At 71.8% G+C, this 112078-nt stretch carries 101 protein-coding genes and 1 pseudogene (2 of these 102 only partly in view); 53 read left to right on the top strand and 49 right to left on the bottom strand.

Going from position 1 to position 112078, the window contains the following annotated elements:
- Positions 1–2 carry a 2-nt sliver of a DUF3297 family protein gene (locus tag QM782_RS07570; protein WP_415202302.1) on the top strand. Its footprint begins 256 nt before the window's first position, so only 2 of the gene's 258 nt are visible here; its start codon lies off the left edge, out of view; the stop codon is cut by the window's left edge — 2 of its three bases fall inside, at positions 1–2.
- Between the two features lie 176 nt (positions 3–178).
- The gene (locus tag QM782_RS07565) at positions 179–517 is read left to right on the top strand and encodes a DUF4148 domain-containing protein (RefSeq protein WP_415202301.1); all 339 of its coding nucleotides are present in this window, start codon (positions 179–181) and stop codon (positions 515–517) included.
- Between the two features lie 73 nt (positions 518–590).
- On the opposite strand, the gene QM782_RS07560 is transcribed toward QM782_RS07565, so the two are convergent.
- From QM782_RS07560 to QM782_RS07515, 10 genes are all read right to left on the bottom strand, one after another.
- Positions 591–2459 (bottom strand): potassium transporter Kup, encoded by a 1869-nt coding sequence (locus tag QM782_RS07560; RefSeq protein WP_415202300.1) that lies wholly within the window; start codon positions 2457–2459, stop codon positions 591–593.
- 92 nt (positions 2460–2551) lie between these two features.
- Positions 2552–3844, bottom strand: a complete 1293-nt coding sequence (gene gshA / locus QM782_RS07555; RefSeq protein WP_415202299.1) for a glutamate--cysteine ligase — start codon at positions 3842–3844, stop codon at positions 2552–2554.
- Between the two features lie 81 nt (positions 3845–3925).
- Positions 3926–4315, bottom strand: coding sequence for an MAPEG family protein (locus QM782_RS07550; protein WP_415202298.1), 390 nt, complete (start codon positions 4313–4315; stop codon positions 3926–3928).
- A gap of 18 nt (positions 4316–4333) precedes the next feature.
- Entirely contained in the window at positions 4334–5323 is a 990-nt protein-coding gene (locus tag QM782_RS07545) for a response regulator (protein WP_415202297.1), read from the bottom strand.
- On the bottom strand, positions 5320–6468 hold the full coding sequence (locus QM782_RS07540; protein ID WP_415202296.1) for an ATP-binding protein: 1149 nt from the start codon (positions 6466–6468) through the stop codon (positions 5320–5322). The genes QM782_RS07545 and QM782_RS07540 overlap by 4 nt, the downstream gene beginning before the upstream one ends.
- A 21-nt stretch (positions 6469–6489) precedes the next feature.
- Positions 6490–7890, bottom strand: coding sequence for a sensor histidine kinase (locus QM782_RS07535; protein ID WP_415202295.1), 1401 nt, complete (start codon positions 7888–7890; stop codon positions 6490–6492).
- Between the two features lie 8 nt (positions 7891–7898).
- A complete protein-coding gene (locus QM782_RS07530) occupies positions 7899–9296 on the bottom strand; it encodes a class I SAM-dependent methyltransferase (protein WP_415202294.1) in 1398 nt (465 codons plus the stop codon).
- Positions 9297–9364: 68 nt separating this feature from the next.
- Positions 9365–10213 carry a UPF0149 family protein gene (locus tag QM782_RS07525; protein ID WP_415202293.1) on the bottom strand — a complete coding sequence of 283 codons (849 nt, stop codon included), beginning with the start codon at positions 10211–10213 and terminating at the stop codon, positions 9365–9367.
- 130 nt (positions 10214–10343) lie between these two features.
- Positions 10344–10805 carry a putative toxin-antitoxin system toxin component, PIN family gene (locus tag QM782_RS07520; RefSeq protein ID WP_415202292.1) on the bottom strand — a complete coding sequence of 154 codons (462 nt, stop codon included), beginning with the start codon at positions 10803–10805 and terminating at the stop codon, positions 10344–10346.
- 5 nt (positions 10806–10810) lie between these two features.
- Positions 10811–11509: a GntR family transcriptional regulator gene (locus QM782_RS07515; protein ID WP_415202291.1), complete on the bottom strand. Its 699-nt coding sequence runs from the start codon at positions 11507–11509 to the stop codon at positions 10811–10813.
- Positions 11510–11732: 223 nt separating this feature from the next.
- Here QM782_RS07515 and QM782_RS07510 point away from each other — a divergent pair, with 223 nt between their 5' ends.
- From QM782_RS07510 to QM782_RS07490, 5 genes are all read left to right on the top strand, one after another.
- Positions 11733–12773 (top strand): ABC transporter substrate-binding protein, encoded by a 1041-nt coding sequence (locus QM782_RS07510; RefSeq protein WP_415202290.1) that lies wholly within the window; start codon positions 11733–11735, stop codon positions 12771–12773.
- Positions 12770–14215: a dihydropyrimidinase gene (hydA, locus tag QM782_RS07505; RefSeq protein WP_415202289.1), complete on the top strand. Its 1446-nt coding sequence runs from the start codon at positions 12770–12772 to the stop codon at positions 14213–14215. Before QM782_RS07510 ends, hydA begins: the two co-directional genes overlap by 4 nt.
- Positions 14212–15024: a D-glutamate cyclase family protein gene (locus QM782_RS07500; protein ID WP_415202288.1), complete on the top strand. Its 813-nt coding sequence runs from the start codon at positions 14212–14214 to the stop codon at positions 15022–15024. Before hydA ends, QM782_RS07500 begins: the two co-directional genes overlap by 4 nt.
- A gap of 55 nt (positions 15025–15079) precedes the next feature.
- Positions 15080–15886, top strand: coding sequence for an SDR family oxidoreductase (locus tag QM782_RS07495; protein ID WP_415202287.1), 807 nt, complete (start codon positions 15080–15082; stop codon positions 15884–15886).
- A 111-nt stretch (positions 15887–15997) separates the two neighbouring features.
- A complete protein-coding gene (locus QM782_RS07490) occupies positions 15998–16417 on the top strand; it encodes a GlcG/HbpS family heme-binding protein (RefSeq protein WP_415202286.1) in 420 nt (139 codons plus the stop codon).
- Between the two features lie 19 nt (positions 16418–16436).
- Here the strand turns inward: QM782_RS07490 and QM782_RS07485 are convergent, their stop codons facing one another.
- From QM782_RS07485 to argS, 7 genes are all read right to left on the bottom strand, one after another.
- The gene (locus tag QM782_RS07485) at positions 16437–17648 is read right to left on the bottom strand and encodes a THUMP domain-containing class I SAM-dependent RNA methyltransferase (RefSeq protein WP_415202285.1); all 1212 of its coding nucleotides are present in this window, start codon (positions 17646–17648) and stop codon (positions 16437–16439) included.
- A gap of 2 nt (positions 17649–17650) precedes the next feature.
- The gene (locus tag QM782_RS07480) at positions 17651–19231 is read right to left on the bottom strand and encodes an RNA polymerase factor sigma-54 (protein WP_415202284.1); all 1581 of its coding nucleotides are present in this window, start codon (positions 19229–19231) and stop codon (positions 17651–17653) included.
- 13 nt (positions 19232–19244) lie between these two features.
- On the bottom strand, positions 19245–20024 hold the full coding sequence (gene lptB, locus QM782_RS07475; RefSeq protein WP_415202283.1) for an LPS export ABC transporter ATP-binding protein: 780 nt from the start codon (positions 20022–20024) through the stop codon (positions 19245–19247).
- Position 20025: 1 nt separating this feature from the next.
- Positions 20026–20637, bottom strand: a complete 612-nt coding sequence (lptA, locus tag QM782_RS07470) for a lipopolysaccharide transport periplasmic protein LptA (protein ID WP_415202282.1) — start codon at positions 20635–20637, stop codon at positions 20026–20028.
- Between the two features lie 111 nt (positions 20638–20748).
- Positions 20749–21405, bottom strand: coding sequence for a thiol:disulfide interchange protein DsbA/DsbL (locus QM782_RS07465; protein ID WP_415202281.1), 657 nt, complete (start codon positions 21403–21405; stop codon positions 20749–20751).
- Positions 21406–21454: 49 nt separating this feature from the next.
- Complete coding sequence (locus QM782_RS07460; RefSeq protein WP_415202280.1) at positions 21455–22183, bottom strand: SPOR domain-containing protein; 729 nt, start codon at positions 22181–22183, stop codon at positions 21455–21457.
- Between the two features lie 10 nt (positions 22184–22193).
- Positions 22194–23867, bottom strand: a complete 1674-nt coding sequence (gene argS / locus QM782_RS07455) for an arginine--tRNA ligase (RefSeq protein ID WP_415202279.1) — start codon at positions 23865–23867, stop codon at positions 22194–22196.
- Positions 23868–23999: 132 nt separating this feature from the next.
- Between argS and QM782_RS07450 the strand changes: the two genes are divergently transcribed.
- The gene (locus QM782_RS07450; RefSeq protein WP_415202278.1) at positions 24000–24431 is read left to right on the top strand and encodes a PsiF family protein; all 432 of its coding nucleotides are present in this window, start codon (positions 24000–24002) and stop codon (positions 24429–24431) included.
- A gap of 57 nt (positions 24432–24488) precedes the next feature.
- On the opposite strand, the gene QM782_RS07445 is transcribed toward QM782_RS07450, so the two are convergent.
- Together QM782_RS07445 and QM782_RS07440 are read right to left on the bottom strand one after the other, a co-directional pair.
- Complete coding sequence (locus QM782_RS07445) at positions 24489–24941, bottom strand: DUF2214 family protein (protein ID WP_415202277.1); 453 nt, start codon at positions 24939–24941, stop codon at positions 24489–24491.
- 15 nt (positions 24942–24956) lie between these two features.
- The gene (locus tag QM782_RS07440; protein ID WP_415202276.1) at positions 24957–25898 is read right to left on the bottom strand and encodes a LysR family transcriptional regulator; all 942 of its coding nucleotides are present in this window, start codon (positions 25896–25898) and stop codon (positions 24957–24959) included.
- A 167-nt stretch (positions 25899–26065) separates the two neighbouring features.
- Here QM782_RS07440 and QM782_RS07435 point away from each other — a divergent pair, with 167 nt between their 5' ends.
- The 3 genes from QM782_RS07435 to QM782_RS07425 are packed head-to-tail and all read left to right on the top strand — an operon-like array spanning position 26066 to position 27161.
- Entirely contained in the window at positions 26066–26380 is a 315-nt protein-coding gene (locus QM782_RS07435; protein WP_415202275.1) for a DUF883 family protein, read from the top strand.
- Between the two features lie 33 nt (positions 26381–26413).
- Positions 26414–26833, top strand: a complete 420-nt coding sequence (locus tag QM782_RS07430; protein WP_415202274.1) for a phage holin family protein — start codon at positions 26414–26416, stop codon at positions 26831–26833.
- A complete protein-coding gene (locus tag QM782_RS07425) occupies positions 26808–27161 on the top strand; it encodes a YqjK family protein (protein ID WP_415202273.1) in 354 nt (117 codons plus the stop codon). Before QM782_RS07430 ends, QM782_RS07425 begins: the two co-directional genes overlap by 26 nt.
- Here the strand turns inward: QM782_RS07425 and uvrA are convergent.
- Positions 27146–30085: an excinuclease ABC subunit UvrA gene (gene uvrA / locus QM782_RS07420; protein WP_415205610.1), complete on the bottom strand. Its 2940-nt coding sequence runs from the start codon at positions 30083–30085 to the stop codon at positions 27146–27148. The genes QM782_RS07425 and uvrA overlap by 16 nt on opposite strands.
- Before the next feature lie 146 nt (positions 30086–30231).
- Between uvrA and ssb the strand changes: the two genes are divergently transcribed.
- Positions 30232–30738: a single-stranded DNA-binding protein gene (gene ssb, locus QM782_RS07415; protein WP_415202272.1), complete on the top strand. Its 507-nt coding sequence runs from the start codon at positions 30232–30234 to the stop codon at positions 30736–30738.
- 22 nt (positions 30739–30760) lie between these two features.
- Here ssb and mnmA read toward each other — a convergent pair whose 3' ends face one another.
- Genes mnmA through QM782_RS07400 form a run of 3 tightly spaced genes read right to left on the bottom strand, consistent with a single transcriptional unit; the run spans position 30761 to position 33865 of the window.
- Entirely contained in the window at positions 30761–31867 is a 1107-nt protein-coding gene (gene mnmA / locus QM782_RS07410) for a tRNA 2-thiouridine(34) synthase MnmA (RefSeq protein WP_415202271.1), read from the bottom strand.
- Positions 31868–31904: 37 nt separating this feature from the next.
- Positions 31905–32384, bottom strand: coding sequence for an NUDIX hydrolase (locus QM782_RS07405; RefSeq protein WP_415205609.1), 480 nt, complete (start codon positions 32382–32384; stop codon positions 31905–31907).
- A 14-nt stretch (positions 32385–32398) separates the two neighbouring features.
- Entirely contained in the window at positions 32399–33865 is a 1467-nt protein-coding gene (locus QM782_RS07400; RefSeq protein WP_415202270.1) for a diguanylate cyclase, read from the bottom strand.
- A gap of 203 nt (positions 33866–34068) precedes the next feature.
- Between QM782_RS07400 and QM782_RS07395 the strand changes: the two genes are divergently transcribed.
- From QM782_RS07395 to QM782_RS07295, 21 genes are all read left to right on the top strand, one after another.
- A complete protein-coding gene (locus tag QM782_RS07395) occupies positions 34069–35202 on the top strand; it encodes a Re/Si-specific NAD(P)(+) transhydrogenase subunit alpha (RefSeq protein ID WP_415202269.1) in 1134 nt (377 codons plus the stop codon).
- Between the two features lie 2 nt (positions 35203–35204).
- On the top strand, positions 35205–35513 hold the full coding sequence (locus tag QM782_RS07390) for an NAD(P) transhydrogenase subunit alpha (RefSeq protein ID WP_415202268.1): 309 nt from the start codon (positions 35205–35207) through the stop codon (positions 35511–35513).
- Positions 35510–36928, top strand: a complete 1419-nt coding sequence (locus QM782_RS07385; RefSeq protein ID WP_415202267.1) for an NAD(P)(+) transhydrogenase (Re/Si-specific) subunit beta — start codon at positions 35510–35512, stop codon at positions 36926–36928. Before QM782_RS07390 ends, QM782_RS07385 begins: the two co-directional genes overlap by 4 nt.
- Positions 36929–37033: 105 nt before the next feature.
- Positions 37034–38716: a long-chain-fatty-acid--CoA ligase gene (locus QM782_RS07380; RefSeq protein ID WP_415202266.1), complete on the top strand. Its 1683-nt coding sequence runs from the start codon at positions 37034–37036 to the stop codon at positions 38714–38716.
- 52 nt (positions 38717–38768) lie between these two features.
- Positions 38769–39464, top strand: coding sequence for a 5'-methylthioadenosine/adenosylhomocysteine nucleosidase (locus QM782_RS07375; protein WP_415202265.1), 696 nt, complete (start codon positions 38769–38771; stop codon positions 39462–39464).
- Between the two features lie 182 nt (positions 39465–39646).
- Positions 39647–40435, top strand: coding sequence for an SDR family oxidoreductase (locus tag QM782_RS07370; protein WP_415202264.1), 789 nt, complete (start codon positions 39647–39649; stop codon positions 40433–40435).
- Positions 40436–40476: 41 nt separating this feature from the next.
- Positions 40477–41016 (top strand): cupin domain-containing protein, encoded by a 540-nt coding sequence (locus QM782_RS07365; RefSeq protein WP_415202263.1) that lies wholly within the window; start codon positions 40477–40479, stop codon positions 41014–41016.
- A 43-nt stretch (positions 41017–41059) separates the two neighbouring features.
- Complete coding sequence (locus QM782_RS07360) at positions 41060–41947, top strand: alpha/beta fold hydrolase (protein WP_415202262.1); 888 nt, start codon at positions 41060–41062, stop codon at positions 41945–41947.
- Positions 41940–42770, top strand: coding sequence for an IclR family transcriptional regulator (locus QM782_RS07355; RefSeq protein WP_415202261.1), 831 nt, complete (start codon positions 41940–41942; stop codon positions 42768–42770). The genes QM782_RS07360 and QM782_RS07355 overlap by 8 nt, the downstream gene beginning before the upstream one ends.
- Before the next feature lie 8 nt (positions 42771–42778).
- Positions 42779–43576, top strand: a complete 798-nt coding sequence (locus tag QM782_RS07350) for an SDR family oxidoreductase (protein WP_415202260.1) — start codon at positions 42779–42781, stop codon at positions 43574–43576.
- Positions 43569–45281, top strand: coding sequence for a thiamine pyrophosphate-binding protein (locus tag QM782_RS07345; protein WP_415202259.1), 1713 nt, complete (start codon positions 43569–43571; stop codon positions 45279–45281). Before QM782_RS07350 ends, QM782_RS07345 begins: the two co-directional genes overlap by 8 nt.
- A gap of 7 nt (positions 45282–45288) precedes the next feature.
- The gene (locus QM782_RS07340; RefSeq protein ID WP_415202258.1) at positions 45289–46086 is read left to right on the top strand and encodes an aspartate dehydrogenase; all 798 of its coding nucleotides are present in this window, start codon (positions 45289–45291) and stop codon (positions 46084–46086) included.
- 22 nt (positions 46087–46108) lie between these two features.
- A complete protein-coding gene (locus QM782_RS07335) occupies positions 46109–47584 on the top strand; it encodes an aldehyde dehydrogenase (RefSeq protein WP_415202257.1) in 1476 nt (491 codons plus the stop codon).
- 13 nt (positions 47585–47597) lie between these two features.
- Positions 47598–48566 (top strand): VOC family protein, encoded by a 969-nt coding sequence (locus QM782_RS07330; protein WP_415202256.1) that lies wholly within the window; start codon positions 47598–47600, stop codon positions 48564–48566.
- A gap of 53 nt (positions 48567–48619) precedes the next feature.
- Positions 48620–48901: a recombinase-like helix-turn-helix domain-containing protein gene (locus QM782_RS07325; protein WP_415202255.1), complete on the top strand. Its 282-nt coding sequence runs from the start codon at positions 48620–48622 to the stop codon at positions 48899–48901.
- Between the two features lie 45 nt (positions 48902–48946).
- Positions 48947–49987 carry a Rieske 2Fe-2S domain-containing protein gene (locus tag QM782_RS07320; protein WP_415202254.1) on the top strand — a complete coding sequence of 347 codons (1041 nt, stop codon included), beginning with the start codon at positions 48947–48949 and terminating at the stop codon, positions 49985–49987.
- Positions 49988–50054: 67 nt separating this feature from the next.
- The gene (locus QM782_RS07315; RefSeq protein WP_415202253.1) at positions 50055–51023 is read left to right on the top strand and encodes a PDR/VanB family oxidoreductase; all 969 of its coding nucleotides are present in this window, start codon (positions 50055–50057) and stop codon (positions 51021–51023) included.
- Positions 51024–51177: 154 nt separating this feature from the next.
- The gene (locus QM782_RS07310; RefSeq protein WP_415205608.1) at positions 51178–52422 is read left to right on the top strand and encodes an MFS transporter; all 1245 of its coding nucleotides are present in this window, start codon (positions 51178–51180) and stop codon (positions 52420–52422) included.
- Positions 52423–52513: 91 nt separating this feature from the next.
- Positions 52514–53494, top strand: coding sequence for a Bug family tripartite tricarboxylate transporter substrate binding protein (locus QM782_RS07305; protein WP_415202252.1), 981 nt, complete (start codon positions 52514–52516; stop codon positions 53492–53494).
- Between the two features lie 47 nt (positions 53495–53541).
- Positions 53542–54522: a Bug family tripartite tricarboxylate transporter substrate binding protein gene (locus QM782_RS07300; RefSeq protein WP_415202251.1), complete on the top strand. Its 981-nt coding sequence runs from the start codon at positions 53542–53544 to the stop codon at positions 54520–54522.
- A gap of 95 nt (positions 54523–54617) precedes the next feature.
- Positions 54618–55643 (top strand): porin, encoded by a 1026-nt coding sequence (locus QM782_RS07295; protein WP_415202250.1) that lies wholly within the window; start codon positions 54618–54620, stop codon positions 55641–55643.
- 12 nt (positions 55644–55655) lie between these two features.
- Here QM782_RS07295 and QM782_RS07290 read toward each other — a convergent pair whose 3' ends face one another.
- Both QM782_RS07290 and corA read right to left on the bottom strand, forming a co-directional pair.
- Positions 55656–56396 carry a sulfite exporter TauE/SafE family protein gene (locus QM782_RS07290; protein WP_415202249.1) on the bottom strand — a complete coding sequence of 247 codons (741 nt, stop codon included), beginning with the start codon at positions 56394–56396 and terminating at the stop codon, positions 55656–55658.
- A 9-nt stretch (positions 56397–56405) separates the two neighbouring features.
- Complete coding sequence (gene corA, locus QM782_RS07285; RefSeq protein ID WP_415202248.1) at positions 56406–57392, bottom strand: magnesium/cobalt transporter CorA; 987 nt, start codon at positions 57390–57392, stop codon at positions 56406–56408.
- Positions 57393–57648: 256 nt separating this feature from the next.
- On the opposite strand from corA, the gene hpf reads away from it, so the two are divergent.
- The 3 genes from hpf (at position 57649) to hprK (ending at position 59534) form a co-directional block, all read left to right on the top strand.
- Positions 57649–57978, top strand: a complete 330-nt coding sequence (gene hpf, locus QM782_RS07280) for a ribosome hibernation-promoting factor, HPF/YfiA family (protein WP_415202247.1) — start codon at positions 57649–57651, stop codon at positions 57976–57978.
- Between the two features lie 121 nt (positions 57979–58099).
- Positions 58100–58567, top strand: a complete 468-nt coding sequence (locus tag QM782_RS07275) for a PTS sugar transporter subunit IIA (protein ID WP_415202246.1) — start codon at positions 58100–58102, stop codon at positions 58565–58567.
- A 16-nt stretch (positions 58568–58583) separates the two neighbouring features.
- Positions 58584–59534, top strand: coding sequence for an HPr(Ser) kinase/phosphatase (gene hprK / locus QM782_RS07270; protein ID WP_415202245.1), 951 nt, complete (start codon positions 58584–58586; stop codon positions 59532–59534).
- Positions 59535–59555: 21 nt separating this feature from the next.
- Here the strand turns inward: hprK and fur are convergent, their stop codons facing one another.
- The gene (fur, locus tag QM782_RS07265; protein ID WP_415202244.1) at positions 59556–59984 is read right to left on the bottom strand and encodes a ferric iron uptake transcriptional regulator; all 429 of its coding nucleotides are present in this window, start codon (positions 59982–59984) and stop codon (positions 59556–59558) included.
- A 93-nt stretch (positions 59985–60077) separates the two neighbouring features.
- On the opposite strand from fur, the gene QM782_RS07260 reads away from it, so the two are divergent.
- The 12 genes from QM782_RS07260 to QM782_RS07205 all read left to right on the top strand — a co-directional run bounded on the left by QM782_RS07260 (position 60078) and on the right by QM782_RS07205 (position 74442).
- Positions 60078–60629 (top strand): outer membrane protein assembly factor BamE, encoded by a 552-nt coding sequence (locus tag QM782_RS07260; RefSeq protein ID WP_415202243.1) that lies wholly within the window; start codon positions 60078–60080, stop codon positions 60627–60629.
- Positions 60630–60680: 51 nt separating this feature from the next.
- Positions 60681–61511, top strand: a complete 831-nt coding sequence (dapB, locus tag QM782_RS07255) for a 4-hydroxy-tetrahydrodipicolinate reductase (RefSeq protein ID WP_415202242.1) — start codon at positions 60681–60683, stop codon at positions 61509–61511.
- A 13-nt stretch (positions 61512–61524) separates the two neighbouring features.
- Entirely contained in the window at positions 61525–62172 is a 648-nt protein-coding gene (locus tag QM782_RS07250; RefSeq protein WP_415202241.1) for a MotA/TolQ/ExbB proton channel family protein, read from the top strand.
- A complete protein-coding gene (locus QM782_RS07245) occupies positions 62169–62603 on the top strand; it encodes an ExbD/TolR family protein (RefSeq protein ID WP_415202240.1) in 435 nt (144 codons plus the stop codon). The genes QM782_RS07250 and QM782_RS07245 overlap by 4 nt, the downstream gene beginning before the upstream one ends.
- A 67-nt stretch (positions 62604–62670) precedes the next feature.
- Positions 62671–65325 carry a leucine--tRNA ligase gene (gene leuS, locus QM782_RS07240; RefSeq protein WP_415202239.1) on the top strand — a complete coding sequence of 885 codons (2655 nt, stop codon included), beginning with the start codon at positions 62671–62673 and terminating at the stop codon, positions 65323–65325.
- Position 65326: 1 nt separating this feature from the next.
- The gene (gene lptE, locus QM782_RS07235; protein ID WP_415202238.1) at positions 65327–65827 is read left to right on the top strand and encodes an LPS assembly lipoprotein LptE; all 501 of its coding nucleotides are present in this window, start codon (positions 65327–65329) and stop codon (positions 65825–65827) included.
- Between the two features lie 51 nt (positions 65828–65878).
- Positions 65879–66352: an Lrp/AsnC family transcriptional regulator gene (locus QM782_RS07230; protein WP_415202237.1), complete on the top strand. Its 474-nt coding sequence runs from the start codon at positions 65879–65881 to the stop codon at positions 66350–66352.
- Between the two features lie 504 nt (positions 66353–66856).
- Positions 66857–68977 carry an ornithine--oxo-acid transaminase gene (gene rocD / locus QM782_RS07225; protein ID WP_415202236.1) on the top strand — a complete coding sequence of 707 codons (2121 nt, stop codon included), beginning with the start codon at positions 66857–66859 and terminating at the stop codon, positions 68975–68977.
- A gap of 10 nt (positions 68978–68987) precedes the next feature.
- The gene (gene holA, locus QM782_RS07220; RefSeq protein ID WP_415202235.1) at positions 68988–70049 is read left to right on the top strand and encodes a DNA polymerase III subunit delta; all 1062 of its coding nucleotides are present in this window, start codon (positions 68988–68990) and stop codon (positions 70047–70049) included.
- Positions 70050–70169: 120 nt separating this feature from the next.
- Positions 70170–71450, top strand: coding sequence for a glutamate-5-semialdehyde dehydrogenase (locus QM782_RS07215; RefSeq protein WP_415202234.1), 1281 nt, complete (start codon positions 70170–70172; stop codon positions 71448–71450).
- Positions 71451–71469: 19 nt separating this feature from the next.
- Positions 71470–72963, top strand: a complete 1494-nt coding sequence (gene trkA, locus QM782_RS07210) for a Trk system potassium transporter TrkA (RefSeq protein WP_415202233.1) — start codon at positions 71470–71472, stop codon at positions 72961–72963.
- A gap of 12 nt (positions 72964–72975) precedes the next feature.
- Complete coding sequence (locus tag QM782_RS07205) at positions 72976–74442, top strand: TrkH family potassium uptake protein (protein WP_415202232.1); 1467 nt, start codon at positions 72976–72978, stop codon at positions 74440–74442.
- Between the two features lie 90 nt (positions 74443–74532).
- Here the strand turns inward: QM782_RS07205 and QM782_RS07200 are convergent, their stop codons facing one another.
- The 10 genes from QM782_RS07200 to QM782_RS07155 form a co-directional block, all read right to left on the bottom strand.
- Complete coding sequence (locus QM782_RS07200; RefSeq protein WP_415202231.1) at positions 74533–75159, bottom strand: PEP-CTERM sorting domain-containing protein; 627 nt, start codon at positions 75157–75159, stop codon at positions 74533–74535.
- Between the two features lie 282 nt (positions 75160–75441).
- On the bottom strand, positions 75442–76227 hold the full coding sequence (locus QM782_RS07195) for a transporter substrate-binding domain-containing protein (RefSeq protein ID WP_415202230.1): 786 nt from the start codon (positions 76225–76227) through the stop codon (positions 75442–75444).
- A 71-nt stretch (positions 76228–76298) separates the two neighbouring features.
- Positions 76299–77147, bottom strand: coding sequence for a 3-hydroxybutyryl-CoA dehydrogenase (locus QM782_RS07190; protein WP_415205607.1), 849 nt, complete (start codon positions 77145–77147; stop codon positions 76299–76301).
- A 101-nt stretch (positions 77148–77248) separates the two neighbouring features.
- On the bottom strand, positions 77249–77659 hold the full coding sequence (locus tag QM782_RS07185) for a copper-binding protein (protein ID WP_415202229.1): 411 nt from the start codon (positions 77657–77659) through the stop codon (positions 77249–77251).
- Between the two features lie 17 nt (positions 77660–77676).
- Positions 77677–78129 carry a DUF411 domain-containing protein gene (locus QM782_RS07180; RefSeq protein WP_415202228.1) on the bottom strand — a complete coding sequence of 151 codons (453 nt, stop codon included), beginning with the start codon at positions 78127–78129 and terminating at the stop codon, positions 77677–77679.
- 17 nt (positions 78130–78146) lie between these two features.
- Positions 78147–79547 (bottom strand): multicopper oxidase family protein, encoded by a 1401-nt coding sequence (locus QM782_RS07175; RefSeq protein WP_415202227.1) that lies wholly within the window; start codon positions 79545–79547, stop codon positions 78147–78149.
- Between the two features lie 13 nt (positions 79548–79560).
- Positions 79561–80889, bottom strand: coding sequence for a TolC family protein (locus QM782_RS07170; protein WP_415202226.1), 1329 nt, complete (start codon positions 80887–80889; stop codon positions 79561–79563).
- Between the two features lie 107 nt (positions 80890–80996).
- On the bottom strand, positions 80997–81404 hold the full coding sequence (locus QM782_RS07165; RefSeq protein WP_415202225.1) for a hypothetical protein: 408 nt from the start codon (positions 81402–81404) through the stop codon (positions 80997–80999).
- Positions 81401–81802 carry a Cu(I)-responsive transcriptional regulator gene (gene cueR, locus QM782_RS07160; RefSeq protein WP_415205606.1) on the bottom strand — a complete coding sequence of 134 codons (402 nt, stop codon included), beginning with the start codon at positions 81800–81802 and terminating at the stop codon, positions 81401–81403. The genes QM782_RS07165 and cueR overlap by 4 nt, the downstream gene beginning before the upstream one ends.
- Positions 81802–84198 carry a heavy metal translocating P-type ATPase gene (locus tag QM782_RS07155; protein ID WP_415202224.1) on the bottom strand — a complete coding sequence of 799 codons (2397 nt, stop codon included), beginning with the start codon at positions 84196–84198 and terminating at the stop codon, positions 81802–81804. The genes cueR and QM782_RS07155 overlap by 1 nt, the downstream gene beginning before the upstream one ends.
- Before the next feature lie 170 nt (positions 84199–84368).
- Here QM782_RS07155 and QM782_RS07150 point away from each other — a divergent pair, with 170 nt between their 5' ends.
- Positions 84369–84575 (top strand): heavy-metal-associated domain-containing protein, encoded by a 207-nt coding sequence (locus QM782_RS07150; protein ID WP_415202223.1) that lies wholly within the window; start codon positions 84369–84371, stop codon positions 84573–84575.
- Positions 84576–84603: 28 nt separating this feature from the next.
- On the opposite strand, the pseudogene QM782_RS07145 reads toward QM782_RS07150, so the two are convergent.
- The 3 genes and pseudogenes from QM782_RS07145 to QM782_RS07135 form a co-directional block, all read right to left on the bottom strand.
- Positions 84604–85616 (bottom strand): annotated as a pseudogene (locus tag QM782_RS07145) (cytochrome-c peroxidase).
- A 237-nt stretch (positions 85617–85853) separates the two neighbouring features.
- The gene (locus QM782_RS07140; RefSeq protein ID WP_415202222.1) at positions 85854–86654 is read right to left on the bottom strand and encodes an ABC transporter permease; all 801 of its coding nucleotides are present in this window, start codon (positions 86652–86654) and stop codon (positions 85854–85856) included.
- Positions 86651–87601, bottom strand: coding sequence for an ATP-binding cassette domain-containing protein (locus tag QM782_RS07135; protein ID WP_415202221.1), 951 nt, complete (start codon positions 87599–87601; stop codon positions 86651–86653). Before QM782_RS07135 ends, QM782_RS07140 begins: the two co-directional genes overlap by 4 nt.
- 317 nt (positions 87602–87918) lie before the next feature.
- On the opposite strand from QM782_RS07135, the gene QM782_RS07130 reads away from it, so the two are divergent.
- Positions 87919–90585, top strand: coding sequence for an EAL domain-containing protein (locus QM782_RS07130; RefSeq protein ID WP_415202220.1), 2667 nt, complete (start codon positions 87919–87921; stop codon positions 90583–90585).
- Positions 90586–90812: 227 nt separating this feature from the next.
- On the opposite strand, the gene QM782_RS07125 is transcribed toward QM782_RS07130, so the two are convergent.
- The 4 genes from QM782_RS07125 to QM782_RS07110 all read right to left on the bottom strand — a co-directional run bounded on the left by QM782_RS07125 (position 90813) and on the right by QM782_RS07110 (position 95375).
- The gene (locus QM782_RS07125) at positions 90813–91541 is read right to left on the bottom strand and encodes a PEP-CTERM sorting domain-containing protein (RefSeq protein ID WP_415202219.1); all 729 of its coding nucleotides are present in this window, start codon (positions 91539–91541) and stop codon (positions 90813–90815) included.
- 271 nt (positions 91542–91812) lie between these two features.
- Entirely contained in the window at positions 91813–93693 is a 1881-nt protein-coding gene (locus tag QM782_RS07120) for a phosphoenolpyruvate carboxykinase (GTP) (RefSeq protein WP_415202218.1), read from the bottom strand.
- 279 nt (positions 93694–93972) lie between these two features.
- Complete coding sequence (locus QM782_RS07115) at positions 93973–94134, bottom strand: hypothetical protein (RefSeq protein ID WP_415202217.1); 162 nt, start codon at positions 94132–94134, stop codon at positions 93973–93975.
- Positions 94135–94169: 35 nt separating this feature from the next.
- Positions 94170–95375, bottom strand: coding sequence for a threonine ammonia-lyase (locus tag QM782_RS07110; protein ID WP_415202216.1), 1206 nt, complete (start codon positions 95373–95375; stop codon positions 94170–94172).
- A gap of 118 nt (positions 95376–95493) precedes the next feature.
- Here QM782_RS07110 and QM782_RS07105 point away from each other — a divergent pair, with 118 nt between their 5' ends.
- Positions 95494–97812 carry an ATP-binding protein gene (locus tag QM782_RS07105; protein ID WP_415202215.1) on the top strand — a complete coding sequence of 773 codons (2319 nt, stop codon included), beginning with the start codon at positions 95494–95496 and terminating at the stop codon, positions 97810–97812.
- A gap of 129 nt (positions 97813–97941) precedes the next feature.
- On the opposite strand, the gene QM782_RS07100 is transcribed toward QM782_RS07105, so the two are convergent.
- Together QM782_RS07100 and recQ are read right to left on the bottom strand one after the other, a co-directional pair.
- Positions 97942–98394, bottom strand: a complete 453-nt coding sequence (locus QM782_RS07100; protein WP_415202214.1) for a DUF1810 domain-containing protein — start codon at positions 98392–98394, stop codon at positions 97942–97944.
- Positions 98395–98657: 263 nt separating this feature from the next.
- Positions 98658–100541 (bottom strand): DNA helicase RecQ, encoded by a 1884-nt coding sequence (gene recQ, locus QM782_RS07095; protein ID WP_415202213.1) that lies wholly within the window; start codon positions 100539–100541, stop codon positions 98658–98660.
- Positions 100542–100624: 83 nt separating this feature from the next.
- Here recQ and QM782_RS07090 point away from each other — a divergent pair, with 83 nt between their 5' ends.
- Complete coding sequence (locus QM782_RS07090; RefSeq protein ID WP_415202212.1) at positions 100625–101173, top strand: HdeD family acid-resistance protein; 549 nt, start codon at positions 100625–100627, stop codon at positions 101171–101173.
- An 11-nt stretch (positions 101174–101184) separates the two neighbouring features.
- On the opposite strand, the gene recD is transcribed toward QM782_RS07090, so the two are convergent.
- The 4 genes from recD to QM782_RS07070 all read right to left on the bottom strand — a co-directional run bounded on the left by recD (position 101185) and on the right by QM782_RS07070 (position 111890).
- Entirely contained in the window at positions 101185–103287 is a 2103-nt protein-coding gene (gene recD / locus QM782_RS07085) for an exodeoxyribonuclease V subunit alpha (protein WP_415202211.1), read from the bottom strand.
- Complete coding sequence (gene recB / locus QM782_RS07080; RefSeq protein WP_415202210.1) at positions 103284–107012, bottom strand: exodeoxyribonuclease V subunit beta; 3729 nt, start codon at positions 107010–107012, stop codon at positions 103284–103286. The genes recD and recB overlap by 4 nt, the downstream gene beginning before the upstream one ends.
- A complete protein-coding gene (gene recC, locus QM782_RS07075) occupies positions 107009–110662 on the bottom strand; it encodes an exodeoxyribonuclease V subunit gamma (RefSeq protein WP_415202209.1) in 3654 nt (1217 codons plus the stop codon). The genes recB and recC overlap by 4 nt, the downstream gene beginning before the upstream one ends.
- Positions 110663–110834: 172 nt before the next feature.
- Positions 110835–111890, bottom strand: coding sequence for an ATP-binding protein (locus tag QM782_RS07070; protein ID WP_415202208.1), 1056 nt, complete (start codon positions 111888–111890; stop codon positions 110835–110837).
- A 143-nt stretch (positions 111891–112033) separates the two neighbouring features.
- On the opposite strand from QM782_RS07070, the gene QM782_RS07065 reads away from it, so the two are divergent.
- Positions 112034–112078, top strand: the 5' end (the start) of a protein-coding gene (locus tag QM782_RS07065) for a homocysteine S-methyltransferase family protein (RefSeq protein ID WP_415202207.1). 1002 nt of this gene lie beyond the right edge of the window; only the first 45 of its 1047 coding nucleotides appear in the window; it begins with the start codon at positions 112034–112036; the stop codon falls past the right edge of the window.

Below are 112078 nucleotides of genomic sequence, written 5' to 3'. Positions count from 1 at the left end.
GAGCCGCGACTGTTGCTGTCGCAGCAACAATGCGTTGCTGTACCAGGGGTTGGTCTACGGGTTTTCCCTGATTACAGTTCATCCCATCGATGAGCCGCACGCAACGAGGTTCATCGAAGCGGTCCTCCGGGATGTCCCGGCCGACCGGATCGATCTACCGATTGCAAGGATGAACACCATGAACACCAAGTTTTTTGCCTCCGCCCTGATCGCCGCCGCTGGTTTCGCCGCCGCTCCCAGCTTCGCGGCCGACAACATTGCCGCCTTCGGTGGCGAGGTCGGCGTCCCGGTGGAAGTTTCCCCCAGCGTCAGCGGCCTGAGCCGCGAGGCCGTGCGTAACGAATACCTGCAGGCCCGCCGCGACGGCACGCTGCAGCAGATCGCCGAAGGCGGCGACAGCAACAGCAACAGCAACAGCGCCGTGGCCACCGCCAAGAGCACGCTGACCCGCGAGGCCGTGCGCGCCGAAGCCGTCTACGCCGTGCACCACGGCGGGCTGACCGTCGGCGAAGTCTGATCCGTCGAAGCCTGAGCCAGGCAAGGGCCCGCGTCGCAGGACGCGGGCCTTTTTTCGTGCAGGCGGCGCCTGCTCAGATCTCCACCTTCGACCCCAGCTCCACGACCGCGTTGCTCGGCAGCTTCAGGAAGTCCGCCGCAGCGCTGGCGTTCAGGTGCATCTGCGCGAACAGCTTCTCGCGCCACGGCGCCATGCCGCTGCCGATCGTGGGCGCCACCACGTCGCGCGAGAGGAAGTAGCTGGTCGTCATGCTCTCCATCTCGCAGCCGCGCCCGCGCATCTGCTGCAGCGCGCGCGGCAGGTCGGGGTCGTTCTTGAAGCCGTAGTGCAGCACCACCTGCCAGCAGTCGTGGCCCAGCGCGTCGATCTGCAGGCGCTTGTCCATGCCGATCCAGGGTACCTCGTGGCTGCGCACGGTCACGAAGACGTTGCGCTCGTGCAGCACCTTGTTGTGCTTGAGGTTGTGCAGCAGCGCGTTCGGCACGCTGCCGGGCTCGGCCGTCAGGAACACGGCCGTGCCGTCCACCCGCGCCGGCGGGCTCACGAACACGGCGGCCAGGAAGCTCTTCAGGTCGATCGCGTCGGCGCGCAGCGCCTGGTTCAGGAGCCGCCGGCCCTCGTGCCAGGTGGTCATCAGCATGAACACCAGGCTGCCGATCAGCAGCGGGAACCAGCCGCCGTCGAACAGCTTCATGAGGTTGGAGGCCCAGAACGCGAAATCGACCAGGAAGAAGAAGCCCGTGGCTAGCACGCACAGCCACAGCGGGTACTTCCAGCCGTAGCGGATCACGAAGAAGGTCAGCACGGTCGTGATCAGCATGTCGGTGCACACCGCGATGCCGTAGGCCGCCGCCAGGTTGCTGGACGACTTGAACATGCCCACGGCCAGCGCGATGGCCAGGAACAGGCCCCAGTTCACGAACGGGATGTAGATCTGCCCGGCGGCCTTGGCGCTGGTGTGCTGCACCTGCAGCCGCGGCAGGTAGCCGAGCTGGATCACCTGCTTGGTGACCGAGAACGCGCCGGTGATCAGTGCCTGCGAGGCGATCACGGTCGCCGCGGTGGCCATGCCGACCAGCGGCAGCAGCACCCAGTCCGGCGCCATCATGAAGAACGGGTTCTTCACGGCTTCGGGGTCCTTCAGCAGCAGCGCGCCCTGGCCGAAGTAGTTCAGCGTCAGCGCCGGCATCACCACCGCGAACCAGGCCAGCCGGATCGGCCGCTTGCCGAAGTGGCCGAGGTCGGCGTACAGCGCCTCGGCGCCGGTCACGGCCAGCACCACGGCGCCCAGGATGACGAAGCTGGTGCCGGGGTTGCGCCACATGAACGACAGCGCATGGTGCGGGCTCAGCGCGTGGAGGATCACCGGGTGGTGCCAGATGTGCGAGACACCCAGCAGCGCGATCGCCACGAACCACAGCAGCGTGACCGGGCCGAAGAAGCGGCCGATGCCGGCCGTGCCGCGCTTTTGCACCGCGAACAGCACGAACAGGATCACCAGCGTCAGCGGCATCACGGCCTTGCGGAAGGCCGGCGACACGACCTCCAGGCCTTCCACCGCCGACAGCACCGAGATCGCCGGCGTGATCACGCCGTCGCCGTAGAACAGGCAGGTGCCGAAGATGCCGACCAGCAGCAGCCATTGGCGTAGCCGCGGCCGGTCCTTCACCGACTGCGAGGCCAGCGCCAGCATGGCCACCAGGCCGCCCTCGCCGGCGTTGTCGGCGCGCAGCACCAGCACCACGTACTTCAGCGAGACGATGACGGTCAGCGTCCAGAACAGGATGGACAGCACGCCGTAGACGTTGGCCACCGTGAACGGCACGTGTCCGGCGCCGAAGATTTCCTTGACCGCGTACAGCACGCTGGTGCCGATGTCGCCGTAGACGACGCCGATGGCCCCCAGCGTGAGCGTGGCGAGCGGGGTGTTGGATTTCTGCAAGGACAGGCGGCCCGGCGCAGGCGCCGGCGCTGGAATCGCGGGAAGGCTATTGTGCGCCCGGGGCCGTGGCCGGTACCGGCCGGGGCGGGCGGCTAGTAGACCTCGGCCTCGGGGTCGGTCGCCTCCAGCTCGTAGCTGGCCGCCACCAGCGCCAGCCGGGCGATCACGCCGTACATGTAGAAGCGGTTGGGCGCGCTGGCGCCGGGCTTCATGCCGTGCTGCGGCAGGTGCGTGCTCTCGGCGAAGGCCAGCGGCACGAAGCGCGAGCCGGGCGCGTTCAGGTTCTCGTCCACGCCGCGGTCGGCATGGATGCGGTAGAAGCCGCCGACCACGTAGCGGTCCATCATGTAGACCACCGGCTCGGCCACCGCGTCGTGCATGCGCTCGGCCGTCAGCACGCCTTCCTGGATGATCACGTCGTGCACCGGCCGGCCGTCCTTGACCACGGCCATCTTGTTGCGCGAGCGCCGGTTCAGCCCCTGCAGCTCGGCCGCGTCGCGCACGGTCATGATGCCCATGCCGTAGGTGCCGTTGTCGGCCTTGACGACGACGAAGGGCTTCTCGCGGATGCCGTATTCCTTGTACTTGCGGCGGATCTTGGCCAGCAGCGCGTCCACGCCGGTCTGCAGGCAGTCCAGGCCCTGGCCTTCGGCGAAGTCGACCTCGCCGCACTTGGCGAACATCGGGTTGATCAGCCAGGGGTCGATGCCCAGCAGCTTGCCGAAGCGCTTGGAGACTTCCTCGTAGCTCTGGAAGTGCCGGCTCTTGCGCCGCACCGACCAGCCGGCGTGCAGCGGCGGCAGCAGGTACTGCTCGTGCAGGTCCTCCAGGATGCCCGGCGCGCCGGCCGACAGGTCGTTGTTCAGCAGGATGGTGCAGGGGTCGAAGTTCTTCAGCCCCAGGCGGCGCTTGCCGCGCACCACGGGTTCGAGCGTGATCTCCTCGCCGCCGGGCAGCGTGATGGTCTTGGGCGCCTTGATCTCCGGGTCCACCGAGCCGATGCGCACGTTCAGCCCGGCCATGTGGAAGATGCGCTGCAGCTGCGCCACGTTGGCCAGGTAGAAGGTGTTGCGGCTGTGGTTCTCCGGGATCAGCAGCAGGTTCTTGGCTTCCGGGCAGATCTTCTCGACCGCGGCCATGGCCGACTGCACGGCCAGCGGCAGCATGGCCGGGGTCAGGTTGTTCCAGCCGCCGGGGAACAGGTTGGTGTCCACTGGCGCCAGCTTGAAGCCGGCGTTGCGGAGGTCCACGGAACAGTAGAACGGCGGCGTGTGCTCCATCCACTCCAGCCGGAACCAGCGCTCGATGGCCGGCGTGGAATCGAGGATGCGCTGCTCCAGTTCGTTGATCGGCCCGGTCAGCGCGGTGATGAGGTGGGGAACCATGGACAGGTCGAGGGCAGGGTGGGATCGCGGGGATTCTAGGGAGATGGGGTGAAGCCGCCGCGATGCAAGCGCCGACGGCGCTCAGCGCACGAAGAACAGCGCCAGGCTGGTCGCCAGGCCGGCCATCCACACCAGGCTGCGCAGCGTGCTGCGGTCGCGGATGTACAGCGAGACGTAGACCACGCGCAGCAGCACGTAGGCCAGCGCCAGCGCGTCGATGCGCGCCTGCGCGGCGCCGAACTGGTGGGCCGCGAGCACGCCGGCGACGAACAGCGGCAGGCCCTCGTAGCCGTTGGCCTGCGCGGCCAGCGCGCGGGCGCGCCAGCCGCCCTGGCGCGTCGCCCATTCGCGCGGCGTCCGGTTGTCGGCGGGGCGGAACGCGCCGACCTTGGCGACGACGGCGGTCAGCCAGGGCAGCAGCGCGGCGGCGATCAGGCACCAGTAGGCCAGGGTCATGTGCTGGGTGGTCATGTCGGTCTCCGAGGGGGGTCAGCCGCGCGGGGCGGCGTCCTGACCGAGGCGCTCGATCGCGGCGGCCATCCAGTCCGTGCGCAGGCTGCCCGGCCCCGGCAGCGGCGCGGGCACGACCAGCCAGCGCCCGTCGCCGTGCGGCTGCAGCGCGGCGCTGCCGTCGGTCCAGAGCAGCCAGGCCAGCCAGGCCGTGGCGGCCGGCGTGACCGGCTCGGCCGTGGGCGCCTCCAGCGGCCAGACCAGCGGCGTGCGCTCGCGCACGATCAGCCGGCCCTCGTGGATCTCGGCGGCGCCGGCCAGGGCTTCGTCCAGCACCGCCAGCGGCGGGCGCGCCGTGCCCTGCTCGGCGAACCAGCGGCCCCAGGCCTGGAGCTCGGTGCCGATGGCGATGCTGCGGGCGGTCTCGGCCTGCATCAGGTCGGCATGGTCGGTGGTGCGCCAGTCGATGCGCGGGGGCCGGCAGCCGGCCTGCGCGGCCGCGCGCAGGAAGCCGTCCAGCCGCCCGGCGTGGTCGGGCCGCACGAAGCCGGCGCAGGCCACCACCATCTGCGTCACGCGCGCGGCCAGCAGCTGCTCCTGCTGCACCATCAGCTTCTCGCGCAGCAGCGCGTCGCGCTCGCGCCGCAGCGCGGCCAGCTCCAGCGCGTTCTTCAGGTCGGCGCGCAGGCTCTCCAGGTCCCAGGGCTTGGTGATGTAGCGGTAGATGTGGCCGCTGTTGATGGCTTCGATCGCCTCGCCCAGCTCGGAGTAGGCCGTGGTCAGCATGCGCACGATGTGCGGATAGTGGTCGTGCGCGTGGCGCAGCAGCTCGTTGCCGTAGGCGCCGGGCATGCGCTGGTCGGAGACCAGCACCGCGATCTCGTCGGCGTGCTGCGCCAGCACGGCCTTGCCGGCCTCCACGGAGGAAGCCGTCAGCACCGGCGCCAGCGGCGACACGAGCCGCTCGAAGTACTTCAGCGACATGGCCTCGTCGTCCACGTACAGGATCTTCGCGGTGTGGTGGTTCATGTGTCCTCGATGTTGGGGAAGGCCAGGGTCACGGTGCAGCCCTGGCCCGGTTCGGATTGGATGTCGATGTCGCCGCCCAAGGCCTGCATGACGCGCCGGCAGAACACCAGCCCCATGCCGTGGCCGCCATGGCCGGCGCGGGTGGTCACAGGTTCGTGCGTCAGGCGCGGCAGGATCTCCGGCGCGACGCCGGGGCCGTTGTCGGCGAAGCGGATCCAGGGCCGCCCGGGCTGCCCCGGCAGGCCGCGGCCGTAGGCGATGGCCAGGCGCGGCGCGGGCCGGCCGCGCAGCGCCAGCAGCGCGTTCTTGGTCAGCGTGCACAGCACGAGGTACAGCAGGTCGCGCCGGCCCGGCAGCGCGAAGTCCTGCTGCGGCTGCAGCGCCAGCCACTGCAGCTCGTCGCCGTCGAACGGGTACTCGGCCTGCAGCGCGCGCAGCAGCGCGCTGGCGTGCAGCGGCCTGTCCGGCGTGCCGGGATGGGCGTCGCGCGCGGACTGCACGAAGCTGGCGACCAGCGACTGGCAGTACAGCGCGCGCCGCTCGGCCGAATCGATGGCGGCGATGATCTCGCCGCTGCGGTGCTCGGTGAACACGGCCCGGCCGTCGTCCGCGGCCAGCGGCTGGTAGCGGTCGCGCAGCGCGCTCATGTAGCCGCGCACCGTGCCCAGCGGGGTGTTCAGCTCGTGCGCCAGGAAGCCCAGCGTCTCGCGCACGGCCATCACGCGGCCTTCGTTCAGCGCGCGCTCGCGGGCGCGCAGGCGGTGCCAGTCCAGCGCGTCGCGCAGCGTCTGCCGCGTGGCCTCCTCCTCCAGCGGCTTTTCCAGGATGCGGAACACGCGGCCCTCGTTGACGGCTGCGATCGCCATTTCCTTGTCGGCGTAGGCGGTGGACAGCACCGGCACCAGGTGGCGGTACTGGCGCTGCAGCTCGCGCAGCAGGTCCAGGCCGCTGCGGTGCGGCATGCGGTAGTCGGTGACGACCACGGCGATGTGCCCGGCGCGGCGGTGCAGCACCGCCAGGGCCTCGTCGACGCTGGCCACGGCCTCGATCTGGAACTCGTTCCCGTAGGTTCGGCAGAACCATTTGCGCGCCAGCGTCTCGTCGTCGACCAGCAGCACCGTGTTGGCGTCCAGCGGCATCCTCATGGGCGGCGCTCCTCGTTCGGGTCAGGCGTGGGCCACGCTCGGGGGCGCGGGCGCCGCGGCGCCCGTGCGCGCCGCCTCGGGGTTGTTGTCGGCCAGCGCCAGGTCGAAGCTGAACTGTGTCCAGGCGCCCTCTTCGCTCTCCACGGTCAGCAGCCCGCCGTGGCGCTGCACGATGGCATAGCAGACCGACAGGCCCAGGCCCAGGCCCTGGCCGACCTCGCGCGTGGTGAAGAACGGTTCGAACACGCGGGTCAGGTGCTCGGGCGCGATGCCGGTGCCGTTGTCGCGCACGTGCACGGCCAGCCGCCCGGCCTGGTGCTCGGCGCGCACCGTGATCCGCGGCTCCAGCGCCGGCCGGGCCTGCCGGGCCTTGCGCAGCGCCAGCGCGGCGTTGCCGAGCAGGTTGACCAGCACGCCGATCATGGCCGGCTCGTCGCCGACCACGTGCGTGTCCAGCGGCAGGTCGGTGTCCACCGCGACGCCTTTGAGCTCGAAGCCGGTCAGCCGCAGCGCGGACTGCAGTGCCTTCTCGAACAGGAACACGCGCGCCGGCGAGGCGCCGGGCTTCTGGTAGGCGAAGGTCTTCAGGTCGGTCACGATGCGCTGCACGCGCAGCATGCCGTCCTTGGCGTCGGTCAGGCTCTCCTTGAGGTCGGCGCTGGTGGCCACGGCCGGGTCCGCCAGCGCCATGTTCAGCGCCATCATGCTGTAGTTGACCGGGTTGTTGACCTCGTGCAGCAGCCCCGCCGACAGCGTGCCCAGCGCCGCCATCTTTTCCTGCTGCACCATGTGCCCCTTGATCTGGGCCAGCTTCTGGTTGGTCTGCTGCAGCGAGGCGTTCTTCTCCGACACTTCGTGCTGCAGCGCGAACAGCCGCAGGCGCCCGCGCTCGTTGTAGAAGGTGCAGCCGGCCGAGATCGTCACCGAGAACAGCAGGAACACGGTGTTGCCCAGCAGCTCCGGCGCGATGGCCCAGCCGCGCGCGTGGGCCATGCAGGCCGCGAAGTAGATGGCGCAGGTGAACACGCCCAGCCCCACGCTCTGCAGGAAGCTCATCGGCATCAGGATGCCGGCCGCGTACAGCGCCAGGCTCAGGCCGAACACGTAGGGGGAGGCGGCCCCCTGGGTGTCGTAGATCATCCAGCCGATCATCAGCTGCGGCAGCACCAGCCACAGCAGCGTGAGCTCGCGCGCCCAGCGCCGGGCCGGGGCGGTGTACAGCAGCGCCAGCAGGCCCATCAGCGCCAGCGTGGTGAGGCCGCGCACCAGGCCCAGCTCGCCGGCCTGGGCGGGATAGAAGGCCCGGTCCAGCGCCACGCCGCCGGCCACCAGCACGCAGGCCACGGCGCAGCCGGTGCGGCTGTAGGCCAGGCGGAACTCCGCCAGCTCGGCCTGGTAGTCGCGGTGCAGGGCGGCGTCCATGGCGGGGTTCAGCCAGCGGTGGCCAGCTGCATGAACACGTTGACGCCGGTGGCGTCGGTCCAGATGCGCTGGACCTGCGTGTCCTCGGGGGCGAGCGTCTGCATGCCGGCCTCGTCGCGGTAGATCAGGTGCCATTCCAGCAGGTGTTCCATGATGCCTTTCTCCGGGTTGCTGCCGTGCACGTTGGTCACCAGCATGCCGCCGCCGGGCCGCGTGCGGCCGGCGAAGTACTGCAGCAGCCGGTGGCAGACCTTGTCCGACAGGTAGTCGAACAATCCTGCGCAGTACACGAAATCGAAGGCGTCGTCCAGCGCCGGGCGGTCGCCCGAGGCGCGCTTGAGCAGGTTGTGCACGGACTCGTGGACCAGCGTGATCGGCACGTCCACGCCGCGCCGGCGGCAGGCCTCCTCGATCTTGCCGCGCGTGTAGGCCAGCGTCTCCTCGCTGAAGTCCATCAGCGTGAAGGCCAGCCGGCCCGGCGTCGGATGGTCGGCGATCAGGCGCTGGATCTCGATGGCCGGGCCGCAGCCCACGTTCAGCACGCGCACCGGCCCGTCGTGCCCGGGCTGCACCTGCGGCAGCGGCGCCAGCGTGTCCACCAGGATGTCGATGCGGTTGCGGTGCGCGCGTGCCACCGCGGCGTTCAGGAACAGCGCGTTGATGATCTGGAAGTAGGTGCTGGCGCCGTCGCGCGGGTCCGACAGCATCTGGTTGACCATCTGGTAGTCGCCCGCGTAGCCCAGCGGCTTGGCGAAGGTGCGGTAGACGAAGGGCGCGCGCAGGATCAGCGGGTGGATCGCGGTCTGCGCGAAGGTGCGGTGCACGGCCTGCAGCGGCTCGGGCACCTCGCGCGCGACCTCCTCCAGCCGGTCGAAGTAGCCGCGCGCGCGCAGCATCAGCGGCTCGGCGATCTCGAAGAACACATCCTTGCGCAGCCGGCCCTCGTCGTCCTTGGGCAGCGTGGCGGCCATGTCGGCCTGGTCGACCCAGCGCGACACGTCGGACAGGTAGGCCCGCAGCTCGCTGACCGCGACCTGGTAGCGCTCGCCGATCCGGAAGCGCTGGTTCCATTCCTCCACGAAGGCGCTGGCCTGCTGCGCGAACGAGGCCGGATCGTGCCCCATCACGGCCAGCTCGTCCCATTCGTCGATCAGCGTGACCGAGACCACGGCCATCAGCCCGGTGTTCAGCAGGCTCACGACCACGGCCTTGCCGCGGTAGACCGGCCGCTCGCCGGCGCGCACGGTCAGCTCGCTCAGGACCTCGCTGACCTGCACGATGGAATAGGGGTTGTAGATCTCCATCACCAGCGAACGGCGCTGGTGGTTGGTCAGCACGCCGCGGACGATCTCGCCCTGGCTGTTGCGGAAGGTGACGACGGCATCGATGGCGCGGGGGGACAACACGGCACGGACCTCGTGGAAGGCGGGCATCAGGGGCCTCGCGTGCTCGCGAGGGCTTCGTTCACTGCTTCTCAGGCGGTGCCGCCATGGCACTTCTTGAACTTCCTGCCGCTGCCGCAGGGGCAGGGATCGTTGCGGCCGGGCTGCCCGGCGCGGCGCACCGGCTCGACGCGCGGGCCCAGCGCGCGGCCGATGGCATGCAGGTCGTAGACGGCCCAGATGGCCTCGCCGAAGCCTTCCAGCCGGGCGACCGACATGCTGGGCGGGCCGTCCTGGCCGTCCGCGGTCTCGTAGGCCGCCACTTCGGGCGGGCCGGCGTCGTCCTCGGCCAGCGTGGCCAGCGTGGCCAGCGCCTCGTCGAGCGCGCGGGCGGCCGGCTTGTCGCGGCTCGGCGCCTGCCATTCCCAGGGCCAGCTCTGCACCACCTGCAGGAAGCCGAGGGCCCAGACCTGGCCGAACCAGGGCAGCTCCGCCAGCGCGGCGTCGATGTCGGCGTCCGGCGCCAGGTCCAGCGCCTCGGCGCGCTCGGCCGGGGGCAGCGCGGCCAGCGCGCTGCGCACATCGGTCACCTGCGGGCAGTAGGCGCGCTCGTCCTGCAGGTCTTCCACGTCGGCCTGCAGGCTGGCGGCGACCTCCTGCCAGCGGCGCGCCCACAGCTGCTCGAAGGCGGCGCGGCGCTCCGGCGTGCCGAACAACTCGTCCGGCGAGGCGTCGGTGTCGAACAGTTCGGGCCAGTAGTCGGCCGGCGCGATCGCGCTGCGGCAGCACACCAGCGCCGCCAGGAAGCCCTCGCAGAACTCCCACTGGGGCGTGTGCGGATGACGTTCCCGCGCCTCGTCGAGCCAGGCGTCGAGCTGCTCGTAGTCCTCGGGGCCCAGGGGGGAGGCTGCCACGGCGGCGGCCACAGGTGATGGAGACATTCGGAAACCGATTGCAAGACTGCCAACGACGCCCGTCCGGGAGGGCGCGGAAAGAGGAGTGCGGACCGCTCGGGTACGCACACAGGCATACGGCGGCGACAGCCTTCAAGGGCGCCAGCGCGGCACCGCGTCAACCGCGCGCCGACTGTCCGCCTGCAGGACCATCCGTATTTAATTGTTTCACAACTTCAACCGAAAAGAAAGCAAGACTCGCGCGCATGATGAGCACATGGCGGTCCTTGCTGAGCAGCAGCGCGCGGTGGGCGATGGCCAGGTCGATGAACACCTGGTCGTCGGGGTCGGCGCACCGCGGCGCGGCCGGCGGCGCCGCGTCCACCCGGCGGGCGCGCGCGTCGAAGCCCGCCAGCACCGCCTCCGCCACCCGGCCGTGGCGCGCGGCCCAGGCGGCGATGCGGGGATAGGCCAGCACGCGCGCCAGCTCCTCGCGCATCGCCGCGGTGGCGATCCACTGCAGCCGGCCGGCGTCGAGCGCGGTCCGCAGCGCGTCGGTGGAGGCGTCGCCGAACAGCAGCAGGTCCAGCACGACCTGGGTGTCCAGCACCACCGGTGCCGGGGTCGTGGGCGGTGGCATTTCGGTCATGCCGGTGGCGGCAGCGGCCGCTTCAGCGCGCGCTCCAATTCGTGGTGGCGCGAGGCGGGCGGGCGCACGCGCAGCGCCTCCTCCAGTTCCAGCAGGTGTGCGCGCATCAGCGCCGCGGCCCGGTCGGCCTGCCGCTGGGCGATGGCCTCCACCAGCCCGTGGTGCTGGCTGTGCCAGCAGCCCAGGCCGTCGGGGTTGGCGTGGAGCTGGGTGACCAGGCTGGTGCGGGCGACGAGCTGCTCGACCACGCGCGCCAGCTCGGTGTTGCCGGCCACGCGGGCCAGCAGCACGTGGAATTCGCCGCTCAGGCGCACCGCCTCGCGCAGGTCGCCGCGGCGCTGCGCCGCCTCCTCGGCGGCCAGGTTGGCCTTGAGCGTGCGCAGGCCCTCGGGGCGCCAGGCGGTGCAGGCCTGGCGCGCGGCGGCCTCCTCGACCACCAGCCGCAGGCCGTAGATCTCGCGCGCCTCCTGCAGGCTGGGCGCCGCCACCCAGGCGCCGGCGTTGCGGCGCATGCGCACCAGCTTTTCCTGCACCAGGCGCCACAGCGCCTTGTCCACGTGGCGGCGCGAGGCCGACAGCAGCTCGGCCAGCGCCGTTTCGGTCAGGCGGCTGCCGGCGGGCAGCCGCTGGTCGACGATGGCCGCGTGGAGCTGGCGGTACACGGCGTCGTCGTCGGGGGTGGGTCCACGCATCATGGGGCGGGGGCGGGCAGGGGCCAGGCTGGGGCGTTCGGTGGAGCCGGCATGGTGCACGCAGCGCGCCATCCGCGCAATTGAGCGCATCGATTGCGCGCAATGCGGCCCCAAGCGGTTGATTTCCCGGAGTATCGCCGCAGGCACGGCCCGCGCATTGCGTGGTGCAGGCCAGGTGTGCGCCGGTGCGGCGCGCGCCGGCCCCTCCACCCACCACGGAACCACCATGCGCCTTGCTTCCCTGCCCCGCTGGGGCCACCGTCTCGGTCTCGCGGCCGCCATGGCCCTGGCGCTGCTGGGCGGCGCGGCGGCCTCGGCCCAGACCGCCGTCAAGTTCTCGCTCAACTACAAGCCCGACGGCTCGAACGCCCCCTGGTTCCTGGCGCAGCAGCGCGGCTACTTCAAGGCCGCCGGGCTGGACGTGACGCTGGACGCCTCCAACGGCACCGGCGACGTGCTGAGCCGGCTGGGCAACAACTCCTACGACTTCGGCTTCGCCGACAGCAGTTCGCTGATCGAGTTCGCGGCGCGCAACCCGCAGCAGGCGCCGGTCGCCGTGCTGATGGTCTACGCCAACAGCCCGCTGTCGGTGGTGGCGCTGAAGAAGAGCGGCATCGCCCAACCCGCCGACCTGGCCGGCCGCAAGGTCGCCGGCCCGGTGAGCGACGGCGCCTACCGCATGTTCCCCGCCTTCGCCAAACGCACCGGGCTGGACGCATCCAGGGTCACGGTCGAGAACGTCGACATCCGCGTGCGGGAGACCGTGCTCGCGCGCGGCGACGTGGACGCGGTCATGGGCTTCGACTCCAGCGTCTGGTTCAACCTCAAGACCATGGGCCTGAAGCAGGAGGACGTGGTCTTCCTGCGCTATGCCGACTTCGGGCTGGACCTGTACGGCAACGCGCTGATGGTCTCGCGCAGGCTGCTGGAGACCCGGCCCGAGGTGGTGCGGGCCTTCGTCCAGGCTACCGCCCAAGGCTGGCGCGACGCGCTGGCCGACCCGGCCGCCGCCATCGACGCCCTGGCCAAGCGCGACCCGCTGGTCAACAAGGCCATCGAGGCCGAGAAGCTCCAGTGGCTGCTGCGCAACCAGATCGACAGCCCCGCCACGCGCGCCGGCGGCCTGGGCGCGGTGGACGCGGCGCGCCTGGCCGGCCAGATCGACACCGTGGCGGACGCCTTCGGGCTGCCCGCCAAGCCCACGCCGGCCAGCATCTACGACGGCCGCTTCGTGCCGGCCGCGGCCGACCGCCGGCTGCCGCGATGAGATCGCCCGAATCCATGGACGCGGACTTCGACACGGTGCTGCATGGCGGCGAGGTTTTCGTCGGCCAGGGCCTGGCGCGCTGCGACATCGGCATCCGCGCCGGCCGCATCGCCGCGCTGGCCGAGCGCATCGCGGGCGGGCGCACGCGCTTCGACGCGGCGGGGCGCTGGGTGCTGCCCGGCGGGGTGGACGCGCACTGCCACATCGACCAGCCGCCCAATCCCGGCAGCGCCGCGCGCGGCGCGCAGATGGCCGACGACTTCGCCAGCGGCAGCCGCTCGGCCGCCTTCGGCGGCACGACGACCATCCTCCCCTTCGCGCCGCAGTTCAAGGGCCAGTCGCTGCGCGCGGCGGTGGCGGCCTACCATGCGCGCGCCGAAGGCCGCTCGCACGTGGACTACGGCTTTCACCTCATCGTGTCCGACCCGACGCAGGAGGTGCTGGCGCAGGAGCTGCCCGCGCTGGCCGCCGAAGGCTACACCTCGGTCAAGATCTACCTGACCTACGAGGCGCTGCGGCTGTCGGACCTGCAGGTGCTGGAGGTGCTGGACGCCGCGCGCCAGTGCGGCACGCTGACCATGGTGCACGCCGAGAACCTGGACTGCATCCTGTGGCTCACCGAGCGCCTGGAGCGGCAGGGCCGGACGGCGCCGCGCTACCACGCAGATTCGCGGCCCATGCTGGTCGAGCGCGAAGCCACCTTCCGCGCGGTGGCGCTGGCGGAGCTGGCCGAGGCGCCGCTGCTGATCGTGCACGTCTCGGGGCGCGAGGCCATCGAGGTGATCGCCGGCGCGCGCGCCCGCGGGCTGCCCATCGTCGCCGAGACCTGCCCGCAGTACCTGTTCCTCGGCAGCGAGGACCTGCACGCCGAGGACGGCGCCAAGTGCATGTGCAGCCCGCCGCCGCGCGCGCGCGAGAACGCGCCCTTCGTCTGGCGCGGCCTGCAGAGCGGGGCGCTGTCGCTGGTCTCCTCCGACCACGCGCCCTACCGCTTCGACGAGAGCGGCAAGCTCAAGTACGGCCCCAAGGCCTCGTTCCGCTTCATCGCCAACGGCATCCCGGGGCTGGAGACGCGCCTGCCGCTGCTGTTCTCCGAAGGCGTCATGGCCGGCCGGCTCACGCTGGCGGAGTTCGTCGAGCTGTGCTGCACCGCGCCGGCGCGCCTGTACGGGCTGCTGCCGCGCAAGGGCCAGATCGCCGTCGGCGCCGACGCCGACCTGGCGCTGTGGGACCCGCAGCGCCGCACCGTGATCGACAACGCCCTGCTGCACCACAACGTGGACTACACGCCCTACGCCGGCATGGCCGTGACCGGCTGGCCCACGCACGTGTGGCTGCGCGGCGAGCTGGTCTGCGCCGACGGAGAGCTGCGCGGCCGCCCCGGCCAGGGCCGCTTCCTGCGGCGCGGGCGGCACGGCATTCCGCTGAGGGCTGCGCCATGACGCGCGCCGCCGATGCGCCGGCGGGCGCGGCGGCGCGGCCGGGGCCCGGCGCCTCGCCCAGGGCCGTGCGCCTGGCCGCGCGCGCGGGCCATGCGGGCACCACCTCGGGGCTGGCGCCGGGCTTCCTGCAGGGCAACCTGGTGGTGCTGCCGGCCGAGGCGGCGGCGGAGTTCGCCGAGTTCTGCCGCCGCAATCCCGGGCCGCTGCCGCTGCTGGCCGTGGGCCGGCCCGGCGACCCGGCCCTGCCCGCGCTGGGGGAGGACATCGACGTGCGGCGCGACCTCGGCGGCTACCAGCTCTGGGCCGGCGGCCAACCCGCCGGCGCGCCCGCGGACCTGCTCGCCCACTGGCGGCCCGACGACGTCGCGGTGGTGGTGGGCTGCTGGTTCTCGCAGGAGGCGGCGCTGGCGGCCGCCGGCGTGCGCATGCGGCACCTGGAGCAGGGCATCCAGGGCGGCCTGTTCCGCACCCGGCTCGCCGCCACGCCCGCCGGGCGCTTCCACGGGCCCATCGTGGTGTCCGCGCGGCCTTTCGCCGATGCGGACGTCCCCGCCGTGCGGCGCCTGGGCGCCCGCCTGCCCCAGGCCCACGGCGCGCCGCTGCACCAGGGCGACCCGGCGGCGCTGGGCATCCGCGACCTGCGCCGGCCCGACTTCGGCGAACCCCTGCCGCCGCTGCCCGGCGAGACCATGCTGTACTGGGGCTGCGGCCTGACGGCGCACGAGGCCCTGTGCCGCGCCGGCGTGCCGCGCTACGCCACCCACCGGCCCGGCTGCATGCTGGTGACCGACCTGCCCGCGCCGGTGTAGCGGCCTACGCTTTCCTTCCTTACTTTCCCACGCAGCCCATACGCAAGGAGTTCCCATGGACCTCGGACTGGCAGGCAAACGCGCCCTGGTGCTGGGCGGCAACCGCGGCATCGGCGAAGGCATCGCCCGCGCGCTGGTGCGCGAAGGCGCGCACGTGGCCATCACCGGCCGCGAGGCGGCCCGGCTGGCCGCGGCGGCCGAGGCGCTGCGCAACGAGGGCCGGGCCGCGGGCCACGCCGCGGCGCAGGTCGAGGCCTTCGGCCTCGCACTCGGGGACACCGAGGGCCTGGCCGCCTTCGCCGCGCAGCTGGCGCAGCGCTTCGGCCCGATCGACATCCTCGTCAACAACACCGGCGGGCCGGACTACGGCGGCGCCAGCGGCCACGGCCCGCAGGCCTGGCGCACGGCCTTCGAGGAGATGGTGCTGCCGGTCATCGTGCTCACCGACCTGCTGCTGCCCGGCATGCGCGCGCGGGGCTGGGGGCGCATCCTGACGGTGGTGTCCTCGGGCGTGCTGCAGCCGCTGCCGGTGCTGGGCATCTCCAACAGCCTGCGCGCCGCGCTGGTGCCCTGGTCCAAGACGCTGTCGGCCGAGGTCGCCCGCGACGGCATCACGGCCAACATCCTGGTGCCGGGCCGCATCGACACCGAGCGCGTGCAGCGCACCGACGAGGCCATCGCGGCGCGCGAGGCGCTTACGCCCGCGCAGGTGCGCCAGCGCTCCACCGCCGGCATCCCCCTGGGCCGCTACGGCGACCCGGCCGAATTCGGCGCGCTGGCCGCCTTCGTCGCCAGCGTGCCGGCGGCCTACATCACCGGCAGCATGCTGCGCTGCGACGGCGGCAACATCCGCGCCGTTTGAACGCGCCCAGCCCGCCCCCCGCGGGGGGCGAGAAAACTCGGGCCGCGCCGGCGTTTTCCTGAGAGTCTGGGCCGCCCCTTTCTTGAACTACCACTGCGAGGAATTCCCGCCATGCCCCTGACCGCTTCCCGGATCCGCCTGACCGACGAAGGCGCCACGCTGCTGGTCGAGGCCGCCGCGGCCAAGGCGCGCGCCATGGGCCAGCCGCAGTGCATCGCCGTCGTGGACGAGGGCTGCAACCTGCTGGCCTACCTGCGCATGGATGGCGCCAAGCTGCTCTCGCGCGAGTCGGCCATCCGCAAGGCCATGACCGCCGCCTCCGGCCGCGTGCCGACGGGGCAGCTCGCCGAGGGCCTGGACGCCCGGCTGGCGCTGGCCACGGACGGCCGCGTCACCAACCTGCAGGGCGGGCTGCCGATCGTGCTGCACGGCCAGGTGGTCGGCGGCATCGGCATCGGCTCGGGCACCGGCGCGCAGGACGCCGAGGTGGCCGAAGCGGCGCTGGCCGCGCTGGTGCGCGCCGCGGGATAGCAGCCGGGAGCGAAGGGGCTCAGGCCGCGGGCGCCGCCGGCCTGCGCGCCGAGCCCTGCACCATGTCGAAGCGGAACAGCCGGCACTCGATCGGGCCGTTCCACATCGGGATGCGGCGCGATTCCTTCAGCCGCATGCGGCTGGCCAGCTTGGTGTCCGGCGTCAGCACCCAGGCGGTCCAGCCGGCGTAGTGGTGCTTCCAGTGCGCCGCCAGCCGCGCGAAGAAGTCGCCACCGCCCTCGGCCAGCGCGGCCTCGCGGCCCGGGCGGGCGCGCTCGCCGGCGACGCCGGCGACGCCGATGCGCTCGCCGTAGGGCGGGTTCAGCAGCAGCACGCCGGGCTCCTCGCACGGCGGCAGGCGTTGCAGCGCGTCGCCGCCGCGCAGTTGCACGGCCTCGGCCACGCCGGCGCGCTCGGCGTTGCGCTGCGCGAAATCGACCATGCGGTGCGCCACGTCGCTGCCGAACACCGGCGCCGTGGGGGCGTGGCGCGCGGCCTCGGCCTCCTCGCGCAGTGCCTGCCACACGTGCGGCTGGAACGGCGCCAGTCGCTCGAAGCCGAAGCGCCGCCGCAGCCCGGGCGCCACGCCGCAGGCGATCTGCGCGGCCTCGATGGCGATCGTGCCGCTGCCGCAGCAGGGGTCGTACAGCGGGGTGCGGGCATCCCAGCCGCTGGCCGCCAGCATGGCGGCGGCCAGCGTCTCCTTCAGCGGCGCGTCGCCGGTGTCCGCGCGCCAGCCGCGCTTGAACAGCGGCTCGCCGGAGCTGTCGATGTACAGCGTCAGCCGGTCGGTCGTCAGGTGGGCGTGGATGCGCACCTGCGGGGCGCGCGTGTCCACGTCGGGCCGGCTGCCGGCGCGGTCGCGGAAGCGGTCGGCGATCGCGTCCTTGATGCGCAGCGCGGCGAAGTTCAGGCTTTTCAGGGGGCTGCGCTGCGCGGTCAGCTCGATCCTGAAGCTCTGGCGCGGGGTGAACCAGGCTTCCCAGGCGACGCCGGCGGCGACCTCGTACAGGTCCTGCTCGTGGCGGTAGCCGCCGTGCGCCAGCTCGATCAGCACGCGCTGGGCCAGCCGGCTGTACAGGTTCAGCCGCATGGCGTCGCGCCACGGCGCCGACAGCCGCACGCCGGCGCGGCGCGCCTGCACCGGGCAGCCGGCGATGCGTGCGGCCTCGTCGGCCAGCAGGGCCTCGACGCCGGCGGCGCAGGGCAGGAACAGGCGCAGGTGCTGCACGGCTAGAGCGCCTTGCGCAGGTTGGTCGGCGCGATGCGCAGCGCCTCGCGGTACTTGGCCACGGTGCGGCGCGCGCACTCGATGCCCTGTTCCTTCAGCATCTCCGAGAGCTGGCTGTCCGACAGCGGCTTCTTCGGGTCCTCGGCCGAGACGAACTGCTTGATCAGCGCCCGCACCGCCGTGCTGGAGGCATTGCCGCCGGTCTCGGTGCCCAGCGAGGAGCCGAAGAAGTACTTCAGCTCGAAGGTGCCGAACGGCGTGGCCATGTACTTGGCCGTGGTCACGCGGCTGATGGTGGACTCGTGCAGGCCCAGCTCGTCGGCGATCTCGCGCAGCACCAGCGGGCGCATGGCCAGCGCGCCGTGCGTGAAGAAGTTCTTCTGGCGCTCGACGATGGCGTTGGACACGCGCAGGATGGTGTCGAAGCGCTGCTGGATGTTCTTGATGAACCAGCGCGCCTCCTGCAGCCGCTGCTGCAGCGCGGCGGTGTCGGAGGCGTCCCGGCCGCCGCCGCGGTGCTGCTTGAGCGCGTTGGCGTAGATGTCGTGCACGCGCAGGCGCGGCATCACGTCGGGGTTGAGTTGGACCTTGAAGCGCGCCTGGGCGCCGCGCCCGACCTTGGTGACGATCACGTCCGGCACGATGACGTTGCGCTCGACGTCGACGAACTTGCGGCCCGGCTTGGGCTCCAGCCGCGTGATCAGCGCCAGCGCGGCCTTGACGCCGGCCTCGCTGTCGTCGCACAGGTGGGCCAGGCGCTTGAGGTCGCGCCGTGCCAGCAGCTCCATGCTCTGGCGGCACACGCGCAGCGCGGTGCCGCGCAGCGCGGGGTCGACCTCGTCCTCCGGCAGCACCCGGATCTGCAGCGCCAGGCATTCGCCCAGGTCGCGCGCGCCGACGCCGGCCGGCTCCAGGTTCTGCAGCAGGCGCAGCGCGACGGTGAAGCGGTGCAGCAGCTCCTCGCGCGCCTCCGGGTCCTCGGGGGCGAAGCCGGCGGCCAGCTCCTCCAGGCTGTCTTCGAGGTAGCCGTCCTCGTTCAGCGACTCGATCAGGAAGCGCAGCGCCGCCGTGTCCTCCGCGGACAGCCGCAGCGCCAGCGCCTGGCGGTGCAGGAAGTCCTGCAGCGACTCCTGGCTGCGCGCCAGCTCGGTGGCGTCGGCCTCGCCCTCCTCGCCCTGGCCGTTGCCGCGGGCCGGCGCGTCGCCGCCCCATTCGCTGTCGTCCGGCGCCAGGTCGTGCGTGCCGTCGCCGTCCCAATCGTGCTCGTCGGCCTGGCCGGTCAGCGGCGATTCGGCCTCGCCACGGGTGTCGGCCAGGCCCTCGCTGGCGTAATCCAGCCCGCTCTGGGCCGCCACCTCGGCCTCGCGGTCGTCGTCGCGCACCGGTGCGTCGGACTGCGCCAGGCCGAAATCCTCGCCCGCATGGTCGTCCATGGCCTGTTCGAGGAACGGGTTCTCGTCGAGCATCTGCTCGACCTCCTGGGACAGCTCCAGCGTGGACAGCTGCAGCAGCCGGATGGATTGCTGCAGCTGCGGCGTGAGCGCCAGGTGCTGCGAGACGCGCAGGGACAGGCTTTGCTTCATGGCGCGGCCCCGGCTACATCCTGAAGTGCTCGCCGAGGTAGACCCGGCGCACTTCCGCGTTGTCGACGATCTCGGCCGGCGTGCCCTTGGCCAGCACCCGGCCCTCGCTGATGATGTAGGCGTGGTCGCAGATGCCCAGCGTCTCGCGCACGTTGTGGTCGGTGATCAGCACGCCGATGCCGCGGCCCTTCAGGAAGCTGACGATGCGCTGGATCTCGATCACGGCGATCGGGTCGATGCCGGCGAAGGGCTCGTCCAGCAGGATGAAGCGCGGCTGCGTGGCCAGCGCGCGGGCGATCTCCACGCGCCGCCGCTCGCCGCCGGACAGCGCCAGCGCCGAGGCCTCGCGCAGGTGGTCCACCCGCAGGTCCTGCAGCAGCGCGGTCAGGCGCTGCTCGATCTCGGCGCGGCCGAACGGCTTGCCGGCCGCGTCGCGCTGCAGCTCCAGCACGGCGCGCACGTTGTCCTCGACCGACAGCTTGCGGAAGATCGAGGCCTCCTGCGGCAGGTAGGACAGGCCAAGCTGCGAGCGCCGGTGGATCGGCATCTGCTCGACCGACCGGCCGTCGATGCTGATCTGCCCGCCGTCGGCCCGTACCAGGCCCACGATCATGTAGAACGAGGTGGTCTTGCCGGCGCCGTTGGGGCCGAGCAGGCCGACGACCTCGCCCTCGTGCACGGTCAGCGACACGTCCTGCACCACCTTGCGGCTGCCGTAGGACTTCTGCAGCCGGCGGGCCTCCAGCCGGCTGCGGCCGGGGATGGCGATCGTGCTGTCCTGCGCCGGCGCCACGCTACTGCTTCTCCGTGCCCAGCCGGGTGCTGGGCCTGAGCGTGGCGGGCGGCTGGGCCGGCGGCTGCGGGCTGCTGGCCGAGGGCTGCGGCGACAGCATGGCGCGCACGCGGCCGGAGGGGTCCTTGGCACCGGGCCGGGCGGCATCGACCGTGAACACCTCGGTCACGTTGTTGTAGACGATCACGTCGCCGGTCACCTCGTCCTGCAGCTTGTCCTTGGCCAGCCGGCGCATGATGGCGCGGCGCGTGAAGGTGACCTTGTCGGCCCGGCCGTCGTAGTGGATGACCTCGCCCTCGCCTTCGATGAACTCGTCCAGCCCTTCGCGCTTTTGCCGGTAGAACGCGCGCTGGCCGGGCGCGGCCGTAATCGTGCCGAACTGGTAGCCTTGCGCGTCCTTCCAGACTTCCACGCGCTCGCCGCGCGCCAGGATCGTGCCCTTGGTCACGACCACGCGGCCGGTGAACACGTTGACCTGCTTCAGGTCGTCGTAGCGCATGGCGTCGGCCTCGACGTTCATGGGCTTGTCGCGGTCGGCCCGTTCGGCCTGGGCCAGGCCGGCGGCCAGCGCGAGGACGGCGGCGGCGATGAGGGGGCGGTGGAGGATGGTCATCAAAGGCACGATTCTTGCTCAGCCATTGTAGCGGTCACGCATGGTGGCAGAAACGACAGGGCCCGCGTCAGCGGGCCCATTGTGCAGTGCAATAAGTCGCAGGTCCACGCCTTATGTTCGCGGTTTGCCGCGCAGGTCGGCCAGCAGCACGTCGGTGATCTGCAGCGCGCGGTCCATGGACTTGGCCGTCTCGCCGTCGATGTAGTAGCGCCCCTGGACGCCCAGGGCCGGCACGCCGGCGAGCTTGTAGGCGTCCTGCAGCTGGGTCGCCTTGCGCACCTTGGTGCTCACGTTGAACGAGTTGTAGGTCTCCACGAACTTGGCCTGGTCCAGGCCCTGCTTGACGGCCCAGGCGATCACCGCGTCGTCCGTGTTCAGGCGCTGCCGCTCGACGTGGATCGCGTGGAAGGCCTTGGCGTGCAGGGTGTCGAGCTGGCCCAGCGCCTCCAGCGCGTAATAAAGCTTCTGCAGCGGCACGAAATCGCTGCGGAAGGCCACCGGCGCACGGCGGAAGGCCACGTCGGGCGGCAGCCGCTTGACCCAGGCCTCCAGCTGCGGCTCGAACAGGTTGCAGTGCGGGCAGGCATACCAGAAGAACTCGACCACCTCGATCTTGCCCGCGGGCGCTTCGGTGGGCGCGGGCTTTTCGAGCACCAGGTAGTCGGTGCCGGCCTTGGGCCGGCCCTGCGCCAGCACGGCCGGGGCCTGCACCAGGCCGAGGGCGGCGGACGCGGCCAAGCCGGCTTTCGAGAACTCACGACGTTTCATTGGTTTCACTCCTTGGGGCGGTTCTGAGCGGCGACGGATGCAAAAAGTTTCAGCGCTGCACGCGCACCAGCGCGGCTTCGGAGCCCGCGCCTTCCAGCCGGGACTTGGTGCGCTCGGCCTCGTCGCGCGAGCGGTACGGACCCATGCGCACGCGGTAGACGGTGCGGCCGGCCTGTTCGCGCTCGGTCACGCGGGCTTCCAGGCCCTGCATGGCGAGGCGGGCGCGCTGCGCCTCGGCGTCGTCCGGGCTGCGGAAGGCGCCGGCCTGCACGAAATAGTCGAACGGATCGGGCGCGGCCGTGGCCGGCGCCACGGTGGGCGTGGGGCCGGCGGCGCGGGAGCGGGCGCGCGCCAGGTCGCCGAGCGGATCGGCCGATGGCGCCGGCGCCGGGCGTGCGGCCGGGGCGGGCGCCGGGCTCGGCAGCGCGACGGCCGGCGGCGCGACGGGGGCCACGGGGGCGGCAGGTGCGACGGGCGCCGTGGGCGCTGCGGGTGCCGGCCGCGCGGAACCGCGGCTTTGCAGCGGGGCGTTCGGATCCCAGTTCTGGTTGCGCCGGCTCTCGGCATCGTCGTCGGCCGTGCGGGACGACGGCGCCTTGCCGGTCATGAACGGCACCGGCACCTTGGTCACGTAGATGGCCAGCGCCAGCGCCGCCACCAGGCCCACGACCACGCCGCCGATGAAGCCGATCACGGTGCCGCCCCAGGCGGTGCCGCGCGGACTGCCCGCGCCGGACCGGGCGGCCGGCGCCCGCTTGCGTTGTTGCGCTTGTGTCATGGCTTCGGCTTCACATCTTCTCGGGCGCGCTGACGCCCAGCAGGGCCAGGCCGTTGCGCAGCACCTGGGCCGTGGCGGCCACCAGCGCCACGCGCGCGGTGCGCACGGCCGGATCGTCGACCAGGATGCGCTCGGCATCGTAGTAGCTGTGGTAGCTGGCGGCCAGCTCGCGCAGGTAGAACGTCACGTCGTGCGGCGCGAACTCGGCCGCTGCGCCGGCCAGCACGTCCGGGTAGCGCGCCAGCAGCAGCATCAGCGCCTCGGCCTGCGGGCCCTGCAGCGCCGCCAGGTCGGCCTCGGCCAGCGTGGCCGCGTCGCCACCCCAGGCCGCCAGCACCGAGCAGATGCGCGCATGCGCGTACTGCACGTAGTACACCGGGTTGTCGTTGCTGCGGGCGATCGCCAGGTCCACGTCGAACACGTACTCGGTGTCGGGCTTGCGCGAGAGCAGGAAGAAGCGCACCGCGTCCTTGCTGGTCCATTCGATCAGGTCGCGCAGCGTCACGTAGCTGCCGGCGCGCTTGGAGATCTTGACCTCCTGGCCGCCGCGCATCACCCGCACCATGGTGTGCAGCACGTAGTCGGGGTAGCCCGGCGGGATGCCGACGTCCGCCGCCTGCAGCCCGGCGCGCACGCGCGCGATGGTGCCGTGGTGGTCCGTGCCCTGGATGTTGACGACTTTGCCGAAGCCGCGTTCCCACTTGGTGATGTGGTAGGCCACGTCGGGCACGAAATAGGTGTACGTGCCGTCGGACTTGCGCATCACGCGGTCCTTGTCGTCGCCGTAGTCGGTGGACCGCAGCCACAGCGCGCCATCCTGCTCGTAGGTCTTGCCCGAGGCGCGCATGCGTTCGACGGCGGCTTCCACGCGGCCGGAGGTGTACAGGCTCGATTCCAGGTAGAACTCGTCGAAGCGCACCGCGAAGGCCTGGAGGTCCAGGTCCTGCTCGCGGCGCAGGTAGGCCACGGCGAAGCGGCGGATCGAGTCCAGGTCCTCCACGTCGCCGCTGGCCGTCACCTCGCGGTCGTCGGCCGTGACGGTCTTCTTCGCCAGGAAGTCGGCGGCGATGTCGGCGATGTACTCGCCGTTGTAGGCGGCCTCGGGCCAGCCGGCGTCGCCGGGCTTCAGGCCCTTGGCACGCAGCTGCGTGGACTGCGCCAGCGTGGCGATCTGCACGCCCGCGTCGTTGTAGTAGAACTCGCGCCAGACGTTCCAGCCCTGCGACTGGTACAGGTTGCAGATCGCATCGCCCAGCGCGGCCTGGCGGCCGTGGCCCACGTGCAGCGGGCCGGTGGGGTTGGCCGAGACGAACTCGACCAGCACGCGGCGCCCGTTGTCCGGCAGCGTGCCGAAGGCCGCGCCGCGCTGCAGCACCTCCCGTATCGCCTGCTGCTTGGCGGCCGGCTGCAGCTTGAGGTTCAGGAAACCCGGGCCGGCGATGTCGATGGAAGCGACCCACCGCGCCACCGCCGGCTGGGCCAGCAGCGCCGTGCGCAGCTGCTCGCCGACCTGGCGCGGGTTGAGCTTCAGCGGCTTGGCCAGCTGCATCGCGGCCGTGCAGGCCAGGTCGCCGTGGGCGGCGACCTTGGGCGTCTCGAAGGCGGCGCGCACGTTGGTGCCGGCGGCGACCTGCTCCAGCGCAGTGCCCAGTGCCACCAGCAATTCTTGTTTGACGGAAAACATCCGCGGATTTTAGGTGGCGGCTCCGTGTGCTTTGCCACGCCGCATCGTCGGCTCGGGACGGGCGGGCGGCGTTAGAGTCCGTGGGCCTGCACCGGGCAGTCCCATTCCTTTTCCAACTCGCGGGAACCTACCATGCTGAAATCCACCACCCTGATCCTGTCCGCCGCGCTGGCCCTGTGTCTGGGCAGCGCCCATGCCGCCGAGGACGCCAAGCCCGGCTCCCGGCTCGGCGCCTGCAGCAAGGAGGCCGCGTCCAAGGGCCTGAAGGGCGACGAGCGCAGGCAGTACCTGTCGGACTGCAACAAGGGCCTGACCGCGCCGGCTGCCAAGGCCGACGACGGCCAGAAGAGCGGCTCCCGCCTGGGTGCCTGCAGCAAGGAAGCCGCCGCCAAGGGCCTGAAGGGCGACGAGCGCCGGCAGTACCTGTCCGACTGCAACAAGGGCCAGACCGCTGCCGCCGCCAAGCCCGCCAGCAAGCTCGGCGCCTGCAGCAAGGAGGCGGCGGCCAAGGGCCTGAAGGGCGAGGAGCGCAACAAGTACCTGTCGGAGTGCAACAAGGCCTGATGGCCGTATTTCCCACCTCCGGCACGGCGGCCCGTACGGGCCGTTTCCTTTTGTCGGCTACCCGCCGAAGCCGCGCGCCAGGAACACCGCCGCCAGCGCCACCAGCGGGATCAGGTGGGCCTGGACCATGACGGTCCGGCGCGTGCGACGCACTTCACCGTCGGCCGGCAGCGCGCCGCTGGCGCGCAGGGCCCTGCGCCAGCGCAGGTAGGTCAGCGTGGGCCGGATGGACATCAGGCCGATCACCACGAACAGCGTGACCTTGGCATGCAGCAGCGGATGGCTCCAGTACCAGCCCGCGCCCTTCATGCCCCAGGCGGTGCGCGCCAGCCCGCTCAGCAGCACGGCTACGGAGGCGATGCCGTACAGCATGTCCACCCGCACCAGCCGCTCGACCACGCGTGCGTTCATCCATTCGACACGGCACAGCGCGGCCTCGCTGGCGAGGAAGGTCACCATCGTGAAGATGGCGACCCAGTGCAGGTAGGCGAGGACCGTTTCGAGCAGCATGGGGCGATTGTGCGTTCAGGCGGCGGCCAGCCGCCGCTGTCCCCAGAATTCCGGCCGCGCGTACTGCGCCTTCAGGAAGTCCAGCCACAGCCGCACCCGCAGCGGCAGGTGCTTGCGTTGCGGAAACACGGCGTAGATGCCGTTGGGCGGCGCGGCGAAGGCCTCCAGTACCGGCACCAGCAGCCCGGCCGCGATCTCGGCCTCCACCTCCCAGGCGCTGCGCCAGGCGATGCCGTGGCCGGCCAGGCACCAGTCGTGCAGCACCTGGCCGTCCGAGCAGTCCAGCGGGCCGCCGGGCTTCAGATGGATCACCTCGGGCGCCGCCCCGCCCTCGCCCGGCATCGCGAACGCCCAGCCGCGCGTCTGCGAGGCGTCGGAGGACAGCACCAGGCAGTCGAAGCGCGCCAGGTCGGCCGGGCGCTGCGGCGTGCCGTGGCGCTTGAGGAACGCCGGCGTGGCCACGCACATGCGGCGGTTGTCGGCCAGCCGCACGCTGACCAGCGAGGAATCCGGCAGGTCGCCCACGCGCACCGCGCAGTCGAAGCCTTCGGCTGCCAGGTCCACCACCCGGTCGGACAGGTTCAGCGACACGGTGAGCCCGCTGTGCAGCGCCTGGAAGCGGGGCACCAGCGGCGCCACGTGGCGCCGGCCGAAGCCTGCCGGCGCCGTCACGCGCAGTCGGCCGCTGGCCTTCACGCCGCCGGCGCTGACGCTGGCTTCGGCGTTGGCCAGTTCCACCAGCAGGCGCTGGCAGTCCTCCAGGAAGGCGCTGCCCTCGTGCGTCAGCGTGATGCGGCGCGTGGTGCGCACCAGCAGGCGCACGCCCAGCCGCTCCTCCAGCGCGTCCAGCCGCCGCCCCATCACGGCCGGCGCCACGCCCTCGGCGCGTGCCGCCGCCGTCAGACTGCCGCGCGCGGCCACGGCGACGAAGGACTCCAACTGCTTGAGCCTGTCCATAGTGCCGGGATTATGGGGAGGCGGTCCGCGGCCCGTGCGCCGCGCGCCGGGTCGGGCCGGGCATCCTCAAAAAAACCCTCGGCGCACGCTTGAAAGGCGGTGGCGTGCGGCGCGATCTGCTAACCTGCATACATTCCATTTATCAACGTTCCACGAAGGGAGATTTCATGTCCGACGCATCCAGCATCGAATCGCAAGAGCAACTGGTCAGCGATATCAAATCCGTGATCTCCGATGCCGAGGAAATGCTGAGCGCCACGGCCGACCAGGCCGGCGAGAAGGCGACCAAGCTGCGTGCACGCATCCAGGCCCGCCTGGCGGACGCCAAGCTGCGCCTGGTCGACGCCGAGGAGGCCCTGCTGGCCAAGACCCGTGCCGCGGCCCGCGTCACGGACGAGTACGTGCACGAGTCGCCCTGGACGGCCATCGGCGTCGCCACCGCCGTGGGCGTGCTGCTGGGCCTGGCCCTCGGCCGGCGTTGACCGGGTCCGCCGCCACGGCAAGGAAGGGGCGGCATGGCTAGCGCACCGCGCCCCGGCGCGGCAGCGGGGCCGGTCGGGGCCTTGCGCCGTGTGCTGACGACCGCGCTCGGCATGGGCCGGACGCGGCTGGAGCTGCTCGGCAACGAACTGCAGATCGAGAAGCACCGTGCGCTCCAGCAACTGGTGCGTGCGGTGCTGGCGGTGTTCTGCATCTGCATGGCCCTGGTGCTCGGCGTGGTGCTGGTGGTCACGGTGTGGTGGGAACAGCGCGTGGCCGTGCTGGGCGGGCTGATCGCGCTGTTCCTGCTGGTGGCCGCGGGCCTGGCGCAGTCGCTGCGCAAGGCCCGCTCCCGGCAGGAGCATCCGTTCGCGGCCAGCCTGGCCGAACTGCAGGAAGACCTGAGCCAGCTCAAGGCTGCCACGCACCATGCCGCGCCCCAAGAGCCTCGCTGAGCTGGAGCGCGAGCGCGGCCGCCTGACCGAGCGCATCGCCGCCCAGCGCGCGACGCTGGCCTCGCAGTTCGTGCCCGTGGCCCACCTGCTGCAGTTCGGCGACCGCGTCGCGCAGACGGCGCAGCGCGTGCGCCAGTTCGTGCTGCGGCATCCCGTGGCCATGGCCTCCGCGGGGGCGGTGCTGCTGCTGCGCCGCCCGCGCAAGCTGGGTCGCTGGGTGCGCCGCAGCCTGCTGCTGTGGCGCAGCTGGCGCACCGTGCGCCAGCTGGCGCGGACCGTGCAGCGCCAGCTCGACAAGGCGGCGGGCGGCGCCTACCCGCCCAGGTAGCGCCGCAGGTACCGCCCCGTGTGGCTGGCGGGGTGTGCCGCGATCTGCTCCGGCGTGCCGGTGGCCACCACCGTGCCGCCACCGGCGCCGCCTTCGGGCCCCATGTCGATCAGCCAGTCGGCCGTCTTGATCACGTCCAGGTTGTGCTCGATCACGACGATCGTGTTGCCGGCGTCGCGCAGCTGGTGCAGCACCTGCAGCAGCAGGTCGATGTCGGCGAAGTGCAGCCCGGTGGTCGGCTCGTCCAGGATGTACAGCGTGCGGCCGGTGTCGCGCTTGGACAGCTCCAGCGCCAGTTTCACGCGCTGCGCCTCGCCGCCGGACAGCGTGGTCGCGGCCTGCCCGAGCTGGATGTAGGACAGCCCCACGTCCAGCAGCGTCCTGAGCTTGCGCTCGATCGTGGGCACGGCCCGCAGGAAGTCGTACGCCGCCTCCACCGTCAGGTCCAGGATCTGGGCGATGTTCCGGCCCTTGTACTGCACCTCCAGCGTCTCGCGGTTGTAGCGCTGGCCGTGGCACACGTCGCAGGGCACGTAGACGTCGGGCAGGAAGTGCATCTCCACCTTGACCATGCCATCGCCCTGGCAGGCCTCGCAGCGCCCGCCGGCCACGTTGAACGAGAAGCGGCCCGGCCCGTAGCCGCGCTCGCGCGCCATCGGCACCTCGGCCATCAGCTCGCGGATCGGCGTGAACAGGCCGGTGTAGGTGGCCGGGTTGCTGCGCGGCGTGCGGCCGATCGGCGACTGGTCGACGTCGATGACCTTGTCGAACTGCTCCAGGCCCCGGATCTCGTCATGCGGCGCCGGTTCCTCGTGGGCGCGGTGGATCTGCCGCGCCGCCGCCGCATACAGCGTGTCGTTGACCAGCGTGCTCTTGCCCGAGCCCGAGACGCCGGTCACGCAGGTCAGCAGGCCGACCGGGATGTCCACGTCCACGCCCTGCAGGTTGTGGCCGCGCGCGCCGCGGATGGCGATGGCCTGCAGCGCGCCGGGCCCGGCGTCCTTGCCGGTGGCCGGCAGCCAGGGCGTGCGCCGCGCCGGCACCGCGATCTTCAGGGCGCCCGACAGGTAGCGCCCCGTCAGCGAGGCGGCATTGGCCTTGACCGCCGCCAGGTCGCCCTGGGCGATCACCTGCCCGCCGTGCACGCCGGCGCCCGGCCCCAGGTCGACGATGTGGTCGGCCGCCGCCATCATGTCCTCGTCGTGCTCGACCACCAGCACGCTGTTGCCCAGGTCGCGCAGGTGCTTGAGCGTGCCGATCAGCCGGTCGTTGTCGCGCTGGTGCAGGCCGATGCTGGGCTCGTCCAGCACGTACATCACGCCGGTCAGGCCCGAGCCGATCTGCGAGGCCAGCCGGATGCGCTGCGACTCGCCGCCCGACAGCGTCTCGGCGCTGCGGTCCAGGCTCAGGTAGTTCAGTCCCACGTCGTTCAGGAACTTCAGCCGCAGGCCGATCTCGCGCACTACCTTGGCCGCGATCTCGGCCTTGGCGCCCTGGAACTGCAGCGCCTCGAAGTAGGCCTGGCTTTCGCGCAGCGTGCTGCGGCTGATCTCGTAGATCGCGCGCGCCTGCGCGCCCTCGCCGATCTTCACGTGGCGCGCCTCGCGCCGCAGCCGCGTGCCATGGCATTGCGGGCAGGGCTGCAGGCTACGGTAGCGGGCCAGGTCCTCGCGCACCACGGCCGAATCGGTCTCGCGGTAGCGCCGCTGCATGTTCGGGATCACGCCTTCGAACGGGTGCTTCTTGCTGAGCTTCTTGCCCTGCGCGGCGCCCGGTTCGAGCGCGTAGCTGAACCGGATCTCCTCCTCGCCCGAGCCGTGCAGCACCACCTGCTGCACCGCGGGCGGCAGCTCCTCGAACGGGGCTTCCACGTCGAAGCGGTAGTGCCGGGCCAGGCTTTCCAGCAGCGCGAAGTAGTGGCCGTTGCGCCGGTCCCAGCCCTTGATGGCGCCGCTGGCCAGGCTCAGCGACGGGAAGCCGACCACGCGCGCCGGATCGAAGAACTCCTGCGCGCCCAGGCCGTCGCAGCCCGGGCAGGCGCCGACCGGCGAGTTGAACGAGAACAGCCGCGGCTCCAGCTCGCTGATCGAATAGCTGCAGACCGGGCAGGAGAACTTCGCATTGAACAGGTGCTCGCGCGCCGCGTCGATCTCCAGCGCGATCGCGCGGCCGCCGGCCAGCCGCAGCGCGGCCTCGAAGCTCTCGGCCAGGCGCTGGCGCAGGCCGGCGCCGTCTTCCTCGTGGCGCACCTTCACGCGGTCGACCACCACGTCGATGTCGTGCTTCTCGGTTTTCTTCAGCTTGGGCAGGCGGTCGAACTCGTAGGCCTGCCCGTCGACGCGAAAGCGCACGTAGCCCTGGCCCTGCAGGTCGGCGAACACCTCGCCGAATTCGCCCTTGCGCTCGCGCGCGATCGGCGCCAGCACCATCAGCCGCGTGCCGCCCGGCAGCGCCAGCACGTGGTCCACCATCTGCGCCACGGTCTGGGCCGACAGCGGCAGGTCGTGGTCCGGGCAGTAGGGCGTGCCGGCGCGCGCGAACAGCAGGCGCAGGTAGTCGTGGATCTCGGTCACCGTGCCGACGGTGGAGCGCGGGTTGTGGCTGGTGGCCTTCTGCTCGATCGAGATCGCCGGCGACAGGCCCTCGATCAGGTCCACGTCGGGCTTGTCCATCAGCTGCAGGAACTGCCGCGCGTAGGTGGACAGGCTTTCCACGTAGCGCCGCTGCCCTTCCGCGTACAGCGTGTCGAATGCCAGCGAGGACTTGCCCGAGCCCGACAGTCCCGTGATCACGACCAGCCGGTTGCGCGGGATGTCCAGGTCGACGTTCTTCAGGTTGTGCGTGCGCGCACCGCGGATGCTGATGCGCTGCTGCAGCAGCGCTGCCGCGAGGTAGGGGCCGTCCTGGTGGGGGTCGTTCACGATGCCGATGCGACTGCGGGAAAACCCGCCATGATAAGCGGCCGTCCCCGTCCCGTGCCGTACGCGCACTGGCGACGGCGCGGGACCATGCGGCACAATCGATGCCCTTTTCCCCTTCGGCAGATCGGCAGATCGGCAGAGAGCATCCCATGGCATCCGTCAACAAAGTCATCCTCGTCGGCAATTTGGGCCGCGATCCGGAAGTGCGCACCTTTCCCAGCGGCGGACGCGTGGCCAATGTGCGCATCGCGACCACCGAGCAATGGCGCGACAAGCAGTCCGGCGAGCAGCGCGAACTGACCGAGTGGCACAACGTGGTGTTCAACGACCGGCTGGCCGAGATCGTCGAGCAGTACCTGCGCAAGGGCTCGCAGGTCTACGTGGAAGGCAGCCTGCGCACGCGCAAGTGGCAGGACCAGAGCGGCCAGGACCGCTACACGACGGAAATCCGCGCCGACCGCATGCAGATGCTGGGCGGCCGCCAGGGCGGCGGCGGTGGTGCGCCCGCGGGCGATGGCGACGACGGCGGCGGCTACGAGGCGCCGCGCCGCGCCGCGCCGCCCAGCCGTCCGGCGCCTGCGCCGCGCGCCGCCCCGGCTCCGGCGCCCAAGGCGTCGAGCGGGTTCGACGACATGGACGACGACATTCCGTTCTGACGCTCCCGCGCCTCGGCCCGCTTCAGGCCGAGGCGCCTGAAATCACGCCGCCGCCCAGGCACACCTCGCCGTCGTACAGCACGGCCGATTGCCCCGGCGTCACCGCCCACTGCGGCGCGTCGAAGGACAGCGTGAACGCGCCGTCCTCGCCCGGTGCCAGCCGGCACGGCGCATCGGCCTGGCGGTAGCGCGTCTTGCTGGCGTAGGCGCCCGGCGCGGGCGGCGCGCCGGCGGTCCAGCTGGCATCGCCGGCCGCCAGGGCGAGCGACTGCAGCCAGGGATGGTCATGCCCCTGCACCACCCACAGCGTGTTGGCCGCCATGTCCTTGCGCGCGACGAACCAGGGCGCGTGCTCGCCGCCGCCGCGCGGCGCGCCTTTTTCCTTGACGCCGCCGATGCCCAGCCCCTGGCGCTGGCCCAGCGTGTAGAACGACAGGCCCTGGTGCCGGCCCAGCACGCGGCCGCGTTCGTCCTTGATCGGGCCGGGCTCCCGGGCGATGTAGCGGTTCAGGAACTCCCGGAACGGCCGCTCGCCGATGAAGCAGATGCCGGTGGAGTCCTTCTTCTTCGCGTTCGGCAGCCCGATCTCGGCCGCGATGCGGCGCACCTCGGTCTTGTGCAGTTCGCCGACCGGGAACAGCGTCTTCGCGAGCTGGGCCTGCGTCAGCCGGTGCAGGAAGTAGCTCTGGTCCTTGGACGGGTCCAGCCCCTTCAGCAGCTCGAAGCGCCCGCCGCGTTCGCGCACGCGCGCATAGTGGCCGGTCGCGATCTTCTCGGCGCCCAGCCGCATCGCGTGGTCCAGGAAGGCCTTGAACTTGATCTCGGCGTTGCACAGCACATCCGGGTTCGGCGTTCGGCCGGCCTGGATCTCGCGCAGGAACTCGGCGAACACGCGGTCCTTGTACTCGGCCGCGAAGTTCACGTGCTCGATCTCGATGCCGATCACGTCGGCCACCGCGGCCGCATCGACGAAATCGGCGTTGGACGAGCAGTATTCGCCATCGTCGTCGTCTTCCCAGTTCTTCATGAAGATGCCGACGACCTCGCAGCCCTGCTGCTTGAGCAGCCAGGCACTGACAGAGGAATCGACCCCGCCGCTCAAACCCACCACGACACGCTGCTTGCCCATGCCGGAATTGTAGGAATCCGGCATGGGCGCCGCCGCGTCAGGGCATGGCCACGGACGGGTCGGTGAACACCAGGTCCAGCGGGAAGCGGCGGCCCGCCAGATGGTCTTCCAGGCAGCGCAGCACCAGCGGGCTGCGGTGGCGCGCCGCGCTGGCGCGCACCTCGGCGGGCGTGAGCCACAGCGTACGCACGATGCCGGTGTCCAGCGCCCGGCCCGGCAGCGGCTCGCCGGCGTCGCCGCAGAAGGCGAAGCGCAGGTAGGTCACGTCCTCGCCCGTGCCGGGGCGGCGCAGGCGCGACAGGTACACGCCCACCAGCGCCTCGGGCCGGAAGAGGCGCGCCGTCTCCTCCAGCGCCTCGCGCACGCAGGCCTGCGCCGGCGATTCGCCGGGGTCCAGGTGGCCGGCCGGCGTGTTCAGCCGCAGGCCGTCGGGTGTCTGTTCCTCCACCAGCAGGTAGCGGCCCGCCTGTGCAATCACCGCGGCGACGGTGACGTTGGGCTTCCAGCGCGGCGCCATCGGATCCATGGCCGTCAGGTCGGCGTGGCCACGTAGAGCAGCCAGCCGTTCTCGAACGAGGTTTCGTTGACGCGCAGCAGGCTGCGGTCGCACAGGTCGACCACGAAGCTGCGATAGGCCCGGCTGCGCCGCTTGGTGTCGGCCATGGACAGCCAGGCCTCGATGTCGTCGGTGTCGATGTACGGGCCGATGCGCTGCGCGTAGCAGTGGCGCACGATGTCGGAGAAGAAGCGGGCGTCGGCCTGCACGTCGTGGATCTGCAGGAACAGCGCGTTGGCCAGCACCATCTGGTCGGCCGGATCGAACAGCGCGATGGCCGACTTGCCGTTGCCCAGCATGGACAGCACGCGCGAAAGACTCTTCGGGCCGCGCTGGTGCCGCCAGTGCGGCGGCTTCGGCGCATGCGGCGCGGCCGGCGGCTCCAGCGACGAAGGCCGGCTGTCGCCGGCCATGCTGATCTGGTCGCGGCCACGGTGCTTGGCACGGTAGAGCATCTGGTCGGCCAGGCGCATCCAGGCTTCGTGGTTTTCCAGGTCGCGGCTGAGGCCGGCCACGCCGAAGCTGGCCGTGACCTCCACGCCGTCGACCAGCGCCTGCTCGTGCAGCTGGCGGCGCAGGCGGTCCATGACCGCCGAGGCCTCTTGCGGCGAGGTCTGCGGCAGCAGCAGGCCGAACTCCTCGCCGCCGTAGCGGCCCGGCACGTCGGCCTCGCGCAGGCACGAGCGCAGCAGCTTCGCGAAGCGGCGGATGACCTGGTCGCCGATGTCGTGGCCGTAGACGTCGTTGATGCGCTTGAAATGGTCCAGGTCGATCAGCACCAGCGAGGCCGTCTGCCCGCTGCGTGCGAAGCGGGCGAACTCCGTCTTGACCTTCTGCTCCCAGTGGTGCCGGTTGAACAGGTCCGACAGGCCGTCGCGCTGGTTCTGGTAGGCCAGCTCGGCGCGCTGGCGCCGCAGCCTGCGCAGCGATCGGTGCGTGACCAGTCCCACGCTGAACGGGTGCAGCAGCAGCAGCGGCAGGCAGGCGACCACCGTCTGCAGCGACGGTGCGGGCTGCCAGCGCAGGCCGAACACCAGCAGGCCCGCCAGCACCCCGGCCGCCTGCGCCAGCAGGCCGCGGCCCAGTTGGCGCGCGCCGCCGCCGATCATGCTGTCCATGCTCATCATGGACACCGTCAGTGCGCTCGGCAGCAGGTTGAAGTCGATGGCCGGCAGCCACAGGCCTCCGGCGAAATGGTCGATCTGCAGGTTGCGCAGCTCGCAGGCCACGGGCGTGGCATGGCGGCGCGCGTACTGCCAGGCCAGGTGCGGCCAGACGAAGGCATGCAGCGCCGGCCCCACCCAGAACCACCACGGCGCGCCGTTCTCGGCCAGCACGCTGGCCAGCGCCACGAAGCCCATGGTCAGGCCGATCACCCGTGGCCCATAGCTCGTGCGAGCGAACTTCGCGGAAGAACGCGCGGCGGGATCCTGGGTGTCCATGGGCGTGCAGTGAAGGGCGCGCGATGTTATCCGTCGTTTCCCGCCGCGCAGGGCGTGGCGGGAAACGGCCCGCCGGCCGTGTCCCGCGGGCGGATGAACGGTGCGGCTCACATGGCGTGGCGCGGCGCGCATGCTGCTCTGGGCGCGCGGGGAACTCGGGTAAGCTCCGACGCCTGGAGACAACCCACAGGGAAGGAGCACGTATGCAGATCGGTGTGCCCGCCGAAACATCGGCAGGCGAAACGCGGGTGGCTGTGACCCCCGAAACGACGAAGAAGCTCGTGGCACAAGGCCACGCAGTGCGCGTGCAGAGTGGGGCGGGCGTGGCCGCCGCGGCCACCGATGCGGCCTACCAGGCTGCCGGTGCCGAGATCTGCGATGCCGCCGCCGCCTTCGGCTGCGACCTGGTGCTGAAGGTGCGCAGCCCTTCGGCCGCAGAACTGCCGATGATGAAGAGCGGTGCCACCGTGGTCGGCATGCTGAACCCCTTCGACCAGGAGAACCTGCAGCGCCTGGCCGCCGCGGGCCTGACCAGCTTCGCGCTGGAGGCCGCGCCGCGCACCACGCGCGCGCAGAGCATGGACGTGCTGTCCAGCCAGGCCAACATCGCCGGCTACAAGGCCGTGATGATGGCCGCCAACGCCTACCAGCGCCTGTTCCCGATGCTGATGACGGCCGCCGGCACCATCAAGGCCGCGCGCGTCGTGATCCTGGGCGTGGGCGTGGCCGGCCTGCAGGCCATCGCCACGGCCAAGCGCCTGGGCGCGGTGATCGAGGCCTCCGACGTGCGTCCGTCCGTGAAGGAGCAGGTCGAGTCGCTGGGTGCCAAGTTCATCGACGTGCCCTACGAGACCGCCGAGGAGAAGGAAGCCGCCGAAGGCGTGGGCGGCTACGCCCGGCCCATGCCGCAGAGCTGGCTGGACCGCCAGAAGGCCGAGGTCGCCAAGCGCGTGGCGCAGGCCGACGTGGTCATCTCCACCGCGCTGATCCCCGGCCGCGCCGCGCCGACGCTGATCACCGAGGAGATGGTGCAGGCCATGAAGCCCGGCTCGGTCATCGTCGACATCGCGGCCGGCAAGGGCCCCGGTGGCGTGGGTGGCAACTGCCCGCTCAGCGAGGCCGACAAGACCGTCGTGCGGCACGGCGTGACCCTGATCGGCGAGACCAACCTGCCGGCCCTGGTGGCGGCGGACTCCTCCGCGCTGTACGCGCGCAACGTGCTGGACTTCCTCAAGCTCGTGCTGCCCAAGGACGCCAGCGCCGTGCAGGTGCCGATGGACGACGACATCGTGGTGGCCTGCCTGATGACCCAGAACAACGAAGTGAAGAGGGCCTGACCATGGAACTCGTGTCTCCGACCATCACCAACCTGATCATCTTCGTGCTGGCCATCTACGTGGGCTACCACGTGGTGTGGACCGTCACGCCGGCGCTGCACACGCCGCTGATGGCCGTGACCAACGCGGTCTCGGCCATCGTCATCGTCGGCGCCATGCTGGCCGCGGCGCTGACCGAGGGCGCGCTCGGCAAGACCATGGGCGTGCTGGCCGTGGCGCTGGCCGCGGTCAACGTGTTCGGCGGCTTCCTGGTCACCCGGCGCATGCTGGAGATGTTCAAGAAGAAGGAACGCAAGGGAGGTTCCAAGTGAGCATGAACCTCGTCACGCTGCTGTACCTGGTTGCCAGCGTCTGCTTCATCCAGGCCCTGAAGGGCCTGTCCCATCCCACCACCTCGATCCGCGGCAACGTCTTCGGCATGGTCGGCATGGCCATCGCCGTGGTGACCACGGCCGCGCTGATCGTCCAGCTGGCCAGCTCGGCGCTCGGCCTGGGCTGGGTGCTGCTGGGCCTGCTGATCGGCGGCACGGCCGGCACCATCATGGCCCAGCGCGTGGAGATGACCAAGATGCCCGAGCTGGTCGCCTTCATGCACAGCATGATCGGCCTGGCGGCGGTGTTCATCGCGGTCGCGGCCGTGGCCGAGCCCTGGGCCTTCCAGATCGCCGCGCACGGCGGGCCGATCCCGGGCGGCAACCGCGTGGAGCTGGCGCTGGGCGCCTTCATCGGCGCGATCACCTTCACCGGCTCGGTCATCGCCTTCGGCAAGCTCAGCGGCAAGTACAAGTTCCGCCTGTTCCAGGGCAAGCCGGTCCAGTTCAAGGGCCAGCATGCGCTGAACGCGGTGCTGGGCCTGGCGTCGCTGTTCTTCATCGTCGGCTTCTGGCACAGCCAGAGCTGGATGGACATCGTGCTGGTGATCCTGCTGGGCCTGGCGCTCGGGGTGCTGCTGATCATCCCGATCGGCGGGGCCGACATGCCGGTGGTGGTGTCCATGCTGAACAGCTACTCCGGCTGGGCCGCGGCGGGCATCGGCTTCAGCCTGAACAACAGCATGCTGATCATCGCCGGCAGCCTGGTCGGCAGCTCGGGCGCGATCCTCTCGTACATCATGTGTAAGGCGATGAACCGCTCGTTCTTCAACGTGATCCTGGGCGGCTTCGGCGGCGATGCGGCCACGGCCACCGGCAGCACCGAGCAGCGCAGCGTCAAGAGCGGCAGCGCCGACGACGCGGCCTTCGTGCTGGGCAACGCCGAGACGGTGGTCATCGTGCCCGGCTACGGCCTGGCCGTGGCGCGCGCGCAGCACGCCGTCAAGGAGCTGGCGCAGAAGCTGACCGACAAGGGCGTGACCGTGAAGTACGCGATCCACCCGGTGGCCGGCCGCATGCCCGGCCACATGAACGTGCTGCTGGCCGAGGCCGAGGTGCCCTACGACCAGGTGTTCGAGATGGAGGACATCAACGGCGAGTTCGGCCAGGCCGACGTGGCCATCATCCTGGGCGCCAACGACGTGGTGAACCCAGCCGCGCACACCAAGGGCAGCCCGATCTACGGCATGCCGATCCTGGAGGCCTACAAGGCCAAGACGGTCATCGTCAACAAGCGCTCCATGGCCGCCGGCTACGCCGGCCTGGACAACGAGCTGTTCTACATGGACAAGACCATGATGGTCTTCGGCGACGCCAAGAAGGTCGTCGAGGACATGGTCAAGGCCGTAGAGTAGCGGCGCGGCGCGCGGCTTGCCCCCGCGGGCCGCGGGGCCGCGCCGCGCCGCGGTGCCCGGGGTCGCCACAATGCGCGCCATCGTGAGAACGTCGAAGGAGATCCCATGACCGAGCGCATCTGGCTGCAGAGCTATCCGCCGGGCGTGCCCACCGATATCGACCCGTCGGTCTACCCTTCGCTGGTCGCGCTGATGGAGGAGAGCTTCGCCCGCTTCGCCGACCGCACGGCCTACAGCTTCATGGGCCGCGAGGTGCGCTACGGCGAGGTGGACCGGCTCAGCGCGCGCCTGGCCGCCTACCTGCAGGGCCTGGGCCTGGCGCGCGGCGACCGCGTGGCCGTGATGATGCCCAACGTGCCGCAGTACCCGGTGGTCGTGGCCGCGATCCTGCGCGCGGGCCTCGTGCTGGTCAACGTGAACCCGCTGTACACGCCGCGCGAGCTCCAGCACCAGCTCGTCGACGCCGGCGCCAAGGCCATCGTCATCATCGAGAACTTCGCGGCCACGCTGCAGAAGTGCCTCCAGGCCACGCCGGTCCGGCACGTGGTGCTGTGCGCCATGGGCGACCAGCTGGGCCTGCTGAAGGGCGCGCTGGTCAACTACGTGGTGCGCAAGGTCAAGAAGCTGGTGCCGCCGTTCTCGCTGCCGGGCGCGGTGCGCTTCAACGATGCCGTCGCCAGGGGCGCCTCGGCGCGCTTCACCAAGCCGCAGATCGGGCCGGACGACCTGGCCCTGCTGCAGTACACCGGCGGCACCACCGGCGTCAGCAAGGGCGCGATGCTGCTGCACCGCAACGTGATCGCCAACGTGCTGCAGTCCGAGGCCTGGAACCAGCCGGTCATGGCGCGCGTGCCGCAGGGCGAGCAGCCGACCACCGCCTGCGCGCTGCCGCTGTACCACATCTTCGCGTTCACGGTCGGCATGATGCTGAGCATGCGCACCGGCGGCAAGCTGGTGCTGATCCCGAACCCGCGCGACCTGCCGGCCGTGCTGAAGGAGCTGTCCAGGCACCAGATCCACAGCCTGCCGGCCGTCAACACGCTGTTCAACGGCCTGGCCAACCACCCCGACTTCGGCAGCGTGGACTGGAGCCACCTGAAGGTCTCCCTCGGCGGCGGCATGGCGGTGCAGAGCGCCGTGGCCCGGCTGTGGCTGGAGAAGACCGGCTGCCCGATCTGCGAGGGCTACGGCCTGTCGGAGACCTCGCCCTCGGCGAGCTGCAACCCGACGACCAGCACCGAGTTCACCGGCACCATCGGCGTGCCGCTGCCCAGCACCTGGTTCAAGCTGGTGGACGACGCGGGCCAGGACGTGCCGCCCGGCCAGTCCGGCGAGATCGCCATCAAGGGCCCGCAGGTGATGGCCGGCTACTGGCAGCGGCCCGACGAGACCGCCGGCGTGATGACGCCCGACGGCTACTTCCGCAGCGGCGACATCGGCACCATGGACGAGCGCGGCTTCTTCCGCATCGTCGACCGCAAGAAGGACATGATCCTGGTCAGCGGCTTCAACGTCTACCCGAACGAGATCGAGGACGTGCTGGCCCAGCTCGACGGCGTGCGGGAGGTGGCCTGCGTCGGCGTGCCGGACGACAAGACCGGCGAGGCCGTCAAGCTGGTGCTGGTGCGCAGGGACCCCGGCCTGACCAAGGAGGCCGTGCGCGCCTACTGCCGCGCCAACCTGACCGGCTACAAGCAGCCGCGCGTGGTCGAGTTCCGCCAGGAGTTGCCGAAGACGCCGGTCGGCAAGATCCTGCGGCGCGAACTGCGCAGCCCCGTCGCGCACTAGGCCGCACCGCCGCCAGGCGCGGTCCCGCAGCCGAGCCGATCGCCGCGCCGCCATGCCCACCGCCATCCTCAGCGCCCTCGCCGAAGAGCAGCAGGGCCTGCTCGACCTGCTGGAGGCGCCCGCCACCGTGCGGCTGGCCGGGCGCGAGGTCCACACCGGCCGGCTGTGGGGCGAGCCGGTGGTGGTGACGCTCTCGCGCGTCGGCAAGGTCGCCGCGGCCACCACGGCCGCGCTGCTGGCCGAGCGCTTCGCGCCGCGCCGCATGGTGTTCACCGGCGTGGCCGGCGGGCTGGCGCCGGCGGTGCGCGTGGGCGACGTGGTGGTTTCCTCCGCGCTGCTGCAGCACGACATGGACGCCTCGCCGCTGTTCCCGCGCCACGAGGTGCCGCTGTACGGCCGCAGCCGCTTCGCCGCGGACGCGGCGCTGGCCGCCGCGCTGGCCCGGGCCGCGCACGCGGCGCTGGGCCAGGCACGCGTGCACCGGGGCCTGCTGGTCTCGGGCGACCGCTTCGTCTGCAGCGCGGCCGAGTCGCAGGCGCTGCAGGCCGCGCTGCCGGACGCGCTGGCCGTGGACATGGAGAGCGCCGCCGTGGCCCAGGTCTGCCACGACTACGGGCTGCCGTTCGCGGCCGTGCGCAGCATCTCCGACCGGGCCGACGACACGGCCCACGTCGATTTCGCGGCCTTCGTGCGCGACGTCGCCAGCCCCTGCGCCCGCGCCATCCTGGCGCACTGGCTGCGCGGCTGACGGCCGCCTCGGCCCCGACTTCCTTCCCTTTCGCCTGTTTGCCGGCGCCACCGGGCGCGCCGCTGTGGCTGCGCATGCCGGAATGCGGCAAGGGTTTTCCCTATGCACGATTTCGCAAAACAGCCATTAATCTTGCGGGGTCGTTCCAGTAATAAATCAACGTTTCATCAGTGGAACAAACCATGCATCCCACCGACCCTTCCGCTCCTGCTCCCGCCGCCTTGCTGGCCGGACGCCGTGTCCTGGTGACGGGGGGCGCGCGCGGCCTGGGGCTGGCCTTCGCTCGCACACTCTGTGCCCACGGGGCGCGCGTGGCGCTGGCCGATCTGCGCGTCGACGTGCTGCAGGAGTCCGTGGCCACGCTGCGCGCCGAGGGGTTGGACGTGGCGGACGGCATCGCCGTGGACATCGGCGACCCGGCCGCGGTCGAGCGCTGCGCCGCGCAGGCCGTGCAGGCGCTGGGCGGGCTGGACGGCCTGGTCAACAACGCCGCCGTCACCGATTCCGGCGGCCGCACCATGGACGAGATCGAGATCGCCACGTGGGACCAGGTCATGGCCGTCAACGTACGCGGCACCTGGCTCATGACGCGCGCCTGCCGTCCCGCGCTGCGGGCCAGCGGCCGCGGCGCCGTGGTCAACCTGGCTTCCGACACCGCGCTGTGGGGCGCACCGCGCCTGCTGGCCTACGTGGCCAGCAAGGGCGCCGTGATCGCGATGACCCACGCCATGGCGCGCGAACTGGGCGAGGACGGCATCACCATCAACGCCGTCGCGCCCGGCCTGGTGCTGGTCGAGGCCACGCAGTACGTGCCCGAGGCGCGCCACCGCCTGTACATCGAGCAGCGCGCGCTGCAGCGCGAGCAGCTGCCCGACGACGTCAGCGGCGCGGCGGTCTATCTGTTGTCCGACCTGGCCCGCTTCGTGACCGGGCAGCTGCTGCCGGTCAACGGCGGCTTCGTCATGAACTGATCCATTTCTTCGCCACCCCTTGATCCATCGAAGGAGCCCCCATGAGCGATCACTCTGAACAGCAACAACTCGCCCCGCGCAGCTGGGACCGCCCCGAGGGCGCCAGCTTCGAGGAGTGGATGAACACGCGCGTCGCGCGCTTCGCCACGCGCCGCTACGACTGGAACGCGCTGAAGTTCCAGGCCGACTACGACCCCAAGTTCCGCCGCGCGCAGATGCGCTACCTGGGCACCGGCGGCACCGGCGTGTCCAAGGACAGCAACACCGTGCCGAACGAGCACTTCACGTTCTCCACGATGCTGATCCCGGCCGGCCACATCGGCCCGATGCACATCCACGTGGACGTCGAGGAAGTCTTCTTCGTCATGCGCGGCAAGATGAAGCTGATCCTGGAGAAGGACGGCGAGCGCTTCGAGACCGTGCTGAACGAGCGCGACCTGGTCTCCGTGCCCCCGGGCGTCTACCGCGAGGAGCACAACATCGGCGAGGAAGACGCGCTGATGTGCGTGATGCTGGGCGCCAAGGTGCCGATCACGCCGACCTATCCGCCGGACCACCCGCTGTCCAAGATCAAGCGCTGAGCGCACGTCGCGCCACCGCCCGCCAGCCCGCCGAGCCAGCTCCATGAACAGTCCCGCCGACGCCGCCCCCCTGCTGCAGCCGCAGACCGCGCTGCTGGCCAGTGCGTTCCCGTGGCAGCGCGTCGTGCTGGCGGACGGCTCGCAGCTCTCCGTGCGCCGCCGCGGCGACGCCGGCGCGCCGGCCGTGGTGCTGCTGCACGGCATCAGCTCGGGCGCGGCCTCCTGGCTGCACACGGCCCTGGCGCTGGACGGGCTGCAGGTCGTCGCCTGGGACGCGCCCGGCTACGGCGAATCCACGCCGCTGCCGGCCGCGGCCCCGCGCGACACCGACTACGCCGAGCGCCTGCAGGGGCTGCTGCAGGCGCTGGACCTGGACCGCGTGCTGCTGGCCGGCCACTCGCTCGGCGCGCTGATGGCCGCGGCCCACGCCCGCACCTACGGCATGGAGCGCGTGCGGCGCCTGGTGCTGATCAGCCCGGCCGGCGGCTACGGCCAGGCCGGCAACGAGGCCGCCAGCGCCCGCGTGCAGCGCGAGCGCCTGGCCGCGCTGGAGCAGTACGGCGTGGCCGGCCTGGCCGCCAAGATCGACCAGCGCCTGCTGTCCGCCGGCGCCACGCCCGCGCAGCGCGCCTGGGTGCGCTGGAACACCGCGCGGCTGCAGCCGGACGGCTACCGCCAGGCCGTGGCGCTGCTGGCCGGCAGCGACCTGGGCGCCGCCCAGGGCATCGCCACGCCGGTCGAGGTGCATTGCGGCGAGGCCGACGTGGTGACGCCGCCGGCGGCCTGCCAGGGCTGGGCCGAGCGCCTGGGCGCGCCGTATGCTGCCATCCCCGGGGCCGGCCATGCCAGCCCCATCGAGCAACCGCAAGCCGTGGCACGCCTGATCCGCGAGGCCTGCGCTCGCATCCAGGGAGACACGCACCATGGCTGAGACCGACACCGAAGACGGCAGTCCCGGCAACGACAAGTACATCGTGCCCGCGCTGGAGCGCGGCCTGCGCCTGCTGGGCGAGTTCGGCGAGGCCCGCACGCTCAGCGCGCCCGAGTGCGCGCGCCGGCTGAACCTGCCGCGCTCCACCGTGTTCCGCCTGCTGAACACGCTGGAAGCCATGGGCTACCTGGAACGCACCGAGGGCAACGACTACCGCCTGGGCATGGCCGTGCTGCGCCTGGGCTTCGACTACCTGGCCTCGCTCGACCTGACCGAACTCGGCCAGCCGGTGCTGGTCCGGCTGTGCGAGGCGACGCACTACCCCGGCAACCTGGTCGTGCGCGACGGGCGCTCCATCGTCTACGTGGCCAAGGTCGCGCCGCCCAAGCCGTTCGCCAGTTCCGTGCAGGTGGGCACCCGGCTGCCGGCCCACGCCACCGTGTTCGGCCGCGTGCTGCTGCAGGACATGACGCTGGAGGAGCTGCGCGCGCTGTACCCCGAGGAGCACCTGGAGTCCTTCTCGCCGGCCACGCCGGCCACCGTGGCCGCGCTGCACGCGCTGCTGCAGGCCGACCGCGCGCGCGGCTACGTGCAGGGCGAGGGCTTCTTCGAGGCCAGCATCTCCACGATCGCCGCGCCGGTGCGCGACAGCAGCGGCCAGGTCGTCGCGGCGCTGGGCGCCACCATCCCGGCGCCGCGCTTCGAGCCCACGCACGTCAACGAGCTGCTCACCCAGGTCTGTGCCGCGGCCGACGAACTCTCGGGCCTGCTGAACTACCGCCCCCTCGAACCGGCCGGGCGGCAGCCGCTGCCCGCCCACTGAGAACCACCATGCAACTGATCGACCTGTCCCGCACCGTCGCCGTGGTCACCGGCGGCTCCTCCGGCATCGGCCTGGCCACGGCCGAGCTGCTGCTGGTCCATGGCGCCGCCGTGGCCATCTGCGGCCGCAACGTCGAACGCCTGCGCAGCGCCGAGGCCGGCCTGCGCGAGCGCGTGGCGCAGGCGCGCCTGTTCGCCGCGCCCTGCAACGTGCTCGACGCCGCGGAGGTGCAGGCCTTCGCCGCCGACTGCGAGCGCGAACTCGGCCCGGCCAACGTGCTCGTCAACAACGCCGGCCAGGGCCGCGTGTCCACCTTCGCCGACACCACCGACGCCGCCTGGACCGAGGAGCTGCAGCTGAAGTTCTTCTCGGTGATCCACCCCACGCGCGCCTTCCTGCCGCAGCTGCGCCGGCGCGAGGAGGCCGCCATCGTCTGCGTCAACTCGCTGCTGGCCGCGCAGCCCGAGCCGCACATGGTCGCCACCTCGGCCGCCCGCTCCGGCGTCAAGAACCTGGTGCGCTCCATGGCCACCGAGTTCGCGCCCATGGGCGTGCGCGTCAACGGCATCCTGATCGGGCTGATCGAGTCCGGCCAGTGGCGCCGCCGCTTCGAGGCGCGCGACGACAAGTCGCTCGACTGGGCCGCCTGGACCGGCGCGCTCGCCGCCAAGAAGGAGATCCCGCTCGGCCGCCTGGGCCTGCCCGAAGAGGCGGCACGCGCCATCCTGTTCCTCGCCACGCCGCTGTCCTCCTACACCACGGGCAGCCACCTCGACATCTCCGGAGGCCTGTCCCGCCATGCATAAGTCCAACCAACCCGCGTCCGCCGGCCAGCAAGTGACCGTCGGCGCCGTCGTCGCCGCCTTCCTCGAACAATGCGGCGTCCAGGCGGCGTTCGGCGTGATCTCGATCCACAACATGCCGATCCTGGACGCCTTCGCCCAGCGCGGCAAAACGCGCTTCGTGATGGCGCGCGGCGAGGCCGGCGCCGGCAACATGGCCGACGCCTATGCCCGCTCCACCTCCAGCCTGGGCGTGTGCATCACCAGCACCGGCCCGGCCTCCGGCAACATCGCCGGCAGCCTGGTCGAGGCCTACACCGCCGGCACGCCGCTGCTGCACATCACCGGCCAGATCGAGACCCAGTACCTGGACAAGAAGCTCTCGTACATCCACGAGGCGCCCGACCAGCTGACGATGCTGAAGGCCGTCTCCAAGGCCGCGTTCCGCGTGCTGAGCGCCGAAACCTGCCTGTCCACGCTCAAGGCGGCGGTGCAGGCCGCGATGACGGCGCCCACCGGCCCGGTGAGCGTGGAAATCCCGATCGACATCCAGCAAAGCGTGATCGCCATGCCGGCCGACCTGGCGCCGCTGCCGGTGGCCGTGCTCGCCCCCAGCGATGACGCGCTGGACGCGCTCGCCGACCAGCTGGCCAAGGCCCGCCGCCCGCTGCTGTGGCTGGGCGGCGGCGCACGCCATGCCCGTGCCGCCGTGCAACGGCTCAAGGCGCTGGGCTTCGGCATCGTCAGCACCGGCCAGGGCCGCGGCATCGTGCCCGAGGACGACCCGGCCTCGCTCGGCGCCTACAACATCCAGAAGCCGGTGGAAGCCTTCTACCAGCGCTGCGACGCCATGCTGGCCGTGGGCACGCGCCTGCGCAGCAACGAGACGCTGAAGTACGAGCTGAAGCTGCCGCGCCCGCTGTACCGCGTCGACGTCGACGCCGCCCAGTCCGGCCGCTGCTACGCCGACGACGGCTTCGTCTGCGGCGACGCGGCCCTGGCCCTGGCCGGCCTGGCGGACCGGCTGGAGGCGCGCGGCTACCAGGCCGACCCCGAGCTGCTGGCCGACCTGCGCCAGACGCACGAAAACGTGGTGGCCACGCTGCGCGACGGGCTGGGGCCCTACGCCGCGCTGGTGCAGCAGCTGCAGCAGGTGGTGGGCCGCAACTTCAACTGGGTGCGCGACGTCACCGTCTCCAACAGCACCTGGGGCAACCGCGAACTGCGCTTCTTCGAACCCAATGCGGGCGTGCATGCGACGGGCGGCGGCATCGGCATGGGCATGCCGATGGCCATCGGCGCCGCGGTCGGCACGGCCGTCACGCAGTCGGGCCGCAAGACGCTGGGCCTGGCCGGCGACGGCGGCTTCATTCTGAACCTGGGCGAACTCGCTACCCTGGTGCAGGAGGAGTGCGACTGCCTGATCGTGCTGATGAACGACCAGCGCTACGGCGTGATCCAGAACATCCAGGACGCCTCCTACGGCGGGCGCCGCTGCTACGTGGAGCTGCACACCCCCGACTATGCGCAGCTGTGCGCCTCGTTGAAGCTGGCGCATGCCCGTGTGCAGAACCTGGACGCGCTGCCCGCGGTGCTGCAGGACGCCTGGGCGAAGAAGGGCCCGTTCCTGCTGGAGATCGACATGCGCGCCATCGGCGCCTTCAAGACCGCCTTCTCCGGCCCGCCGGTGAACAAGCTGGACCAGATTCCCGCCACGCCCGCCGCCTGAGGACGCCATGAAGATCGCATTGATCGGCTGCGGCGCCATCGGCACCGCGCTGCTGGAACTGGTGAAGGACGACGCCGGCCTCACCGTGGCCGCCATCGTGGTGCCGGCCGAGGGCGCGGACACCGCGCAGGCCGTGGCCGCCCGCCTGGCACCCGGCGCCCGCGTGGCGCCGGCCGTTCCCACCGACGGCATCGACCTGGTGGTCGAGGCCGCCGGCCATGCCGCCATCGAGCAGCACGTGCTGCCGGCGCTGGCGCGCGGCGTGCCGGCCATCGTCGCCTCGGTCGGTGCGCTGTCCGCACCCGGCCTGCCCGAGCAGCTGGAAGCCGCGGCGCGCCAGGGCCGTACCCAGGTGCAGCTGATCGCCGGCGCCATCGGCGCCATCGACGCGCTGGCCGCCGCCCGCATCGGCGGGCTGGAGGTGGTGCGCTACACCGGCCGCAAGCCGCCGCGCGCCTGGAAGGGCACGCCGGCCGAGCAGGGCCGCGACCTCGACGCGCTGGCGGCCGAGACGGTGATCTTCGAAGGCTCGGCGCGCGAGGCCGCCACGCTGTACCCGAAGAACGCCAACGTGGCCGCCACCGTCTCGCTGGCCGGCCTGGGCCTGGACCGCACCACGGTGCGCCTGATCGCCGACCCCGGCGTGACCGAGAACGTGCACCAGGTCGAGGCCGCCGGCGCCTTCGGCCGCTTCGAGCTGACCATGCGCAACCAGCCGCTGGCTGCCAACCCCAAGACTTCGGCGCTGACCGTCTACAGCGCGGTGCGCGCGCTGCGCGGCCGGGTCGCCCCGCTGGTCATCTGACGAGAAACGAGAGAGCCCCACGATGTCGAACCTGGAACTGCTCCCCATCTGCGTTGCCGGCGAATGGCGCCTGGGCGGTGGCGACGTGTACGAGAGCCTGTACCCCGCCACCGGCGCGCCGATCGCCCGCCTGAAGGCCGCCAGCCTGGCCGACGTGGAGGAGGCCATCGCCCGTGCCGACCACGCCTTCCGCACCAGCGGCTGGGCCCAGATGCTGCCGCACCTGCGTGCCGCCGTGCTGCACCGCGTGGCGGCCATCATCCGCGAGCGCGCCGAGCCGCTGGCCCAGCAGCAGCGGCTGGACAACGGCAAGCCGATCAACGAGACGCGCGCGTTGGTGGCCAGCGCCGCCGGCACCTTCCAGTTCTTCGCCGCGGCGCTGGAGACGCTGGAGGACGCCATCACGCCCGCGCGCGGCGACTACGTGACCATGAGCGTGCACGAGCCCATGGGCGTGGTGGCGGCGATCACGCCGTGGAACTCGCCGATCGCCAGCGAGGCGCAGAAGCTCGCGCCGGCGCTGGCCGCCGGCAACGCGGTCGTCGTCAAGCCGGCCGAGGTCACGCCGCTGATGGCGCTGGAGCTGGCGAAGATCTGCGAGGAAGCCGGCGTGCCCAAGGGCATCGTCAGCGTGCTGCCGGGCAAGGGCTCGGTGATCGGCGACGCCATCACCAAGCACCCGCTGGTCAAGCGCGTGTCGTTCACCGGCGGCACCACCACCGGCAAGCACATCGCCCACATCGCGGCCGACAAGATGATGCCGGTCTCGCTGGAGCTGGGCGGCAAGTCGCCGACCATGGTGCTGGAGGACGCCGACCTGGACCATGCCGTCAACGGCGTGCTGTACGGCATCTTCAGCAGCTCGGGCGAGTCCTGCATCGCCGGCTCGCGGCTGTTTGTGGCGCGGCCGCTGTACGACGAGTTCCTGACGCGGCTGGCCAAGGGCGCCGCGGCGCTGCGCGTCGGCGACCCGGCCAGCGAGGCCACGCAGATGGGGCCGCTGATCACGGCGCGCCACCGCGAGGGCATCGAGCGCTACGTCGAGCTGGGCGTGTCCGAGGGCGGCCGCATCCGCACCGGCGGCGTGCGCCCGCACGGCGCGGCCTACGACAGCGGCTACTTCTACAGCCCGACCATCCTCGAAGGCCTGACCAACGAGGCGCGCATCAGCCAGGAGGAGATCTTCGGCCCGGTGCTGGTGGCGATGCCGTTCGACAGCGAGGAGGAACTGATCCGCCAGGCCAACGACAGCGTCTACGCGCTGGCCGCCGGCGTCTGGAGCCGCGACTTCAAGCGCGCCTGGCGCATCGGCCGCGCGGTGCAGGCCGGCACGGTCTGGGTCAACACCTACAAGCAGTTCTCCGTGTCCACGCCGTTCGGCGGCTGGCGCGACTCGGGCCTGGGCCGCGAGAAGGGCCGCGAAGGCATCTTCCAGTACATGGAGCAAAAGAGCATGTACTGGGGCACCAGCGCGCATCCCATCCCCTGGGCCAACTGAACGGAGCAGGCACATGAGCGTTCTCGGCATCGACCAGATCACCTACGGCACGGACGACCTCGCGCTGTCGCGCCGCTTCTTCCTCGACTGGGGCCTGGCCCTGGCGCAGGAGCGCGCGGACGAACTCGTCTTCGAGTGCCTGAACGGCTGCCGCGTGGTGGTGGCCGCCATGGACAAGCCCGGCCTGCCGCCGGCCATCGAGGACGGCCCCACGCTGCGCGAAGTCGTCTGGGGCGTGGCAAGCGCGGCCGACCTGGACCGCTACGCCGACGCGATCCGCCACGACCCGGGCTTCGTCGATGCCGAGGTCGACGGCGCGCGCCGCATCGGCTGCACCGACCCGAACGGCCTGGCCGTGCGCCTGCAGGTCACGCGCAAGCACGACGTGGACGTGCAGAGCGCCGCGATGAACACCTGGACCGCCAAGCCGCGCGTCAACCAGCCCAGCCCGATCTACGAGCGCGCTACGCCGATCGAGGTCGGCCACGTGGTGTTCTTCACGGCCGACGTGCCCGAGACCGAGGCCTTCTACGCCGACCGCTTCGGCTTCGTCTCGTCGGACCGCTACCCGGGCCGCGGCGCCTTCATGCGCTGCGCGCCGGACGGCGGGCACCACGACATGTTCCTGCTGCAGCTGCCCTCGGGCAAGCGCGGCATCAACCACGTGGCCTTCACCGTGCGCGACATCCACGAGGTGTTCGGCGGCGGCCTGCACTTCTCGCGCTGCGGCTGGGAGACCCAGCTCGGCCCGGGCCGGCACCCGATCTCCTCGGCCTACTTCTGGTACTTCAAGAACCCGGCTGGCGGCCTGATCGAGTACTACGCCGACGAGGACCAGCTGACCGCCGAGTGGCAGCCGCGCGACTTCGAGCCCGGCCCCACGGTGTTCGCCGAATGGGCCGTGGACGGCGGCCTGGACGGCCACACGCGGCGCCAGAAGGGCGCGCGGGCCGACGGCAAGTTTCTCACCGAGAAGAAGTAGCCCGCCCGCCGGGCGGGTCCCACCGATGAACGCAACGGCAAACAGGAGTCGATATGGCTGAACGCATCATGCAACTCGTCCAGGTCGTCGGGAACCAGCTTCCCGAGCCCAGCCACGAGCCCGACCGCTATCTGCAGCCCCGGCAGGCGCAGCGGCGCGTCCCGACCAACTACGAAGACCTGCTGGGCGACGCCATCGAGCGCACCTTCGCCGCCGGCACGCACGACCTGCAGGGCCTGGTGGACGGGCTGAACCGCCAGGGCATGACCACGCGCGCCGGCGCGCCCTGGACCGTGGACAACTACGGCCCCGAGATCGCGGCGCTCGGCAGCTGAGCCCCGGCCGCACCGACCGCAATCCCACCCACAGGAGAAAAGACCATGCGCAACGCCACCGTCGACCCCGTCGACCACGTGCTGGAAGTCGGCCTCAAGGACTACTGGCACCCCATCTGCCCCTCGACCTTCGTCAAGGAAAGGCCCGTCTCCCTGAAGCGCCTGGGCATGACGCTGGTGCTGTGGCGCGACGCCGATGGCCAGGTGCGCGCGCTGGAGGACCGCTGCCCGCACCGCGGCGCGCCGCTGTCGCAGGGGGTGATGATGGGCGACCGCCTGTCCTGCCCCTACCACGGCGTGGAAGTGCGCCACGATGGCGTGGTCACGCGCGTGCCGGGCAGTCCCGGCTGCAAGCTGGAAGGGCAGCGCGCCACCCGCAGCTTCCACGTGCACGAGCGGGCCGGCGCCGTGTTCCTCTACAACGCCAGCCGGCACGTGGACGCGCCGCCGCCGCTCCAGCTGCCCGACGAGCTGTGGAACGACGAGCAGTATTCGTCCTTCCTGTGCTACGTGGAGTGGAAGTGCGACTACCGCTACGCGCTGGACAACGTGATGGATCCGATGCACGGGACCTTCCTGCACAAGCAGTCGCACTCCATGTCCGAGGGCGACAGCACGGCCAAGTTCTCGGTGCGCGCCACCGACACCGGCTTCGTGTTCGAGAAGGAAGGCCAGCGCAACGTCAACTTCGACTGGACCGAGTTCGCCGACACCGGCATCCACTGGATGCGGCTGGAGATCCCGTACCCGAAGACCGGCGGCCCCGGCGGCAACTTCATCATCGTCGGCATGTGCACGCCGATCTCGCCCAGCCTGACGGCTGTGTTTTTCTGGCGCGTGCGCAAGCTGCCGCCGGGCTGGCAGCGCGACACCTGGCGCTTCCTGTACCGCAACCGGCTGGAGGCGCGCCACTGGCACGTGCTGGAGCAGGACCGCGTGGTGCTGGAGTGGATGCCGCAGGACGCCAACCAGCACGAGAACCTGTACCAGCACGACCTGGGCATCGTGCGCCTGCGCCGCCTGCTGCGCGGGCTGGCGCAGGCGCAGCTGGACAAGGAACAGCAGCAGGCCGCGACGCCCGCCTGAAACCGCATCCCGCGCCGCCCCGGCAGGGGCGCGCGGCACCGCACCCGAACGCCACGAGGTTTTCTCCATGTCCTCTCCCACGCTCCAGGCCCTGGTCTACGCCATGCGATACGAGGCCGACGGCATCATCAGCGTCGAGTTCCGGCCGGCCGGCGCCGGCGTGGCGTTCCCGCCGTTCGAGGCCGGCTCCCACATCGACCTGCACCTGCCCAACGGCCTGGTGCGCAGCTACTCGCTGTGCAACCCGTCCAGCGACCGTGGCCGCTACGTGGTGGGCGTGCTCCACGACAGGAAGAGCCGCGGCGGCTCGCGCTACGTGCACCAGCAGCTGCGCGTCGGGCAGGTGATCGACATCTCCGCGCCGCGCAACAACTTCGCGCTGCACGAGGATGCGCCGCGCAGCGTGCTGGTGTCCGGCGGCATCGGCGTCACGCCGATCTTCTGCATGCTGCAGCGGCTGGCGGCGCTGGGCCGCCCGGTGGAGGTGGTGTACTGCGCGCGCACCCGCAAGGAGGCCGCGTTCATCGACGCCATCGAGGCGCTGGCCGACAAGGCGCAGGTCACCTGGCACTTCGACGACGAACAGGGCGCGCCGCCCGACCTGGCCCGGCTGCTGGGCGGCCGCGGCGCCGACAGCCACTACTACTGCTGCGGCCCGACCCCGATGCTCGACGCCTTCGAGCGCAGCTGCGAGGCGCTGGGCTATCCGCAGGCGCACATCGAGCGCTTCGCGGCGGTCGTGCACGAGGCACCGGTGGCCACCGAAAGCTTCGACGTGGTGTGCGCCAAGAGCGGGCGCACCGTCGAGGTGCCGCCCGGCAAGTCCATCCTGGACGCCCTCACCGATGCCGGCATGGACCTGGACCACAGCTGCAAGGAAGGCGTCTGCGGCGCCTGCGAGACCAAGGTGCTGGAGTTCGACGGCGGCCTGGAGCACCGGGACGGCATCCTGACCAAGGCCGAGCGCGAGGCCGGCAAGACCATGATGATCTGCGTCTCGCGCTGCAAGGGCAGACGGCTGGTGCTGGACGTCTAGCCGGCCCGCCGCGCAGCCACCACCCCCCATTTCCGTTTTCGGTCCGGGCGCCGGGCGCAGATGCGCGGCGCAGGACGCGCTCGCCCGATCCACCTGGGAGTCTTCCATCATGGACAACGCCGTCGCCACCCCGACCTCCACCTCCGCGCGGTCCATGCGCTGGTGGGGCATCTGGACCCTGTTCCTCGTGGTCGCCATCTCGTACATCGACCGCATCAACATCTCCATCCTGATCACCGATCCGCAGTTCCTGGCCCACGTCGGCCTGACGCCGGGCGACCGCGCCCGCCAGGGGCTGCTGGCCACGGCCTTCATGGCCGGCTACGGCGTGTCCTCCTTCGTGCTGACGCCGTTCTGCGCCGCGCTGTTCGGCGTGCGCCGCAGCCTGGTGGCCGGGCTGACGCTGTGGGGCGTGGTGACCTTCCTGTCGCCGCTGCTGCACAGCTACGGCCTGCTGCTGGCCTCGCGCATCCTGCTGGGCGTGTCCGAAGGCCCGCTGTTCTCGCTGGCCGCCAGCTACATCAAGGCGCATTTCGACAGCCGCGAGAACGGCAAGCCCAACTCGCTGGTGAACATGGGCACCGGGCTGGGCCTGGCGATCGGCTACCCGTTCGTGGGCTACCTGGTGGCCTCGCACGACTGGGAAACCTCGTTCCACGTGCTGGGCCTGCTGAACATCCTGCTGGGCATCCCGCTGGTGCTGGCCTTCATCCGCATGCCCAAGGTGCAGACCGGCATGCCGGCGCCGCGCTCGCTGGCCGAGGGCGTGGGCCACGTCGGGCAGATCGTGCGCGGCGCGCTGCAGACGCGCTACCTGGGCACCGTGACGCTGCTGACGGCCGCCTTCCTGGCCTACCTGTGGGGCAGCAGCAACTGGCTGCCGGCCTACCTGCAGCAGGCGCGCGGCTTCTCCATGCGCGAGATGGGCTGGCTGGCCTCGCTGCCGCAGTACGCGTCGGTGCTGGCCGTGCTGCTGGGCGGCATCCTGATCGACCGCATCCCCCGGCCGCAGGTGCCATTGATCTTCGTCGGCGGCAGCCTGGGCGTGGCGCTGTCGGTGTGGCTGGCGATCCAGGCCACGGACCGCTACAGCGCCGCCTATCTGCTGACCTCCGCCAACTTCTTCTGGGGCCTGATGAGCCCGGCCATCCCCAGCACGGTGCAGCACTGCGCCCGGCCCGAGCACGTGGCCAGCGCCTACGGCGTCGTCAACGGCACCGGCAGCCTGGTGGCCGGCTTCATGCCGGCCGTCATGGGCGTGGTGATCGGCATGACCGCGGCGTCGCAGGGCGGCGGCTTCTTCGCCGGCTTCGGCATCCTGATCGGCACCCAGGCCGTGGTGCTGCTGTGCGGCGTCTGGCTGTGGCTGCGCGAGCGCAGCGCCACGCATGCGAGCTGACGTCTGCCAGCCAGCTCCGGATGGCGGCGCCGGCCTGATGCTTGCATGCCGGGCCCGCATTCCACCACCGCTTCATCACGAAAGGATCGCCATGCGCCGTACCGTCCTCTGCGCCCTGCTGGCCCTGTCCGTCGCGCCGCATGCCCTGGCCCAGGGCGGCGATGCCGCCAAGGCCCTGGCCAGCGCCCCGTTCACCATCGTCGCGCCGTTTCCGCCGGGCGGGCCGGTGGACACGCTGGCGCGCATGCTCTCCGCCGGCCTGGCCGAGCGCTACCAGCAGCCGGCGGTGGTGGAGAACCGTACCGGCGCCGACGGCAACATCGGCATCCAGAAGGTCCGGGACGCCAAGCCCGACGGCCATACGCTGCTGGTGGTGCCGCAGGGCAACCTGACGATCAACCCGACGCTCAAGCCCAGCTTCAGCTTCATCGTCGACCGCGACTACGTGCCCGTGGCCTCGCTGGCGCGCACCGCCAACGTCATCGCGGTCAACCCGGCCGTGCCGGCGAAGACCATCGCCGAGCTGGTGGCCCTGTCCAAGGCCAAGCCCGACAGCATCAGCTACGCCTCGCCCGGCGTGGGCAGCAGCCTGCACCTGGCCGGCGAGCTGTTCAAGCAGCAAAGCGGCGCCGACATCCTGCACATCGCCTACAAGGGCACGGCCCCTGGCCTGAACGACGTGCTCGGCGGCACCGTGCCGATGATCATCGGCAACATGCCCTCGGTGCTGCCGCACATCCAGTCCGGCCGGCTGCGGCCGCTGGCCGTGACCGATGCGCAGCGCGCGCCCGAGCTGCCCGACGTGCCCACGCTGGCCGAGGCCGGCGTGCGCGGCGTGGCGCTGTCGTCCTGGTACGGCATGGTCGCGCCGAAGGGCACGCCCGAGCCGGTCCTGGCGCAGCTGCGCCAGGACATCGCCCAGATCCTGGACACCCCCGCCAACAAGGCGCAGCTGCACAAGCAGGGCATGAGCGCGTGGGTCGTCGAAGGCGCGGCCTTCGGCGCGCTGATCCAGAAGGAGGCCGCGGTCTGGGCCCCGATCATCAAGAGCCGAAAGATCGAGGCCCAGTAGCACGGCCTCGGCATCCATCCGATACCCCCATGTCCCAAGGAGAGTCCATGCGCCCCACCCGCCGCCAATTGCTGACCCTGTCCGCCGCCGCCCTGCTCGCCAGCACCGGCAGCGCCACCTTCGCCCAGACCTGGCCGACCAAGCCGATCACCATCGTCGTCGCCTATCCCGCCGGCGGCGACGCCGATGCCATGGCCCGCCTGTACGCCGACAAGCTGGGCACCCGCCTCGGCCAGCCGGTGGTGGTCGACAACCGGCCCGGCGCCAGCGGCACGATCGGCAGCTCCCACGTCGCCAAGGCGGCGCCGGACGGCTACACCCTGCTGCTGGCGCCCAACACCTTCTCGTTCGCGCAGTTCGTGCTCAAGACCTCCGGCGCCAGCAGCTACGACGTGCTGCACGGCTTCGCGCCCATCGTGCAGACGGCCATGCAGCCGATGTTCGTCGCCGTCGCCGGCACCAGCGGCATCAAGGACCTGAACGGGCTGGTGGCCCAGTCCCGCAGCCAGAACCTGACCTACGCCACGCCGGGCAGCGGCTCGCCGATGCACATCCTGGGCGAGATGTTCAACCGCGCCGCGGGCACCAAGATCGCGCACGTCCCCTACAAGGGGGTGGCGCCGGCGGTGAACGACCTGCTCGGCGGGCACGTGCCCGTGACCTTCATGACGCTGGGGCCGATCGCGCCGTACCTGTCCAGCGGCAAGGTGATCGCCCTGGCGGTGACCGACCGGCAGCGCTCGCCGCTGGCGCCCCAGGTGCCCACGCTGGCCGAGCTCGGCATCCGCGACGTCAACGTCAGCGCCTGGCAGGGGCTGTTCGCGCCCAAGGGCACGCCGGCGTCCATCGTGCAGTCGCTGAACGCGCACATGAACGCGATCCTGCAGATGCCGGACGTGGTCGAGAAGATGGCCGCCTTCGGCGCCCTGCCGGCCGGCGGCGATTCCGCCCGGCTGGAGAAGACCAACGCCGCCGACCACGAGCGCTTCGGCCGGATCATCAAGGAGCTGGGCATCCAGCCCGACTGAGGCACGGCTCCGCGTGCCCGCGCCCGCCGCCATGGCGGGCCGCCGGCACGCCCCTTTTCCCCCACCCGCACCATCCCGCACCGACACCAAGCACCATGCGCCACACCACCACCATCGCCGCCGCTTCGCTGCTCGCCGCATGCCTCGGCCAGGCCGCCTTCGCACAATCGTCCGTCACGATCTTCGGCACCGTCGACCTGGGCATGACCCATCTGCGCAACGCCGGCGGCTCGGTCACCGGCCTGACGCACAGCAACGCCAACATCAGCCGCTTCGGCTTTCGCGGCACCGAGGACCTGGGCGGCGGCCTGGCCGCCTCGTTCTGGCTGGAGGCCGGCTATTCGCCCGACACCGGGGCGGGCCCCGGCCCCAGCGGCACCAACGGGCTGAGCTTCAACCGCCGCGCGACGGTGGCGCTGTCCGGCCGCTTGGGCGAGCTGCGGCTGGGCCGCGACGATTCCGCGACCTTCCTGAACACGCTGATCTTCGACCCCTTCCTGACCAACGGCGTGGGCGGCACGAACGCCTTCGTGATGAACGGCGCGCCGATCCAGATCAGCAACGCGATCAGCTACCTGACGCCGGCCGGCCTGGGCGGTTTCTACGCGCAGCTGCAGCATGCGCGCGACGAGGAACTGAACTCGCGCGTCGGCCGCTACAGCGGCGCGCGCCTGGGCTGGCGCCAGGGCGCGGTGCATGTGTCGGCGGCGATCGGCGACCTGCAGGGCGCGACCACGGCGCAGGACGTGCGCATCCGCAACGCGGCCGCCAGCTACGACTTCGGCGTGGCCCAGCCCATGCTGCTGTGGGCCAGCGAGAAGCGCGGCGGCGTGGAACTGCGCGCGCTGCAGCTGGGCGTCAAGGTGCCGGTGGGCGTGGGCGAGGTGCGTGCGCAGTTCAGCCGCTACGACACGTCCGGCAGCGATGCGGACTGGCGCAAGTTCGCGGTCGGCTACGGCCACAACCTGTCCAAGCGCACGCAGCTCTATGCCACCTACGCCCGGCTATGGAACTCCGACGGCTCGCAGCGCGCCATCGCGCCGCAGGGCCTGACGGCGCCGACCAACACGCTGGGCGGCAACGCCACCGGCTACGAGCTGGGCATCCGCCACTTCTTCTGACCGGCGGCCCGGTCAGGCGGTGCGCGCGAAGAACGCCGCGCTCATCGCCAGGCCGACCACGATGACCAGCCAGCGCACCGCGCGGGCCGGCAGCACCGTCGACAGCCGCGCGCCCAGATAGCCGCCGACGGTGCAGCACACCATCATCAGCACGGCCTCGCGCCAGCGCACGATGCCGGCGGCCGCGAAGATCGCCACCGAGATCGCGGCCAGCAGCGCCGACACCAGGTTCTTCAGCGCGTTGACCACGTGCAGATTGCCGGCGCGCGAGAACGAGAGCACGGCCATCAGCAGGATGCCGAGCCCGCCGTTGAAGTAGCCGCCATAGACCGCCGTGGCGCCCAGCGCCCAGGGCCGCCAGCGCGGCGGCGGGCCGCCTTCCGGGCCGGGCCGGGCCCGCGGCCCCAGCGCGAACAGCGCCGTCGCGAACAGCAGCAACCACGGCACCAGGGCCTGGAAGGCCTTGTTCGAGGTGACCAGCAGCAGCGCCGCGCCGAGCACGCCGCCGAGCAGGCTGACCCAGCCGATCTGCCACAGCAGCCGCCGGTCCAGCGCCGCGATCTCGCGCCGCTGGCCCCAGACGCTGCCGATGTAGCCCGGGAACACCGCGACCGCGCTGGTGGCGTTGGCCGGCACCGGCGGCACGCCGCCCAGCACCAGCGCCGGCAGCGTCAGGAAGCTGCCGCCCCCGGCGATGGCGTTCAGCACGCCGGCGCCGAAGGCCGCCAGCGCGAGGATGGCGTCGTGCGGCATCCGGCCCCCTTACTTGAGCCAGCCGCGCCGGCGGAAATACAGCATCGGCACCAGCGCGCTGGCCAGCATCAGCCCGATCGCGAACGGGTAGCCCAGGTGCCATTCCAGCTCGGGCATGAAGCGGAAGTTCATGCCGTAGATGCTGGCGATCAGCGTCGGCGGCAGCATGGCCACGCTGGCCACCGAGAAGATCTTGATGATCTTGTTCTGGTTGATGTTGATGAAGCCGACCGTGGCGTCCATCAGGAAGTTGATCTTGTCGAACAGGAAGGCCGTGTGGCTGTCCAGCGATTCGATGTCGCGCAGGATCTGGCGCGCCTCCTCGAACTGCTCGGCGTTCAGCATGCGGCTGCGCATCATGAAGCTGACCGCGCGGCGCGTGTCCATGGCGTTGCGGCGGATGCGGCCGTTCAGGTCTTCCTGGCGCGCGATCAGGCCCAGCACCTCGCCGGCGGTCTCGTCGCTGACATTGCCCTTGAGCACCAGGTCGCCGGCCTTCTCCAGCTCGTCGTAGACGCCCTCCAGCGTGTCGGCGGAATACTCGGCGTCGGCGTCGAACAGCTTGAGCAGCACCTCCTTGGCGTCCTCGATCAGGCCCGGCGCGCGGCGCGCGCGCATACGCAGCAGCCGGAACACCGGCACGTCCTCGTCGTGGATCGAGAACAGCACGCCGCGGCTCTTGAGCTCGGCGTTGTGCTGGTTCAGGATGAAGGCCACGCGCACGTTGCGCGGGTCGTCCGCATCGGCGATCAGGAAGTCGCTGCGCACGTGCAGGTCGCCGTTGTCTTCCTCGTAGAAGCGGGCCGACTCCTCGATGTCGTCGTCGGTCACGTCCTCGGGGATCGACAGGCCGTAGTACTGCTTGATCCAGCGCTTTTCCTCCAGCGTGGGCGACTCCAGGTCGACCCAGATCGGCTGGAAGCGCGACAGCTCTTCGAGGGATTCGATTTCTTCCTGGAAGAGGCGTCCGTTGGCCAGGGTGAAGATGTTCAGCACGGGAAACTCCCTGCGGTGTTCTGGGGAATCGGTCGGGCGGGCGGACGGCGCGCCTGCGATCCCGCCGCACATGCACACAGGACATCGAAAGCCACCGGCGAGGGCAGGGCTCCACGCGGTCGCTGCACGTGAGACAAAGCCTCAAATTATGGCACTGCGCAATGCCCCATGCCTTGTCCGGCAGGGCTTGCGTTCGCCGGGTTTCCCGCGCATAGTGAACCGGCCCTCAACCATGAACTGCAACGAAGGAGGCTCCATGAATTTGACGATCAGCGGTCACCATCTCGAAGTCACACCGGCACTGCGCAGCTACGTCATCACCAAGCTGGATCGCATCACCCGGCATTTCGATCAGGTGGTCGATGTCAAGGTCCTGCTGACCGTGGAAAAGCAGAAGGAGAAGCAGAACCGGCAGCGTGCCGAATGCAACATCCACGTCAAGGGCAACGACATGTTCGCGGAGAGTGCACACGCTGATCTGTATGCGGCCGTCGACGAGTTGGTGGACAAGCTGGACCGGCAGGTCGTGCGCCACAAGGATCGTATTCAGAAACACCACCATGACGCGGCCAAGCGTCTGATGTGAAGGTTCGCCGGGCGGTGCGCGCTGCGTGTCGCCTGGGGCCGACAAACCCACGGGCCGCCAGCATGGGCGGCTTTTTCTTTGCTGCGGCGCAATGTACACGCGTGCATAATCCGCCTTCCGTATGAACCGCCTAGCGTCCATCCTGCCTGCCGCGCAGGTCCTCGTGAGCGTCGATGCCACCAGCAAGAAGCGCGCGTTCGAGGAAGCCGGCCTGCTGTTCGAGAACCTGCACGGGTTGTCCCGCGCCCTGGTGACGGACAGCCTGTTCGCGCGCGAGCGCCTGGGCTCCACCGGCCTGGGCCATGGCGTGGCCATTCCGCACGGCCGCATCAAGGGGTTGAAGTCGCCGATGGCGGCGGTGCTGCAGCTGGAGCAGCCGATCGGCTTCGACGCGCCGGACGAGCAGCCGGTCAAGCTGCTGATCTTCCTGCTGGTGCCCGAGGCCGCGACCCAGAAGCACCTGGAAATCCTGTCGGAAATCGCCGAACTGCTCAGCGACGCACCGCTGCGCGAGAACCTGAAGACCACCTCCGACGCCGCCGCGCTGCATGCGCAGATCGACGGCTGGCAGTCCTCCCAGCCGGTCTGACCGTCTTCCCGGCGCGATGAAGCCCACCGCCGTCAGCGCCGACGTGCTGTTCGAGGAGTTCCGGGCGCTGCTGCGCTGGGAATGGATCGCCGGCCTGGGCGCGTCGGAGCGCCGTTTCGACGAGGTCGCGATCCGCGCCGCGCGTTCCGGTGCCGACCTGGTCGGCTACCTGAACTACATCCATCCCTACCGGGTGCAGATCATGGGCGAGCGCGAGATCGCCTACCTGAGCAATGCCTCGCCCGAGGACTGTGCGCGGCGCATCGCGCGCATCGTCACGCTGGAGCCGCCGGTGCTGATCCTGGCCGACGGCCAGCACGCGCCGCAGGCGCTGCTGTCGATGTGCGAGCGCGCCCCGATCCCGATGTTCGCGACCGAGGAATCCTCGGCCTTCGTGATCGACGTGCTGCGCGCCTACCTGTCCAAGCACTTCGCCGACCGCACCACGATGCACGGCGTGTTCATGGACATCCTGGGCCTGGGCGTCATGATCACCGGCGAATCCGGCCTGGGCAAGAGCGAGCTGGGCCTGGAACTGATCTCGCGCGGCAACGGCCTGGTCGCCGACGACGCGGTGGACCTGTACCGCATCAACCAGACCACCATCGAAGGGCGCTGCCCCGAACTGCTGCAGAACCTGCTGGAGGTGCGCGGCATCGGCCTGCTCGACATCCGCGGCATCTTTGGCGAGACGGCGGTGCGCCGCAAGATGCGGCTCAAGCTGATCGTGCACCTGGTGCGGCGCGAGACCATGGAGCGCGAGCACGACCGCCTGCCCTCCGAGCCGCTGACGCAGGACGTGCTGGGCGTGGCCGTGCGCAAGGTCATCATCCAGGTCGTGGTCGGGCGCAACATCGCCGTGCTGGTCGAGGCCGCGGTGCGCAACACCATCCTGCAGCTGCGCGGCGTGGACACGTACCAGGAATTCGTCGAGCGGCACCGCCGCGCGATGGAGAACGACGACTGACTGGCGCGCGGCGGCGCCGTGTCAGGCCTTGGTCTGCCGGCTGCCGCAGTCGGCGCATAGGCCGTACAGCGACATCGCGTGGTCCTGCACGGTCCAGCCCTTGGCCTTGGCCACCAGCATCTGGCGCTTCTCGATCTCCGCGTCGAAGAATTCCTCGACCTTGCCGCACAGCGTGCAGACGAAATGGTCGTGGTGCCGGCCCTCGTTGAGCTCGTAGACGGCCTTGCCGGACTCGAAGTGGCTGCGCGACAGGATGCCGGCCTGCTCGAACTGCGTCAGCACGCGGTAGACCGTGGCCAGCCCGATGTCCGAGCGTTCCATCAGCAGCACGCGGAACACGTCTTCGGCCGTCATGTGGCGCATCTCGCCTTTCTGGAAGATCTCCAGGATCTTCAGCCGGGGCAAGGTGGCCTTCAGGCCGGTGCTCTTGAGTTCGTCGATGTTGGACATGCGGTCTGGGCAGTGGGCCGGCCGCCGCTGCGTGACGCGTCGGTCAGGGGGCGGCCGCTACAATCGCGCGCATCATAGCGCTGCCCCGCCTTCATGCCTGCTTCCCGTCCGATGCCCCTGCCTGCCGGCCTGCTTCTGCTCTGCTGCGCGGCGCTGGCCGGCTGCAGCACCGTGACCGACGCCACCCGCCGCGCCGCCAATGCCATCGTGCCCTACCGGGTGGAGATCGTGCAAGGCAACTTCATCTCCAGCGAGCAGGTCGATGCGCTCAAGGTCGGCATGTCGCGCGCCGAGGTGCGCGACGTCCTGGGCACGCCGCTGCTGCAGAGCGTGTTCCACGCCGACCGCTGGGACTACGTGTTCACGATGCGGCGCCAGGGCACCGATCCGCAGGCGCGCCAGCTGACGGTGTTCTTCAAGGACGACCTGCTCGAGCGCGTGCAGGGCGACCCCATGCCCAGCGAGGCCGAATTCGTGGCGCTGCTCGGCGCCGAGCGCAAGATCAAGGACGTGCCGGTGCTCGAGGCCAGCGAGGAGAAGCTCAAATCCCTGGCGCCGCGCGAGCCGCAGCCGGCCGACGCACCCGCCGCCGCGCAGCCGCCGCTGCCGGCCTCCTATCCCCCGCTGGAGCCGCCCGCGCGCTGAGCGCCGCGCCCCCGGCGGGCCTGCCTGCCGCATGACCCGCTTGCCATCGCCATGACGCATCCTTCTTCCGACGCCCGTCCGTACGCCGTGGCCGTGGCCGGCGCTTCCGGCCGCATGGGCCGCACGCTGATCGAGGCCGTGCTGGCCAGCGCCGACTGCCGCCTGAGCGGCGCGCTGGACCGGGCCGGCAGCCCCGGCCTGGGCGAGGATGCCGCCGCCTTCCTCGGCAAGCCCGCCGGCGTGCCGATCACGGCGGACCTGGCCGAAGGCCTGCGCGGCGCTGGCGCGCTGATCGACTTCACCCGGCCCGAGGGCACGCTGGCCCACCTGCGCGCCTGCCGTGCGCAGGGCACGGCGATGGTCATCGGCACCACCGGCTTCTCGGAGGGGCAGAAGGCCGAGATCGCGGCCGCCGCGCGCGACATCGCGATCGTGATGGCGCCGAACATGAGCGTGGGCGTCAACGTCACGCTCAAGCTGCTGGAGTTGGCGGCCCGGGCCATGCCCACCGGCTACGACATCGAGATCGTCGAGACGCACCACCGCCACAAGATCGACGCGCCCTCGGGCACCGCGTTGAAGATGGGCGAGGTGATCGCCCAGGCCCTGGGCCGCGACCTGCAGGACTGCGCGGTCTACGCGCGCGAGGGCGTGACCGGCGAGCGCGACCCGTCCACGATCGGCTTCCAGTCGCTGCGCGGCGGCGACGTGGTCGGCGACCACACCGTGCTGTTCGCCGGCACCGGCGAGCGCATCGAGATCACGCACCGCGCCACCAGCCGCATGAACTACGCGATCGGCAGCCTGCGCGCCGTGCGCTTCCTGGCCGGCTGCCCGAGCGGCCTGTTCAGCATGTTCGACGTGCTGGGCCTGAACGGCTGACCCGTCCCGCGCCGTGAACGCGCTGGACCTGCTGACCGCCGGCGACGCGCTGCACCGGCTGGTCGCCTGGCTGCTGCTGGCCATGTCGGTCGCCAGCTGGGCCGTGATCCTCTACAAGCTGTGGCTGCTGCGCCGCGCCGGCCGCGGCGTGGCACGCGGCGTGGCCGCGTTCTGGCAATTGCCGGCGCTGGACGGCGCCGCCCAGCGCGTCGCGGCCGTCGACCGGGCCGGGCTGCTGGCGCCGCTGCTGGCCGCCACCGCGGCGCCCGCCGGCGGCACCCTGGCGGGCGCCGGCACGCGCAGCCAGCAGCTCACGCGCACGCTGCGCGGCGCGCTGCAGCTGAGCCTCGGGCGCCTGCAGTTCGGCCAGGTGCTGCTGGCCACCGTGGGCGCCACCGCCCCGTTCGTCGGCCTGCTCGGCACGGTCTGGGGCATCTACCATGCGCTGGCCGAGATCTCCTCGGCCGGCCAGCTCACGATCGCCCAGGTGGCCGGCCCGGTCGGCGAAGCCCTGGTCATGACGGCGGCCGGCCTGGCCGTGGCGATCCCGGCCGTGCTGGCCTACAACTGGTTCGGCCGCAGCATCGCCGGTATCGAGGCCGCGCTCGAGGGCTTCGCGCGCGACCTGCGCGACCTGCTGGCGCCGCCGGAGGAGCGGTGAGCTTCGGCCGGCTGGAGCAGGGCGAGGGCCGCCGTGGCGGCGGCCCCATGGCCGACATCAACGTCACGCCGCTGGTGGACGTGATGCTGGTGCTGCTGGTGATCTTCATGATCGCGGCGCCGCTGATGGCGGGCAGCCTGCGCATGGACCTGCCGCGCGCCGAGAGCGCCGAGCCCGGCGCGCCGGCCGCGTCGGTGCAGCTGGCGCTGACGCCGGACGGCCGGATCCACCTGGATGGCCAGCCGGTCACGGCCGCGCAATTGCGCCAGGCGCTGGACCGCCGCGCCGCGCAGGACCCGGACACCGAGGTGCAGCTGCGTGCCGACGCCCAGGTGCCCTACGGCCGCGTGGTCGAGCTGATGGACATCGCGCAGCAGGCTGGCCTGAACCGCATCGGATTCGTGGCCGAGCGCAAGACCACAACGCCCTGAGCGGCGGACCCGCGCCTCTAGAATCCTGGCGCCCGGCCCAGCGCCGCCCCCTTTCCGCCCGCGCTCCATGCAAGACAAGTACAACCATCTCGAAGTCGAATCCGCCGCCCAGGCGCACTGGCGCGCGCGCGATGCCTACCGCGTGACCGAGGACGCCGGCAGGAAGAAGTTCTACGCCTGCTCCATGCTGCCCTACCCCAGCGGCAAGCTGCACATGGGCCACGTGCGCAACTACACGATCAACGACATGCTCACGCGCTACCTGCGCATGAACGGCCACAACGTGCTGATGCCCATGGGCTGGGACGCCTTCGGCCTGCCGGCCGAGAACGCCGCGCTGAAGAACGGCGTGCCGCCGGCGCAGTGGACCTACGACAACATCGCCTACATGAAGAAGCAGATGCAGGCGATGGGGCTGGCCATCGACTGGTCGCGCGAGGTCGCCACCTGCGACCCCACCTACTACAAGTGGAACCAGTGGCTGTTCCTGAAGATGCTGGAGAAGGGCATCGCCTACCGCAAGACCCAGGTCGTGAACTGGGACCCGGTGGACCAGACCGTGCTGGCCAACGAACAGGTCATCGACGGCAAGGGCTGGCGCACCGGCGCCGTGGTCGAGAAGCGCGAGATCCCGGGCTACTACCTGAAGATCACCGACTACGCCGAGGAACTGCTGGACCACGTGCAGCACCAGCTTCCCGGCTGGCCCGAGCGCGTGCGGCTGATGCAGGAGAACTGGATCGGCAGGAGCGAGGGCGTGCGCTTCGCGTTCACGCACCAGATCCGCGACGCGCAGGGCGCGCTGATCGGCGACGGCCGCATGTACGTGTTCACCACGCGCGCCGACACCATCATGGGCGTGACCTTCTGCGCCGTGGCGCCCGAGCATCCGCTGGCCGTGCACGCCGCGGCCGGTGATCCGGCACTGGCCGCCTTCGTCGAGCGGTGCAAGAAGGGCGGCACGACCGAGGCCGAACTCGCGCTGCGCGAGAAGGAGGGCATGGCCACGGGCCTGGAGGTCGTCCACCCGATCAGCGGCAAGGCCGTGCCGCTGTGGGTCGGCAACTACGTGCTGATGGGCTACGGCGACGGCGCCGTGATGGGCGTGCCGGCGCACGACGAGCGCGACTTCGCGTTCGCGCTGAAGTACGGCCTGCCGATCACGCAGGTCGTGCACGTCGACGGCCAGCACTACGACTACCACCACTGGCATGACTGGTACGCCGACAAGCAGCGCGGCGTGACCATCAACTCCGACATCTTTAGCGGCCTGTCCTACCAGGAGGCCGTGGACGCCGTGGCCGCCGCGCTGGCCGAGAAGGGCCTGGGCGAGAAGAAGACCACCTGGCGCCTGCGCGACTGGGGCATCAGCCGCCAGCGCTACTGGGGCACGCCGATCCCGATCATCCACTGCGCCGAGCACGGCGCCGTGCCGGTGCCCGAGCAGGACCTGCCCGTGGTGCTGCCGCAGGACTGCGTGCCCGACGGCAGCGGCAATCCGCTGAACCGGCACGAGGGCTTCCACGCCGGCGTGACCTGCCCGGTCTGCGGCCGGCCCGCGCGGCGCGAGACCGACACCATGGACACCTTCGTGGACTCGTCCTGGTACTTCATGCGCTACTGCGACCCGGCCAACGCCGATGCCATGGTGGCGGACGGCGCGCAGTACTGGATGCCGATGGACCAGTACATCGGCGGCATCGAGCACGCGATCCTGCACCTGCTGTACGCGCGCTTCTGGACCAAGGTCATGCGCGACCTGGGCCTGGTGACGATCGACGAGCCCTTCACCAGGCTGCTGACGCAGGGCATGGTGCTGAACCACATCTACTCGCGCCGCACCGACAAGGGCGGCATCGAGTACTTCTGGCCCAGCGACGTGGAGAACGTGCTCGACGCCGACGGCAAGATCGTCGGCGCCCGGCGCAAGTCCGACGGCTCGGCCGTGACCTACGAAGGCGTGGGCACGATGAGCAAGAGCAAGAGCAACGGCGTGGATCCGCAGGACCTGATCGAGAAGTACGGCGCCGACACGGCCCGGCTCTACACCATGTTCACCGCCCCGCCCGAGGCCACGCTGGAGTGGAACGACGCCGCCGTGGAGGGCAGCTACCGCTTCCTGCGCCGCGTCTGGAACTTCGGCGCCAAGCTCGGCGGCAGCGACCTCGGCGCCGCGCTCGACGCCGTGGCCGGCGGCCTGGCGGGCGTGGCCTTCGGCCAGGAGGCCAGGGCGCTGCGGCTGGAGATCCACGGCGTGCTCAAGCAGGTGGACTACGACTACCAGCGCATGCAGTACAACACCGTGGTCTCCGGCGCCATGAAGCTGCTGAACGCGCTGGAGAGCTTCAAGGCCGTGGACACGGCCGGCGCGCCGGTCGCGCTGGCCGAGGGCTTCGGCATCCTGCTGCGCTGCCTGTACCCGGCCACGCCGCACGTCGCGCATGCGCTGTGGGCCGGCCTGGGCTACGACCAGCGCTTCGGCGAGCTGCTGGACGCGCCCTGGCCCCAGGTCGACGCCGGCGCGCTGGAGCAGGACGAGGTCGAGCTGATGCTGCAGGTCAACGGCAAGCTGCGCGGCTCCATCCGCGTGCCGGCCGGCGCCGACAAGGCCGCCATCGAGGCGGCGGCCGTGGCGCACGAGATGGTCGCCCGCTTCTCCGGCGGCGCCAAGCCCCGCAAGGTCGTGGTGGTGCCCGGCCGCCTGGTCAACGTGGTGGTGTGACATGGCGACGCGGCGCACCCTGTTGCTTCTGTCGGCCCCGCTGGCCCTGGCGGGCTGCGGCTTCCGGTTGCGCGCGCCGCCGGATTTCGCGTTCTCCTCGATCTACCTGTCCATGCCCGACACCTCGCCGATGGGGCTGGAACTGCGCCGCAACCTGAACGGCACCGGCCGCGTGACCGTGGTCACCGATCCGGCCCGCATCAAGGAGGCCCAGGTGGTGCTGGAGCCCGTGCTGGACCAGCGCGAGCGCGTCGTCGTCGGCCTGACGTCTTCCGGCCAGGTGCGCGAGCTGCAGCTGCGGCTGCGCTTTCGCTTCCGGCTGCGCAGCCAGGACGGCCGGGAACTGCTCGCGCCGGTCGAGCTGCTGCAGCAGCGCGACCTGAGCTTCAACGAATCCGTGGTGCTGGCCAAGGACGCCGAGGAGCAGATGCTCTACCGCGACATGCAGTCGGACATCGTCCAGCAGATCATGCGGCGGCTGGCGGCGGTTCGGTCGATCTGAGCTGCCGTGGGCGCGCCGCGCGTTCGCCGCTTCTGACGCAGGCCGCGGCCGATGGCGCTCGACCGCACCGACCTGCGCCTGCTGGCCCTGCTGCAGCGCGACGGCCGGGCCAGCGTGCAGGCGCTGTCCGAGCAGGTGCACCTGTCCGCGCGCGCCACGCTGAACCGCGTGCGCAAGCTGGAGCGCCAGGGCCTGATCACCGGCTACCGCGCCGTGCTGGACCGCGCCGCCATCGGCCCGGCGGTCGTCTTCTTCGCCGAGATCGCGCTGAAGGACCAGCGCCAGGCTGCCTCGCGCCGCTTCGAGGCGCGCATGCAGGCCACGCCCGAGGTGGTGGCCTGCTACCTGTTGAGCGGGCGCTACGACTATCTGGTCCGCGTCGCCTGCGCTGACCTGGCGCAGTACCAGCGGCTGACCAACGGCTGGCTGGAGGACGCCGAACTGGGCATCGAGAAGATCGTGACCAGCACCGAGCTGCAGACGGTCAAGGAGTTCGGCGGCTTCCCGCTGGCCTGGAAGGTGTGAACGAACCGTTCACACCCACGCGAGGCCCGATGACCACTTGCTTCTCGCACCACCGATGTTTTCGGGCCTCGTCCTGTGGGCCGGGCACGCCGGATCGCCTGCGGGCGTTGCAGTCCTTGCCCTGGCGCCAGCCAGGGCGGTGGCTTGCCGCGCCTCGCGGTGGCCGCGGTCGGTTCATGCAACGAGAGACGGCAGTGGGGTGATGTCGAAAACAAAGAAAGCAAGTGCCGGTACGGGGTTACGGCCGTTTTTGGCAACTGCGTGGCAGTTCTCCATGGGTGAGTCGCGAAGTCGATCAATTCCAGGGTGCGGCAAGCACTTGCCTGCGTTCCGGCCAGTCCACTGCCGTTCTTAGGTTCACACCTTCTGACGCGGCGCCGCGCCGCAGCCGAATCGGAAGTGCCGGCACCGCAAGTCTGCCGCCGCCGGCAGCGCCGGCGGCGCCGATTCACCGCGGCCGCAGTGCGCCGTGCCTACAGTCGTCGGGAAAGGAGGGCACATGCCATGGACCGCCATCCCCCCGTTTCGCAGCTGTTGATCGACGCCGAGCGCGCGCACTGCGCACCCAACTACGCGCCGCTGCCCGTGGTCGTGGAGCGCGCGCTGGACTGCCACGTCTGGGACGTGGACGGCAAGCGCTACCTGGACATGATGGGCGCCTACTCCGCCGTCAGCCACGGCCACCTGCATCCGCGCATCGTGGCCGCGGCGCAGCGCCAGCTGGGCCGCGTGGCCGTGACCTCGCGCGCCTACCACGGCGACACGCTCGGCCCCTTCCTCGACAAGCTCTGCCAGGTCAGCGGCTTCGAGCAGGCGCTGCCGATGAACACCGGCGCCGAGGCCGTGGAGACCGCCATCAAGGCCGCGCGCCGCTGGGGCCACCAGGTCAAGGGCATCGCCGACGGCCAGGCCGAGATCCTGGTCGCGCGGCACAACTTCCATGGCCGCACCACCACGGTCATCAGCGCGTCCAGCGAACCCGCGTACCGCGCCGGCTTCGGCCCGTTCACGCCGGGCTTCCGCTGGTTCGACTTCGGCGACATCGCCAGCGTGCGCGCGGCCACCACCGAGCGCAGCTGCGCCGTGCTGGTCGAGCCGATCCAGGGCGAGGCCGGCATCGTGCTGCCGCCGCCCGGCTTCTTTGCCGCGCTACGCGCCTGGTGCGACGCGCACCGCATGCTGCTGATCGCCGACGAGGTGCAGTCCGGCCTGGGCCGCACCGGGCGCTGGTTCGCCGTCGAGCACGAGGACGTCCGGCCCGATGCGCTGGTGCTCGGCAAGGCCCTGGGCGGCGGCCTGTTGCCGGTCAGCGCCTTCGTGGCCGACCGCTGGCTGATGCAGGTGTTCACGCCGGGCAGCCATGGCTCGACCTTCGGCGGCAACGCGCTGGCCGCGGCCGTCGGGCTGGAGGCGCTGCGCGTGATCGAGGACGAGCAACTGGTCGCCCGCTCGGCCGCGCTCGGCCGCCACCTGCTGCAGCGGCTGCAGGCGGTGCAGGCGCGCTGGCCGCACTGCGTGCGCGCGGTGCGCGGGCGCGGCCTGTGGGCCGGCGTGGAGCTGGACCCGGCCGCCGCCGACGCACGCGAGGTCGTCCTGCGCATGGCGCGCGCCGGCGTGCTGTCCAAGGAGACGCACGAGACCGTGATCCGCTTCGCGCCGCCGCTGACAATCACGCGTGCGCTGATCGACGAAGGCGTGGACCTGTTCGACCAGGTGCTGGCCACGCTGCCGGCAGCCGGTGCGCCGCGCTGTGCCGCCGGGGTCGAACCGGCGCCCGTGGCGCGGCCGCCGCGCCTGCTGATGTGTGCGCCGGAGCATTTCGTCGTGCGCTACGCGATCAATCCCTGGATGGATCCGTCGCGCTGGCAGCCGCAGGACGCCGCGCTGCGTGCCCAGGCCCGGGCCGGCTGGGACGCGCTGCGCGCCTGCTACACGGCGCTGGGCGCCGAGGTCGAGACCATGCCGCCCGTGCCTGGCCTGCCCGACATGGTGTTCACTGCCAACGCCGCGCTGGTGGTGGACCGCCGCGTGCTGCTGGCGCGTTTCCGCCATGCCGAGCGCCAGGGCGAGCAGGCGCACGGCCTGGCCGTGTTCGATCGCTTGCGCGCGCAGGGCGTGGTCGACAGCCTGCACCACCTGCCCGAGGGCGTGTGCTTCGAAGGCGCGGGCGACGCCATCGTCGACGACCACCGCGGCATTTGCTGGATGGGACACGGCCCGCGCTCGGACCTGCGCGCCCGCGAGGCGCTGGCCGTCGTCGCGCGCCGGCCGGTGCTGGCGCTGGAGTTGGTGGACCCGCGCTTCTACCACCTGGACACTTGCCTGAGCCTGCTGTCCGGTGGCGAGCTGCTGGTGGTGCGCCAGGCGTTCTCGCCGCAGGGCTGGCAGCAGCTGCAGGCGGTGGCCGGCGGCCGGCTGATCGAAGTGCCCGAGGACGACGCGCTGCACCTGGCCGCCAACGCCGTCTGCATCGGCCGCGAGGTCGTGATGGGCTGGTGCAGCGCTGCGCTGCGCGCACGGCTGGCCGCGCACGGCTACGGCGTGCGCCTCGTGCCGCTGGACGCGTTCCGCCGCGCCGGCGGCAGTGCCCGTTGCCTGACGCTGGAGCTGGGGCCGGTCGCCTAAACTGGCGCGCATGCAACTCGCGCCGGCCCAGCTTTCGCAACACCTGCAGCGCGGCCTGCGCGCGCTGTACGCACTGCACGGCGACGAGCCGCTGCTGCTGCAGGAGGCGGCCGACGCGATCCGCACCGCCGCGCGCGCCCGGGGCTACACCGAGCGCAGCGTGTTCACGGTGCAGGGCGCGCATTTCGACTGGGCCGGCGTGCTGGCCGCCGGCGGCGCCATGAGCCTGTTCGCCGACCGGCAGCTGCTGGACATCCGTATCCCTTCCGGCAAGCCCGGCAAGGACGGCAGCGCCGCGCTGCAGCAACTCGCGGAGCAGGCCCAGGGCAACGAGGCGACGCTGGTGCTCGTCACGCTGCCGCGGCTGGACCGCGCCACGAAGGCCAGCGCCTGGTTCGCCGCGCTGGACGCCGCCGGCGTGACCGTGCAGATCGACCCGGTCGAGCGCGCCGCCTTGCCGGCCTGGATCGCCCAGCGCCTGAAGGCCCAGGGCCAGCAGGTCGCGCCCGGCGAGGAGGGCCAGCGCACGCTGCAGTTCTTCGCCGATCGGGTCGAGGGCAACCTGCTGGCCGCGCACCAGGAGATCGCCAAGCTGGCGCTGCTGCATTCGGCCGGCGAGCTGGGCTTCGAGCAGGTCGAGCGGGCCGTGCTGGACGTGGCCCGCTACGACGTGTTCAAGCTGTCCGAGGCCGTGCTCGGTGGCCAGGTGCTGCGCGTGCAGCGCATGCTCGACGGCCTGCAGGCCGAGGGCGAGGCGCCGGTGCTGGTGCACTACACGCTGGCCGAGGACATCCGCGCCCTGAAGCGCGTGAAGGACGCCATGGCCGCCGGCCGCCCGCTGCCGATGGCGCTGCGCGAGCAGCGTGTCTGGGGGGCCCGCGAGCGCCTGTTCGAGCGCGTGCTGCCGCGCCTGTCGCCGCGTGCGCTGGCGCGGCTGCTGCACGGCGCCCACATGGTGGACGGCATCGTCAAGGGCCTGAAGGTGCCGGACTGGCCCACCGATGGCTGGCAGGCCCTGCAGCGCCTGGCGCTGGCGATGGCGCGTGCCTGCGCCCAGGCGCCGGCGCGCTGACTCTGACTCATTAATCAGTACACCGCCCGACCCGCTCCTTGCCGTCACGCAGCCGTCCGGCGCCCGGGCAGGCCCGCGGCGGGGCGGCAGGCGCCTGGCATCTGCGCCACAATCCGGCCCATGAACGCCCTGAACATCGCCGAATACGCCCAGACGCTGGGCGTGCAGGCCCGCCAGGCCTCGGCCGCCATGGCGCGCGCCGGCGCCGCCACCAAGAACCTGGCCCTGCGCGCGCTGGCCCGGCTGCTGCGCGAGAACCTGCCGGCCCTGCAGGCCGACAACGCCAGGGACCTCGCGCGCGCCGACGCCGCCGGCCTGTCCGCGCCGATGGTGGACCGCCTGCGCCTGACGCCGAAAGTCATCGAGACCGTCGCCCAGGGCTGCGAGCAACTGGCCGCCATGCCCGACCTGATCGGCCAGGTCAGCGGCCTGCAGCAGCAGGAGAGCGGCATCCGCGTGGGCCGCATGCGCGTGCCGCTCGGCGTGTTCGCGATGGTCTACGAGAGCCGGCCGAACGTGACCATCGAGGCCGCCAGCCTGTCGATCAAGAGCGGCAACGCCTGCATCCTGCGCGGCGGCTCCGAGGCCATCGAGTCGAACAAGGCGCTGGCCCGGCTGGTGCAGCAGGCGTTGCAGCAGGCCGGCCTGCCGCCGGAGGCGGTGCAGCTGGTGCAGGTCACCGACCGCGAGGTCGTCGGCCAGCTGATCACCATGCCCGAGCACGTGGACGTGGTGATCCCGCGCGGCGGCAAGGGCCTGATCGAGCGCATCAGCCGCGAGGCGCGCGTGCCCGTGATCAAGCACCTGGACGGCAACTGCCATGTCTACGTGGACGACCCCTGCGACCTCGCGATGGCCGTCACGGTGGCCGACAACGCCAAGACGCAGAAGTACAGTCCCTGCAACGCGGCCGAGAGCCTGCTGGTCGCGCGCGGCGTGGCGGCGGCGTTCCTGCCGCGGATCGGCGCCGTCTACGCGGCCAAGGGCGTGGAGATGCGCTGCGACGCCGAGGCCGCCGCGCTCCTGGCCGGCGTGGAAGGCGCGCGGATCGCACCCGCGAGCGAGCAGGACTGGTCCGAGGAGTACCTCGCGCCGGTGATCTCGGTGAAGGTCGTCGCCGGACTGGACGAGGCCATCGCCCACATCAACCGCTATGGCAGCCACCACACGGACGCCATCCTCACGCGCGACCACATGCATGCCCAGCGCTTCCTGCGCGAGGTGGATTCCGCCAGCGTGATGGTCAACGCCAGCACCCGCTTCGCCGACGGCTTCGAGTACGGGCTGGGCGCGGAGATCGGCATCAGCACCGACAAGTTCCACGCGCGCGGCCCGGTCGGCCTGGAGGGGCTGACCTCGCTGAAGTACGTGGTGCTGGGCGACGGGGAAGTCAGAACCTGACCGGCCGGGCGCAGCCGCCATGCGCATCATCATCCTCGGCGCCGGCCGGGTCGGCGAAAGCGTGGTCGACAGCCTGGTGTCGGAGCAGAACGACATCACGGTGATCGACACCGATGCTCGCCGCCTGCGCGCGCTGGAGGAGCGCTACGACCTGCGCGGCCTGGTCGGCAGCGGCGTGGATCCTGTGGTGCTGGAGGAGGCCGGCGCTCGCGACGCCGACATGCTGATCGCCTGCGCCGCCCTGGACGAGACCAACCTGGTGTGCTGCAAGGTCGCGCACCGGCTGTTCAACGTGCCCACGCGCATCGCGCGCGTGCGTTCGCAGGCCTTCCGCCACGGCAGCGAGCTGGTCGACAAGGAGGGCTTCGCGGTCGACCGCGTGATCTGCCCCGAGGAATCGCTGACGCGCTACATCTTCAAGTTGATCGAGTACCCCGAGGCGCTGCAGGTGCGCGAGTTCGCCGGCGGGCTGGCCTGCCTGGTCTCGGTGCGGGCCGTGGCCGGCGCGCCGCTGGTGGCGCACAGCATCGCCGAGCTGCGCGAGTGCGCGCCCGACGTGGCCATGCGCATCGTCGCGATCTACCGCCGCTTCGAGGACGAGCCGGACCGCTTCATCGCCTGCGACGGCGCCACGCGCGTGGAGCCTGGCGACGAGGTCTTCGTGCTGGCTGCGCGCGACGACATCCCGCGCGTGCTGAAGGCGCTGCACCGCGACGAGCACCGCGCTCCGCAGGGCCGGCCCAGGCGCAAGGTCCAGCGCATCATGATCGCCGGCGGCGGCCGCGTCGGCCTGCGCCTGGCGCAGGAGCTGGCCGCCGCGCCGGCGGGCTTTCACGTCAAGGTGGTCGAGCAGGACGCGGAGCGCTGCACCGCCCTGGCTGGCCAGCTGCCGCACGAAGTGCTGGTGCTCAACGGCGACGTGACCGACGAGAACCTGCTCGAGGACGAGAGCATCGAGACCGTCGACCTGTTCCTGGCGCTGACCAACGACGACGAGAACAACATCATGTCCAGCCTGCTGGCCAAGCGCCTGGGCGCGCGCCGCGTGCTGGCGCTGATCAACCGGCGCAGCTATGCCGAGCTGATGCACGGCACGCAGATCGACATCGCGCTGTCGCCGGCGCAGGCCATGATCGGCGAACTGCTGGCCCACGTGCGCCAGGGCGACGTGCAGGCCGTGCACAGCCTGCGCCGGGGTGTGGCCGAGGGGCTGGAGATCGTCGCGCGCGGCGACCGCAAGACCTCGCGCATCGTCGGCCGCACGGTGCGCGACCTCAAGCTGCCGGCGCAGGCGCACTTCGGGCTGATCGTGCGCGGCCTGCCCGACCCGCTGGCCGTGGTCGACGCCGAGGCCGAGGCCGGCGAGGCCGCGCCGCCCCGCGAGCCGCAGGTCATCATCCCGAAGGCCGACACCGTGATCGAGAGCAACGACCACGTGGTGATCTTCGTGCCGCACAAGCGCCTGATCCGCGACGTGGAGAAGCAGTTCCGCGTCAGCGCCGCGTTCTTCTAGCCGGCCCTGCGCATGCGCGACGTCTTTCCTGTCCTGCGCGTGCTGGGCGTGCTGATCGTGTGCCTGGGCTGGGCCATGGGCCTTCCGGCGCTGGTCTCCTGGCACTGGCAGGACGGCGTGCTGGAGGCGCACCTGGCCGCGCTGAGCCTGACGCTGCTGGCCGGCAGCGTGCTGTGGCGCGCCATGCGCCGGCACAAGCGCGAGCTGCAGCCGCGCCACGGCGTGATGCTGGTGGCGCTGGCCTGGCTGCTGCTGCCGTTGTTCGCGGCGCTGCCGGTGCTGCTGGCCTGCATCCAGATCGACCGGCCGCTGAGCTTCACGCACGCCTACTTCGAGGCCGTCTCGGGCCTGACCACGACCGGCGGTACGGTGCTGACGCGGCTGGACATGCTGCCGCTGTCGGTGAACTTCTGGCGCACCTTCCTGCAGTGGGTCGGCGGCATGGGTATCCTGATCCTGGCGGTGGCCGTGCTGCCGCTGCTGGGCGTGGGCGGCAGCCAGCTGTTCAAGGCCGAGGCCGCCGGGCCGATCAAGGACAACAAGCTGACGCCGCGCATGGCGCAGACGGCCAAGGGCCTGTGGGGCGTCTATGCCACGCTCTCGATCGCTTGCGCGCTCGCCTTCTGGGCTGGCGGCATGACGCCGATGGACGCGCTGATGCACATGTTCGCGACCGTGAGCCTGGGCGGCCTGTCGCCGCACGACGCGAGCTTCGGCTATTTCGACTCGCCGCTGCTGGAGATGACCGCCGCGCTGTTCATGCTGTTCGCCAGCTGCAACTTCGCACTGTACTTCACGGCCGTGCGCAAGGGCCGCTGGAGCGTGGCACTGTCCGACCCCGAGCTGCGCGCGACGCTGGGCGTGCTGGTCGGCGGCGGCCTGCTGGCCGCCCTGCTGCTGTGGATCAAGGGCGTCTACGCGCCGCTGGACGCGCTGCGCCATGGCCTGTTCCACGTGATCTCGGTGGCCACGACCACCGGCTTCATCACGCAGGACTACCTGCTGTGGCCGGTGTTTCTGCCGGTGTTCATGCTGATGCTGTCGGGCTTCGCGACCAGCGCCGGCTCCACCGGTGGCGGCATCAAGATGGTACGGGTGCTGATCCTGCTGCAGCAGGCGCGGCGCGAGATCCGGCGCCTGGCGCACCCGCGCGCGGTACAGCCGGTGCGGCTGGGCCAGGCGGTGGTGGATACGCCGGTGATCTTCGCGGTGCTGGCCTTCATGCTGGTCTACGGCGCCACGGTGATCGTGCTGTCCATGGTGCTGATGCTGACCGACCTGGACCCGGTGACGGCCTTCAGCGCCGTGATCGCCAGCGTCAACTGCATGGGGCCGGGGCTGGGTGCGGTCGGCCCGGCCTCGTCGTTCGCGGTGCTGAACGATTTCCAGATCTGGGTCTGCACCATCGCGATGCTGATGGGCCGGCTGGAGATGCTGAGCTTCATGGCGCTGCTGATGCCTTCGTTCTGGAAGAACTGAGCAGGGGGCGCCCAAGAAAAAGGGTTGAAGCACGCTTCAACCCTTTTTCAGGCCGGACCTGGAGAGGTCCGGCGGCATGGCCAACTCGGCTCAGGCCTTCTTGGCGCGGCGGCGCGTCAGGCCGGCACCGGCCAGCGCCAGGCCCACCAGGGCCAGGGAGGCGGGCTCGGGCACGTCGGTCGGGGGCGCTGCTTCGCCTTGGGCGGCGAAGCTGGCGGTCCAGCCTGCCGTGGTGTTGCCCGTGCATTCCGTGCCGTTGTTGGAGTTGCAGGTGCCCGAGAACTGGAAGGAACCGGCGGTGAACAGCGTGTCCTGGAAGCCGCCGCCGCTGACGATGCCCGTCACGCCGGTATACGAAATGCCGTCACCGCATTGGGTGGGGCCGCAGGCAAAGGCGTCGGTGCTCTTGGTGCCCCAGTCGGTCACCGTGAACGTGAAGGCGCCGTACGTGAACAGTGCGACCGGCGTCGCGTCGATCGCGAAGCTGTACGGGGAAACGGCCGAGGAGTCCGGCACGATGTCGCCAGTGGCGCTGCCACCTTGGAAACCACCGGTTTCCAGCGTGCTCAACGAGGTCACGATCGAGTTCGACGGCGCCGCCGGCACGTTGGTCACGCCACCGGAAACGGTGAGAGAGCCGTTGACGTAGGCCGCTTGCGCAACGCCCGATACCAGCAGAGCCACTGCAGCTGCGCCGACGATCTTTCCAAACTTCATAGAGAGACTCCTTGGGGGTTTGAGGGAAGGGACAATCAATAAGCAACAGGTATGCCAATTAAATTTTATGTCTATAATCAATGACTTATGGAGAAACTCTGCTGAATTGAAGAGATGCCGTAAAGATTCTCGACGCCTATCGGTAACTGAAGAACCCTTTTGCAACAATATGTCGCAAGACACTTTCTTTAATGGATCTGCTGCGCTAACGGGGCGACGACGGCGTTGAGCACAGTTCGAATGCTGTGCGCGTGTGGCGGCGCGACAGCCCGAAAACCCGGCTCATTGGAGCCACTTCTGCGCCGCCTGCCGCAGGCCGCCACGGCTGTCCAGCAGTTCCCAGGCGAAGCGCACCACGCGCGCGTAGTCGGCGTCGTCCAGCGGGATCATGAAGCCCAGCGTGTTGACCGGTGTCAGCGGCGCGTCGAGGAAGGCCGCGTGCAGCCGCGGGTCGGCGCGCACGTAGTGCAGCGCCTCGTAGGTCTCGGTGATCATCACGTCGCCCTGGCCCGCGGCGATCAGCGCCGGGATCTCGGCGTTCTTTTCGTGCGTGGCGACCTGCGCGGCCTTCAGGTTGGCCAGCACGAAGGCCTCGTTGGTGCCGCCGGGGTTCTTGATCACGCGGACGGACGGCTGGTTCAGGTCGTCCAGAGTGCGGTACTTGTCCTTGTCGGCCGCACGCACCAGCGCGACCTTGCCGAACGGTGCATAGCCCGGGAGCATGTCGGCCTGGCGCAGCCGCGCCACGTTGCGCGTGATGCCGCCCACGGCGATGTCGAACCGGTCGGCCTGCAGGTCCTTCAGCAGGTTCGGCCAGCTGGTCGGCACGTACTCGATCTTCACGCCCAGCTCCCTGGCCATGGCCTCGATCAGGTCGATGTCGTGGCCGCTGTAGCCGGCGTCGGTCCGGATCGCGAACGGCCGGTAGTCGCCGGGCGTGCCGACGCGCAGGGTCTTGCTCTCGGTGATCCTGTCCAGGCGCGGGCCGGCGTGGACCGGTGCGGCCAGCGTGGCCAGGGCCAGGGCGGCCGCGGCGGCCAGGGCGGTCAGGTGCTTGGTGCGTGTCATGGTGTGCTGCTCCTTCATCGGGGCGGCAGGGGCACCGCGCCCGCGCCAGGCATCCTACCGGCGCGCGCGGGTCAGTAGGCGTAGACGCCGCGCCCCGTCTTGCGCCCCAGCCGGCCGGCGGCGACCATTTCCTTGAGCAGCGGGCAGGGCCGGTACTTGCTGTCGCCGAACTCCTCCAGGTAGACGTTCATGACCGCCAGGCACACGTCCAGGCCGACCATGTCGGCCAGCGCCAGCGGGCCGATCGGCTGGTTGCAGCCGAGCTTCATGCCGGCGTCGATGTCCTCCGGCGTGGCCAGGCCTTCGGCCAGCACGAAGAAGGCCTCGTTGATCATCGGCACCAGGATGCGGTTGACGACGAAGCCCGGCGCGTTCTTGACCGTGATCGGCGTCTTGCCCAGCGCCAGCGCCAGCGCGTGCACGGCCTCGTGCGTGGCGTCGCTGGTCTGCAGGCCGCGGATGATCTCCACCAGCGCCATCATCGGCACCGGGTTGAAGAAGTGCATGCCGATGAACTGTTCGGGCCGGTTGGTCAGGGCCGCCATCTTGGTGATGCTGATGGACGAGGTGTTCGAGGCGATCAGCGTCTCGGGCGGCAGCACGGCCTCGGCCTGCTGCAGGATCTTCGCCTTCAGCGCGAAGTTTTCGGTCGCGGCCTCGATCACGAGCTGCGCCTTGGCCAGGTCTGCGTAGTCAGTGCTGGTCTTGATGCGGGCCAGCGCGGCGTCCTTGTCGGCGGCCGTGAGCTTGTCCTTCTTGATCAGCCGGTCCAGGCTGCCGGCGACGGTCGCCAGGCCTTTCTGCACGGCCGCGTCGGAGATGTCGACCATCACCACGTCGATGCCGCTGACGGCGCAGGCCTGCGCGATGCCGTTGCCCATGGTGCCGGCGCCGATGATGCCGACGGTGCGGATGCTGATGCTCATGCGAAAACTCCCGTGACGAAAAAACGGCCGGAGAAGTTCCGGCGCGCCATGGCCGCATCATAGAGTCCGCCCCCGGCCTTTCCGGGCCGGCTGCCTCAGCCCGGTGCCAGCGCGGTGACCGTCAGCACGCCGTTCACGCGCTCGGCGGCGAAGCGCACCTTGTCGCCCTCGTGCACGCCGTCCAGCAGTGCCGGGTCGGCCACGCGGAACACCATCGTCATGGCGCCCATGCCCAGGTGCGGCAGCGCGCCGTGGCGCAGCGTGATGCGGCCCTGGGCACGGTCGATCTTGCGGACCTCGCCTTCGGTCGCGGCGGCACCCGGGGCCGCGGGGCCGGCGTGCGCGGCATGGTCGTGGCGGGCGCTCTCGGCCCGGAGGGCGTTTTCGGCCTGGAGGGACTCCTGGGCCCGGAGGGACTCCTGGGCCCGGAGGGAGTCCTCGGCCCGGAGGGAGGGCGCGGCCAGCAGGGCGAGGGCCAGCAGGCCGGGCAGGGCGGTCTTGTGCATGGTGCTACTCCTTCGGTTCACGATTGGGGATGGCGTGCGAACACGCGTGTGCGGCCGCTGTGTTCGACCAGCAGCACCTCGTAGGGGTCCATGCGCGGCCCCTGCTCCATGCCGGGCGAGCCGATCGGCATGCCCGGCACCGCCAGGCCCAGGGCCTGGATGCCGGAGGCCAGCAGGCGGCGGATGTCGGACGCCGGTACATGGCCTTCCAGCACATAGCCGCCGACCCGCGCCGTGTGGCAGCTGCCCAGGGCCTGTGGCATGCCCAGGCGTTGGCGTACCGGCGCGGTGTCGGGCACGTCCTGCGTGCGCACCGTGAAGCCGGCCGTGCGCAGGTGCTCGACCCAGGCGTTGCAGCAGCCGCAGGTCGGCGTCTTGAAGACCTCGACCGCGGGCAGCGCGGCATGGCTGGGCCATGCGGTGGCGGCCAGCGCGGCCGCGGCGGCGTGCAGGGCGGTTCTGCGTTGCATGGCGGGATTCCTTTCGCTCAATGGTGATGGGAGTGGGCGCCGGCGGGCTTGCGCGCACGCAGGGCGGTGCCGTCTGCCGCCGCGGCGGCCGGGGTACAGGGGGCGGTGACGGCCGGCGGCGGCTCGCCCTGGAATTCGTGCGCGACCGTGCCGGCCGGGTGGCGGAACCAGCCCGGATCGCGGTAGTCGCCGGGCGGCTGTCCGTCGCGCACCTTGACCACGCTGAACATGCCGCCCATCTCCAGCGGGCCGAACGGCCCCTGGCCGGTCATCATCGGCAGCGTGTTGTCGGGCAGCGGCATCTCCATGCCGCCCATCTCGGCCATGCCGCTGCTGCCCATGGCCATGTAGTCGGGCACCAGGCGCGCGATGCGCTCGGCCAGGTCGCGCTGCTCCACGCCGACCAGGTTGGGCACGTCGTGGCCCATCGCGTTCATCGTGTGGTGCGACTTGTGGCAGTGGATGGCCCAGTCGCCGGCGATGGCGTCGAACTCGATCGCGCGCATCTGGCCCACGGCCACGTCGGTCGTGACCTCCGGCCAGCGGGCTCCCGGCGGCACCCAGCCGCCGTCGGTGCCGGTCACCACGAACGCGGGTCCGTGCATGTGGATGGGGTGGTTGGTCATCGTCAGGTTGCCGACGCGGATGCGCACGCGGTCGCCGCTGCGCGCCACCAGCGGGTCGATGCCGGGGAACACGCGGCTGTTCCAGGTCCACAGGTTGAAGTCCGTCATCTCCGCCCAGCGCGGCGTGGCGCTGCCGGGGTCGATCGCGTAGGACGCCAGCAGGAAGGCGAAGTCGCGGTCCACCGCGCGCTCGCGGATCTCGCGCGGCTGCCGCGGATGGATGATGAACAGCCCCATCATGCCCATGGCCAGCTGCACCATCTCGTCGGCATGCGGGTGGTACATGTGGGTGCCGGCGCGCGGCAGCGTGAATTCGTAGACGAAGGTCTTGCCGGGCGGAATGTGCGGCTGCGTCAGGCCGCCCACGCCGTCCATGCCGCTGGGCAGCAGCAGGCCGTGCCAGTGCACCGTGGTGTGCTCGGGCAGCCGGTTGGTGACGAAGATGCGCACGCGGTCGCCCTCCACGGCCTCGATGGTCGGGCCGGGGCTGGTGCCGTTGTAGCCCCACAGCCGGGCCGTCATGCCGGGCGCCAGCTCGCGCAGCACGGGCTCGGCGACCAGGTGGAATTCCTTGACGCCGGCGTTCATGCGCCAGGGCAGCGACCAGCCATTGAGCGTGATGACGGGGTGGAACGGCCGCCCGGTGGGCGGCGGCGGGGGCGGCTGCGTGGCGGCGCAGGCGGAGGCGTCGGGCGTGGCGGCCTCGGGCAGCGCGGCCAGGGCGTGGCGCCCCACGGCGCCCAGGGCCACGGCACCGGCGGCCGTGCGGAAGAAGGTTCTGCGGTCGGACATGGGGGGGGCTCTTTCAAGGGTGGGCCGGCGGCATGGCCATGGCCTGCTGCAGCCGGCTGTCGGCCAGCCAGAAGTCGCGCTGCGCCTGCACGGTGGCGGCCACGGCGCGCACCTGCTCGCGCGCATCGGCCAGCAGGTCGAACACGCCGACCAGCATGCCGTTGTAGTGCAGCAGGGTCTGCTCGGCGATGCGCTGGCGCAGCGGCAGGGCCTCGTCGCGCCAGTGGCGGGCCAGCGCATGGGCCGATTGCCAGGCGGCCCAGCGTTCGCGCACCTCGGAGCGCGCGCGGAGCGCCACGTCGGCGGCCTCGTGCAGCGCCTGGCGGTGGCGCGCCTCGGCCGCCGCCCAGCGGGTGCGGCCGAGGTCGAACAGCGGCAGCTCGACCGCCGCCTCCCAGCCGTTGGCACGCGCCGCGCCGCTGCTGCTCTTGTTCTGCGGGCCGAGTTCCAGCGCGCCGACGAGGCCCGTGGCCTGGTCCAGCCCCAGCGTGCGGGCGGCGGCCTCGGCGCGCTGCTGCGCGGCCAGCACGTCGAGCCGGCGCGCCAGCGCCTGCTGCTCGGCCTGTTCGGGCGCCGGCAGCGCGGGCGGCAGGTCGGGCAGGCGCTCGGGCAGCTGCAGCGCGTCCAGTTGGTCGGGCTGCAGGCCCAGCGTGCGCACCAGTTGCTCGCGCGCGGCCACCGCCTGCTGGCGGGCGCGCGCCAGGTCGGCCGCGGCGTCGGCGCGGAAGGCCTGCTCGCGCAGCCGCGCCAGCGCCGGCAGGTTGCCGGCCTGCTGCATGCGCCCGGCCAGTTCGCTGGCGGCGTCGGCGGCGTCGTGCACCTGCTCCTGGTACTGCACCAACTGGCGGGCGGCCACCGCCTCGGTCCAGGCCTCGCGCGCGAGGCCGGCCTGCTCGACGGCCGCCGCGGCGGCGTCGAGCTGGGCCTGTTCGAACCGTGCCTGCCCGGCCTGCCGCGCGGCCGGCAACGTCAGCAGGCCCAGCAGGTCGAACATCAGCGAGCGGTCGATCTCCAGCGCGCTGCCGGCGCGCAGGCGGCCGAAGCCGAAGACGGGGTTGGCGAGGCGGCCGGCGCGCACGAAGTCGGCCTCGGCCACGCCGAGCGCGGCCAGCCGCGCCTGCAGGCCGCGGTGCTGCAGCAGCGCGAGTTCGACGGCGCCGTCGGCCGTCAGCGGGGCGCGCAGCAGCTCGGCGGCGCGGGCGGCGGCCTCGGCGCCGGGGCGCGGTGCGTGGCCGGTGCGCTCGCGCGCCAGCGCGGCCACGCGGTCCATGCCGCCGTCGGGCGAGAAGCCGGCGCAGCCGGCCAGCAGCAGGGCGGCCAGCGGGATGAGAAGTCTGGACATGGTGGAAGAACATCTGGCGCCGATGCCGCCGCCAGGCGGCATCGGCCGGCGCGCGTGCGCAACGCACGCGCGAGCCTGGTCCGGCCTCGGGCGGAGGCCGTGCGGCGTCAGCGGCTTCGGGGTGGGCGTTCGGGGCCGTCGCGCTCGAAGCGCGCGGCGGCGATGGCCAGCGGAGGGAACGCGGCCGCGGGCAGCGCCGGCGGGTCGGCGGCAGCGCTGCCGCTGTCCGCGAGCGGCGTCAGCGTGCAGAACGCGGCGCAGTGCGTGCAGCCCTGGTGGGCGGCGTGCGCATCGTCCGGGCCGGGTTCGACGGTCGGCGCGGCAAGGCTGCCGTGGCAGTCCGCGTGGGCCTGCTCCATGGCCCGGGCCTCGTGGTGGCTGGCATGGGCCTGCGCCGTGGCGGCGGCGGTGGCCGCCGGCGCGCACGGCAGCGCCATGGCCAGCGCGCCGCGCAGCGGCAGCAGCACGGCCAGCAGCAGGATCAGCCAGGGACGTGGCAGGCGCAGGCGGTTCACGGGTGCGAGTGTAGGCCGGCGAGCGTGTCGATGATGGGGCAGTCCGGCCGGTCGTCGCCGTGGCAGCAGTGCACCAGGTGTTCCAGCGTGGCCTTCACGGCCTGCAGCTCGGCCAGCTTGGCGTCCAGTTCGGCCAGGTGCGCCTCGGCCAGCGCCTTGACCTGGCGGCTCGGCCGCTTGCGGTCCCGCCACAGGTCCAGCAGGTCGCGGATCTGCGCCAGCGAAAAGCCCAGGTCGCGCGAATGGCGGATGAAGCGCAGCGTGGCGATCTCCCGGTCGCCGTACCGCCGGTAGCCGGCCTCGCTGCGCGCGGCCTCGGGGAACAGGCCCAGGCTCTCGTAGTGCCGGATCATCTTGGCGGACACGCCGCTGGCCTTGGCGGCCTGGCCGATGTTCATCATGCGCCGCTCCCGTGCTGGCTGCCGCGCCAGCGGCGCAGCAGCAGCGCGTTGCCGACCACGCTGACGCTGCTGAAGGCCATGGCCGCGCCGGCGATCACCGGGTTCAGGTAGCCGAGCGCGGCCAGCGGGATGCCGAGCGCGTTGTAGCCGAAGGCCCAGCCCAGGTTCTGGCGGATCTTGGCGTAGGTGCGGCGCGACAGGTCCAGCGCGTCGGCCACCAGCCGCAGGTCGCCGCGCATCAGCGTGACGTCGGCGGTCTCGGTGGCCACGTCGGCGCCGCCGGCCATCGCGAAGCCGCAGCTGGCCGCGGCCAGCGCCGGGCCGTCGTTCAGCCCGTCGCCGACGAAGGCGACCACCTGCCCGGCCGCGCGCTCGCGCTGCACCACCTCGGCCTTGTGCTCGGGCAGCATCTCGGCCTGCACGCGGGTGATGCCCAGCTGCCGCGCCACGGCTTCGGCGGCGCCGCGGTTGTCGCCGGTCAGCATCAGCGTGGCGATGTTCAGTGCGCGCAGCCGCGCGATGGCGGCCGCGGCCGTGGGCTTGACGGTGTCGCCGAAGGCCAGCAGGCCGAGCAACGTGCCGCCGTCCTCGATCAGCCAGGAGACGGTGCGGCCTTCGTGTTCCAGCCGCTCGGCCTCGGCGGCCAGCGGGCCGGCGGCGATGCCGCGCTCGCGCAGCAGCCGCGTGCTGCCCAGCGCCAGCGGGCGGCCGTCCACGCGGCCTTGCACGCCGCGGCCGGGCAGCGCGCCGGCGTCCTCGGCCGGGGGCAGCGCCAGGCCCTGCTGCTGCGCACGCTGCAGCACCGCCAGCGCCAGCGGGTGGCTGCTGCGCGCCTGCAGCGCGGCGGCCAGGCGCAGCACCTCGTCCGCGTCCCGGCCGGCGGCCGGCTGCACGGCCACCAGGGCCGGCTTGCCCTCGGTCAGCGTGCCGGTCTTGTCGAAGGCCACCAGCGTCACGGCGTGCGCCACCTCCAGCGCCTGCGCGTCGCGGATCAGGATGCCGTGGCGCGCGGCCACGCCGGTGCCGGCCATGATGGCCGTGGGCGTGGCCAGGCCCAGCGCGCAGGGGCAGGCGATCACCAGCACCGCGACGGCGTTGACCAGCGCATGCTCCCAGTCGCCGGTGGCGGCCACCCAGCCCACCAGCGTGGCCAGCGCGATCGCCAGCACCACCGGCACGAACACCGCGCTCACGCGGTCCACCAGGCGCTGGATCGGCGCCTTGGCGGCCTGCGCCGATTCGACCAGCCGGATGATGCGGGACAGCTGGGTCTCCGCGCCGACGGCCAGCGTGCGCACCACCAGCGCGCCCTCGGCGTTGATGGCGCCGCCGGTCACGCGGTCGCCCACGCCCCGGGCCACGGGCAGGCTCTCGCCGGTCAGCAGCGATTCGTCCACGTGCGTGGCGCCCTGCACGATCTCGCCGTCCGCGGCGATGCGCTCGCCCGGGTGCACCAGCACCAGGTCGCCCACGCGCAGCTGCTCAATGGGGATGTCCTGCTCGGCGCCGTCGCGGCGCACCCGGGCCGTGGCCGGGCGCAGCGCGTTCAGCGCGCGGATGGCGTCGGTGGTCTGGCGCTTGGCGCGCTCCTCCAGCCACTTGCCGAGCAGCACCAGCGTGACGACGGCGGCCGAGGCCTCGAAGTACAGGTGCGGTTCGGCGCCATGCCCGCCGTGGCCGGCATGGCGCAGCAGCAGGTACAGCGACAGGCCGAACGCGGCCGAGGTGCCGAGCGCGACCAGCAGGTCCATGTTGCCGCTGCCGGCGCGCAGCGCCTTCCAGCCCGCGCGGTAGAAGCGCGCGCCGAGCCAGAACTGCACCGGCGCGGCCAGCAGCAGCTGCACCCAGCCCGGCGGCATCCAGTGCACGCCGAGGGGTTGCAGCAGCATGGGCGCGACCATCGGCAGCGTCAGCAGCGCGGCCACGGCCACCGGCCACCAGGGCGTGCCGCGCGCGGGGGGGGCGCTGCGGCCCTCCTGCAGCGCCTGCGCCGGGTAGCCGGCCTGGGCGCTGGCGTCCAGCAGGGCCTGTACCGGTACCGTGGACAGGGCCTGCACCGTCGCCTGCTCGGTGGCCAGGTTGACCGAGGCGTCGAGCACGCCGGGCACGCGCCGCAGCGCCTTCTCGACCCGGCCCACGCAGGAGGCGCAGCTCATGCCCTCGATCTGCAGGCGGTGGTGCGCCGTCGCCACCTCGTAGCCGGCCTTGCGCACGGCCTCGGCCAGCGGCTGGGCGTCCAGACCGGCCGTGCCCTGCACGCTGGCGACCTCGGTCGCCAGGTTCACGCTGGCGTCGCCGACGCCGGGCACGGCGCGCAAGGCCTTCTCGACCCGGCCGACGCACGAGGCGCAGCTCATGCCTTCGATCTGCAGGCGCAATGCGGGGGCGGACATGCAGGAGACTCCTGGAATGGTGGACGACGCGGCGGATTCTGAACCTTGCCATGATGGTAAGGTCAACCCCCGGTGTTCTTCTTCATGGGGATACACGGCGCGGACCACTTGACCTTGCCACGGTGGAAAGGTTCAGACTCGCCTTCATCCCATCACACCAGGAGTCTTCGATGATCGCGTTCGACGTACAGGACATGAGCTGTGGCCACTGCGTGGCCAGCATCACCAAGGCGGTGCAGGCCGCCGACCCGACGGCCCGGGTCGAGGTCGACCTCTCCGGCCGGCGCGTGCAGGTCGAGCCCGGCCGTGCCGACGCGGCGGCGCTGCAGCGCGCCATCGAGGAGGCTGGCTACACGCCCCGGCCGGTGGCGGCCTGAGGCGTTTGCCGGACGGCGCGCCGCGCCTTCAGCGCTTGAACGGCTCGGGCCGCGGCGTGCTGTCGCTGGAGGGCGGCAGGATCGGCAGCGCCATCTGCGGCTGCTCGCCGGTCAGCGTTTTCAGGAAGGCGACGATCCTGGCGTTCTCCTCGGCGGTGAAGGTGCGGCCGAGCTGCAGCCGGCCCATGAGGTCCACCGCCTCGGTCAGCGTGGCGGCCTCGCCGTCGTGGAAGTACGGGTAGGTCAGCTCCACGTTGCGCAGCGTGGGCACCTTGAAGCTCATCCGGTCGACGTCCTTGCCGGTCACACCGGCGCGGCCCAGGGCCTCGTGCGAGGTCTGGTAGGGCGCCACCAGGCCCATCTTCTGGAACGAGGTGCCGCCGGCGGCCGGGCCGTTGTGGCAGGCCACGCAGCCGCTGTTCTTGAACAGCTGGTAGCCGGCCAGCTCGTCCTTGCTCAGCGCCTTGGCGTCGCCCCGCAGCCACTGGTCGAAGCGGCTGTTCGGCGTGACCAGCGTCTCCTCGAACGCGGCCAGCGCATCGGTGACCTGCTCGATCGCGATCGCGTCCTTGCCGTAGACCTGCTTGAATTCCTGCCGGTAGCCCGGGATCGAGGCCAGGATGCTGATGGCCAGCTCGTGCGAGGAGGCCATCTCGGCCGGGTTCGCGATCGGGCCGCCGGCCTGCTCGCGCAGGTCCTTGGCGCGGCCGTCCCAGAACTGCGCGATGCTCATGCTGGAGTTCAGCACGGTGGGCGAGTTGATGCCGCCCTTCTGCCAGTTGTGGCCGATCGAGGCCTTCAGGTTGTCCGTGCCGCCCATGCTCAGGTTGTGGCAGGAGTTGCAGGAGATGAAGCCGGACCGGGACAGCCGCGGGTCGAAGAACAGCTTCTGCCGAGCTGCACCTTGGCCGGGTCGCCGACCACGGGCGCCGCGATGGGCTGGATGGGCTCGGCCTGGGCCGCCGGCTGCTGGGCCGCGGCGCCGAGCGCGAACACGGCGGCGGCGATGGCGCCTGCGAGGGAAATGGATCTGCGGGGCATGGCGTGGGGCTTTCTCTTTCTGCGCACCGGTCGTCGTGGGCGGCGGGCCTGCCGCGCCGGTGTCTGTACGCCATGCCTGCCCGGCGGGGCCAGGGGTGCCGCCGTGGGCTGCCGGCCCCGCATCGGCATTCTCGGCAGCGGGGGCGGGCGCGCCTTGTCCTGGGTCAACGCGCCGGTGCCTGGGGGCCAGGACCGGGCAGCGCGTCGAGGCCGTGCGCCAGGAGGCGGGCTGTTCGCTCAGGCGCGGAAGCGCCGGCGCGTCAGCGCCAGCGCGACCCAGAACGCCGCGACCGCGTAGGCCGTGACGACCAGGCCGTGCCGCAGCGCGTGCTCCGGCCAGCGGTCCAGGAACAGCGGGCGCACCAGCTCCACGGCGTTCGTCAGCGGCAGCCAGTCCGAGACGATGCGCACGGCGCCGGGCAGTTGCTCGCGCGGGAAGAACACGCCCGACAGGAACATCATCGGCGTGAGCACCAGCGTGAAGTAGTAGGTGAAGAAGTCGTAGCCCTTGGCCAGCGCGTTGAAGATCAGCGCGATCGCACTGAACATCACGCCGGCGGCCAGCAGCGCGGGCAGCGCCACCAGCAGCTTCCAGCTGTGGCTGATGCCCAGGCCCAGCATCACGCACAAGATGGCCGCGACCGTGAAGATGGACTTGAACGCGGCCCACAGCAGCTCGGCCAGCACCAGGTTGTCCAGGCTGACCGGCGCGTTCATGATGCCCTCCCAGGTCTTTTGCACGTGCATGCGCGAGAAGGCCGAGTACAGCGCCTCGAACGAGGCCGCGTTCATCGCGCTCATGCAGATCGAGCCGGAGGCGAGGAACAGGATGTAGGGCACCTGCTGGCCCTCCAGGCGCACCTGCCCGACCAGCGCGCCCATGCCGTAGCCGAAGGCCACCAGCCACATCAGCGGCTCGGCGATGTTGCCGACCAGGCTGGGAATGGCCAGCTTGCGCCAGACCAGCAGGTTGCGCAGGAACACGGGCCACCAGCGCATGGACAGCTGCGGCGCGCGCCAGATGCTCGGAGTCGTCATGCGTCGTCGCGGATCTGCCGCCCCGTGAGTTTCAGGAACAGGTCTTCGAGGTTGGCCGGCCGGTGCAGGGTGCGCAGCTGGCCGTGCCGGCCCAGCGCGTCGAGCAGCGGCTTGGCCTCGCGCGTGTAGAAGAACACGGTCTCGCCGCTGACCTCCACGCGCGCGGCCAGCGCGCGCAGCGCGGCGTGGACCGGGTCGCGGGCCAGCGCCAGCGCGCCGTTGCCGTAGGCCTCGACCACCTCGGGCTCCAGGTGCGCGGCGATCAGTTCGCGCGGGCGGCCTTCGGCGATCTTCCTGCCGTGGTCCAGCACCAGCAGGCGCGAGCACAGGCGCTCGGCCTCGTCCATGAAGTGCGTGGTCAGCAGGATGGCCTTGCCCTGCTGCAGCAGCAGCTGCAGCCGCTCCCACATCAGGTGGCGGGCCTGCGGGTCCAGGCCGGTGGTCGGCTCGTCCAGCAGCAGCAGGCGCGGGTCGTTGACCAGCGCGCGCGCCAGGCTCAGGCGCCGCTTCATGCCGCCGGACAGTTCTGCCGGCCGGGCCTGCGCCTTGTTCTGCAGCGCCGCGAACGCCAGCAGCCGGGGGATGCGCGCCTCGATGTCGGCGCGGCGCATGCCGAAGTAGCGGCCGTAGACCAGCAGGTTCTCGCGGCAGTCGAAGTCCGGGTCCAGCGAGTCGAACTGCGAGACCACGCCCAGCTCGGCCTTGATGGCCAGCGCGTCGGCCGGCATGGCCAGGCGCCGGCCGTCGGCCGCCTGGTAGGCGATGCTGCCGGCGTCGGGCGCGGTCTGGCCCAGGCACATGCGGATCGTGGTGGTCTTGCCGGCGCCGTTGGGGCCGATCACGCCCAGGCATTCGCCGGGCGTGATGGAGAAGGACAGGCCGTCGACCACGGTGTTCGCGCCATAGCGCTTGGTCAGCGACTGCACGTCGAACAAGGGGGTGGGCATCGGGGCATTGTCGGCGAGAGGTGCCGGGGCTGGCTGGCGGTTGCCTGGTGCGCCATCGTCGAATCGCGGGGCAGCCGGCGGTCCCGCAGCCCATCGCCGTCGGCCGGGAGCCGCCGGCAAGTCTTGATGTTCGTCAAGAAAACGACGATGGTTCGATTCCGCGCATGTCTGCGTCCTTATTTGCGCTGAAAATAGTCCCAGAACAAGTTCGCTTCTGAAATCAGACACTTATGCCTGCATCGGCCGGATGGCGCCGAGGAATTCTTCAGCCAGCGGCGCCGGAAGCGATGAGGCTGCGGCAGCATTGGTGCGGCCGTATGGCGATCGGCGTGGCGGTGCTGGCGGCAGGGGGCTTGCTCGCCGGCGTCGTGGAGTTGTGGCGCCATGCCAGCTTCCTTCCGCATGGTCCCTGGGTCCTGTCGATGCTGCTGCTGGGCGTGCTCGGCGTCTCGATCGGCCTGGGCTGGCTGTGGCACCAGCGCAGGCTGCGACGGTTGCAGGAGGAGTCCGACCAGCGCCGCGACCGGATCCTGAACGGCACCAACGATGGCTGGTGGGACGTGGACTTCGTGCGCGGCGAGTCGTTCGTCTCCGAGCGCTGGCGCGAGATGCATGGCCTGTCGCCGGGCGAGGCGATCTCGGTCGACTGGCGCGACCTGCTGCATCCCAAGGACAAGACGCGCGTGCTCCAGGAGCTGCGCGAGTACCTGCGCGATGCGCAGTGCCTGCGCTACGAGCTGGAGTTTCGCTGCCTGCTGCGCGACGGACGCACGATCTGGGTGCTGGCGCGGGGCATCTGCGAGCGCGGGGCCGACGGCCGGGTGCGCCGCATGTCCGGCAGCTGCAGCGACATCACCCGCTTCAAGATCGCCGAGCGCGAGCGCGAGGTCGCCCGCCACCTGGTGCGCGGCATCGCGGCGCACGTGCCGGGCATGGTCTACCAGCTGCGCATGCGGGCGGACGGCACGGGCTACTTCCCGTACGCCAGCCCGGCCATCATGGAGCTGTTCGGCGTGACGCCGCAGCAGGCGCAGGCCGGTGCCGACTTCCTGCGCGACTGCGTGCATCCGGACGATCTCGGCGTGTTCGAGGCTTCCCTGCGCGATTCCGCCCAGCAGCTCGGGCTCTGGCAGCACGAATTTCGGCTGTTGCTGCCCGATGGCAGCTGCCGCTGGCTGCTGAGCGATGCGCGGCCCCGGCGCCTGATCGACGGCGACGTGGTGTGGGCCGGCTTCATCACCGACGTGACCGCGCGCAAGAACCAGGAACTGGCGCTGCAGGACGCGCTGCGGCGCACCCAGGCCATCCTGGACAGCATGATCGACGGCGTGATCACGATCGACACGCGGGGCATCATGACCTCGGCCAATGCGGCGGCCATGCGCATGTTCGGCTACGAGGCCAGCGAATTGCTGGGCCGCAACGTCAGCATGCTGATGCCCGAGCCGCACCGCAGCCAGCACGACGGCTACCTCGACCGCTACCAGCGCACCGGCGAGGCGCGCGTGCTCGGCATCGGCCGCGACGTCGAGGGTCAGCGCAAGGACGGCAGCCGGTTCCCGATGCACCTGAGCGTGTCCAAGACGCTGCAGCACGGCCAGACCGTGTTCATCGGCCTGGTGCAGGACATCTCGCAGCGCCGCCGCGACGAGGAGGAGATCCACCGCCTGGCGTTCTTCGACCCGCTGACCGGCCTGCCGAACCGCCGCCTGCTGCAGGACCGGCTGCAGCACGCGCTGGCCGGCAGCGGGCGCTCGGGCCGTCACGGCGCGGTGATGTTCCTGGACCTGGACAACTTCAAGCTGCTCAACGATACCCAGGGCCACGACATGGGCGACCTGCTGCTGTGCCAGGTGGCCGGCCGGCTGCGCGAGAACGTGCGCGAGGCCGACACCGTGGCACGCCTGGGCGGCGACGAGTTCGTGGTGCTGCTGGAGTCGCTGAGCCCGCGTCCGGGCGAGGCGGCTGCGCAGGTGGAGGTCATCGCGCAGAAGGTCCTGCGTGCGCTGGGCCAGCCGTACCAGATCGGGGAACTGCAGCACCGCAGCACGCCGAGCATCGGCGCCGTGCTGTTCCTGTCGGACGCCGTGTCCATGGAAGACCTGCTGAAGATGGCCGACGTCGCCATGTACCAGGCCAAGGCCGCGGGCCGCAACACCGTCTGCTTCTACGACCCGGCCATGCAGGCCGAGCTGGCCGCGCGCGCCGCGCTGGAGGCCGACATGCGCCAGGGCCTGCGCACGCAAGAGTTCCTGCTGCACTACCAGCCCCAGGTCGACCGGCATGGCGACACGGTCGGCTTCGAGGCGCTGCTGCGCTGGCAGCATCCGCAGCGCGGCAGCGTGCCGCCCGGCCAGTTCATTCCGCTGGCCGAGGAAAGCGGGCTGATCGGACTGCTCGGCAACTGGGTGCTGGAAGCGGCCTGTACGCAGCTGGTCCGCTGGGCCGGGCAGCCGGCCATGGCCCTCTGCACGGTGTCCGTCAACGTCAGCGCCCAGCAACTAGGCCAGCCGGATTTCGTGGCCGGCATCGAGGCGTTGCTCGCGCGCAGCGGCGCACGGCCGGAGCGGCTCAAGCTCGAACTGACCGAGAGCATGCTGGCCGACGACGTGGAGGCGGTGATCGACAAGATGCTGGCGCTCAAGCGGCTGGGCGTGGGCTTCTCGCTTGACGACTTCGGCACCGGCTACTCCTCACTGTCCTACCTCAAGCGGCTGCCGCTGGACCAGCTGAAGATCGACCAGTCGTTCGTGCGCGACCTGTTCCTGAGCGCCCATGCGGGCGTGATTGCGCGCACCATCATCGGCCTGGGCCACAGCCTGGGCCTGGCGGTCATCGCCGAAGGCGTGGAGACCGAGGCCCAGCATCACGAGCTGTGGCAGGCCGGTTGCGACGCGTTCCAGGGCTACCTGCTGGGCTGGCCGGCGCCGGCCGACCAGGCCGAGGCGCGCATGCGCGAGGCCTTGGCGACCCCGCCGTCGTGACGGGGCGGGCCGTCGTCGCGGCTGGTGCCCCGGCCGGCATTTGATCCGAGGAGCAGGAGGGGTGGTGCAGACGGCGTCACGTTGCGTGCTCTGCCTCATCGGCAGGGGGCCGTGTCCGTCATTCTGCGCTGCCCCCTCCAAGGAAAGCAGCCCGGCGGGTTGCACCTGCCGGGCTGCTGCGAGGGGAGGAGCGCCCGAGGGACGAGCGGCTCCTGGCTGGACGGTGCTTACTGAGCCTGCTTGCGGCGGCGAGCGGCCAAGCCCAGCAGGCCCAGGCCCATCAGCGCGATCGAAGCCGGCTCGGGGACATCGGCGGTGGGGACGTCCGAGCGGCTGGTGAAGGTACCCGAGCCCACGGCGTTGGTGAAATCGGGGTAGTAGCTGGTGAAGGTGGTGCTGAACGTGAAGTCCGAGCCATCCGCCATGGCATTGGTATCGAAGTAATCGGCGGCCAGGCCGCCGACCACGTCGAGCCAGCCCAGGCCGTTCATTCCGGACACCGAGCCGAGCACCGTCGTGATGCTGCCCATCAAGGTGGTGCCGTTGAAATCACCGATGGCGTGGGCCACCATGTCCAGCCACAGGGCGCTGCTGCCGTCAGCGTAGTTGGCATAGACCTTGACCCAGCCGTCGGAGTAGGTCAGGTTGCTCGTGCCCGACGAGCCCGGGGCAGGCAGCGAGCCCGTCAGCTGCTCGTAGCCGCCGAACGTGAAGCTCAGGGTGGTGCAGGCGGTGCAGAAGCTGCCGCTGCCGTTGATCTTGGTGATCAGGCCCGAGCCGGACAGCGAACCGTCCGCGCCGATCAGCTGGCGGACCGTGTCGGTGGTGCCGCTGAAATCGATCACGTCATCGGTATTCCACGTCACGCCGCCGACCGACACCACGCCGGCCTGGGCGGTTGCGGCCATGGCTGCGGCAAGGGTTGCACCGGCGAGTACTTTGTTCAGAAATTGCATGTCAAGGCTCCTTGGGAAGTTTGGGGGGAGGGCAAATTCGCCCTTGCGAGACTTCATAAGCAGCATCCGTGCCAGCGGGGAATGTCGTCATAACACATTGATATTCAAAGGAATTTCATCAATCCCTTTGAATGGGAGAATCCATATGTAATAAATAGTGACATCTCGATAGAACTTATTTCACGGTCGGGCGGCCAGGTACCGTGGCCCGAGGACACCAAAGAAAAAGCCACCGGCAGGCCGGTGGCTTCGCGTGCGGTGCGGGTGGCGCTCAGGCCGCCAGGCGCGTCTCGATCTGCTGCTTGATCTCGCCCATTTCCCGGGGCAGGTGGTAGGCCAGCTGCGTGAACAGGTCCGTGTGCAGCTTCAGTTCGGCCTGCCAGGCGGCCTTGTCGATGCTGGTCACGTGCGCGAACTGGTCGGCGCTGAAATCCAGGCCGGTCCAGTTCAGCTCCTCGTAGGCCGGGCTCACGCCGAACACGTGCTCGCTGCCCTGGGCCTTGTTCTCGATGCGGTCGATCATCCACTTCAGCACGCGCATGTTCTCGCCGTAGCCGGGCCAGACGAACTTGCCGTCCGGGCCCTTGCGGAACCAGTTGGTGGTGTAGATGCGCGGCAGCGTGGCGCCGGCCTGGGCCAGCCTGGCGCCCAGGTTCAGCCAGTGCTGGAAGTAGTCGCTCATGTTGTAGCCCATGAACGGCAGCATCGCGAACGGGTCGCGGCGCACCACGCCCTGCTGGCCGGCGGCCGCGGCCGTGGTCTCCGAGCCCATGGTGGCGGCCATGTAGACGCCTTCGGCCCAGTTGCGCGCCTCGGTCACCAGCGGCACCGTGGTCGAGCGGCGGCCGCCGAAGATGAAGGCGTCGATCTTCACGCCCTTGGGATCATCCCAGGCTTCGTCCAGCGCCGGGTTGTTGGTGGCGGCCACGGTGAAGCGCGCGTTCGGGTGCGCGGCCTTCGCGCCGGTCTCGCGCGCGATCTGCGGCGTCCAGTCCTTGCCCTGCCAGTCGATCAGGTGCGCCGGCAGCGCCTTGCCGGGCACGTCGTCTTCCATGCCCTCCCACCAGACGTCGCCGTCGTCCGTCAGCGCCACGTTCGTGAAGATCACGTCGCGGTCCAGGCTGCGCATGCAGTTGGGGTTGGTCTTGTAGTTGGTGCCGGGGGCCACGCCGAAGTAGCCGGCCTCGGGGTTGATCGCGCGCAGCGAGCCGTCGGGCTGCGGCTTGATCCAGGCGATGTCGTCGCCGATGGTGGTGACCTTCCAGCCCTCGAAGCCGGACGGCGGCACGAGCATCGAGAAATTGGTCTTGCCGCAGGCGCTCGGGAAGGCCGCGGCCACGTGGTACTTCTTGCCGTCCGGCTTGGTCACGCCCAGGATCAGCATGTGCTCGGCCAGCCAGCCCTGGTCGCGACCCATGGTCGAGGCGATGCGCAGCGCGAAGCACTTCTTGCCCAGCAGCGCGTTGCCGCCGTAGCCCGAGCCGTAGGACCAGATCTCGCGCGTCTCCGGATAGTGCACGATGTACTTGGTCTTGTTGCAGGGCCACTTTACGTCGGCCTGGCCCGGTTCCAGCGGCGCGCCCACGGTGTGCACGCAGGGCACGAAGTCGCCGTCCACGCCCAGCACGTCGTACACGGCCTTGCCCATGCGGGTCATGATCTTCATGTTCACGGCCACGTAGGGGCTGTCGGACAGCTCGACGCCGATGTGGGCGATGTCCGAGCCCAGCGGGCCCATGCTGAACGGCACCACGTACATGGTGCGGCCCTTCATGCAGCCCTTGAATAGCGCGTTCTCGCCGGTCTGCAGCAGTGCGCGCATCTCGGCCGGCGCGGTCCAGTTGTTGGTCGGGCCGGCGTCTTCCTTGCGCTCGGAGCAGATGAAGGTGCGGTCTTCCACGCGCGCCACGTCCGACGGGTCGGACAGCGCCAGGAAGGAGTTCGGGCGCTTGGCCGGGTTCAGCTTCTTGAAGGTGCCGGCATCGACCAGCTGCTGGCACAGGCGCTGGTATTCCTCTTCGCTGCCGTCGCACCAGTAGATGCTGGCAGGCTGGGTCAGCGCGGCGATGTCGGCGATCCAGGCGATCAGCCTGGCGTTCTTCACGTATGCGGGGGGATTGATTTGCAATCCCTTCATCGCGGGTGCATTCATGGGCAGCTCCTAAGTTGAGAAATCGTCTTTCGCAAAACCGCACGCGGTGCTGGCGGGCGAAGCTTTGGGGAAGACGTCAGGTGCGGCCGGATGCGGGCGACGGGCCTGCCGGGGACGCCGATTTTAGGGAGCCCGGCAGCGGGCGTCGAATCTTCGGGGGGCAAATCCATGCAAACCGCGCATAGGTTTATGCATGGCGACGGCGAACACCAGAACCGTGCGCGCAAAAACAAAAAGGCCCGAACGGGCCTTCTGCGAGGGGGAGGAGGGAACGGTGGCTCAGGCCATCGACACGGCGATGAAGGCCAGCAGGAACATCATCACGCCGCCGACGATGGGCAGCACGATGGGGATCACCGAGGTGACGGCCTCGACCGGGTCGGCCTCATGGGTGGCGACCTCGTGCGGGTTCGGGGCGGCGGGGGCGTGGGGATCGGACATGGCTTCTTCCTTCGCACGAAAACGCGGCATTGTAGTCAGCGCAGCGTACGGGTTTCGAATCCGGCGGCCTGCAGCGCCTGGGCCAGTTGCTCCAGGTGGCTGTGGCCGCGCGTCTGCACCGCCAATTCGATGTCCACGTTGCCGGCGGCCACGGCCGTGAACGCGCGCTGGTGCTCGACCTGGTCGATGTTGGCGCCGGTCTCGGCGGCGATGGCGGCGATGCGGGCCAACGCGCCCGGATGGTCGGGTGCGCTGACGCGGATGCGGCCGAGCCGGCCCGAGCGCACCATGCCGCGCTCGATGATGGCGGCCAGCAGCAGCGGCTCGATGTTGCCGCCGGACAGCACCAGCCCCACCTTGCGGCCGCGGAAGCGCTCCGGCGCGCGCAGCAGCGCCGCCAGGCCCGCCGCGCCGGCACCTTCGACCACGGTCTTCTCGATCTCCAGCAGCATCAGGATGGCCTGCTCGATGTCGGCCTCCTCCACCAGCATCAGCTCGTCCACCTTGGCGCGCACGATCGCCTCGGTGATGCGGCCCGGCGTGCCGACCGCGATGCCCTCGGCGATCGTGCTGCTGCCCTGTGGATGGCGGGCGCCGGTCACGCGGTTGACCATGGCCGGAAAGCGCGTGGTCTGCACACCGACGATGCGGATGCCGGGCTTGAGCGCGCGCGCGGCCGTGGCGATGCCGGCGATCAGCCCGCCGCCGCCGACGGCCACGACCAGCGTCTCCAGCGCCGGCACCTGGGCCAGCATCTCCAGGCCGACCGTGCCCTGGCCGGCGACGATGTCCTCGTCGTCGTAGGGGTGTACGAAGGCCAGGCCCTGCTGTTGCGCCAGCGCCAGCGCGTGGGCGCGCGCCTCGTCCAGCGAGTCGCCGTGCAGCACCACCTCGGCGCCGAAGCTGCGCGTGCGCTCCACCTTCACGCCGGGCGTGAAGCGCGGCATCACGATCACGGCGCGCAGCTCCAGCCGCTGGGCATGGTAGGCCACGCCCTGGGCGTGGTTGCCGGCGCTCATCGCGACCACGCCCTGCGCGGTGGCGCCGGCCTCGGCCATGCGCGCCAGCTTGTTGCAGGCGCCGCGCTCCTTGAACGAGGCGGTGAATTGCAGGTTCTCGAACTTCAGGAATACCTGCGCGCCGGTGATGTCCGACAGCGTGCGCGATTCCACGCAGGGCGTGGCCAGCACCTGGCCGTCGAGCCGCAGGGCGGCCTGGCGGATGTCGTCGAGGGTGGGCATGGGCGCATTGTGGGGCGCAAACGCCGCGCCGGCGGGCGTTTTCGGGGCAGCGTCTTCCCAAAGGGCCGAGCGCTGCGTTATCGTGGCCTACGTTGCCTTGATGACTGGAGATGCATCCATGGTGAAGCGTGCGGTCCGCGAACCGGTGGCCGCCCAGGTGATCGCCTCGCCCGGGCTGGAGGCCGCGCCGGTACTGGACTTGATGTGTTCGCACTTCGTGCTCACGCTGGTCGCCCGCCAGGGGCCCAAGTTCAACGTGCGGCGCGACCTGAACAGCCTGCTGGCCATGGCCGGCCGCCACTTGGTGTGGCCGCAGCCGGTGCTGGCGCGGCTGCGCGAGTTCCTGGCCCGGCGCTGCAAGGACAACGAGTTCTGGCGCGGCCACACCGGCCTGTCCACCGCCGAGTTCATGGAGCGCCACGGCATCTGGCGCGGTCCGTACGAGGAGGGCACGCTGTTCTTCTACCTGGACGAGTACGCGAAGGACCAGCCCAAGGACCTGCTGTCGGCCCTGAACGTGACCTGCGAGTGGCTGACCCGCGTGCTGAAGCGGCAGTCCACGCTGGTCGAGAAGAACATCGACGCGCTGGCCGGCCTGCTGCAGCTCAACCGCGCCGAGCGCGCGCTGCTGCTGTACGGCACGCTGGCGCGCTACCAGCGCGACCTGCGCACCATCCTGGTGGAAGTCAAGGTCAACAACGCGCCGGAGGCCTACGCGGCGCTGGCCGAGGTCGCCGGCGTCAGTCCCACCGAGGTCGGCGAGGCGCTGCGCGCCGGCTCGCGGCTGGAGCGCATCGGCCTGGTCGAGAACCTGATCTCCGAGCACAACATCACCGACCTGGCGGACCTGATGAAGGTCAGCGAGAAGCTGCCGCCGGTGCTGATGCGCGAGTACCGCGACCAGAGCGAGCTGATGGCCGTGTTCACGCGGCCGGCCACCAGGAGCCGGCTGGCGCTGGCCGACTTCGGCTTCGTGCAGGAGGACGCGCAGGTGCTGGTCACGCTGCTGCGCAACGCCGTCGCGCGCAAGGAGCCCGGCGTCAACATCCTGCTGTACGGTCCGCCCGGTACCGGCAAGACCGAACTCGCGCGCGTGGTCGCCGAGGCCGCCGGCCTGGACCTGTTCGAGGTCGAGTACGCCGACCGCGACGGCAATTCGCTGTCGGGCCGCGACCGCTACCGCTCGCTGCAGATCGCCCAGGTGTTCCTGAAGGGCAGCGTGCAGGCCGCGCTGCTGTTCGACGAGGTCGAGGATGTGTTTCCGCCGATCAGCACCGAGGCCGCGCAGCTGATGGCGCGCGCCGAGCAGGTGGCCGCGCCGGCGGCCAGCGGCTCGGTCAGCGGCAAGGCCTGGGTCAACCAGATCCTGGAGAGCAACACCGTGCCCACGCTGTGGGTCACCAACCGCATCGAGCAGATCGACCCGGCCTTCCGCCGCCGCTTCGCCTACCATCTGGAACTGAAGTCGCCGCCGCCCGGCGCGCGCGAAGGCCTGGTGCGCAGGACGCTGGAGGGCCTGCCGGTGTCCGACGCCTTCGTCGCCCGGCTGACCGAGCGCAAGGGCCTGACGCCGGCGCAGATCCGCACGGCCGCGCGCTTCGCCGGCCTGGCCCGCAGCGACGGCGGCGCCGGCATGGAGCAGCTGATCGAGCGCCAGCTGTGCAACGCCGACAAGGCCCTGGGCCGCCACAGCGAGGAACGCGCCGGCCCGCCGCCGGCCACGGCCTACGACCTGGAGATGCTGAACGTCGAGAGCCGCTTCGAGATCGGCCGCATCGTGCAGGCACTCAAGGCGCGCGGCCACGGCAGCCTGTGCTTCCACGGCGCGCCCGGCACCGGCAAGACGGCGCTGGCCGAGCACATTGCGCGCGCGCTGGAGCGTCCGCTGATGGTCCGGCGCGCCAGCGACCTGATGAGCAAGTTCGTCGGCGAGACCGAGCAGCAAATGGCCGCGATGTTCCGCGAGGCCGAGGCCGAGCGCGCCGTGCTGCTGCTGGACGAGGCCGACAGCTTCCTGCAGGACCGGCGCGGCGCCCAGCGCACCTACGAGGTCACCGAGGTCAACGAGATGCTGCAGGGCATGGAGCGCCACCGCGGCGTGTTCATCTGCACCACCAACCTGATGGACCGCATCGACCAGGCCGCGCTGCGGCGCTTCACGTTCAAGATCCGCTTCAAGCCGCTGACGGCCGCGCAGCGCGAGCGCATGTTCGTGGTCGAGGCGCTGGACGGCGACGCGGCGCGGCTGGACGACGCGCTGCGCGCGCGGCTCGCCAAGCTGGAGCAGCTGTGCCCCGGCGACTTCGCGGCGGTGAAGCGCCAGACCGACATCCTCGCCACCGCCTTCACGGCCGAGGAGTTCCTGGAGCAGCTCGAGGCCGAGCACCGCATCAAGCCCGAGGTGCGCGAAAGCCGGGGGATCGGGTTCGTGCGCTGACGCGCTGACGCGCTGACGCACTGCCCGATGGCGGGGCGTGTGCGGCGCAGTGAGGCGTGGGCCCGTCGTGGTGTGGAAGGGGCCGTCGGCCGTGATCTGGCGGAGCGCTCCGTCGACGGACGACGAATGCTAGGAGCGTGGTGCCGCGGCCCCGGCGGCTGCACCGCCCGCCAGCAGCGCCAGCGTCGCCGCGTCCGCCTGCCCGCCGTAGCAGCGCGCCAGCACCTGGCCGAACACCGGCTCCGCGGGCGCGGCGGCCTGGAACAGCGTCATGCACGAACGCAGCTTCAGGTCGTCCGGCGCGCCGAAGATGTCGTGCGCGCTGCGGTCCTGCGCGGCCTGCAGTACCAGCGCCGCGGCCTCCACCAGCCGCGGGCCCAGCAGCGGATGCGCGAGGTAGGCGGCCGCCTCCTCCCGCGAGGCCAGGCCGAAGCGCCGCGCCATCGCGCTGCGCCCCAGCGCCACGTGCTGCGGGAACACGAACCACATCCAGTGGCTGGTCTTGCGGCCGGCGCGCAGCTCGGCCAGCACCTGCGGCCAGACCGGCGCCTGGGCCTGCACGAAGTGGTGGAAATCAAACACCCACAGTCTCCGCGCTGCGTGCTCCGCCAACCCCCTCAAGGGGGCGGAGGGCCGTGGCGTCGAACCCGCCTGCGCACGGGCTTGGACGGTCCGGCGAGGCCGCTCCTGCGGAGCAGCTGCGGCCTGCAAGGCACACCTGCGGTCCGGCCAAGCCGGCTCGCGGTATCCGTTGGCATGGCCTCTGCTCCGCGGCCGTTCGAACCGCTTGCCTGCAGCCCCGTTTCATGCGCTGCGGGTGGCGCCAGCGCCGTGGCGAACGGAGGTCAGCCCGCGTCGGACTGGCAGACACGCAGCACCTCCTGGCCGTACTTTTCCATCTTGCTCGCCCCCATGCCGCTCAGGCCCTGCAGGTCCTCCAGCGCACGCGGCGCGCGCTCGGCGATGGCGGCCAGCGTGGCGTCGTGGAAGATCACGTAGGCCGGCAGGTTGTGCGCCTTGGCGACCTCGGCGCGCCAGGCCTTCAGCGCCGCGAAGCGCGCCTGGCCGGCCGCGCCGAGCTGGGCCACGGCCGGCGGCGGCGCGGCGCGCTGGCCGCGCTGGCGCGGCTTGCGGCCGGCCGGCGCCGCGGCCGATTCGCGCAGCCGCACCGGCACCTCGCCCTTGAGCACCGCGCGCGAGCCTTCGGTCAGCCGCAGCGTGTTGAACCGCTCGGCGTCGACGGCGATGGCGCCGGTGGCCACCAGCTGGCGCAGCACGCTGCGCAGCTGGGCCTCCGACAGGTCCGCGCCCAGCCCGAACGTGGACACGCGCTCGTGGCCGAACTGCTTGACCTTCTCGGTCGCCTTGCCGCGCAGGATGTCCAGGATGTGGCCGGCGCCGAAGCCGATGCTGCTCATCTGCTGCACGCGGTAGACCGTGGACAGCAGCTTGCGCGCGGCGTCCGTCGCGTCCCAGACCTGCGGCGGCGTCAGGCAGTTGTCGCAGTTCCCGCACGGTGCACTGGCTTCGCCGAAGTACTGCAGCAGGCGCACGCGCCGGCAGTCGGTCGCCTCGGCCAGCGCCAGCAGCGCGTCCAGCTTGCCGCGCATGACCTGCTTGAAGCCCTCGTCGGCCGGGCTCTCGTCGATCATGCGGCGCTGGTTCACCACGTCCTGCAGGCCGTAGGCCATCCAGGCGTCGGCCGGCTCGCCGTCGCGGCCGGCGCGGCCGGTCTCCTGGTAGTAGCCCTCGATGTTCTTGGGCATGTCCAGGTGCGCGACGAAGCGCACGTCCGGCTTGTCGATGCCCATGCCGAAGGCCACGGTCGCCACCATCACGATGCCGTCCTCGCGCAGGAAGCGGTCCTGGTGGCGCTGGCGCACGGCGGCGTCCAGCCCGGCGTGGTAGGGCAGCGCGTTCACGCCGGACATGCACAGCGACTCGGCCACCTCCTCCACGCGCTTGCGCGACTGGCAGTAGACGACACCGGCCTCGCCGTCGTGCTCGCGCTCGATGAAGCGCAGCAGCTGCGCCAGCGGCTCCTTCTTCTCGACGATGGCGTAGCGGATGTTGGGCCGGTCAAAGCTGCTGACGAACTGGCGCGCGTCCTGCAGCTGCAGCCGCTCGACGATGTCGGCGCGCGTCAGCGCATCGGCGGTGGCGGTCAGCGCGATGCGCGGCACGGCCGGGTAGCGCTCGTGCAGCAGCGTGAGCTGGCGGTACTCGGGCCGGAAGTCGTGGCCCCACTGGCTCACGCAGTGCGCCTCGTCGATCGCGAACAGGCCGAGCCGGCCTTGCGCCGCCAGGCCGTCCAGCAGTTCCAGGAAGCGCGGCGTCACCACGCGCTCGGGCGCGGCGTACAGCAGCGTGAGTTCGGCGCGCGCCAGGCGGCGTTCCAGCGCCTGGGTCTCGGCCCAGTCCAGCGTGGAGTTCAGGAACGCCGCCTCCACGCCCGCCTCGGTCAGCGCGCCGACCTGGTCGTGCATCAGCGCGATCAGCGGCGAGACCACGATGGCCACGCCGTGCCCGGCCTGCCGGCGCGCGATCGCCGGGATCTGGTAGCACAGCGACTTGCCGCCGCCCGTGGGCATCAGCACCAGCGCGTCGCCGCCGCCGACGACGTGCTCGACGATGGCCTGCTGCTGGCCGCGGAACGCGGCGTAGCCGAAGACGTCGCGCAGGATGTCGGCGGGCCGGGCGGCAAGGGGCGGGGTGGCGGCGGAAGGCATGGCGCGATTGTCCCCGGCATTGCACGCGCTGCCGGGCCAGGGCGGTATAACCAGCCATCGCCATGCACCACAGGGAGTCCCGCATGCCTTCACCGATCGCCGCCGCCGTGCAACGCAGCTGGTGGGTGTTCCTGCTCTACGGGCTGGCCGCCGTCGTGTTCGGCCTGCTGACGCTGGTCCGCCCGGGCCTGACCGTGATCGTGCTGACGATCACCTTCGGCGCGCTGTCGCTGGTCGACGGCGTGGTCAGCCTGCTCGGCCTGGCGCGCGGCGACCATGCGCTGCCGCGCGGCATGCTGGTGCTGTACGCGCTGGTGTCGATCGTCTTCGGCGTGCTGGCGCTGTGGCAGCCGGCCGAGATGGCCGCCGCCATGGTCTGGGTGCTGGGCGTCTGGCTGGTCGTGGCCGGCATCGCGCGCATCGTGTTCGCGGTGCAGGTGCGCAAGCAGATCGAGGGCGAGTGGCTGCTGGCCCTGAGCGGCGTGCTGGCGATCGTGCTGGGCGTGCTGTTCTTCGTGAACCCGGCCGCCGGCCTGGTGACCATCGCGCTGTGGATCGGCGCCGGCGCGCTGCTGTACGGCGTGCTGCAGGTCGTGGTGGCGCTGCGGCTGCGCCGGCTGGCGAGGCGCTGAGCGACGGAGCCTCAGTCGCCGGCCATCAGCCCGCTGGCGCGCTGCACGCGCCGGCCGATGGCGCCGGCCAGCACCGGGCCCAGCGCGGCCTCGCCGCCGACCAGCGTGAACCAGGCCCTGGCGCGCGTGATGCCGGTGTAGACCAGCTCGCGCGTCAGCACCGGGCTGCCCTGGTCGGGCAGCACCAGCGCGGCGTGCTCGAACTCCGAGCCCTGGCTCTTGTGCACTGTCATCGCGAACACCGTCTCCACCGCCTGCAGCCGCGCCGGCAGCACCCAGCGCACGCCGCCGCTGCCGTCGCCGGCGGCGAAGGCCACGCGCCGCACCGGCGGGGCCGCCGGGTCCGGCACCCGGCCGTCGCCGTCGAACACCGGCAGCTCCAGCGTCAGGCCGACGTCGCCGTTCATGAGGCCCAGCGCATGGTCGTTGCGCGTGACCAGCACCGGCCGGCCGGCGTACCAGCCCTGCGTGGCGGCGATCAGGCCCTGCTGGTGCAGCAGTCCGGCCACGGCCTCGTTGAGCCCGGCGACGCCCCAGGGCCCGTCGCGCAGCGCGCACAGCAGCTGGAAGCGCGTGGAGGCCGCCAGCAGCGCCGCGGCCCAGGCGTCCCACTGCGGGCGCGGGGCGCCGGCGGCCGGGCGCGTGGCGTGCATGGCGCGCAGCACCGGGGCGGGGCCCGGCGGCGCCCCGTCGGCCAGCAGCAGCGCCCGCAGGGCGGGGTCGCCGGCGCCCGGCGGGCCCGCCAGCCGGCAGCGGCGCACGTCGGGCAGGCCCTGGCGGGCCAAGGCCAGCGCGGCGCGCGCGTCGCCCTGGTTGACGGCCTCGGCCAGGCGGCCGATGCCGCTGCCGGCCGTGAAGCGCCGGCTCTCGCGCAGCATGGCGATGGCCTGGTCCAGCGGCTGGCCGGCGGCGTCGCACAGCGCCGGCGGCGGGCGCTGGCCGGTGCAGTCCTGCAGCCATTGCACGGTGGCGGCGTCGTAGTGGCCATCCTGCGCGCGGCTGCACAGCTCGCCGAGCACGGCGCCGGCTTCGACCGAGGCCAACTGGTCCTTGTCGCCCAGCAGCACCAGCCGGGCGTCGGGCGGCAGCGCCTGCAGCAGTTGGGCCATCAGCTCCAGGTCGACCATGGAGGCCTCGTCCACGACCAGCACGTCCAGCGGCAGCGGGTGGCCGGCGTGGTGGCGGAAATGCCGGCTGTCGGGCCGGCTGCCCAGCAGCCGGTGCAGCGTGGTCGCGGCGGCGGGCACGGCCTCGCGCAGCGCCGCACCGCCGGGCAGCCGGTCCCAGGGCAGGTGGTCGAGCGCGCCGCGGATGGATTCGGTCAGCCGCGCCGCCGCCTTGCCGGTGGGCGCGGCCAGCCGGATGCGCAGCGGCCGGCCCTGCGCCGCCTGCGCCATCGACTGCAGCAGCGCCAGCAGCCGCACCACGGTGGTGGTCTTGCCGGTGCCGGGGCCGCCCGTGACGATGGCGAAGCGCTGGCGCAGCGCCAGCGCGCAGGCCAACTGCTGCCAGTCCGGCCGGGCACCGTCCCCGGCCGGCGCGGCGGCCGGGCCGCCGAAGGGCTGGAACAGCGCCTGCAGCACCGGGCGCACGGCCGCCGCCGGCGCCACCGGCGCGTGCGCCAGCCGGGCCGCGATGCCGGCGCGCACGTCCTGCTCGTACTGCCAGTAGCGGCGCAGGTACAGGCGCGGGCCCCGCAGCACCAGCGGCGTGCCGCCCGGGCCGTCCGCGCACAGCCGGCTGGCCCGCAGGGCGCGCTGCCAATCGTCCAGGCGCAGGTTGCGCAGCCAGTCGGCCGGCGCGTGCGCGCCCGGCGGCGCCGTGTCCGGCAGGCGCGCCGGCCAAGCGTCGTCGGCCAGCGCGGCCGGCAGGTCCAGGCAGACGTGGCCGCTGCCCAGGCGCAGGCTGGCCAGCGCGCCGGCCAGCAGCACGCTGGCCGGCGCCGCGGGATCGTGGTCGTGCAGGAACAGCGCGAAGGCCTGGTCCAGCGCGCGCAGCCAGCCCTGCTCCACCCACAGCGCGAGGTCGGCCTGCAGGGCCGCGGCGTCCAGCGCGTCGCCGGGCAGCGCGAACAGGTCGGGCTGCGCCGGCGGGGGGGGCGTCTTCTTCCTCATGCGGTGGCCTCCGGGCCGCCCGGGCCGGCGAACTGCGCGTCCAGCGCCTCGACCAGCGCGCGCGGCGCGCGCACGGCCCACACGCCGGTGCCCGCGGCGTCGGCGCCGCGCAGGAACAGGCAGGCCGCGCCGCCCAGGTGCCGGTCGATGTCGTAGTCCGGCAGCCGCGCGCGCAGCAGCCGGTGCAGCGCCAGCAGGTACAGCGCGGCCTGCACGTCGTAGCGGTGCTGCAGCAGCGCGTCCTCCAGCGCGGCGGCGCCGTAGGCCCGGGCGTCGGGGCCGAGCCAGTTGGACTTGTAGTCGGCCACCCAGTAGCGGCCGCCGTGCGCGAACACCAGGTCGACGAAGCCCTTGAGCATGCCGGCCAGCCGCGCGGCCGGCAGCGCCGGGCGTGGCCGGCCCGGCAGCACGTGGCGCGCCACCAGGGCGTCCAGCGTGCGCGCGTCCAGCGCCTGCACGGGCAGCCAGAACTCCAGCTCGCTCTGGTAGTGGCGCAGCTGCGCCAGCGTGGCGGGCGGGCCGTCCGGCAGCGCCAGCGGCCACTGCAGCCAGCGCGGCACCCAGGCGCCGAGCGGCTCGATCCAGGCCTCCCAGCCGCGCACGGCGCAGCGCCGCGCCAGCAGGTCGCGCAAGGCCTGCGGCGCCGCCAGCACCTGGGCGAAGCCCTGCTGCGCGCACCACTCCAGCACGCCGTGCAGGAAGCTGCCGGCCTCGGCGCCGCGCGGAAAGGCGTGCCAGCCCTGGGCGGCGGGCGCGGGCGCCGCGGCGGCGTCGGCCGGCGGGTCGAGCGCGGCTTCCAGCGCCTGGTCCTGGCGCGCGTCCTCGGGCTCGGGGCCGCGTGGCGGGGCCTGCTCCGGCGCCGCGCCGCGCGGCGGCGCCAGCGCCGAGTAGCTGGCCACCCACCAGGGCGCATGGCCCGGGCGCAGCGGCCGGCGCGCCGCGGCGGTGGCCGGCGCGGGCGGCCCGCTCCAGCGCGTGTCGTCCGCCGCCGGCGCCGGCCGCACCGCGACGTCGGGCGCGGCGGTGCACAGCCGCGCCAGCGTCTCCTGGTAGGCGGCGTGCGTGGCGATCGGCGCGCCCTGGCCCTGCAGCTGGCCCCAGGCGCCGTGGTGCAGCTGCGCGGCCCGGCTGGCGGCGCTGGCGGCCAGCGGCGCCACGCCCAGCCACAGGCCGTGGCGCGCGCGCGTCAGCGCCACGTAGAGCAGGCGCATGTCCTCGGCCAGCCGCTCCTCCTCGGCCTGCTGCGCGGCGCCGGCGTGCCGGCCGTCGAGCTCGACCACGCGCGCGCCGAGCGCGTCGTCGTGGAAGGCCAGGCTGTGCCCGCCGTGCCGGCGTTCCGCGCGCCAGGCCGCGATGAAGGGCAGCAGCACCAGCGGGTATTCCAGCCCCTTGGACTTGTGGATGGTCACGACCTGGATCAGCGCGGCGTCGCTCTCCAGCCGCAGCACGTCCTCCTCGCCGCCGGGGTCGGCCAGCCGCTCGGCGAAGGCGCGCAGCAGCGCGTGCTCGCCGTCCAGCTGCGCGGCGCGGCGCTGCAGCCATTCGGCCAGGTGCAGCACGTTGGTCAGCCGGCGCTCGCCGCCCTCGGCCAGCCAGCGCGCCGGCAGGCCGTAGTCGTGCAGCAGCTGGTGCAGCATCGGCAGCACGCCGTGGCGCTGCCACAGCTCGCGCAGCGCGCGCCACTGCAGCGCCTGCCGCTCCCAGGCCAGCTCGTCCTGGCGCAGCGCCTCGAGCTGCGCCAGCGGCAGGTCCAGCGTGCGCGTGGCCAGCGCGGCGCGCAGCAGCGCCTCGTCGGCCGGCGTGGCGGCGGCGCGCAGCCAGTGCAGCAGGTCGGCGGCCTCGGGCGTGGCGAACACGGATTCGCGGTCCGACAGGTAGACGCTGCGCAGCCCGCGCCGGTCCAGCGCGCCGCGGATCGCCTCGGCCTCGGTGCGGCTGCGCACCAGCACGGCGATGTCGGCCGGGCGCAGCCGGCGCAGCGGGCCGGCCGCCCCTTCGGCGTCGCCGGCGGCGAAGCCCGAGTCCGCCCGCGACAGCCAGCGCACCACCTCGCTGGCCGCGGCCTCGGCCAGCTGCGCGCGGTAGGCCGCGATCGGCACGCTGTCGCCGCCCTCGTCCTGCGGCGCGAGCGACCACAGCGTCAGCGCCGGCGCCGGCCGGCCGGCCAGCAGCAGGCGCTCGGCCAGGCCCCGGGCCTGTACCGGCACGAAGGGCACCGGGTCCTCGGACGCGGTGCGCAGGCGGAAGGCGCCGCGCGGGCCCTGCTCGGCATGGCCGAACAGGGCGTTGACGGCACGTACCACGGCGGCGGTGGAGCGGTGGTTGCGCAGCAGCGCGTAGTGGCGCCCGGCGGTGTCGCGGCGCGCGCGCAGGTAGGTGCGGATGTCGGCGCCGCGGAAGGCGTAGATGGCCTGCTTGGGGTCGCCGATCATGACCAGGGCGAGGTCGCGCCCGGCCTGGCCGTACAGGCGCCGGAAGATGCGGTACTGCACCGGGTCCGTGTCCTGGAACTCGTCGATCAGCGCGACCGGGAACTGCGCGCGGATGCGCGCGGCCAGCGCCGCGCCGCCCGGGCCGTGCAGCGCGCGGTCGAGCTGGCGCAGCAGGTCGTCGAAGCCGAGCTCGGCGCGGCGGCGCTTTTCCTGCGCCAGCGCGTCGGCGATGGCGCGGGCCGCATGCGCCAGCAGGCGTGCGCGCAACGCCGGGTCGTCGCTGGCCTCCAGTGCGTCCTGCCAGGCGTCGATCGCCTGCAGCGCCGGATGCTCGGGCAGCCGGGCGCCCTTGCGCAGCCTGGCACGCGCCTGGCCGAAGCGGGCGACCTGCGCCGGCGCCTCGCCCCCCTGGCTCCAGTCGGCCAGCGCCTGCAGCCAGCCGTCGAACGTGGCGTCGTCGTCCCTGCCGCGGAAGGTGTTGCCGTTGAGGTCCGCGCGCGCGGACCGCCACAGCTGTTCGAGCGCCGCCCGGTCCTCGCGCCACAGCCGGCGGGCCTCGTGCTCCAGCGCCTCGGCGCGCTGGCGGGCCTCGCCCAGCCGGTGCAGCGCGTCGACGGGATCGCCGTCGGCCACGGCCTCGCCCTGGTGGCGCAGCGCCGCCCCGTCCTGGCGCAGCAGCGGCTCCACCGCCTGCCACAGCGCCTCGGGCGAGGCGAAGCAGCCGTGCAGCGCGCGCGCGGCGGCGGCCGGCAGCGGGTAGTAGTGGCGGCGCCAGTGGTCCTGCAGCACCTGCTGCTGCAGCGGGCGCAGGTCGGTCTGCAGCTGCTGCTCCAGCGGGCTGCCGCTGTCGAAGGCGTGCTCGCGCAGCATGCGCCAGCACCAGCCGTGGATGGTGGCGACGGCGGCCTCGTCCATCCATTGCGCGGCGGTGCGCAGTTGGTGGGCGTGCAGCGGGCGCTGGTCGGCGGGGCAGCCGTCGACCAGGGCCTGCAGCGCATCGCCGTCCGCGGCGGGCTGCTCGCCGGCGAACACGCGCGCGGCCTCGTCGAGCCGGGCGCGGATGCGTTCGCGCAGTTCCTGCGTGGCCGCCTCGGTGAAGGTCACGACCAGGATCTCGGGCGGCGCCAGCGCGCGCGCGAACGCGGCCTCGCCGCCGTGCCGCAGCACCAGGCGCAGGTACAGCAGGGCGATGGTCCAGGTCTTGCCGGTGCCGGCGCTGGCCTCGATCAGCCGGGTGCCGTGCAGCGGAAAGCACAGCGGGTCCAGCGGCTGGATGGGGGCGTCCGCCGTCATGCGGCGTCCTCCGGCGGGGCGCCGGCGGCGCCGGCATGCGCGCGCGTGCCCTGCACCGCGTCGCGCAGCGGGCCGTACAGCGTGCGCGCCCAGTCCCACAGGCCGCGGCCGTCGGCGCTGCGCGCGCTGCGCAGCGCCGCGAAGTCCGGGTAGGCGCGTGCCAGCGCGGCGCGCGCGGCCTCGCCGCGGCGCTGGTGGCCGCCGTCGTAGACGCCCTGCGACTGGCGGCCCGGCACCTCCTCGGCCAGCGCGGCGAAGCCGGTGCGGCAGGCCAGCGGCAGCGGCTCGCGCATGCCGGCGGCCCAGGCGCGCACCAGCGTGGCCAGCGCCGCCTCGGCCTCGGCGCGCGCCAGCGGCGCCAGGCGCACCAGGCCGGATTCGCTGGCCAGCACGGTGCGCGTGGGGCCGGCGGCGATCTGCAGCGCCAGGTGCGCGGGCCAGTGGCGCACGATGTGCTGCCAGGACAGCGTGCTGCCGTCGTGCAGCCGGCCGTTGGCCAGCGCCAGGCGGGCCGGCACGCCGTCGCCGCCGCCGCCGTCGGCCGCCGGCAGCTGGCGCGGCGGCAGCGGGTCGTCCACGGCCAGGCCGCTGTCCGCGTCCCGCCACTGCAGCTGCCGCCGGGCCGGCTCGGGCGCGGGCCACTGCGCGCGCGCCTGGGCGTAGTGCCCGAGCGTGCGCAGCAGGCGCTGCTGCAGGTCCTCGGCGGCCAGCTCGCCGAAGGCGCGCAGCGGCAGCCGGCCGCTGCGCAGCAGCTGTCCGGCCTGGGCGCGCACGGCCTCGGCCAGCGCGGCCGGCGTCAGCGCCTGCGGCGGCTGGGCGTCGGCCCAGGGCTGCAGCGCCGCGCGCAGCTGCGCCTCCAGCTGCCAGCGCAGCAGGCCGTCGAGCGCGAACACCTCGGCGTCCAGCGCCGGCTCGCCGGCCGCGTCGAAGCGCACCTGCAGCCGCTGGCGGAAGAAGGCCTCGGCCGGCTGCGCCAGGAAGTCGGCCAGCGCGGCCAGCGTCAGCGGCGCCTGCGGTGCGGGCGCCGGCAGCAGGGCGGGGGCCGCGCCGGCCGCCGCTGGGCCCGGGGCCCGGTGCGCGGCCTGCCATTCGCGGCCGTAGCTGTACAGCCCGTCGAGCGCGGGCGCGGCCGGCGCGTCGGCCGCGAAATAGCGCGGGCTGAAGGGCTGCAGCGGATGCTCGATGGTCAGCGCGCGCAGCAGCGCGGCCGGCGCGTCCGCGTGCCCGGCCAGGCGCCAGCCGGCCGCCAGGTGGTCGCGCAGCTGGCCGATCGGCGCGCTGGGCGCACGCAGGCTCTGGTCGCGGATGTCGCGGCCGACCCAGCTGACGTAGAGCTGCTCGCGCGCCGACAGCAGGGCCTCGAGCAGCAGGTAGCGGTCGTCGTCGCGGCGCGAACGGTCGCCGGGGCGCCAGTCGTGCTGCATCAGGTCGAAGTCGTCGCGCACGACCGGGCGCGGGAAATCGCCGTCCTGCATGCCGAGCAGGCAGACCAGGCGGAACGGGATCGCGCGCATCGGCATCAGCGTGCAGAAGCTGACGCCGCCGGTCATGAAGCGCTGCTGCAGGCCGTGCCGGTCCAGCGCGGCCAGCCAGCGCTCGCGCACCACGGCCAGCGGCAGCGCCTCGTCGAACTGCGCGGCGGCGCATTCGTCCAGCCACTGGTCCAGGCCCCGCATCAGCTGCTGCAGCCGCAGCTGCTCGCGCGGCTCGGCCGGCGCGAAGAAGCGCTGCGCGAGCCGGCGCAGCCGCTCGGCCCACTGCGCCGGCGTGGCCGGCTGCGCCAGTTCGTCCAGGCTCTGGCGCAGCGCGCGCAGCAGCGCGGCCAGCGGGCCCAGCGCCTCGGCGTCCAGGCCGCCGATCTCGTCGAAGGGCGCGATGCCGTCGAAGGCCGCGCCGGCGCCGACGGCGAAGCCCAGCAGCATGCGCTCCAGCCCGAACCGCCAGCTGTTGGCGGCGCCGGCCGCGCCCAGGCCGAGCGCGGCGCGCTGCGCGGCGTCCAGGCCCCAGCGCACGCCGGCGCCCTCGATCCAGCGCTTGAGCAGCGGCAGCGCGTCGTCGGCCAGGCCGAAGCGCCGGCGCAGCGCGCCGACCTCCAGCAGGTCCAGCACGCCGCTGGCGGCGAAGCGGCTCTCGGGCAGCTGCAGCAGCAGTTCCAGCGCCATCAGCAGCGGCTCGCGGCCGCGCTCGCCGCGGTCGGCCACGGTGTAGGGGACGTGGCGCGCGTCGCCGCGCGGCACGCGGCCGAACACCGCCTCGATGTGGGGCGCGTAGTCGTCCACCCGGGGCAGCATCACGATCACGTCGCGCGGCTGCAGCGTGGGGTCGGCGTCGAAGCGCGCCAGCAGCTGGTCGTGCAGGATCTCGACCTCGCGCTGGGCCGAGTGCGCGACGTGGAAGCGCAGCGAGCGGTCCAGCCCGGGATCGACGGCGGGCCAGCGCGCGCGCGTCTCGGCCAGTGGGCGCAGGTCCAGGATGTCGTCCTGCAGCTGGCGCAGCAGGTGGTGCGCCGGCGCCGGTTCCTCGCTGAACCAGTCGATGCGGCCGGCGCCCACGCCGGCCCAGCGCGCGGCGTAGCCCTGCGGGTCGTCGAAGCCGTCCACCAGGTGCAGGTAGTCGCGGCCCTGCCTGCCCCAGGCCGCCAGCAGCGGGTGCGCGTGCTGGTGCAGCAGCGCGGGGTCCAGCCGCGCCGGCATGCCGGCGCGGCGCGCCTGGCGCCGGTAGGCGCCGCGCAGCAGGTCCTGGTCGGCGACGATGTCGGTCCAGTGGTGCCGGCAGGGGTTGTGCACGAACAGCAGCACCTGCGCCACGCGCCCGAGCGCGGCCAGCGCCTGCAGCGCCTGCGCCGGCAGCGCCGAGATGCCGAACACGACGATGCGGCGCGGCAGCCCGGGCGGCGGCGGGCCGTCGTGCCGGGCCAGCGCGTCGAGGAAGCGCTGGTGCACGCCGGCGCGGCTGCCGGCCAGGCCCTGCCGCGCGTCCGCGCCCGCGTCCTCCGCCAGCGCGCGCCACAGCTGCGCCTGCCAGCGCTGCTCGTCGGCCAGCGGGCGCTCGCCCTGGCGCAGCGTGCGCAGCACGTCGCGGCCCTGCGCCCAGTCCTCCAGCCAGTCGGCCCGGTAGACCTGGTACTGGTCGTACAGGTCGGCCAGGCGCCGGGCCAGCTGGTGGCGCCGCCGCAGGTCGGCATCGCCGTCCAGAAAGCGGGCCAGCGGCGCGAACGGCCCGGCCCGCGCGGGATCGTCCAGCAGCCGCGGCAGCAGCCGCATCAGCCGCCAGGTCAGCGGCGCCTCGTCCAGCGGCGAGCGCTCGGGCACGGTGGCGCGGCCCAGCACGGCGCGGTAGGCCTGCCACAGGAACTGCGCCGGCAGCTGCATCCGCACCGCCGCGGTGACGCCCAGGCCGCCCTGCGCCGGATCGGCCGCCAGCGCCAGCTTGAGCCATTGCGCGATGCCGTTGCTCTGCACCAGCAGCGTCTCGTGCTCCAGCGGCGCCAGCGGATGGCGCGCCAGCCAGGCCACCAGCAGCGCACGCAGGTCCTCCGGCCGGTTGCCGTGCAGGACCATGAGGCCGGGAGCGAGGGGCGGGCTCGCAGCATCCATCATGCGGACGGCCACCGTGCCGGCGGCCAGGAGCTCGCCCGGCGGTTGCTGCACGTGGGCCGGGCAGGGTGGTTCTGCCGGCACGTGCAGAGAGAGTTAGCCCGTTGATCCGAAATGGGTTTTTCCTGGATCGAGGCCTCTTTCTCTCTGCGTCCTCTCTTTTTCGAAGCGGCCGGGCGTGGCTTGCAGAGAGCGGCGCGAGGGCTCGCCGCGGCGGTGGCGACGGTCATCGCGGGCGCTTTCCCGGTTCGGCCGGGACCACCAGCTGCCATCGCGGCGCCGTGTCCACGCCACGGTTCACGATCAGGCCATGGCGCCGCGGCTTGGTCAGCAGGTTGCCGATCTTGCGTTCCTTCTGGCGGGCGTCCAGGGCGTTGCTGAGCTTGGTCAGCAGCAGCTGGTTGATGTCCTGGCGGCTGGCCTGGCCGAGCCGGGCCAGGTAGTCCTGCGGCAGCAGGCGCAGCTGGATGTTGCGGATGCGCTGGTACAGCGCGCTGGTGCTCAGCAGGAACGGCGGTCCGAAATGCGCGTAGGCGCGCTCGGGGCCGGCCAGCTTCCAGGTCAGCAGGGCCGGATGCGGCGACAGCCGCCAGGCGGCCCGCGCCTTGCCCAGCAACAGCAGTGCGGTCCGCGTGATCCGGCCGTGCTGCGTGACATGGGCGCGGTCGAGCCAGGTGGCGAGCGGCCAGTCCATGACCTCGGCCGGGTCGAGGCGGTTGGCGTGCCTGCGCGCGAACGCTTCCCGGGCCTTCTCCAGGGCGGAAGGGTCCAGGTCGTCCAGGGTGGCGCCGGCGACGGGCTGTGCCGTCCAGTCCTGCGCCAGGGTCTGCTGGCGGATCGCGTCCAGCTTGTCCAGTCCGAGCGGCACCAGGCTCTCGCCTGCGCGGGCGTAGTAGTGGCCCTTCCAGGCGATGGGGATGCCGCGGGGCGCCGCGGGGATCTCCGGCAGCACGACCCGGCCGCCGGCGTGCTGCAGCTCGTGGATCTGGCGCAGGCCGATGCGCGGCTCGGTGTTCTCGGCGATCTGCATCTTCAGCGCGTGCAGGCGCTCGGGCTGGGGGCGGTAGTCGGTGCAGACCACGCGGCGCGTCTTGTCGTGCACGCCGAAGACCAGCCAGGCCGCTTCGACGTTCCGCAGGTTGGCCTCGTTGGCCAGGGCGCCGAAGTACCTGCCGATGTCGTCCGTGCTGAAGCCGTCGCCGGCCTGCTTGAGCTCCGCCACTTCGTTTTCCCAGGTGGCGATCGGTCGCTCCAGCAGGTCTTGCAGCGCCTTGGCGTCCATGGAGGGAAGAAGAAGGGTCCGAAAGGGGGAGGTGTTTCGACAAAGGGCAAATGTAAGGGTTCGTCGAGGAGCGCCCGGCGCTGCCCGGCGCGTCCGGGCCGGGCGGACGGCCGCCGCATGGGGGCTTCATAGAATTCACCCCCATGCAGCTCCCCGCCTACACCCGCGCCCAGCGACTGCCGGCCATC

The sequence above is a fragment of the Pseudorhodoferax sp. genome (assembly GCF_047601025.1).
Taxonomy (GTDB): Bacteria; Pseudomonadota; Gammaproteobacteria; order Burkholderiales; family Burkholderiaceae_C; genus Pseudorhodoferax.
The sequence above is the reverse complement of the archived record's forward strand: the minus strand, read 5'-3'. Positions and strand labels throughout refer to the sequence as shown.

What these genes read in the sequence shown, in the direction of transcription:
- cueR (WP_415205606.1), bottom strand. Translation starts at nt 81,802, where the DNA reads ATGAACATCGGCCAGGCCGCCAAGGCCAGCGGCGTGTCCGCCAAGATG.
- QM782_RS07515 (WP_415202291.1), bottom strand. Translation starts at nt 11,509, where the DNA reads ATGATGCGTGGACCCACCCCCGACGACGACGCCGTGTACCGCCAGCTC.
- QM782_RS07105 (WP_415202215.1), top strand. Translation starts at nt 95,494, where the DNA reads ATGGTGAAGCGTGCGGTCCGCGAACCGGTGGCCGCCCAGGTGATCGCC.
- trkA (WP_415202233.1), top strand. Translation starts at nt 71,470, where the DNA reads ATGCGCATCATCATCCTCGGCGCCGGCCGGGTCGGCGAAAGCGTGGTC.
- QM782_RS07330 (WP_415202256.1), top strand. Translation starts at nt 47,598, where the DNA reads ATGAGCGTTCTCGGCATCGACCAGATCACCTACGGCACGGACGACCTC.
- QM782_RS07170 (WP_415202226.1), bottom strand. Translation starts at nt 80,889, where the DNA reads ATGTCCAGACTTCTCATCCCGCTGGCCGCCCTGCTGCTGGCCGGCTGC.
- recQ (WP_415202213.1), bottom strand. Translation starts at nt 100,541, where the DNA reads ATGCCTTCCGCCGCCACCCCGCCCCTTGCCGCCCGGCCCGCCGACATC.
- fur (WP_415202244.1), bottom strand. Translation starts at nt 59,984, where the DNA reads ATGTCCAACATCGACGAACTCAAGAGCACCGGCCTGAAGGCCACCTTG.
- QM782_RS07200 (WP_415202231.1), bottom strand. Translation starts at nt 75,159, where the DNA reads ATGAAGTTTGGAAAGATCGTCGGCGCAGCTGCAGTGGCTCTGCTGGTA.
- QM782_RS07335 (WP_415202257.1), top strand. Translation starts at nt 46,109, where the DNA reads ATGTCGAACCTGGAACTGCTCCCCATCTGCGTTGCCGGCGAATGGCGC.
- hpf (WP_415202247.1), top strand. Translation starts at nt 57,649, where the DNA reads ATGAATTTGACGATCAGCGGTCACCATCTCGAAGTCACACCGGCACTG.
- QM782_RS07550 (WP_415202298.1), bottom strand. Translation starts at nt 4,315, where the DNA reads ATGACCACCCAGCACATGACCCTGGCCTACTGGTGCCTGATCGCCGCC.
- hprK (WP_415202245.1), top strand. Translation starts at nt 58,584, where the DNA reads ATGAAGCCCACCGCCGTCAGCGCCGACGTGCTGTTCGAGGAGTTCCGG.
- QM782_RS07495 (WP_415202287.1), top strand. Translation starts at nt 15,080, where the DNA reads ATGGACCTCGGACTGGCAGGCAAACGCGCCCTGGTGCTGGGCGGCAAC.
- lptE (WP_415202238.1), top strand. Translation starts at nt 65,327, where the DNA reads ATGGCGACGCGGCGCACCCTGTTGCTTCTGTCGGCCCCGCTGGCCCTG.
- QM782_RS07175 (WP_415202227.1), bottom strand. Translation starts at nt 79,547, where the DNA reads ATGTCCGACCGCAGAACCTTCTTCCGCACGGCCGCCGGTGCCGTGGCC.
- QM782_RS07450 (WP_415202278.1), top strand. Translation starts at nt 24,000, where the DNA reads ATGCTGAAATCCACCACCCTGATCCTGTCCGCCGCGCTGGCCCTGTGT.
- QM782_RS07295 (WP_415202250.1), top strand. Translation starts at nt 54,618, where the DNA reads ATGCGCCACACCACCACCATCGCCGCCGCTTCGCTGCTCGCCGCATGC.
- QM782_RS07500 (WP_415202288.1), top strand. Translation starts at nt 14,212, where the DNA reads ATGACGCGCGCCGCCGATGCGCCGGCGGGCGCGGCGGCGCGGCCGGGG.
- QM782_RS07480 (WP_415202284.1), bottom strand. Translation starts at nt 19,231, where the DNA reads ATGAAGCAAAGCCTGTCCCTGCGCGTCTCGCAGCACCTGGCGCTCACG.
- mnmA (WP_415202271.1), bottom strand. Translation starts at nt 31,867, where the DNA reads ATGGGCAAGCAGCGTGTCGTGGTGGGTTTGAGCGGCGGGGTCGATTCC.
- QM782_RS07390 (WP_415202268.1), top strand. Translation starts at nt 35,205, where the DNA reads ATGGAACTCGTGTCTCCGACCATCACCAACCTGATCATCTTCGTGCTG.
- QM782_RS07525 (WP_415202293.1), bottom strand. Translation starts at nt 10,213, where the DNA reads ATGTCTCCATCACCTGTGGCCGCCGCCGTGGCAGCCTCCCCCCTGGGC.
- QM782_RS07310 (WP_415205608.1), top strand. Translation starts at nt 51,178, where the DNA reads ATGCGCTGGTGGGGCATCTGGACCCTGTTCCTCGTGGTCGCCATCTCG.
- ssb (WP_415202272.1), top strand. Translation starts at nt 30,232, where the DNA reads ATGGCATCCGTCAACAAAGTCATCCTCGTCGGCAATTTGGGCCGCGAT.
- QM782_RS07315 (WP_415202253.1), top strand. Translation starts at nt 50,055, where the DNA reads ATGTCCTCTCCCACGCTCCAGGCCCTGGTCTACGCCATGCGATACGAG.
- QM782_RS07460 (WP_415202280.1), bottom strand. Translation starts at nt 22,183, where the DNA reads ATGACACAAGCGCAACAACGCAAGCGGGCGCCGGCCGCCCGGTCCGGC.
- dapB (WP_415202242.1), top strand. Translation starts at nt 60,681, where the DNA reads ATGACGCATCCTTCTTCCGACGCCCGTCCGTACGCCGTGGCCGTGGCC.
- QM782_RS07120 (WP_415202218.1), bottom strand. Translation starts at nt 93,693, where the DNA reads ATGAATGCACCCGCGATGAAGGGATTGCAAATCAATCCCCCCGCATAC.
- hydA (WP_415202289.1), top strand. Translation starts at nt 12,770, where the DNA reads ATGAGATCGCCCGAATCCATGGACGCGGACTTCGACACGGTGCTGCAT.
- QM782_RS07115 (WP_415202217.1), bottom strand. Translation starts at nt 94,134, where the DNA reads ATGTCCGATCCCCACGCCCCCGCCGCCCCGAACCCGCACGAGGTCGCC.
- QM782_RS07305 (WP_415202252.1), top strand. Translation starts at nt 52,514, where the DNA reads ATGCGCCGTACCGTCCTCTGCGCCCTGCTGGCCCTGTCCGTCGCGCCG.
- QM782_RS07355 (WP_415202261.1), top strand. Translation starts at nt 41,940, where the DNA reads ATGGCTGAGACCGACACCGAAGACGGCAGTCCCGGCAACGACAAGTAC.
- QM782_RS07155 (WP_415202224.1), bottom strand. Translation starts at nt 84,198, where the DNA reads ATGTCCGCCCCCGCATTGCGCCTGCAGATCGAAGGCATGAGCTGCGCC.
- QM782_RS07275 (WP_415202246.1), top strand. Translation starts at nt 58,100, where the DNA reads ATGAACCGCCTAGCGTCCATCCTGCCTGCCGCGCAGGTCCTCGTGAGC.
- argS (WP_415202279.1), bottom strand. Translation starts at nt 23,867, where the DNA reads ATGTTTTCCGTCAAACAAGAATTGCTGGTGGCACTGGGCACTGCGCTG.
- recD (WP_415202211.1), bottom strand. Translation starts at nt 103,287, where the DNA reads ATGAGGAAGAAGACGCCCCCCCCGCCGGCGCAGCCCGACCTGTTCGCG.
- QM782_RS07135 (WP_415202221.1), bottom strand. Translation starts at nt 87,601, where the DNA reads ATGCCCACCCCCTTGTTCGACGTGCAGTCGCTGACCAAGCGCTATGGC.
- QM782_RS07350 (WP_415202260.1), top strand. Translation starts at nt 42,779, where the DNA reads ATGCAACTGATCGACCTGTCCCGCACCGTCGCCGTGGTCACCGGCGGC.
- QM782_RS07125 (WP_415202219.1), bottom strand. Translation starts at nt 91,541, where the DNA reads ATGCAATTTCTGAACAAAGTACTCGCCGGTGCAACCCTTGCCGCAGCC.
- leuS (WP_415202239.1), top strand. Translation starts at nt 62,671, where the DNA reads ATGCAAGACAAGTACAACCATCTCGAAGTCGAATCCGCCGCCCAGGCG.
- QM782_RS07375 (WP_415202265.1), top strand. Translation starts at nt 38,769, where the DNA reads ATGCCCACCGCCATCCTCAGCGCCCTCGCCGAAGAGCAGCAGGGCCTG.
- QM782_RS07230 (WP_415202237.1), top strand. Translation starts at nt 65,879, where the DNA reads ATGGCGCTCGACCGCACCGACCTGCGCCTGCTGGCCCTGCTGCAGCGC.
- QM782_RS07260 (WP_415202243.1), top strand. Translation starts at nt 60,078, where the DNA reads ATGCCTGCTTCCCGTCCGATGCCCCTGCCTGCCGGCCTGCTTCTGCTC.
- gshA (WP_415202299.1), bottom strand. Translation starts at nt 3,844, where the DNA reads ATGGTTCCCCACCTCATCACCGCGCTGACCGGGCCGATCAACGAACTG.
- QM782_RS07405 (WP_415205609.1), bottom strand. Translation starts at nt 32,384, where the DNA reads ATGGCGCCGCGCTGGAAGCCCAACGTCACCGTCGCCGCGGTGATTGCA.
- QM782_RS07425 (WP_415202273.1), top strand. Translation starts at nt 26,808, where the DNA reads ATGCCGCGCCCCAAGAGCCTCGCTGAGCTGGAGCGCGAGCGCGGCCGC.
- QM782_RS07110 (WP_415202216.1), bottom strand. Translation starts at nt 95,375, where the DNA reads ATGCCCACCCTCGACGACATCCGCCAGGCCGCCCTGCGGCTCGACGGC.
- QM782_RS07215 (WP_415202234.1), top strand. Translation starts at nt 70,170, where the DNA reads ATGAACGCCCTGAACATCGCCGAATACGCCCAGACGCTGGGCGTGCAG.
- QM782_RS07205 (WP_415202232.1), top strand. Translation starts at nt 72,976, where the DNA reads ATGCGCGACGTCTTTCCTGTCCTGCGCGTGCTGGGCGTGCTGATCGTG.
- QM782_RS07320 (WP_415202254.1), top strand. Translation starts at nt 48,947, where the DNA reads ATGCGCAACGCCACCGTCGACCCCGTCGACCACGTGCTGGAAGTCGGC.
- QM782_RS07290 (WP_415202249.1), bottom strand. Translation starts at nt 56,396, where the DNA reads ATGCCGCACGACGCCATCCTCGCGCTGGCGGCCTTCGGCGCCGGCGTG.
- recB (WP_415202210.1), bottom strand. Translation starts at nt 107,012, where the DNA reads ATGACGGCGGACGCCCCCATCCAGCCGCTGGACCCGCTGTGCTTTCCG.
- QM782_RS07400 (WP_415202270.1), bottom strand. Translation starts at nt 33,865, where the DNA reads ATGGACACCCAGGATCCCGCCGCGCGTTCTTCCGCGAAGTTCGCTCGC.
- QM782_RS07465 (WP_415202281.1), bottom strand. Translation starts at nt 21,405, where the DNA reads ATGAAACGTCGTGAGTTCTCGAAAGCCGGCTTGGCCGCGTCCGCCGCC.
- QM782_RS07510 (WP_415202290.1), top strand. Translation starts at nt 11,733, where the DNA reads ATGCGCCTTGCTTCCCTGCCCCGCTGGGGCCACCGTCTCGGTCTCGCG.
- QM782_RS07345 (WP_415202259.1), top strand. Translation starts at nt 43,569, where the DNA reads ATGCATAAGTCCAACCAACCCGCGTCCGCCGGCCAGCAAGTGACCGTC.
- QM782_RS07195 (WP_415202230.1), bottom strand. Translation starts at nt 76,227, where the DNA reads ATGACACGCACCAAGCACCTGACCGCCCTGGCCGCCGCGGCCGCCCTG.
- QM782_RS07340 (WP_415202258.1), top strand. Translation starts at nt 45,289, where the DNA reads ATGAAGATCGCATTGATCGGCTGCGGCGCCATCGGCACCGCGCTGCTG.
- QM782_RS07565 (WP_415202301.1), top strand. Translation starts at nt 179, where the DNA reads ATGAACACCAAGTTTTTTGCCTCCGCCCTGATCGCCGCCGCTGGTTTC.
- QM782_RS07300 (WP_415202251.1), top strand. Translation starts at nt 53,542, where the DNA reads ATGCGCCCCACCCGCCGCCAATTGCTGACCCTGTCCGCCGCCGCCCTG.
- QM782_RS07435 (WP_415202275.1), top strand. Translation starts at nt 26,066, where the DNA reads ATGTCCGACGCATCCAGCATCGAATCGCAAGAGCAACTGGTCAGCGAT.
- QM782_RS07440 (WP_415202276.1), bottom strand. Translation starts at nt 25,898, where the DNA reads ATGGACAGGCTCAAGCAGTTGGAGTCCTTCGTCGCCGTGGCCGCGCGC.
- QM782_RS07540 (WP_415202296.1), bottom strand. Translation starts at nt 6,468, where the DNA reads ATGAGGATGCCGCTGGACGCCAACACGGTGCTGCTGGTCGACGACGAG.
- holA (WP_415202235.1), top strand. Translation starts at nt 68,988, where the DNA reads ATGCAACTCGCGCCGGCCCAGCTTTCGCAACACCTGCAGCGCGGCCTG.
- QM782_RS07545 (WP_415202297.1), bottom strand. Translation starts at nt 5,323, where the DNA reads ATGAACCACCACACCGCGAAGATCCTGTACGTGGACGACGAGGCCATG.
- QM782_RS07520 (WP_415202292.1), bottom strand. Translation starts at nt 10,805, where the DNA reads ATGCCACCGCCCACGACCCCGGCACCGGTGGTGCTGGACACCCAGGTC.
- QM782_RS07380 (WP_415202266.1), top strand. Translation starts at nt 37,034, where the DNA reads ATGACCGAGCGCATCTGGCTGCAGAGCTATCCGCCGGGCGTGCCCACC.
- QM782_RS07370 (WP_415202264.1), top strand. Translation starts at nt 39,647, where the DNA reads ATGCATCCCACCGACCCTTCCGCTCCTGCTCCCGCCGCCTTGCTGGCC.
- QM782_RS07185 (WP_415202229.1), bottom strand. Translation starts at nt 77,659, where the DNA reads ATGCACAAGACCGCCCTGCCCGGCCTGCTGGCCCTCGCCCTGCTGGCC.
- QM782_RS07360 (WP_415202262.1), top strand. Translation starts at nt 41,060, where the DNA reads ATGAACAGTCCCGCCGACGCCGCCCCCCTGCTGCAGCCGCAGACCGCG.
- QM782_RS07180 (WP_415202228.1), bottom strand. Translation starts at nt 78,129, where the DNA reads ATGCAACGCAGAACCGCCCTGCACGCCGCCGCGGCCGCGCTGGCCGCC.
- QM782_RS07490 (WP_415202286.1), top strand. Translation starts at nt 15,998, where the DNA reads ATGCCCCTGACCGCTTCCCGGATCCGCCTGACCGACGAAGGCGCCACG.
- lptA (WP_415202282.1), bottom strand. Translation starts at nt 20,637, where the DNA reads ATGACCATCCTCCACCGCCCCCTCATCGCCGCCGCCGTCCTCGCGCTG.
- QM782_RS07395 (WP_415202269.1), top strand. Translation starts at nt 34,069, where the DNA reads ATGCAGATCGGTGTGCCCGCCGAAACATCGGCAGGCGAAACGCGGGTG.
- QM782_RS07325 (WP_415202255.1), top strand. Translation starts at nt 48,620, where the DNA reads ATGGCTGAACGCATCATGCAACTCGTCCAGGTCGTCGGGAACCAGCTT.
- QM782_RS07365 (WP_415202263.1), top strand. Translation starts at nt 40,477, where the DNA reads ATGAGCGATCACTCTGAACAGCAACAACTCGCCCCGCGCAGCTGGGAC.
- rocD (WP_415202236.1), top strand. Translation starts at nt 66,857, where the DNA reads ATGGACCGCCATCCCCCCGTTTCGCAGCTGTTGATCGACGCCGAGCGC.
- QM782_RS07445 (WP_415202277.1), bottom strand. Translation starts at nt 24,941, where the DNA reads ATGCTGCTCGAAACGGTCCTCGCCTACCTGCACTGGGTCGCCATCTTC.
- QM782_RS07150 (WP_415202223.1), top strand. Translation starts at nt 84,369, where the DNA reads ATGATCGCGTTCGACGTACAGGACATGAGCTGTGGCCACTGCGTGGCC.
- QM782_RS07090 (WP_415202212.1), top strand. Translation starts at nt 100,625, where the DNA reads ATGCCTTCACCGATCGCCGCCGCCGTGCAACGCAGCTGGTGGGTGTTC.
- QM782_RS07130 (WP_415202220.1), top strand. Translation starts at nt 87,919, where the DNA reads ATGGCGATCGGCGTGGCGGTGCTGGCGGCAGGGGGCTTGCTCGCCGGC.
- QM782_RS07535 (WP_415202295.1), bottom strand. Translation starts at nt 7,890, where the DNA reads ATGGACGCCGCCCTGCACCGCGACTACCAGGCCGAGCTGGCGGAGTTC.
- QM782_RS07140 (WP_415202222.1), bottom strand. Translation starts at nt 86,654, where the DNA reads ATGACGACTCCGAGCATCTGGCGCGCGCCGCAGCTGTCCATGCGCTGG.
- QM782_RS07430 (WP_415202274.1), top strand. Translation starts at nt 26,414, where the DNA reads ATGGCTAGCGCACCGCGCCCCGGCGCGGCAGCGGGGCCGGTCGGGGCC.
- QM782_RS07070 (WP_415202208.1), bottom strand. Translation starts at nt 111,890, where the DNA reads ATGGACGCCAAGGCGCTGCAAGACCTGCTGGAGCGACCGATCGCCACC.